Genomic DNA, 115343 nt, shown 5'->3' on the forward strand with positions numbered 1-115343 from the left:
GGTAGCTTGTAGTAAGTTTCTGCCGCTGCGTCAGTAAGGGCACCGCCAATGCCCACCATAGACTGGAAGGTTTTTCCCGGGTCTATAAATACCGAGATATCAGTTTCCAATGGTTGCGGCTTGTCTACAAACGTAAGCGTTCCGGTTGGGCTGAGCTTGTAATCGGTGCTTTTGGCGGTGGTGTATACCTCGGCGATTTTTGGCGCGGTGGTTTGTGCCTGGACCAGTTGAGTAAACGCTAAAATGCCGGTCGCAACGGCATAACAGCTAAATTTTTTGATCATACAAATTGGTTTATAAATACGGTTTGATGGTTTTAAAAGTATAGACGTATCAGCCGGCAGCATCCCTTACTCGCCATCAAAAAATTCAGTTTAATTGGTGAAAAGCTGCGCCCGATATTCCAAAACTATTGAAAATTGCCTTGAATTACGAAATAAAAATAACATAAAATATTGATTATTAAATACTTATATATTTGTTTGATACGCTTTACGCACAGGTAATTAGCCCGTGCAAAAGCTTGAAAATGTTGCACCTGATTGCAAATTCAGTATTATTGTACCTGTAAGCCAATACGCATCAATCTCAAGATTAAAACTTTGTACTTATTTTAAAGCAAATACAGGTTTTAACGCTGTTTTGAAGCGATTTGCCAAGACCAATTACCCGGATCCCTAACCAGGACCAACCACATAAACTAATTTTTATTGATTAAACTTTTATGCTGAGCGCTGCTTGTAAGAAATGGCTGGTATTGATAATGCTGATGATAGCGTTTGGACTGAACCTGCGTGCGCAACAGATTGTCACTGCAGATAATACCACTAACGAACATGTTTTTACCCACCAGGAACTGCGATGGTTGGAAGATAAAGACGGTAAGCTAACGTTGGACCAGGTCCGGTCGGCAGTGTTTGACAGGCAGTTTAAAGAGAACAGTGGCGTTTATCCTAAAAACTTTAATAATCAATCCTATTACTGGTATCGCATCAGGGTGCGGCTTAATAATGTTACCGCTAACAAAGAGAGCCTGATTGAGTTTTTTGACCAGACTACGGATGATATTACCTCTTACATTCCAGACAGTAACGGTGTCTACCACATGGAGCGGGCAGGCGCGTCGTTCAACTTTGATAGACGGCTTTATAAGCACAAGAATTTTGAATTCAGGATCTTAGATAGGCATAACGGTGTTTATACCTACTATTTCAGGGTGCGTTCTAAAGAGCAGGTGAATGTGATTATTGTTTACCGCACCATTGATTACTTTATTCATTACGCGCTCTCCGAGTATCTTACCTACGGGATCTTCTACGGCATGATCCTCATTTTTTGCCTGCACAACCTGCTGATGTTTATTGCAGTAAAACGCCTGCAATACATCTTCTATGTTGGGTACATTTTAAGTGTGGGCATTTACGAGATGAGTGTGGACGGCATTGCCTTTCAATACGTTTGGCCAAACTCGCCCAACTGGAACGAGTATGCTTACGGCACTGCATTGTTTTTGATGAGTGTTTTTGCGCTAGAGTTTACTAAGGAACTGTTGCAGGTAAAAACCAGGTCGCCGCTATTATATAAACTGATTAATATCACGCTGACGGCCCGGGGCATTTACTTTCTACTGTGCTTCTTTTTCTTTAGAAATCTGTTCATTCTCAAATATGTAGATGTAATACCGCTGCTGATTGCCTTTGGTACCGGTATATACATTTTGCGTTCTGGCTTCAAACCCGCACGTTTCTTTGTGTTGGGCTACGCATTTCTCTTCTTCGGATTCTTGCTGAAAGCTGCAACGGTTTTGGGTTTAAACTACCCGATAGTGGGCCGCATATTGGGCCATTATAGTTTAACCCTGGGCTTTATGATGGAGATGATGTTGCTCTCGTTCTCCATAGGCGATCAGGTGCGGCTGTTGCGAAAGGAGAAAGATGCCGCGCACGAAGAAACCCTGCGCCTTAAAGATTCCATTAACCGCGAGCTGGAAGAGCAGGTGCGTATCCGTACCTCGGAAGTAGTACGTCAGGCTAATGAGATTCTGGATCAGAATGCCACTATTGAAGCTCAGAATGAAGAATTGCTGGCGATAAACGAACAATTAGAGCTACAGGCCGAAGAAATATCGCGCATGAATTTGCTGCTGGAGAAAGACAATATTCAGCTTAAAACCAACATTGCCAAGGTAACGGACGATCGCGCCCAATCCAAAGAGCTGAGTTTTGAAGAATTCAGCGCGCAATACCCTGATCAGGAAACCTGCTACAAATTCCTGTCGGACCTGAAATGGGCCGTGGGTTACCAATGCTCGCGTTGTGCTAACACCAATTACTGCGCAGGCCGCATGCCTTACAGCAGGCGTTGTACTAAATGCACCTATGAGGAGTCTGTTCTGCAGCGCACCATTTTCCATAATAACCGCATACCTATTAATAAGGCTTTTTACCTGGTTTATTTGATGTATACCAGCAAGGGCACTATCTCATCGCATCAGCTATCTGAAAAGCTGGATATCAGGCAAAGTACCTGCTGGTCTTACTCTATCAAAGTAAAGAAAGCCATGCAGGAGCATAAAAAAGAAGCCAAAAAAGGCGGTCAGCAGGGCTGGAGCCGTTTGGTTATTGGGGCCTGATTGTAATCTTCAACCATTTGTCATTGCGAGGAACAGAAGGGGATGTGCGAGGCGTGACGAAGCAATCTCGTCGCGTGTTTATGCGTGCGACGAGATTGCTTCGCGCTCAATCCGACTCTACGGCCCTGCTCGCAATGACAGTGTTTTAAATCATACCATCACATTCTTAATTTCCTCCCTGACACGCTTTAATCACATTTACGCATTTTTACGTCCGTTTTTTTAAATGTCAATTGCACATAAAACCTCTTTTTTGTGCTCTAAATGCGCTTTTTTATTGCTTTTTTTAACTTTTTTTTATTGTGAGGGAAGCGTATCGGTATTTGCGCATGATAGACTTGGTTTTGCGCATTACTAAGTTAAAAACAGGCTTTTTGATGCTTTTACGGTTTGTGATTTAAGTGTATTAAAATAGTATATAACTTATTAATAATCAGTTATTTATGATATTTTTAACTTGTTTTTTAGCTTAAAACACCCGTAACTTTACCTCACCGATTATTAGAAAACCAATTATTAATCTTTAAATCAAGAATGAATAGCTGAGAGAAAGCAACGCTTCCGATTGCTTAAACGTGTTAGCAAGCCAGGTTTGCTGGCACGTATTAACCAGGTAACTCCCGTTGCCTGCCATAAACAAACCAATGTTGAAATAACTGATTATGAAAAAAAGAATTACTTTACTTATTTCCTTTTTACTCACCACTATCATGCTGTCGTACGCACAGGATCATCCAGTGAAGGGTGTAGTAAAAGATAGCAAGGGCCTCGGCATACCTGGGGCAACCGTTACTAACCAAAGAACACATAAAGCCGCAGCTACAGATCTTAACGGTGCCTTTACCATACCGGCTTCAAGTAATGATGCACTGCATATTAGCAGCGTAGGCTACAACAGCCAGGAGATAGCGATAAACGGTCGCACTAACATTAACATCACCCTGGCCGATGACAATAAGCAGCTGACAGAAGTGGTGGTAATAGGTTATGGTACCCGCGCGGTAAAAGATGTTACCGGCGCTATTACCAGTATCAAAGCCGAAAAGATGGAGAACGAAAACCCGGTGAGCGTTACCGACCTGATTAAAGGCAACGCACCCGGCATCAACGTAGGTATGAACACCTCTGCACGCGGCGGTGGCGCCGGCGACCTGCTGGTACGTGGTAAAGCCACGCTAACAGGCAACACTCAACCGCTCATTGTACTTGATGGTGTGATCTACAACGGTGTGATCTCTGATATCAACCCTAACGATATTGAGCGTATCGACATCTTGAAAGATGCCAGCGCGCTGGCCGTTTACGGTTCGGTATCTGCTGCGGGTGTGGTAGCTATTACTACCAAGAAGGGTAAAAATGGTGCGCCACAAATTTCTATCAACGCCAACTATGGTATCACTCAGCTGGAAAAGAAACAGCAGTACTATCAGGGTTATGATTTCCTGACCTGGCGTTCAGACGCGGCGCGTGCTACCAATGTTAATAACCCGTATTATTTCTATAGCGATCCTAATCACCTGCCTGATGGTGTTACCCTGGCGCAGTTCATGGGTTCATCAACCAGCGACCCTACCACTACCTGGCTTACCCGTATAGGTTTGCAGCCTGATGAAATTGCCAACTATAAATCTGGTAACGTAACTGATTGGAGTAAACTGGTTTTCCGTAATGGCAAGCGTCAGGATTATACCGCCAGCTTATCAGGCAAAAATGATAACATCAGCTACTACATGTCTGGCAACTTTACCCGTAACCAGAACGAGATTGTGGGCGACCAGTACACCAACTACCGTTTCCGTGTAAACCTGGAAGGTAAGGCTGGTAAATATGTTGCCCTGGGCGTAAACGCACAATACGCCCAGCGCGATGAAGGTGGCAACGCTGCCGATTGGAAGCAGATTATCAACTCATCGCCTTACGGTAATGTTTACAACCCTGACGGTACGCTTACCCGTATCTACACCACTTATGATAATGGTTTGAACCAGCGTAATCCGCTGCTTGCTTATACCTATGATGCTAAGGTGGCCGTGCAGAATACCTTGTTTGCAAACATGTTTGTGAAAGTATCGCTGCCGTTTGATATCAAATATCAGTTGACTTACAGCCCGGATATCGAGTCGTACAGAAACTTCACCTTTAAACCGCTGGCAGACCCTGATGAAAATGCAGCTGTTGGTGGCGAAGGTACCCGCAGTATGGAGAACAGGTACCGCTACAACCTGGATAACTTGCTGACCTGGAACAAAACTTTTGGTATCCATAACATTGATGTCACTTTCCTGCTTAACCGCGAGAAATATCAGTCGTGGTATACCAACACTTCTAATCAGGGCTTTAGCCCAAGCGACGCCTTAAGTTACCATAACATTGGCGCCGGCTCATTACCGGTAGAAAGCAGTGATGACCGCGTGGCCAATGGCAGCGCCATCTTAGGTCGTATTAACTACACCTTGCTGGGCCGTTATATCTTAACCGGTTCAATCCGTCGTGACGGTTATTCGCCGTTTGGTTTGAAAAATCCGTATGCCAACTATCCGTCAGGAGCGCTGGCCTGGGTGTTTAGCGACGAGAAATTTATGAAAAGGTTTACCTGGTTAAACTATGGTAAACTGCGTATCAGCTACGGCGTTAACGGTAATCGTCCGCCGCAGGGAACAATAGATCCGGCCATCCAGCTGGCATTGCTCAAGTTAATCAAATATCCAACCGTGGGCAGTGCCGTGGTTAACAATACCGCCATTTATACAAGTACATTGCAAAACCCTGATCTGACCTGGGAGCGTACTACCGGTACCAACATCGGTCTGGATTTTACGGTGCTGAATAACCGCCTGAGTGGTTCTATCGATGTGTATAACCGTAATACTACTGACCTGCTGGTTAATCGCTCTATCTCATCTATCCAGGGCTACAACGCTAACTACATTCTCGGTTTAGCTGGTACCGATTGGAACAAATCGTCTGTATTAACCAACGTTGGCCAGGTAAATAACAAAGGTTTGGAGATTGCGCTAAACAGTGTGAACATCAAAAGCAAAAACTTCAACTGGAGTTCGGCTGCTACCTTTACCATCAACCGTAATAAACTGATTCACTTGTATGGTCCGGTTACTACTACCGATGCCAACGGCAACAGCGTAACCACCGAGGCCGACGATAAAACCAACGGCTGGTTTATCGGTCATGATATTAATGCCGTTTGGGATTACAAAATTCTGGGAGTGTGGCAAAGCAACGAAACTGCTGATGCCGCCTTGTACACTGGCGCAGGTATCCGTCCCGGCGACTTTAAGCTGCAAGACGTAAACGGCGACCATAAATATGATGATAACGATAAACAGTTTTTGGGCAGCACATCGCCTAAGTTCCAATGGTCATTACGTAACGATATCAACTTCCTGCAACACTTTGATTTTTCATTCCTGCTGGTTTCAAGCATGGGCCAACTGTCACAGTTTAACGAGGCTAAAAACAGCCCGGGCAGTGTAGGCTTCCTGCGTCAAAGCTCATACAAATTGCCTTACTGGACGGCAGCCAACCCAATTGATGATTATGCCCGTCTGGCATCAGGCTCAAACGGTACCAGCTTTAACGTTTGGCGCAAATCGTCATTTGTAAGGGTGAACACGGTAGCCTTAGGTTACACTTTCAATCCACAGCTGCTGCAACGCTTTGGTATTAAGAGCGCCAAAATATTTGCCAGTGCCAACAACGCGTATGTGTTTACCTCGTACCCGTTCTGGGATCCGCAGAACACCGGCTCAAACGCTGGCCCGACGCCAAGAATCTTCCAGATTGGTTTGAACGCTACACTTTAATACAGATTTAGAACAGAGAGAAATGAGAACATTAAATAAAAATATTATAGCCGGTTTGGTAATGGCAGCGGTGGCCCTGGTAACCGATGGCTGTACCAAACGTAGCGAGCTTGACCCGCAAACGCTATCAAACTTTTCGCCAGACAATACGCTGAACTCGCCTGCAGCTTTTAAGGCTGCGTTAGAGGCGATGAACGCCAATGTGCGCATTGAGTTTTTTGGAGATTCTGCACCGATGCTGACCGAGTCGATCTTTACCGACTCGGGCGTTGAGGGTACAACCGATAAAACCACCCCCGCACAGGATTTGAACGTGCGTATTACCCCAACCGCCAACCTGGATAGTGATGACTATAACAAGATTGGCCGTTACTGGTATATCTGGTGGTCTGGCGTGCATTATGCCAACACGGTTATCAGCCGCATTGATAACGCCAAATGGCCAACTCAGGCGGCGCGTAACGCGGTGTTGGGTGCAGCTTACTTTCACCGTGCTTACTGCTACTATCGTTTAACGCATCAGTTTGGCGATGTGCCATTGATCCTGAAAGAAGAAACCGGTGTAGTAACCAACTATTTTTCAACTCAGCGTATCGTCATCCTGAAACAAATGAAAACCGATATGGAGCTGGCCGTTACCTATCTGACCGATGGTGTAGACAAAGGCGAAGTATCTAAAGGTGCTGCTTACCACCTGCTGGCTAAGATTGACCTGGCCCTGGGTTTGTTTGATGATGCTATTACCGCAACCACTGCCGTTATAAATGGCCCGTACCACCTGATGACCAGCCGTTTTGGTATTGTTGCCAGTGATGCTACCCGCAACGTAATCTGGGATTTGCATCGCCCTGATAACAAATCATTAGCCAATAACACCGAGGCCTTATACAACGTAATTGACCGCGAGTCGCTGGAAGGTGCCTATGACCACGGATCGCAGATTATGCGTAACATCGTGCCGATGTGGCATAACGGTAGTATCCTTACCCCAATTAACCACAAACCAGGTATTGTAGATGCGGTTACCGCGCAATATCCACTCACATTATGGTATGGTCGTGGTATCGGCAGGGCAAGAGCTACTTCTTACGCCACCCAGGCCATCTGGAAAAATGCAGGTGGCGACTTGCGCCACGCACCAGGCAACTGGATGAATATGACCGATCTGGTGTTTAATAATCCGGATCTGAACAATTCTGCAAAACCAGATTATGATCCGTCTGAATACGGTCAGCACTTAACTCAGTGGACTGATGCCGATGCTAAAGTTCCGGGTAAAGTATTTAAAAATGGTCCGGCAGATAGTATCCGTGCATGGTTTAGCTGGCCGCATTACAAAGTGTTTGTAAACCCGGGAGGCGGCAACACAGCGATTGACAAATGGTGGACCCCGCCACGCGGCACTAACACCGATTGGTACGTATTCCGCCTGGCCGAAACCTATTTGCTGCGTGCCGAGGCCTACGTTTGGAAAGGCCAGACTGCACAGGCTATGGCTGATCTTAATGTGGTACGCGCCCGTGCACAGGCTACCTTGTTAACCGATCCATCACAGGTGAACATCGGTACCATACTGGATGAGCGCCAGCGCGAACTGTATTGGGAAGAGCCGCGCAAAACCGAGCTGACCCGCATTGCCTTCATTTTTGCGCAAACCGGTATCCCAGCATATAATGGTAAAACTTACAACGTGGCCAGCTTCTCTACCAATAACTTCTTTTATGACAGGATTATGGAGAAGAACGATTTCTATCGTAACCCTAACGTTGTTACCAACTCGGGTAACCACTTTACCATATCGCCATACCACGTGCTGTGGCCAATACCTCAGGCAGATATCAACCTGAATGTAAACGGTCATATTAACCAGAACAAAGGCTACTCCGGTTCTGAATCAAACGTGGCGCCGCTGGACAAGGTGCAATAAAATATCAGCTTAAACTAAACAACCAAAGCCACAGGTATGCCGGTCTTGCGACGGCCGGCATACCTGTTATAATCAATAATAATCTACACTAATGCCTCTCTCATCAACAGAAATAAAAAAATATGCTATTGCGCTGGCGTTGCTGGCATCGGGCTACGGGGCTACGGCTCAAAGTAAGTACGATGCCCAGGTAGCCCAGTTGCTGAAACAAATGACGCTGGAGGAAAAGGTGGGCCAGATGGCGCAGATCACACTGGATGCGCTGGCCAAACCGGTTCCCAAAAATCAACCTAAAGCTTTTGAGCTGGACCCCGCCAAGGTAGAGGATGCCGTTGGTAAATATTACCTGGGCTCTATACTCAATGCTTCCAATAATCGCGCTAAAACCAAAGAAGAATGGTTTAGTGTGATTAGCACACTGCAAGATCGGGCGTTAAAAACACGCCTTAAAATCCCCATTATTTATGGGATTGATGCCATTCACGGTGCTACCTATACTGCCGGTGCAACTATGTTTCCGCAGCAAATCAATCAGGCTGCTTCATTTAACCGCTCACTGGTAAAACGTGCGGCACAAGTGACCGCTTATGAAGTTCGTGCCAGCAATACCCCATGGGTGTTCTCGCCGCTGCTGGATCTGGGCGCCGACCCACGCTCTCCCCGCCAATGGGAATCATTTGGTGAAGACCCTTATCTGGATGGTCAGTTGGGTTATCAAGCCGTAAAAGGTTTTGAGGGCGATAATAATGATGCCGATAATCCGGAGCATGTGGTGTCATCCATTAAACATTACCTGGGTTACCAGGTGCCGCTATCGGGTAAAGACCGCACGCCGGCGTTTATATCAGACCAGGCGCTGCGCGAGTATCACCTGCCGCCGTTTAAGCTGGGTGTTGAGGCCGGTTCGCACGCGGTGATGGTAAACTCATCTATCATCAACAACATTCCGGTGCACTCTAACAAGAAATTGCTGACTGACTTGCTTAAAACCGAGTTGGGTTTTAAGGGTCTGGTAGTAACCGATTGGGGAGATATAGATAATCTCTATAAGCGCGATCATATTGCATCGAGCGAGAAAGAGGCTATTATGATAGCCATTAACGCAGGTGTGGATATGTCTATGATTGCCTATGACTACAAAACCTTTTGTGATGATCTGATTGCCCTGGTAAAAGAAGGGAAAGTAAAGCAAGCCCGTATTGATAATGCTGTGGCCCGCATTCTGAAAGTGAAATATGCTGCAGGTCTGTTTACCCGCCCGAATACTGATTACCATGATTATCCAAAATTTGGCAGCAAAGAGTTTGAGCAGGCGGCCTATAATACTGCTGCAGAATCTATCACCCTGTTAAAGAATACTGATAATGTGCTTCCACTGAAGAAAGGCGTAAAAGTGCTGGTAACCGGTCCAAATGCTAACTCGATGCGTGCCTTGAACGGCGCCTGGACCTACTCATGGCAGGGTAACCTGACCGAAGAGTTTGCCGGTCAATACAACACCATACTGGAAGCGCTGCAAAACAAGGCTGGTAAAGAAAACATCAACTACGTACCGGGTGTGAGCTATAAGAACGACGGCAAATATTGGGAAGAATATCCCGACAAGATGGAAGATGCTGCGGATGCCGCCACCCGTGCCGATGTAGTGGTGCTTTGCCTGGGCGAGAACAGTTATACCGAAACACCGGGTAACCTGAATGATCTGCGTATTTCTGACCTACAGATCCAGCTGGCTAAAAAGGTAATGGCATCTGGTAAGCCGGTAATCCTGGTGCTGAATGAAGGCCGCCCGCGGGTGATCAGCGAGTTTGCCGAAGGGGCTAAAGCCATTGTGCAAACCTTTTTACCGGGCAACTTTGGTGGTGATGCATTGGTTGATATTCTGTATGGCGATGTAAACCCATCGGGTAAACTGCCTTATACCTATCCGCGCTACGCAAACGCAATTATTACTTACTATCACAAACCTGCTGAAGAGCGTGCCACCATGGAAGGGGCCTATAACTATGAGGCCGACTACAACCCGCAGTTTAAGTTTGGTGATGGCTTGAGCTATACCACTTTTAAATACAGCAACCTGAAATTGAGCAGCCCGACGTTGAGCGCCGGTCAGACGTTGACGGTAACTGTTGATGTAACCAACACCGGTCAGCGTGAGGGTAAAGAGGCGGTGTTATTGTTCAGCAGTGATTTGGTAGCCAGCATCACCCCGGATGTAAAACGCCTGCGTGGTTTTGATAAGATTGACCTGCAACCCGGTCAAACTAAAACCGTAACCTTTAAGCTAACACCAAATGACCTGGCCTTTGTAAACGCCGACCTGAAAACGGTAACAGAGCCAGGCGAATTCAAGATAATGGCGGGCGATCAAACCGCTCAACTGATTTTTAAATAAGCAATGGGGAAATCCTAAACCTTGAGCCTGGCATTTGCCGGGCTTTTTTGTTGGCGCGCGGTTATCTTTATTGTCATTGCGAGGAACGAAGCAATCTCGTCTGATGCATGACGGACATGCATTTATCCGACGATCTTGCGACGAGATTGCTTCGTTCCTCGCAATGACAAGTTGTATAAACAAAAGTGGCCCGGGTAATGCCCGGGCCACTTCTGTTTTAAGCTGATCAATTGTACTCAATTCTTCAGCTTCGCTTTAAACACTGCTTCCAGTTTCTGTACTTTAGGTAAAATAACCAGGCGGCAGTAAGGTTTGCTGCCATTCAGGTTAAAGTAGTTTTGATGATAGCCCTCGGCTTTGTAGAATGCTTTGAATGGGGTGATCTCCGTTACGATTGGGTCTGGATACACTTTGGCTTTGTTCAGCTCGGCCTTGGCTTTGGCAGCTAAGGCTTTCTGCTCTGCACCGTGATAGAAAATGGCAGAGCGGTATTGTGTGCCCTCGTCATCACCCTGACGGTTTAAGGTAGTTGGATCGTGCATTTTGAAGAAAATCTCCAGCAGATCATTATAACTCACCACTTTGGGGTTGTAAATAATATTCACCACCTCGGCATGGCCGGTGTTGCCGGTGCACACATCCTCATAACTTGGGTTACGTACGGTACCGCCTGAGAAACCCGATTCGGTTTTAACCACACCTTTAACACGTTGAAAAATAGCTTCAGAACACCAGAAGCAGCCCATGCCAAAAGTAGCGGTATCGGTAACAGGTTTGGCTTGAGCAAAAGCGCGGCCGCCAAAAGGCAGCATCAGGGCCAGCAACAGCAGGCCGGTTATTTTTTTCATATTGATGATCATTTTATCTAACAAACGAAATCGGCCTGCAAATAATTTCCGGGTTTTGCCATCGGCCGGTCAAAAATAGGTAATTATGAGTTGGCGACATTGCAACAAGTTTGAGGGAGATGATAATCTTGAGCGCTTGTGGCGAAAGCGTGACATCAAATGCCCCCGCGCGTGTTTCGACAAAGCTCAACATGACATCCCCCTACTTTTAAAAGTATAAAAGATAAAGGGCGTCGGGTGTCATCCTGAGCATCGTCGAAGGGCGCGGGAAGGCCTAGTTGCAATGTAATTACCGCACACTAACCGTAACTTTCCCCTCCAAATCTCTTGATGACGTTCCCGCCATCAGCACATATTTGCCCGGCTCTACCGTCCACTTCTTATCTTTCTCGTTGTAATAAGCCAGATCAGATGCTTTTAATTTTAGCGACACTTTAATTGATTTACCCGCAGGCACCAATACCTTTTGGAAAGCTTTTAGCTCTTGTTCCGGCCGCTCTACAGCCGATCCATCTTTATGCACATACAGTTGTACCACCTCTTTACCAGAACTCTTGCCAGTGTTGTTAAGGGTTACACTGGCGGTAATAACATCGTTTGAAGTATAGCTGACTTTATCAGTAGTGAAGTTTGAAAGCGAGAATGTGGTGTACGATAACCCATAACCAAAGCAATACAGTGGATCAATCTTTTTGGTATCAAACCAGCGATAGCCTACCAGAATGCCTTCTTTATACTCGGCTATATCATTGTTGCCGGGATAGGTGTGCAGGGCATGGGCCGGTGAATCATCCAGTGATGCGGGGAACGTAAACGGCAGTTTGCCTGATGGATTAACGCGCCCCAGCAGCACATCGGCCAGGGCGTTGCCGTGCTCAGAACCGTTGTACCAATCCCATAACAGGGCAGGGGCTTGCTGTTTCAGTTTGCCCAGATCATAAGGTGCGCCGCCGGTAAACACTACGATGGTGTTGGGGTTGGCTGCCAGCACAGCGTCGGCCAGTTCCTGCCCGCCGAACGGGATGCTCAAATCTTTGCGATCCGTGTTTTCGGTTTCGTAACTACGATTGCCGCCAATGCACAAAATCACCAGGTTGGCTTTGCTGGCCATAGCAACGGCCTCGGCAATTAGTTTGGCATTGGGCCTGTTACTGGCTGCTTTTACAGAATCGGGTGCGTTGGCTTTGTAGTTGCCGTTGTAGCCACGGGCAAAGGTAATGTTAACGCTAGGCAGGCGGTTTTTTAGTCCCTGCAAAACATCAACTTCGTATTTGGCTTTTACTCCGGCTCCGTAACCTTCCAATGCAAAATGATGGACCGCATTGTCGCCAATAACAGCAATGTTTTTTACACTTGATAGGTTGAGCGGTAACAAACGGGCATCTTTTTTCAGGAGTACAACAGACTCTGATGCAATGTCATACGCTGTTTTGTAATGCGCAGGCGAGTTAAGTTGCGGTTTCTTTGTATCAGCAGCCAAAGCTGTATGATAAAGCAGGTTAAGAATGCGATAGATCTTATCATCAATCACCTTCACTGGTACAATGCCTTCCTGAACCGCGGTTTTGAGTGGCGCAGCAAAAAAGTATTTATCATAACTACCGGGAGAGCCCATCTCTATGTCCAGTCCGTTAAGTGCCGAGTTGACCGTGCTGTGCACTCCGCCCCAGTCGGAGATCACCACGCCTTTAAAACCCCATTCTTTTTTCAGGATATCGTTGAGTAGGTAGCTGTTCTCGGCACAATAACTGCCGCGTACTTTGTTGTACGCACTCATGAGCGACCATGCGTCGGCCTGCTCCACCGCGGCTTTAAAAGCAGGCAGGTAAATTTCGCGCAGCGCACGTTCGCTGAGTTCAGCACTTACCTTGTAGCGGTCGGTCTCCTGGTTGTTAACGGCGTAGTGTTTAATACAGGCGGCCACATGCCATTGTTGAATCCCTTTGACGGTTTGCACAGCTAATGTCGAATTAAGTACAGGGTCTTCTGACAGATATTCATAAGTACGTCCGTTAAGTGGTGTGCGGGCAATATTGAAAGCCGGCGCCAGTATCACATCCTTTTTGCGGGCGCGTGATTCTTCGCCCAGATCCTGCCCGTAGCGCAGGGCCAGCGCTGGGTTCCACGTAGCCGCAATGGCCGATCCGTTAGGGAAGAACGTGGCCGAGTCTGTAGTTAACTTGCGCGGTGCCCAATGGTCATCAACTTCCTCGCGCACCCCCAACGGGCCGTCATCTGTCAGTAAGGCCGGGATATGCAAGCGCGGTACAGCACCCGTGCCAAACTTGCTGTCGGCATGCAGCATGGTGATTTTTTCGTCGAGGGTTAGCTGTTTAAGCAGCCGTTTTATTTTGGCATCAGTTTGTTTGTCGGTTTGCTGAGCCTGTGCAACGGGTAACCCAAGCAGCAAGGCAAAGCCCAGCGCGCTAAGGTTTAGGAGCTTTATTTTCATGTAGAAAGGTTGAACTATAGATAAATAATTGTGTTTGTGCTATTTTAATACTTTTATTGCTAACCTTAAAATTGCCGGTCTAAAAAATGGAAAAAGATCTCGCCTTGCTCAAAATTTCCCAACCGGCCCATCGGGCTTTGGCCAATGCCGGTATTTTGTCGTTGCAGCAACTCTCCGGTTGGACCGAAAAGCAATTGTTGCAACTGCACGGATTAGGTCCGTCGGCTATCCCCATTATTAAAGCTGCGCTTGCCGAAACGGGCTTGCAACTGGCAGAGAAGTAAATGGTCCAAAGCCCAAATTGTTGTGGTGCTGAAAGGAATAATTAACAGAATGATTTACGCACTTGTTTTAGTGTTTTTTACGGTCGTTTTGAGTATTATTGTGGTTCAAACCAAATCAACTAACCTGAGAAAATGACTGTCAGAATCAAGCTATTAGCTCCTCTGGCTATGGTGTGTGCTTTATACACCAGCAGCTTGCAGGCGCAAACCTTTAAAACAGACCCCGCGCTGTTAAAAACCATCAATAAAAATTTTACTGATGCCGATGCCCAATACAAAGTTTTAGCCGGCCGGTTAAAGCCAGATCGTTTCCCCAAAACTTACTATGCCGATAAAGACAGCCTGGAAACCAGCGCGTCCGGTTGGTGGTGCAGCGGCTTTTATTCGGGCACTGCGTTATATCTGTATCAGCAAACCAAAGACATGGCTTTACTGGCCGATGCCAATAAATCGTTAGGTTATTTAGCCAAAGAGCAATACAACAAAGGCACGCACGACTTGGGTTTTATGATGTATTGCAGCTTTGGCAATGCCATGAAAGTAGAGCCGAAAGATGAGTATAAGCAAATTCTTATTAACAGCGCCAAATCACTCTCTACCCGCTTTAACCCCAAAATGGGCGTCATCAAATCATGGAACTCCAATAAACCCGAGTACCTGGTGATTATTGATAACATGATGAACCTTGAACTGCTGTTCTGGGCCACCCATGCCACCGGCGATTCCAGCTATTATAAGATTGCCGTTGCGCACGCCAACACTACCATGAAAAACCACTTCCGCCCGGATTATAGCTCTTACCACGTGGTGGTTTATGATCCTGAAACTGGTGCTGTGAAGGAAAGACGTACCGCACAAGGCTACGCCAACGAGTCGGCTTGGGCTAGGGGACAAGCATGGGGACTGTATGGTTACACCACCCTGTATCGCGAAACCAAAGACAAAAAGTACCTGCAGCAGGCTAACCATATTGCCAAATTCATTTTGAACAACCCAAATCTGCCGGCAGATAAGATACCTTACTGGGATTTCAATGCGCCCAATATTCCAAACGCCCTGCGCGATGCTTCGGCCGCAGCAGTGATGAGCTCGGCCCTGTTGGAGTTGTGTAAATATACCGATGCAGCCGACGCAAAAACATATTTCAAGGTAGCCGAGACGATTCTGAGAAACCTTTCGGCTCCAAAATATAAAGCGGCGGCCGGCACCAACGGTGGTTTTATATTGAAGCATAGCGTTGGCCACTTCCCTAATCAAACAGAGATTGATGTGCCATTAACTTATGCCGATTATTATTTTGTTGAAGCGATGCTTCGTTATAAAAACTTTGCCAAATAAATGAAGAAACTCACCAGCCTTTTGGCCCTGCTGGCAAGCTGCACGTTAAGCGGCTTTGCCCAAACCGATACCACCAAAGCACCGGCCCCGGTATTGCCCGGTGTTTATGCTGATCCGAATATTGCAGTTTTTGGCAACAGGTTTTATATCTATCCAACTACGGATGGTACCGAAGGCTGGCAATCAACTTATTTTACCTGCTGGTCTTCTGCAGATTTGGTACAATGGAAAGATGAGGGCAAGATCCTCGATCTGCCGCGCGATCTTACCTGGGCCGCCGCGCGCGCCTGGGCACCCACCATCGGCACAAAAAATGGCAAATATTATTACTACTACGCTGCCGATACCAACATTGGCGTAGCGGTAGCCGATAAACCGACCGGTCCGTTCAAAGATCCGCTGGGCAAGCCGCTGATAAAAAGAGGGATGTTTAAGGGCCAGATGATTGATCCTGCGGTGTTTACCGACGATGACGGCTCAAGCTACCTGTACTGGGGTAACGGCAGCTGCCATGTGGTAAAACTGAATGAGGATATGATTAGCTATGATAGCACCAAAATAGTATCCTTTAAGCCGCAGGATTATAACGAGGGTCCGTTTGTTATTAAGCGCAAAGGTATTTACTATTTAATGTGGTCTGAGTTTGATACCCGCGATCCGCGGTATTCGGTTTGGTACGCTACCTCCACGTCTCCGCTGGGGCCGTTTGTTAAAGCTCCGGGCGGCCCAATATTGAAAGGTCGCGGTGTGGTAAAAGGCGCCGGCCACCACTCGGTGGTGCAGGTGCCTGGTAAAGATGAGTGGTACATTGCTTATCATCGTTTTAAAATCCCGGACGGCAATGGCTATAACCGCGAAACCTGTATCTCATCGCTACATTTTGATGATAAAGGAAATATCTTGCCGGTGGATGTATTTGAAGAGATTAAACCTGTAGAAATAAAGGAATGAGAAAGCTAATGTGTTTACTACTGCTGATCCCGGTGCTGTCGGTATCGGCACAAAATAGAAATAAGGCGGTGGCTTTATCAGGCAGAAAGCTTTGGCTGAATTATATGGACAAAGTGGCTCGCCCGGTACTGTCCAACCTGGCTGCCGACGAGCTGAAAGCCAATATGCCGGTTATGCTTTCTGAGCGGATTGATAATAAGGAAAGCCGCAGCAAAGTGGCCTATCTGGAAGCTTTCGGTAGGACCATGAGCGGCATTGCGCCCTGGCTGCAACTGGAAGGCGGCGATGCTGATGAGGTAAAGCTGCGGAACCAATACCGCGCCTGGGCTTTAAAAGCTATAGCCAATTCAGTAAATCCCAAAGCTAAGGATTACCTGCAATGGACAGGCGGGCAGCCTTTGGTTGACGCCTCTTTTTTGGCGTTGGCCCTGGTGCGTGCGCCATGGTTATGGGAGCATCTGGATGCAACCGCACGAGAGCAATTAGTAGCCGCTTTTAAAACCACTCGTGCTACGGTGCCCGGCTATAGCAATTGGGTACTGTTCACGGGTATGATTGAAACCTTCTTTTGCAAATACGGACTGGATTATGACCCCGTGCGCATTGAATATGGCGTGCGCGAGTTTAACAAACACTGGTACGTGGGTGATGGCATGTATGCCGATGGGATGAACTTTCATTTCGATTATTACAACAGCATTGTCATCCACCCATACCTCAGCACCATACTTGAGGAGGTAAATGCGAAAAAGAAAACTTACGTCGCAGAACAAACCGCAGAGGATATGGCCGGCAGGCGTTATGCCGAAATTTTGGAGCGATTGATCAGCACAGATGGTACTTATCCTATCACCGGCAGGTCAATCACGTATCGTTGCGGTAGTTTCCATCACCTGGCTAATCTGGCATTGAAAAAGCAACTGCCGGCCAGCTTAAACCCGGCTCAGGTGCGCTGCGCGCTGGAAGCCATGCTGAAGAAAACCGTTGGCGCTCCCGGTACCATCAATGAGAAAGGTTGGCTGAGTCTGGGTGTTTATGGCGCTCAACCCGGCCTAGCCGATGCTTATATTACTACCGGCAGCGAGTATCTGTGCGCCGAAATTTTCCTGCCGCTGGGACTGCCCGCAACTGATGATTTCTGGAGCAAACCAGATGCGCCGTGGACTGCAGTAAAAGTTTGGAGCGGCCAGGACATGCATTTGGACCATGCCATGGATATGAGGAAGTAGTTTTAAAGCATGCTCGTTCAGGCGTCAACGCTTGAACTAAGAAAACAGCCCTTGCTGTAAAGCAAGGGCTGTTTTCTTAATAACATGTCATTTCGACCAACGGGGGAACTACTCTCTTGAACGGAGTGAAAAATCTTATACGATTGCAACCCGAACGATAAGCCTGTCGCGCGTATAAGATTTCTCTTCCGCGCTTACGCTTATTCCCCGCTCGTGCTCATCGAAATGACAACCTTGTTAGGCTTTTTACGATGATATTACTTCACGGCATCACCTTCTTTTACCTCATCGCTCGGTTTGGTCATGATCTGCTCACCGGGTTTCAACGCCCCAAAAACTTCGGTAGAATCACGGCCCGCCAAGCCTTCTTTAATATCGGTCAGGTGCGCGCGGCCCTGGTCAACAGTTACCACGTACTCGCGCTCGGTAGAGCGTACGATGGCGCTGTTAGGTACGGCGAGGGTTTTTACACCGCTTTGCATCGGTACGGTAACCTCGGCATACATGCCTGGCTTCATGGTATCGTCATTGTTTTCAACGTCAATCTCAACCGCTTCAGAACGCAGACCACTCAATGCGTTGGCTGCGCGACTAATTTTGGCCTTATGTGTTGTACCCGGCATGGCGTTCAGCACAAAGCTTACCTGCTGCTTGCGGTCAATCTTATCGGCAAAATCTTCGGGTATGTAAACCTCCAGGCGCAGTTTACGGGTGTCTTGCAGTATTAACATTGGTTGATCAGCGCCTTTGCCTGGTGATACCAGTGCCCCCGGCGATACATTACGCTGGGTAATGGTGCCGTCAAACGGCGCGCGTATGTTCAGGTAATCCTGCACGGCTTTTACCGAGGTAACGTTTGATTGTTCTGATCTGGCAATAGCATCGTCGGCTTTCATCCGCGCCAGCGCATTGTCTAACTCCAATGGCGATACCGATCCCGGTTCTTTGGCTGCATCCTTTAGTCGGTTGTATTTCTCTTTGCTGGCGGCGGCATTTTCCTGTGCCTGGGTATAGCGCGAGGTAGCCGCCTGCAGTTGGCCCTCCATTTCAGGGGCCTCCAGCGTCATTAGCAGTTGACCTTTATGCACAACGCTGCCGCGGTCAACATAAATATTTTTTACAAAGCCGTTCACTTTGGGAAAGATGAACACCTGGTTAAATGATTTAAGTTGGCCGGGTACGCGCAACGTATTGGTAAGCGCGCGTTCAGCTACAACGCCCACCGGATTTTCGGGTGCGCTGTTTTTAGTGCCGGTGGTAGTTTTGGTCATATCAACCGGGTGGTTGTTGGAGCATGCTGCCAGCAACGCCGCGGTAGATAATATAATGATGGGTTTTATTTTCATGATTTGTGGTGGATAATTAATTGATAATAGTTTCTGCCTGATGTTGATGAACGCCGTTTAACTCGGGGTGATGCTGACCTGTTTCGGCACTTTTATCGCCATTGAGTTTAACGCCTTCCAATAATGACGGCGATTTGTAGCCGGTTTTTTCCTGCATCCAGGCAAATACCAGCGGCAGGATAAACAGGGCGGCCAGGGTAGAGAAAAATAAGCCCCCGATAACCGCACGACCCAGCGGCGCGGTCTGTTCGCCCGCTTCGCCAAGGCCCGATGCCATAGGGATCATACCGGCCATCATAGCCAAACTGGTCATCAAAATAGGGCGGAGCCTGATAGATGCTGCCGTTATTGATGAGCGTGTAGCGTCTTTATACTCATTGCGCAACAACTCGGCATTGGTTACAATCAGAATTGCGTTGGCAACAGATACACCGGTAGACATGATCATACCCATGTACGATTGCAGGTTGAGGGTAGACCCCGCGGCCAGCAAGGCCAGCAATGACCCCAGAATTACCGCCGGAACGGTAGATAATACCGTCGCAGCCAGCTTAAAGCTCTGGTAGTTGGCCGTTAACAACAGCAAGATTACTAAAATGGCTATAGCCAGGCCGTTTTGTAAGCTGCTTAATGTTTCAATCAGCAGGCCAGACATGCCTTCTACGGTTGCCAGTAAGCCCTTGGGTGGTTTACCAACAGCGGCAAGTGCTTTGTTAACATCAGACGTAGCAGTGCCCAAATCTTTTTTGTAGATGTTGGCGCTCACCGTTAAGTAACGGCGCGGACCGCTTCTGTCGTACTCGCCGGGTACGTAAGTAGTTTTAAAATCGGCCACATCGCCAAGCACCGGTGTGCTTTGCCCTTTTACCAGCGGAATTTCGCGCAACTCTTCCATGGTGTTCATCACGTACTCTGGTACCTGCACCTGCACCTGGTAGGTGTAGGAGTTGTTAGCATCCAGCCAAAGGTTTTTATTGGTAAAGCGGCTGGATGAAGTGCTGGCCGTAACAGAGGCCGCAATGCTTTTGGTATCCAGGCCCAGTTGCGATGCCTTTAACCGATCAAGCGTGATGGTAATTACCGGGAACCTAAGCGGCTGGGTTATCTGCACATCGCGCAGGTAGGTAATATGCTTTAGCTTGTTTACCACCTTGTTGGCATAATCTTCAATCTGAGCCATGTCTTTTCCGGCCACCTGCACCTCTATTGGTGTTGATGCGCCCTGACTCATAATTTTCTCGGTCATGTCTATCGGCTCAAAGCTTACCTGCATTTCGGGCATTTTATAAGCGATGTTTTTGCGGAGCGCATCTTTCAGCTCATCCATGTTCATTTTATAACCTTCGTCAAGGTTTACCTGAACCACGGCTTCATGTGTGCCTGTATTAAATACATACAAGTTACTGCTGCCAAAACTGCTGGGCACCAGGCCCACGTAACCAGAGGTAATAGCCACATGATGATCTACCGTTTGGTCAATAATTTTCAGCACATCCTTAAATTTCTCTTCGGTGCGCTCTAAACGGGTACCCTCCGGCTCTTTAATGCGTAGCTGAAACTGGCCGTTATTTAGTTTCGGCATCATGTCTTTGCCAATCACCACAAAACAAACACCGGCCAGCACCAATACCCCCACGAGGTATAAAGGCACAATGATTTTTTTCTTAGGCATCCAGCGTGAAATAATGCGCATGTAACGCAGCTTAACGCGTTCAAACAGATCATTTTTTTCAGGATGCTCGCGCTCATTTTGCAGGTGGCGTTCTATCTGTTTCCCTTCCTCCGCATCCATAGATTCGCCGGCGTGCGCATGTACTTTGCCGTGCTCGTAGTGCTGGTATCTTTCGGCTTTGATAATCCAGTTAGAAAGAATAGGCACCAGCGTTTGCGCCAGCACGTAAGACACGATCATGGTTAAACCGATGGATAGCGACAGCGGCAGGAACATGGCTTTAGGTACGCCATTCATCATAAATGACGGGGCAAATACGGCCAGAATACACAGCAGGATGAGTAACAGCGGGAAGGATATTTCCTCGCAGGCATCATAAATAGCCTGGGCTTTATCTTTGCCCATCTCCAGGTGCTGGTGGATATTCTCTATCGTCACCGTGGCCTGATCGACGAGGATACCGATGGCCAGTGCCAAGCCGCTCAACGTCATAATGTTGATGGTTTGCCCAAACATGCCCATCAACAGCACCCCAATCAGGATGGATACCGGAATGGTGATAACCACAATGAGGCTGGAACGCCAGTCGCGCAAAAAGAGCAGTACCATTAAACCGGTAAGCAGCGCGCCAAGGCCGCCCTCGGTCATCAAACTTTTTACCGCATTGATTACAAATACCGATTGGTCAAACTCGTAAGAAATTTTTACGTCATCGGGCAGCAGGTTCTGCATTTCGGGCAGTTTGGCTTTAAGCGCACTTACTACAGACCAGGTAGAAGCATCGGCCGTTTTTACCACCGGCATATAAACCGAGCGTTTGCCGTTAATGAGGGCATAGTCAACCGTTACGTCGGTAGCGTCGGCTACGCGGGCAACGTCTTTAATCAGTATAGGAACACCGTTTTGGGTCTTGATCGGGATATCCCCAAAGTTGTTAGACTTGCCAATAAGGGTATTCATTGATGTGAGGAACATGGTGTTGTTTAAGCGCAGGTTACCAGACGGCGACATGACGTTAAACTTGGCCAGCGCTTCTACCACCTCATCTGGCGTCAGGTTATAACTGCGCAGTTTATTGGGGTTAACACTCACGGTAATAGAACGGGCGTTTGAGCCAAATGGCGGCGGCGCAGAAAGGCCCGGAATAGTAGCAAAAGTTGGACGAATACGGGTAGACGCCAAATCGTATATATCCTTCAAACTACGTGTAGGGCTGGAGAAAACCAGCTGACCAACCGGCAGCGACGAGGCATCAAACCTGATTACCTGCGGCGGCAGTGCACCCGGCGGGAAGAAACTCATTACACGGTTTACCTGTAAGGCCACCTGTGCAGATGCTTCGGCCATATTGGTAGACTCGTAGAAGGTGAGTTTTAAGAGCGTTAAGCCCTGGATGTTTTTACTGGTAATACTTTTTACACCGTTAATGTACAGAAACTGATCCTGCATACGGGTAGAAAAGAAACCCTCCATTTGCTGGGGCGACATACCCCCGTATGATTCAATGACATAAATGGTGGGCAGGTTAAGCTGCGGGAAGATATCAATGGGTATTTTGATGGCGCTCAGCACGGCGAAGATCAGCAAGCTGATGGTGATAACCACCGTTGTAACCGGCCGTTTTAGCGCTGATGTTACTATAGACATAATTGTTTACTTTATTAGGGTTAAAACAGAGCCAACCTGGTTATCGGTCACCGCTTTTTGGAACAGTGCCGCGGCATACGCATAGCGGGCCTGCACGGCATCGGTCTCGGCGCGGTAAAGAATATTCAGGGCAGCGTTCAGCTCAATAATATCAGTCAAGCCATTGCGATAGAGCGATAGCTTCTGGCGATAGCCTGCATTGGCGGCCCTCAGCTGGCGTGGAATTTCGTCCAAACGCAGCACGGCCGTATTCAACTGGGCATCGGCCAGGCTTGCGTTGGCGGCCAGTAGTTGCTTTTGCTCTTGTAGTTTTTTGAGGCTGTAATCGGTCTCCACCTTCTGGCTGTGCAGCTTGAGGTGGCGGCGGCGTAAATCAAATAAATTATAGCTGATACCCACGCCCACCAGGTAGTTGTCTCGATCAAAACCCCAGCCTGATGATAGCGGGTTGAAATGATCGTTCGCATCTACGCTTGAGCCACGACCCCAGGCCGCGGCCTCCAGCGAGATTTTGGGGTTATAGCTTTTCTTCACCATATCCTCGCGCTGCAAACTGCCGTTATAAAGCGATTGATAGTAATTGATGAGCGGGTGCCCGGCCGTATCGGTATTCATCATGGGCAGGCTGTTTGACTGGGCAATCAGACGGTGTTCTATCAAAGTATCGGCAACGATAGATTGATAGGGCAGACCGCTGATGGTGGCCAGCTGTAACTGCACCTGTTTTAGCTGGTCGGCCAGTTCGAGGTAGTTTAAGCGCGATTTGGAGAGTTCGGCTTCGGCAATGCTGGTATCAACCCCGGCACGTACGCCACTTTTGGCAAGTGAATACACCGAACGCTCAATCTCCTGGTTGCGCTTAATATTGGCCGACTGGATCTCCATCAGCTGTTGCAGGCGCAGCAGGGCCAGATAGTTGTTAATGGCATAAGCCTGCAACGCAAATTTAGAGCGGGCAAACTGCTTTTGCTCGGTACTTACATCGGCTTCGGCTACGCGGTTTTGGGCGCCATATGAGCCAAAGTTGTATACTTCCCAGTCAAGCGCAGCCACACCTACGTTGGCAGATACGGTGGTAGTATTGTTATCTACCCGTACACCACGCGAGTTAGAAGGGATGATGCCGAAACCAAAATATGGACCGGCAACATTGTTGTTGGTACCAATATCGGCCTGGTAATTCAGTTTTAAATTAGGTAGCCAGTTGTTGCGCACTTCTGCGGCCTGGCTTTGCCGCACCAGTATGGCGGCAGAGTCTGTTATCAGGGTAGGGGCGTTGGTGTTTACCCGGTCCAGCAGTTGGCCCAGGGTAACCGGCGTTTGCGCATAAGCGGGTGTGCCGGCAATTAGTATCAAAACCCCGTATAAGAATTTCTTTAAACCTGTCATAAAATTGATGAGTAATCAATCAGAAAAATCGGCTCAAATCAGACTGCGCAGCAAAACAAGGCTACGCAACAGGTAAGTGCCGGTAAATAAATGTTTAAATGGAGAGTGCAGGCAGGTATGTGCCTGCGCGACAGGTCATCAGATCCGTAGTGAGCGGATGGTGAGGTAAACAGGTTGCGGTGAATCATCGCGATGATCCAATAGCGTAATCCACAGTGATTTGCGCAGTTTCCAAACCGGCAGCACGCAAAACAGCAAAATAACGCAGGCGCTGAATCCTTTCAGAAAGTCAGTTACCGAACGTTTATCATTTGTTACCGATTTATAGGTGCGCTGCAGCAGGCCCACACAGTCTGTGGTATTATTAAGGTTTTCGGTCTTTCTTTTAAATAAAGAGTTATGACTGATAACCGTTTTTACGGGCTGCGTTGTGGTTAAGCAGGGTAAATGAAAGATATGACATACCGCTATGGTAAAGTACAAACAGGCCATCAGTAATGACAGCATGGCCTTGTGTTCCTTCTTTTTTAAACGGTAGTTCATTTCAACACACAAAGTAAAAGCTATTTGTGGGAATTTTTCATGAAGTTTTGCAACAATTGTTTTGCAATGCCACCAGATTAGGGTATCGTTCTAGGAAATAATTTATAAATGTGTGATAATATTCTACAATTACTGGGTTATATCATATAAAAATAAAATTATCAATTACGTATTATTGTCCCACCAATTATCTAATGCCCGCTTACTCCCATTATAGCGACAACGTGCTGATGCTCCTTTTAAAAGAAGGGGACGCAATTGCCTTTAATGAGATTTATAGTCGTAACTGGCAGCAACTTTACCAAACCGCTTACCGTCGTTTAAAAGATCGCGAGCTTTGCAAAGACGTGATACATGACGTGTTTGCCGACTTGTGGAACAAATGCGCCGAGAAGGATATTGCCGATTTGCAGCCTTACCTGCACACCGCCGTTCGGTATAAAATTTATACGTTATTAGCAAAGGGCAACGCGGCACCACATTTTGTAGAACCGTTTGAAGATATGGCCGTATCGCCGGTAATGGCAGACAGTTGGCTGGAAGCAGACGAACTGGAACGCCTGATTGGCCTTTGGCTGGATACCCTGCCCAAAAAGCGCCAGCAGATCTTTAAAATGCGTTACGAGGAAAATCTTTCTACCAAAGCCATTAGCGAGCAACTCAATATTTCGCAAAAAACCGTGCAGAACCAGCTGCTCAACAGCATAAGCGGTTTGCGTGGCTACCTGAGTCATTACCTCACCATCCTTATTATTCTGGGTTTCTTCAATAAATAACAGCGTTTTCTATCCGCAGAAAAAAAAGTTAAAATTTTTTTGGGAGATTTTAATTTCTGCAAGACAATGTTAATGAAGGCCCGAAGATCGCACCGGTCTGTTGCCTTTTATAAACCGTACAATAAATAAAACTTAATAGTGAATTGCTAGTGCTTTGGGCATAGCTGCACCCTGTATTTATTATTGAAAACATTAGCTATAAAGCTGTCATGAAATCAAAGAAACCCGGCGTTAAACAATTGCAGCAATTAGCCGCAAAGGTACTGAGCGGAAAAGCTACGCCTGCCGAGAAAGCTTTTCTTGACAGCTATTATGATGTTTTTGATAGTCCGCAAAATAAAGCAGATGATTTGCCTGCCGGCGATGCACAACAACTGGCCGAAGAAATTAAAGCACGGCTTGACCACACTACCGGCAAACGCTATGGCATGCTAAGGCAAATGAAGTTTTACCCAATTGCTGCCAGCTTAGCATTGGTATTTGCATTTGGTTTCTGGGCGGCTTATAAGCATTTTATCATTGCAAACTCAAAACAAAACCTGTCCGCCAGCGCACGCCCCATTGTGCCTGGCGGCAATAAAGCAACTTTAACCCTGGCCGATGGTCGCAAAATATCACTGGGCGATCATTCTATCGCTGCGCTGAGCAAATTGCCGGGGGTAAAGATCTCAACTACCAAAGATGGCCAGCTTATTTACCGGGTAATTAGTGTGGCCGGCGAGCCTGCCAACGGCAAGCAGCTGAACACGATGGAAACGCCGCGCGGCGGCATCTACCAGATCTATTTGCCTGATGGTACGCACGTTTGGTTAAACTCGGCCACCAAGCTTACTTATCCGGTGGCTTTTACCGGTCATGAGCGCAGGGTGGAGCTAAGTGGTGAGGCCTATTTTGAAGTAGCACACAACCCGGCAAAGCCGTTTAAGGTAATTAGTAAAGACCAGGAAATTGAAGTATTGGGTACGCATTTTAACGTAAATGCCTATGCTGATGAGCCCAATTTCAGGACCACGCTGCTAAAGGGTAGTATTAAGATTACGGCCACCACATCTGGCGCAGCCAAAATCATTAAGCCCGGTCAGCAAGCGGTGTTGAGGCAAACCGGCATACAGGTGCATAAAGCCGATACCGGCAACGCCATTGCCTGGGAAACCGGTACTTTCTCTTTTGATAATGAGCCAATAACGAGTATAATGAAAAAGATATCAAGGTGGTATGACGTAGACATTGTTTATAATGACGATGTGAGCGACATACGCTTTGGTGGAACTGTTTCGCGTTTTGCTGATATAACCAAAGTACTCAGTAAATTACAACTAACCAATACTGTACACTTTAAGATTGACGGAAGGAGAATCCTGGTTATGAAATAATTTTTACGCTCCACAACATTTTATTGAAAAAAAGAAAGGGAGTGCTGCAACACCCCCAATCCTATGCCCGAAGTGGGCAACGTCAAGAAAAAGTTCGTTACACAATTTACTTAACACCCAAATGTACACAGATAACCTTGTATTTCCATGCAGGCGCCCCGGCTTGCGTGTGTTGTTAAAACCCCTGATAATTATGAAATTGATCATAGCCTTCCTTATAGTGACTGTGGTTCAGGCATCGGCTATTTCAAAAGCACAAAACGTAACCATTAAAGCAGCACCCGGCTCGCTGGAAGAAGTTTTCAATGCTATACACCAGCAAACCGGCTATAATTTTATTTACAACTCGGCTATGATCAAAAAATCTGCGCCGGTAAATATTGATGTAAATGCTAAGCCACTTAAAGAAACGCTCGATCAGGTATTTGCAGATCAGCCGTTAGGGTATGTTATTGAAGATCAAACCATCGTTGTAACCAAAAGAGCGGCCACGGCCGGACCGGTTACAGGTACCGTTACAGATGCTACCGGCGCAACACTGCCTGGCGTTACGGTAAAGGTAAAAGGCACTAACATTGTTACCAGTACAGATGTTAGCGGCAAGTTTCACGTTAACCTGCCTGTTGGTAATGAAGTGCTGGTTTTTAGCTTCATAGGCTATAAAACACAGGAAATTCCGGCTAGCGGTCAGAAAAACTTCAGTATTAAATTGGAAGAAGGTACCTCAAGCCTTGACGAGGTAGTAGTAATTGGTTACGGCGTAATGAAAAAGCGCGATTTAACCGGTGCTATTGGTACCGTAAAAGGTGCAGATATTGCACAGAACCCGGTAAGTAACCCTATTGAGGCATTACAAGGCCGTGTGTCTGGTGTTGACGTTGAACGCTCAAGCGGTCAGGCTGGGGCATCTCCAAACATCACCATTCGTGGTACCCGTACCCTTAACGGCGGTGCAGATCCACTATACATTGTTGACGGCATACAGGGTGCAAGCGCTGCCAACATCAACCCAAATGATATTGAGAATATAGAGGTGCTGAAAGATGCATCGTCTACGGCTATCTATGGTTCGCAGGCGGCCAATGGTGTAATTATTATTACTACCAAAAAGGCAAAAGCAGGCAGTACGCAGATAGATGTTAACTCTTATTATGGTATCAACGGCTTTGCCTCTTACCCTAAACCTTTAATGGGTGATGCATGGTTGCAATACCAGCAAGATAAATATTATGCAGCCCATGGCTCATACGCTACAGATATTGTTGCGCAGCTGGGCCTTACACCTGCCGCTGTTGACGCTATAAACAACAAGCAGTATGTAGATTGGGTTGGCGAAACGTTGAAACAAGGCAGCCAGCAAAATCATCACATTGCTATTAGGGGCGGTAGCGAGAAAGTGCGCGGCGATTTTGCTTTGGGTTTGATTGATGAGAAAGGCGTTTACAAAGGCGATGAAGTAAAAACCTACAACTCACGCTCTGGCGCCGAGGTTCAGTTCAATAAATTTATCCTGGGTGGTATCCGTAACTCCGTTACCTGGAAAGACGGTAACACAACCAATAGCCGTATTAATAAGGCTTATGGTATATTACCATTGGGTACCCCTTATGATGCCGATGGCAACGTAAACCTGACACCACTGCCTGGCGACCCGAATACCATCAGCCCGATTGCCAACTATCAGCCTGGTGTTTACGTAAGCAACAGCAAGAATTTAAACCTGTCGGTAAATCCTTACCTGATTATTACGCCAATAAAAAACCTTTCTATCCGCTCCAATCTGAGTGTTAATTACACATGGAACCGCAATGGCTTGTTTGAGAACGAGCGCTCTTATAACGTTGCCTCATTAGGTTCTGGCGGTCAGAAAGATGCATCTTACGCAACCAAGATGGATTACAGTTACCTGTGGGAGAACATCATCAACTATAATTTCACCATTAATAAAGACCATAACTTTGGTTTAACCGGCATCACCTCTTACGGCGATAACAGATCAGAAACAGAATCTATTGCAGGCCAGGGCCTGGATTACGACGGCTTTTTGTTTTATGATATGGGGGCGGTTAATTTGGTTACCAGCAAGTCAACCGGTTATGTGCAATCAAACCTGGCGTCGGTAGCCGGTAGGTTCAACTACAACTATAAAGGTAAATACCTGTTAGAAGCCAGCTGGCGTATAGACGGCGCTTCTCAGTTAGTGCATAAATGGTCGCAATTCCCATCGGTATCAGCCGGCTGGAACATCACTGAAGAGAAGTTTATGGACCAAACTAAAACCTGGTTAAGCAACTTAAAACTGCGTGCAGGTTGGGGTAGCGTGGGTAACTCTGGCGGTATTTCACCATACTCAAGCCAAACCCAAGTTACCGACAGCAGAAACACCACGCCGTTAACTTTGGGCGGCGCCTCTCAGTTACCAATTTATATTTTGACCAAAGCGGTATCTAACCCTAATTTGAAATGGGAACGTTCTGATAATACCAACATCGGTTTTGATGCATCGTTCTTAAGAGACCGTATTCAGTTCTCGGCAGAGGCTTATTATACAAATACTACCGGTTTGTTATACAACCGTAACCTGCCGTCAACATCTGGTGGTTTTGATGCCAAAACACCTTACGTAATTACGCAGAACATTGGTACATCAGTTAACCGCGGTATTGAGTTAACCGCCAGTGGTCTGGTATTGCAGAAAAAAGGTTTTACCTGGAACACCAGCTTGACCTATACCCGTGCAGACGAAAAATTAACAAGTCTTGACTTGGGTAACTCTGTAAACGCAGCCGGTTACATTGCGCTTAACCTGTTTGTGGGCAGTCCAATCAAAACCGTTTACGGTTACAAAAAAGTAGGCATCTGGCAAACATCAGAAGCTACGGAAGCAGCTTTGTATGGTGCAAAACCGGGTGATATTAAACTGGCTACGGTGCCACAGGTTGTAAACGGCGTGTCTGACAATGGCGTGCACACTTACAGCGCAAACGACAGACAAATTATTGGTCACCAAAACCCTAACTGGATGGGCGGCTGGCAAAACACCTTTACCTATAAAGGCATTGACCTGACTGTTTACCTGACAGCCCGTTTCGGTCAAACATTGGCTAATGCTTCTGTACTGGGTTATTACAACGCCGTAGCGCAGCCGGTAACTTATGATTACTGGACGCCTAACAACCCAACAAACGCATTCCCGCAGCCAACTTCGGGTTCGACCAATAACGATTACAAAACATACGGTACTTCTTTAACCACGGTAGACGGCTCATACTGGAAAATCAAAAACCTGACATTGGGTTATACCCTGCCAGTTAAATGGAGCCAGAAGGTAAGCATCAAAAACCTGCGTATATATGGAACCGCTTACAACCCATTCATCTACACCCGTAACAAAATGCTTAAAGGTGTGGATCCAGAAAACGGTGGAGCAGACTCGTTCCCGCTGTACAAACAGATAGTATTTGGTATTAACGTTAGTTTTTAACAAAAAAGAAATTAAAGAAAATGAAACAGCAATATAAAAATATAGCCATTGCGCTTATTGCAGCTGCTGGTATTTGCACCTCGTCTTGCCGTAAACAACTTGAAGAATATAACCCAACCACAGTAACCGTTAATTTGGCTTATGGCAATAAAACCGGTTATGAAGGTCTGATCAACTCTTGCTATACCGATATGTACTTCTTTTACGGTAAGGTAGACTGGATCGGTCCGTCTGAAATGGGTACCGATCTTTGGACCACCTATAGCGGTCAGGATTCTGGTATGACCAATTACGATGCTACCTTAATTCCAACCTATGGTACCGTAAAAACTTGTTGGGGTGGCTGGTACTCATGTATTAACCTGTGTAACACCGCTATTTACTTCTCTAAAACGGTACAGGGCTATGCCAGCCAGGCTGATGTAAACGCTAAAGTAGCCGAGGCTTATTTTATGCGTGCCTGGGCTAATTTTAACCTGGTTGAGCAATTTGGCGATGTGGTTTTAAACACTAACTCATCAGCAGTAAGTGATGCTGACCTTAACCCGGTGCGTACCCCTGAAACCGCTTTTTATGATCAGATCATCTCTGATTTGCAGTTTGCCTGCGCTAACCTGCCTGTTAGCCAAACTTTGCGTGGCCGCGTAGCTAAAAAAGCTGCTTACGGTCTGTTAGCTAAGGTTTGCTTACAGCGCACCCGCTTAGGCGATAAAGAGAAATATGCTAAAATGGCGCTTGATGCCTCTCAAGAGCTGATCAACAATCCGGGCAAATACAACTGCGCGCTGTACCTGAGCGATGCCACCACATCGGGCTTCTCTAAAGTATTTAGCGCTGCCAACAACAAAACTAACACCGAGTTTTTGTGGACCCAGGCGATAGATCTTACCGGTCTGAACCCTGATGGTTTTAACCGTGGCCGTACCCGCCAGTATTATGAGGCCGATCTTGCCGGTAAAGGTGTTGATTTTGGTACCAGTGCAACCAGTATCTTGTACGGCCGTGCCAATACCAAACAATACAAACCATCAGCCTATCTGCTGACAACCTTGTTTGACCCGCGTGAGACTACGCCTGACACTCGTTTTGCCAACACGTTCACTTATAAATATTATGCTTACAGCGATAAGACCATAACACAGGCCATTGCCACAGCATATCATAAAGATGCGTCTGTTGTAGGTAAAACTATTTTGGGTACTGCAGCAGCATATTCTGGCCCTAACGCCATTATCTCTGCCACCTTTGAGGAAGAGAAGAATATGACAAATGATGCCGGCCTGGCCATCTTTACGCCAAACTGGACCATTGATCCGGTAACCAAATCGAAAATGACCGCCATGGTGGTTGATCCGAGCGATTTGTTTGACCCTGCAACCGGTACTTATAAAGATTATACCAAGTTTCCGAATGATGTAAACTACAGCGGTATCTTCCCCTCATTCAAAAAGTACTCAAACAAAATGTACTCTTATAACAACCAGTATTGGTTGGGCGATATAGGCATCCTGCGCCTTGGCGAAGTTTACCTGATTGCTGCCGAAGCTGCCCTGTTATACAACAATGACCAGGCCACGGCTGCTAATTATGTAAACGTTATCCGCAAACGAGCTGCCGTAACTACCCGCGAAACAGAGATGGTGGTTACACCGGCACAGATGACCGTTAAATTTATCCTTGATGAGCGAGGTCGCGAACTGGCCGGCGAGCACACCCGCTGGATTGACCTGAAACGTACCGGTTATCTGACTAAAGATTACCTGACGTTAACCAACCCTCAGGCTGCAGTTAATTTTAACCCTGCCAAGCACCTGAGAAGACCAATCCCGCAATCATTCCTGGATGCTATTCTTAACTATAAAGAATTCGGTAACAACGGTTACTAAAAAATATATCAGAAATAATTACAGGTGATTGGTTAGCCTGTAATAGTTTCATACTCGTACCGCCCTGTTTTGGTTAGCAGGGCGGTTTTTTTGTGCCCGAAATTTAAAGCCCGGCACAGCCTTAACTGCAAACAGTATTATCGTGCTGTACTTTCTGATTTTAAAGCGTTGATTTTCTTGACGATAATACTTGTCAGTGCTTTGCAAGTTGGATCTATTTTGCTATTATAGCACTAAATCCTTATTGCAATATGAAAAGAACTATTTGGTTACTCCTTTTTATAGCTTGTTCCGTAGCTGCTCAAGCTCAAATCATTATAAACAACACTAAGCTTGCCGGATTTAGATTTTTATCGCTTCCTCGGCGTGAATTACCAGTGGGGGCTGTTTGGAACGATGTAACTGGTCCTAATGGCGCCGGAGCCAGCCCGCAGCAGCTGATTACAGTGGGTTCGTTTAGTAATTTGAGTTCTTTTATTACAGATACAAGTAAAGCAACCCTGGAGTTAGGCGTGTTGAGTTTTTTAAAAAGCGGAGGGTATTTTAAATCTCTTACAACCCAATCTATAGAACTGGCAAATCTTAGCATTGTTGGATTTAATGACCTTAGTCTGTTAAAAAACAATATTGGTAACGATGTTATTTACGAAGCTTTGAAAGTGGATAACATTAAACTAATCATAAAAAAAGCCAACTTAGTAAATGCTAAAACTGAGCTTTCAAAGTTGTTCAACACTGTTAATTTTACTGGTGAATATGATAAAGGCGCCGATAAAGAGATTGTGGTGAGCGGACTTAATCTGTTTATCGGTTATCGGATAATTAAGATTCAAAAAGCTAATCAGCGTGTAGATAAGCTTGAATTTCATTTCCAAAGCAGACCCCGGCTTGATAAAGTTGTAGAGCTAACCAGTAATGTAGAAGCTAGTACCAAAGATTTTTTGGTTGCTCTATGTCCTTGTGATATACTCCACTGTGTACAAGATAATGACGTTGATCGCTCGAAGGACGTCGATCCTATATTTGAGCGCTGTGCTTATGAACATGGTTGGAATTTTACAATTACACTTAAAAATCAACTGACAGAATCGGGGGCACCTAAGCAGTATAGTTTTGTTTGCAAAACCGGGCTGCTTATAAAGAATCAATTTTTTCCGTTATACTACAAACCCACCTCTGATGGCCTGGAAACAGCTTGCCTTAACCTTGAACAACTGTCTTTTACACCTTCCAGAACGATGGGGTATTCTGCTATTTTAAGTCGAAGTAAAAGTGATGCAAAGGCAAATATTACTACAACCATATTTGCTTTTAAACCGCATAAATATACAGATACGGAAGGCTGGTAAAATAAGGGATTTAAACAAAAAAACGGCCTGAAAAGCCGTTTAAATATGGTTAGAAGTGCCCAGAACGAGATTCGAACTCGTACATCCATACAGATGCCACCCCCTCAAGATGGTGCGTCTACCAATTTCGCCACCTGGGCCTATTTTAAAAAGATTTGAGATTTTAGATATGAAGAATAATGCTTGTCTGCATTATCTCATATTGATTTGTGGATTTGTAAGACTTTGAAACGTGAGATTCTCCTATCTCAAATCTCACATCTCATATCTTTTAAGTGGTGTGCCCAGGGAGAGACTCGAACTCTCAAGAGACAATTCTCAACGGCTTCTGAGACCGCAACGTTTACCAATTTCGCCACCTGGGCTCGTTTAGCTATCAGCTCCTTAAGAAAGCTTTCCTGCTGAAAGAGGGTGCAAATATAGCTTTTACTTTTTATTTGTCAACCCCTAAAATTAAAAAATACAAATTTGTTAAAAACGGCTATAAAAGTAAATTAGCAAACATTTTAATAATCAACCTCATGCCCCACATTGCCCCTCTTATTTTTGCTGCTTTTTTATTTTTTATTGGTCCGGCAAGGGCTCAGAAAGTTGAAATTCTGGACCAGGGCAAGCCCACCAGCTTGCGCGGCCTTTCTGTGGTGGACGATAAAACAGCATGGGTAAGCGGTAGCAAAGGTTATATAGCCCATACTACAGATGGTGGCCATACCTGGCAATGGCAGCAGGTGCCAGGTTATGAGCAGGCCGATTTTAGGGACATTGAGGCTTTTAGTGATAAAGACGCCATTGTCATGAGTTCGGGCACGCCTGCGCTTATCCTCAAAACAACCGATGGAGGTGTTACCTGGAAATTGAAATATAGGAATGATGACAAAGCCTGCTTTTTGGACGCTATTGATTTTGATGGCCCCAAACACGGCTTTGCACTGGGCGACCCGATCAATAAAAAATTCCTGCTGTTAGAAACTACCGACGCGGGAGAGAGCTGGCACCCCTTTACCAACATGCCTGCGGCGATGGATGGCGAGGCAGCATTTGCCGCCAGCGGCACCTGTTTGCGCGTAAATAAAAATGATATAGGCATTGTAACCGGCGGCAGTGTGGCTCGTTACCTGTCGGCCACTGCGCCATATAAGAAGTGGAACGCTGCGGTGCTGCCCATTAAACAGGGTAAAGAGAGCCAGGGTGCCTTTTCTGTTAACCTGCCGGGCTTTGTATTTGTAGGCGGCGACTATGCCAACAGCAAGGATACTGTAAAGAATGCCGGTCATCTGCAGATACCTTTAAACCCATCTGCGCCTTATGGGGCAGCAAGCATTCCGTCCGGCTTTCAATCGTGCGTGGAGTACATTGGCGATGGCGCAAACCTTTCAACCGGCACCTCTGGGAGCAATATCAGTACCGATAGTGGCCAAACATGGCGACAAATAGATGGCGAAAGTTTTAACGTTTGTCGTAAATCTAAACAGGGAAAACTGGTGTTATTGGCCGGAGATAAGGGAAAAATTGGCTTGCTGAAAAATTAGTTTCCTGTATATTAGTGGCTTAAATGGGGCCTTAGAATTATTTGAAAAAATAATTTGCAGTAATAGATATTCGCCCTATATTTGCACCACTTTAAAGGAAACGGTTAAACGTTCCGAACGAAAGTAAAAGTGATGATTCCGTAGCTCAGCCGGTAGAGCATAACACTTTTAATGTTGGGGTCCTGGGTTCGAGTCCCAGCGGGATCACAAAGGGAAGCAGAGATGCTTCCCTTCTTTCGTTTAAGTAGAGGGGTAACAATTACGATTCCGTAGCTCAGCTGGTAGAGCATTACACTTTTAATGTAGTGGTCCTGGGTTCGAATCCCAGCGGGATCACAAAGGGAAGCAGAAATGCTTCCCTTTTTTTGCATTTAGGCTTTTTCTGTTGAGTGCCTTTTAACTTTTTTACGGAAATTGGGTTTTAGAAATATGGATGGAAAGGTTATCTATTTTAATGAAAGTAAAATTTCTGGTATCTCCTTACCCGGCCGTTTTACCTTTCCTTTTTTCTACGAGCCCCATCCTTTGGCTAAAATTGCCGCAGATGATCTAAAGCATTACCTGGAAAATCAAGCCAGGCTTGACCATAATTTTGGGCTTGATAGCGATGCACAAGGTATGGCTATTGGCAAAATGTTTGGCGTTTTGATTATACAAGATGGTGATGGCCGCCAGGGGTATCTATCTGCCTTTTCCGGAAAGCTGGCCAATTCTAATGATCACCCGCGTTTTGTTCCGCCTGTTTTTGATATGTTGGCCGAGGACAGTTTCTTCCTCAAAGAGCAATATGTGCTTAATGATATCAATGGTCAGGTTAAAGACATTGAAACCAACCAGGATTATCTAACCCTGCAACATGAGCTTAAAGGCCTGACTGCGCAAACAGAAAAACAAATAGGTGATTTTAAGAAGCTGCTGAAAGCTAATAAGGCAGATAGAAAGAAGCAGCGTGACGAGCAAAAAGCCACGCTGACACCTGAGGCGTATATGGAATTTGAGGCTTATATGGTCAAGCACAGTCTGCATGATAAGCACCAATTAAACGTTTTAGTTGGCGACTGCGAAGCCCGGTTAAACAAACTGCGCCAACAACTAGCGCCGTTTGAGGATCGCCTGGAAGCGCTGAAAAAGGAGCGCAAAGAGAAATCGGCAGCATTGCAACAGCAGCTTTTTGAGCAGTACGCTTTCCTTAACCAGTATGGGCATACCAGGAGCCTGTATGATATTTTCAGCGAAACTGTTTTTGGTACGCCTCCCTCGGCTGCCGGCGAGTGTGCTACGCCTAAACTGCTGCAATACGCTTTTCTGAATGGCTACAAGCCGTTGGCCATGGCCGAGTTTTGGTGGGGTGCATCACCAAAATCAGAGATCAGAGCGCACGGGCAGTTTTATCCGGCCTGTACGGGAAAATGCAAGCCTATTCTAAAGCACATGCTGGAAGGGATTGAGCTGGATGAAGACCCGCTGCTCGTTAATCCTGGAGAAAACAAGCCGCTGGATATTATTTTTGAGGATGATTACTTTGTAATAGTCAATAAGCCCTCTGGCCTCCTCTCTGTACCTGGCATTAATATCAGCGATTCTGTTTACAGTAGGCTAAAGCAAACTTTTAAAACAATCGAACCGCTTATCATTCACCGGTTGGATATGGCAACCTCAGGCTTATTGGTTGTTGCCAAAACGCGTGAGGCACATAAGTTGATACAACAACAGTTTCTAAAGCGAACCGTAACCAAACGTTACACCGCATTGCTAAGTAAAATAATAGAAGGGCAGGAGGGTGAGATAAACCTGCCGTTGCGCGGCGATCTGGATGACCGCCCCCGGCAATTAGTATGCTTTGAACACGGAAAAAAAGCCATTACCCGTTGGAAGGTGATTGAATATAAAGACGGCAAAACCAAAATTCATTTTTGGCCTCTAACAGGCCGCACACACCAATTACGTGTCCACTCAGCCCATGAGCAGGGCCTCAACGCTGCTATTGTAGGAGATGACCTGTATGGTACCGCTGCCGAAAGATTATACCTGCATGCAGCCTATCTGGAGTTTGTGCATCCGGCATCTGGAGAGAAAATGAGTTTTGAGGTTAAGGAAGATTTTTAAAGTACTAAGATAGATTTGACATAAAAGCAAAAGGCGCAAGAAATTGCGCCTTTTGCTTTTATAAGTTGATATCGTTTATAGCAAACAAAGATTGCTTGGTGCTGCCAGCTTTGCCTCCTGCGTATCTGCAAGTACATTCAAGTTTTCAGCGCTTTTTACAGCTACTGTTTTAGACTTAGCGGCTGGTCTAACGGGGCTGCCTTCCCATTGGGTGCCTGGGGCCAGCTGTTCGCCTTTCATTACCAGCGAGAGCGGTTTCAGAGTCACATCATCGCCAATAACGCTATCGTATAATATAATGGTGCGTGTGCCAATGCTGGTGCGTGCGCCAATATGTACGGAGCCAATCTTCATCACCCTGTCCTCAAACAAGTGAGTTTGCGGACCGCAGTCTTCGTTCAGGGCAGCGTCATCGCCAATGGTTACCATGTCATACTCGGTAATATCGGTAGTGTCCAGCCAAACGCGTTTACCAATTCTTACACCGAACAAGCGCAGGGCGATGGGTAAGAACGGGGTGCCTTTCAAAAAGTCGAGCATAAAGGGAACGGCCAGCGCTTCATAAGTGGTGGTAATGGCCTCGCTGCGCCAAACGTGGTGTGTCCACATCGGTTTCTGGCTGGCTTTGTAAACGCCCACGGTAGCCCATTTAATAATAGCGGTAATAAGTAATGCCGGCATACCCATATAAAACAGGTAGTAGAACGGCAGCTTAGGCATTTGCATTAACACTTGCAGCGCGGTGCGGTCTTTCACCAAATCGTGACAATAAGCGATGAACAATACGCTACAACAGATCACCACCGTTTCTGGCAATATAATACGGATGGTTTCTACCAGTCCGCGCGCCAGTTTGCGCTGCCAGCTGGGTTTGGTGGTTAATGATGCCGGATAGTTGCCACTGCTTTGACGCTTAGGCAACGCAATGGCTGGCGAGCCAAACCAATCGCCGGCAGGCTGAGCCGCCAGTTGTGCCGCAGTAGGAGGTACAGACAACACACCGATGAGCATGTTATCGCCTAACTGATACCCTTGCGGGATGAGCGCACTGTTGCCCACAAAGCTGCTGTTGCCAATTCTGGTACGGTTGAGGATAAGGCGCTGTCCGCGGATATCCTCTTCGCCCAGGGTTACGGCGTCGGCAATAAAGCTTTCGTCGCCAATCTCCAACATGGTATGGGTTACGTTGCTGGCGGTAGAGATTTCTGTATTCTTACCAATTTTGGCGCCCAGTAAACGGAAGAAGAACGAAATAAACACAGTAGCATAAATGGGGTGCAGCACAATAAGCGCCACGGCAATTAACTGGTCTGACAGCCATTTGCGTACATAAGTTTTGCTGTAGATAGGATAAACGCCCGGTTTAATACCCCAGACCAACAAGCGCGATAGCGCCACGGTTTCCAGTGCGTACAGTACAATGTACAGCAAGGTAAGCAGCGGTACATGGATAAAATAGTTAAAGTTATAGTCGGGCGCCTGTAAATCCAGGTAGTTCAATATCTCAATAACAGGGAGCAATGGTAATAGTACCACTACTGGGAAGATAACCAGCAGCAATGTATAGAGCGCGCCATATTTGCCGGTCCTGATCTGTGATGCTGCCAGTGGTTGCGGTAACTCGTGCTCGGCAGCAACGTGGATTTTTTCCGCCGGGCTACCTTTCCAAACCTCACGCTCGGCAATTACCTGTCCGGCTGATAGGTGACTCAGATCTTGCAGCTCGCCCCAGGCTTTTACGTGGCTACCGCCAGAGATCACCGCGTTACTGCCGATGTAAGCATGATCGCCAACAGTGATCTTGCTAAAACGGATCAGGCCCCGCTCTACCGTAACATTGTCCAGCACCACGCCAGAGCTCAGGCTGGCATCGGAGCCAATCTCGGCCAAATCATGCGCGCCAATGGTAATGGCGCTCAGTTGTGCATCTTTAGCCACTTTTGTACCCAATAGGCGCAGGTAAATAGGATAAATGGGCGTACCGTTCATAAACTGGGCAGGTGCCAGGTCTAACACGCGTTTTACGAGCCAGTAGCGGAAGTAATACCAGCCCCACAACGGATGATCGCCCTCTTTTACTTTGCCCAGCAGCAACCATTTAAGGCCGATGCCCAGGAACGAAATAAACGGAGGCACCACACAATACAGCAGCAGGGCTACAACAACGGCTATGCCACGATCTGTACGTCCTGATTCTGTACGGGCAACCACGTAGTAGTAGCCCAGGTAAGGCACAAATATCTGGATGGCAAACAAGCTGTAGATAAACAGTAAAGATACGCCCTGCGCCAGCCCGCAAAGAAAATAACGCAACGGCGGGATCTTGTTAAAGATTGGTTGTTCTTGTTCGGTCGCCTCTTTCTGTCCGGCAGCTTGCTCCCAGGTATCTATGAGTTTAGCCAGCGGGCGTTGGGTATAAACATCTTTAAGCGATGCATGTTCAACAGCGGCTTGCTGACGCAACATCGATGTAAAAGATGCCGCCAGCAGTGAGTGCCCGCCAAGGTCATTAAAGAAATCCATCTCCGGCGAAATCTTCCTGCCGGGGAAAACATTAGATAATGCCGCCATCACCCGTTCGGCCAATGGCGCATTAGGGTCTATTGCCAAGGGCTCACGAGCTTCCATTTGCAGGAAGAGCTCGGGCACAGGTAATGATTTACGGTCAATCTTCCCGCTGGATAAACGAGGCATGGCATCCAGCACCACAATAGCCAGCGGCACCATGTAAGCAGGTAGAACGGCAGACAGTGCGGTGCGTGCATCGTGCTCGGTAAAAGTAGCACCGGGCTTCAGGGTAACAAAACCGGCCATTTGGTCTTGTCCGGCGGCGTCTTTCTTTAAAGCTACGGCAGCTGCCGATACGCCCGGTAGCTCGCTCAGTTTTACTTCTATCTCGCCCAGTTCAATACGGTAGCCGCGCAGTTTCACCTGGTCATCCAGGCGGCCGTGGAAATCAATGCGGCCATCGGCTTGCATTACCACGGCATCACCGCTCAGGTAAATGGTATCGCCATTCATGGCGTTCAGCGTGGCGGGTTTGTGCAGAAATTTTTCATGGGTAAGCTCAGGACGATTTACATAGCCCTCGCACACGCCGGGACCAGAAATTACCAATTGACCCTGTTGGCCGTAATCGAGCAAATTAAAATCGTCATCAACCACCGCCAGATCATAGTTAGGCAGTGGCCCGCCAATGCTAATGGCATCGCCAGGATGAAGGGGGGCCATGGTGCTGGTTACCGTGGTTTCGGTAGGGCCATAGCTGTTGTAAAATGTGTTTTTCCCGGGCTTACTCCAGCGGTTCAATACAGCAGGTGTGCAGGCCTCGCCACCGGCGTTTACCATACGCAGGGTGGGGATGTTGTCGTCCATCACGGCCAGCAGGCTGGGTACAGCATGTAATATGGTGATCTGATTGCTGCGCAGTATATCGCTCAGTTCATCTACAGATTTGGCAGTAGTGGCATCGGCCACCCAAATGGTGGCTCCGGCCAGCAGGCTAATCCAGGTTTCTTCGCACCACATATCAAAAGAAACTGAGAAGCCCTGGTATACTTTGTCTTCAGGCTGTATGTTGATTACACTTTGCTCTGACCTGATGAGGTGACAAATATTGCGGTGCAGGATAGGAATGCCTTTGGGTTTACCTGTACTGCCCGATGTATAAAGTACGTAAGCACGATCATCAGGTTGTGGGCCGGAAGGGACTTCAAACTCATCATCAGCCTTAGGGAAACGGGGTACTTTAAAAACAAGGCAGTTGAGTGTTGGGCTGCCATCACTAAAACAGGCCGACGCACCAACCTCCTGCATCACGGTTTGCAAGCGCTCTTCGGGCATCTCCCTGTCCAGCGGAACGTAGGCCGCGCCAGATTTAGCAATGCCCAATATAACGGCATGTAGTTCAAGTCCGCGAGTATGCCAAACACCAATAGCCTGGCCGTTGCCAATGTCCTGTTGGGCAATAAATGCAGCGATGCGATCGCTCCAGCGGTCAAGCTCGGCGTAAGTAAGGTGGGCGTCCCCAAAAATGAGGGCGGTTTTGTTTTTATAATGGTCTGCCGATTGACGGATCAGACTGGCTAAGGTTTCAGGTTTGATCAGATCCGGACGAGCGGCTCCTCTCAGTAGGCTTTGGGTATTCATTTGATCGGTTTTGTGAACATTAAGACAATTACAGCCGTGCTTGGTTTAACTACAATCAGGGCATGTTCATCTTTTCTTCATCAAACTAAAAAAGGGGGGTATTGTACCCGGCAACTGATGCGGTCGCCAGGTTATAAAGTTCGAATTTTATTAGTTTACTTTTGGTCTGATATGGCCATCTTTATCAAACTCAACCGGTACTAATCCGGCATGTTTCTGGATTGGCGCATCGGCATCATTGCCAAACAACGTGCTGATCCATTGACCCTTATCATCCTGGAAAAAAGTATTGTGGCCGGCATAAGGCACAGAAACATAACGGGCGGAGTATGGGCCCATAATGTTGGTAGCTTCGGCAGTCATACAATGGTAGCGCTCAAAATAGCGTTCGGCGCACGATAGATAGTAGCGGCCGTTGCGTTTAAACATAAACACGCCCTCAAATCCCACATGGTTCAATTGTGTGCAGGGACGCGACGGATGGTGATGATCAATATCAGAATCGGGCACACAGGTAAGTTGCACGGGTTTGGTTACCAGGGCCGTCATATCACTGTTCATTTTAGAGATCATACCGCTGCCACTCAGGAAATAAACGGTGCCGTCATCATCCTGAAACAACGAGGCATCTATGCCTTTGGTAAGTGGTGCATCAGGTTTGTTAACACTAGTGTACGGGCCCTCGGGCTTACCACTGGTGCTGCGTAGTAAGCCGGTGCCCAGTCCGGTAATGCAATAGGCAATGTAATAGTTGCCTTTCAAGTAGTGGATTTCGGGCGCCCACAGTGCGCGGCGTTTCTGACCGTTTTTTTCGGTCCACTGTTTTTGCCAGGTGCCATCGCGGTCAATGCCCCATACCAGGCCCAGCGGTTGCCAGTTTTTCAGGTCTTTTGATCGCCATAGTTTAATGCCCTCATTATCCGTCATAAACTGCGGACCGAGGGTGCCGGTTAAATAATAGGCTCCATCGCCACCTTTGCAAATGCTTACATCGCGCAGCGGTTCATCTAATATGGCGTGCACCTCGGGCATGGGCGGCTCGCCGGTATGCGGGTAATCTTTTACGGTTTTATTAGACGGATATTTTGCCGGCGCAACCTGTGCTTTGCCAGTTGCTGCTATCAATACAAAGCAGGCGGTAACAAGAGCCGCGGCGCCTACAAAATTTTTCTTCATATTATGGTGTCAATTGGTACCCAAATCTAAAGCTTGCAACGGAACTATTGAAATGTATTACGGATGTTACAATCGATTGTTCGGATACTGTAAGCAATCCACAGAGATTCCTTGTTGCCTATAATCAAGCGGTCGAACAGTCCAATTTAATCAAAAACCTTTCGCTTTTATCCTTTTACCTTTCACCTTCCTTTGCCCTTTTAACATTTTTTAACATTTTAGGGCCCCAATTAAGTGGCAAAAAAATTACAGGCTGATTAAGTTTGCCTACCCAAATCAAATATTGAATGGAAGAGTCAAATACCACCGCAACGCCCGTATCGTATTCAACCGATATCAGGGCCTTGAACGAAATGATACAACGCGAGAGCGAGTTCATCGATCTGCTGAAGATGGAGATGGACAAAGTGATTGTAGGGCAGAAAAACATGGTAGACCGCCTGCTGATAGGCCTGCTGGCCGATGGCCACATTCTGTTGGAAGGTGTACCCGGCCTGGCAAAAACGCTGGCTATTAACACCCTGAGCAAGGCCATCCAGGCAGATTTTAGTCGCGTGCAGTTTACGCCAGACCTGTTACCGGCGGATTTGCTGGGTACCATGATCTACAACCAGAAGAAAGAAGAATTTGTGGTGCGTAAAGGTCCGTTGTTTGCCAACTTTGTTTTGGCCGATGAGATTAACCGTGCCCCGGCCAAGGTACAGGCCGCCTTGCTGGAAGCCATGCAGGAGCGCCAGATCACTATTGGCGATAATACTTTCCCGCTGCCAAAGCCATTCCTGGTACTGGCAACTCAAAATCCGCTGGAGCAGGAGGGTACTTACCCGCTGCCAGAGGCGCAGTTGGACCGCTTTATGCTGAAGGTGGTGATTGGTTATCCTAATAAGGAGGAAGAGAAGAAGATTATCCGCAGCAATGTATCGTCACAAGGCATGGCGAAGCCAAATGCTATCATCAAACCAGAAGATATTGTTCGTGCCCGCCAGGTAGCCCGCGAGGTTTATATGGATGAGAAGATTGAGCAATACATCATTGATATTGTTTTTGCTACCCGCTACCCTGATCAGTATAAACTGGGGCAATACAAAAACCTCATTACCTACGGTGGCTCACCTCGTGCCAGTATCAACCTGGCCTTGGCTTCAAAAGCCTATGCGTTTATCAAACGCCGTGGTTATGTTATTCCGGAGGATGTGCGCGCCGTGGCGCATGACGTAATGCGTCATCGTATTGGCCTTAGCTATGAAGCCGAGGCTGAGAACATTACTACCGAGGATATTATTACCGGGATTTTGAATACGGTTGATGTACCGTAACACCCCTCCCGGCCGCCCTCTCAAGGAGTCCTTCGGACCGAAGGGGAGGAGTTGAAGGCGTGATGGTTTGTAATATAATAGACAAATAAGCAAAGAAAGTCTCCCCTTTGGGGAGATCTAGAGGGGTTCTATGGCTAAAGACACCAAAGACCTGCTGAGCAAGGTTAGAAAGATTGAGATAAAAACGCGGGGACTAAGCAGTCACCTGTTCCAGGGCGAGTACCACTCGGCCTTTAAGGGCAGGGGTATGGCCTTTAGCGAGGTGCGCGAGTACCAGGTAGGCGATGAGATTCGTACCATTGACTGGAACGTGACCGCGCGCTTTAATCACCCATACGTTAAAGTGTTTGATGAAGAGCGCGAACTGACCTTTATGCTGTTGATGGATGTGAGTGGGTCTGAACTTTTTGGTACCCAGCATCAACTGAAACAGGAATTGGCAACGGAACTGTGTGCCGTGCTGGCCTTTTCGGCTATTCAGAATAACGATAAAGTAGGGGTGATCTTTTTTAGCGATAAGATTGAAAAATTCATCCCGCCAAAAAAAGGCAGGAGTCATATTCTGATGATTATCCGTGAGCTGATTGATTTTAAACCAGAGAGTAAAGGGACCGATATTGCGGGAGCCATCAAATACTTTTCGGGCGTGATTAAGAAGCGCTGTACGGCTTTTGTGATCTCGGATTTTATTAGTCCGGCGTTTGAGGATGAGCTGAAGATTGCCAACAAGAAGCACGATATCATTGCTCTGAAACTGTTTGACAAGCATGAGGAGGAATTTCCGGATCTGGGATTGATCCCGATGAAGGATGAGGAGAGTGGCGAAGTGATGTGGGTAAACACCGGCGATAAAGAGGTGAGAAAAGCTTTCAGTGCACAAGCCATCAAGCGGAACAGAATGTTGCAGGATACTTTTAAACGCACGGGTGTAGATTATGCCACCATCGGCACGCATGAATCATACGTAAAGCCATTAATGACATTGTTTAAAAAACGTGGGAGCAAGCGATAGCGCATGAAGAGTTTTTTGAAATACCCCCTTTTAATTTTACTGTCGCTGACTTTCGGGCTGAAGGTATTTGCCCAGGCGCCGCTGGTAACAGCCAAGATTGACAGCCCGGTTATAAAAATTGGTCAGCAAACGCTGCTGCACTTTTTTATCCACGGACCAAGAAATGCCCCCATCGGTTACCCTGCGCTGAAAGACAGTCTGACATCTAAAGTACTGATCGTTCGTCCTGATAAAACAGATACCGTAACAGACAGTAATGAGCCTGGTCAGCAGATTATCCGCAGAAATTATGTCATCACTTCTTTTGATGAGGGTTCATATACCATTCCGCCGGTCAAGTTTAAGATAGGAAACGATACCGTAGCTACCGAGCCTATTACGCTGGAGGTTAAAACCGTCAAGGTTGATACCACCAAAGCTATTTATGATATCAAGCAGCCCCTGGCTGTGCCTTACACGCTATGGGACTGGCTGCGTGATAATTGGCCATTTGTGGTTATTCCGCTGTTGATTATAGCACTTATTGCCGGTATCGTCCTCTATCTTAAAAATCGCAAAAAGAAAGAGCCAATTGTAGTTGCGCCGCCAAAACCGGCCGTGCCACCGCATATTGCTACCATCAACCGCCTAAATGAGCTGCGCGATAAAAAGTTATGGCAGATGGATTTTATTAAAGAATACCACGTTGAGCTCACCGATATTATCCGCGATTACTTAACCATCCGCTATGGTATAGCCGCGCAAGAGAAAACTACCGACGAGATATTAACTGCCCTGCGCCATAACCTCGATCAGGCAGACTATACCCGCCTGCAACAAATGTTTGTACTGGCCGATCTTGTAAAATTTGCCAAAGCCAAGCCTGTAGCTGCAGAAAACGAGCAGAGCATGGATAACGCCATTGCATTTGTAAAATCGGTACAGCCAAAAGTAGAACCACCTAAGCAACAAGAAGGAGGCGCCGCAGATGGAGTGGTTTAAGAGTTTGGAGTTTGCGCATAAAGGCTTTTTCTGGGCCTTGCTGCTCATCCCTGCCATGGTGGGCTGGTACATCTGGAAACAGCAGCGGCTGTACGGTACGCTGAGCGTGCCGGTGATAAAAGGATTTGACCTGCCCAAGAAAAAACTGTTCACTAAAATGCGCCACAGCGGTATTGTGCTGCGTTGTTTAGGAATGATCATGCTGATTGTGGCCATGGCCCGCCCGCAATCATCATTAAGCTGGCAAGATAGCACTACTGAGGGGATTGATATCATCATCGCATCAGATATCTCGGCCAGTATGTTGGCAGAAGATTTTAAGCCTAACCGATTAGAGGCCGGCAAAAACATCGCTATCGATTTTATCAAAAATAGACCTAACGATCGTATCGGTCTGGTCATCTTCAGTGGTGAGGCGTTTACGCAGTGCCCATTAACCATTGATCATGATGTATTGGTGAACCTGTATAACGATATCCACAACGGCATGATCCAGGATGGTACCGCCATTGGTATGGGTTTAGCTACAGCTGTTAATCGTATTAAAGACAGCAAGGCCAAAAGTAAAGTGATCATCTTGCTGACTGATGGCTCTAACAACGCCGGTTCTATACCACCGTTAACGGCTGCAGAGATTGCCCATCAGTTTGGTATCCGTGTTTATGCCGTTGGTATTGGTACAACTGGTTTTGCACCTTACCCCGTGCCCACGCCAATGGGAGTGCAGTATCAGCGCATCCCGGTTGATATTGACGAGGGTACGCTGAGTAAAATTGCTAATGCTACTGGCGGCAAGTATTTCCGAGCTACCAACAATCAGGCATTGCAAAGCATTTACAGTCAGATTGATAAGTTGGAGAAAGCCAAGATTGACGTTACCCAGTATCACAAGAAAACGGAATGTTTCTTTCCGTTTGCACTGCTGGGTTTGGTGTTCTTGTTGGCCGAGTTTATTTCACGCAACACATTATTTAAAGGAGCTTTAACCTGATGCTACGTTTTGCACATATAGAATTTTTGTGGGGATTGGCAGGCGTACCTTTGTTGCTGCTGCTCTTTATCTGGGTTACCCGCTGGAAACAGAAAGCCCTTACCCGTCTGGGCGATAAACAGGTGGTGCATAAAATGATGCCCGAGGTATCGTTTTCGCGCCCCTGGTTAAAAGTCATTCTGTGGTTATCGGCATTTACCTTTTTGATCATTGGCTTAGCCGATCCGCAGCTGGGTTCGCATACCGAAGATGTAAAACGCAAAGGTGCAGATCTGATGGTACTGCTGGATGTATCTAACAGCATGTTGGCCGAAGACATAGCCCCAAGCCGACTGGAAAACGCCAAACGCGCCTTAACTCAGCTGGTTGATAATCTGCACGATAATGATCGTATCGGTTTGATTGTATTTGCCGGTCAGGCCTATGTGCAGATGCCGGTAACCACTGATTACTCTGCTGCCAAACTGTTTCTAGGTACTATCAACACTAATATGGTGCCTACACAGGGTACAGCCATTGGCGATGCTATCAATCTGGGCATGAAATCGTTTGATTTTAAGAATGGCACCGGTAAAGCGATGATCATTATTACTGACGGTGAGAACCATGAGGATGATGCCGTTGCCGCTGCCAAAGCCGCGCACGATAGCAATGTGATGATTAATGTGGTAGGCATTGGTTCGCAGGAAGGTGCGCCAATTCCGGTTGTATTGCCAAATGGCCAGCGTCAGGGGTATCACCTGGACGAGAACGGTAAACAGGTTATCACCAAAATGAACGAGGAGGCCTGTAAGGAGATTGCAGCTGCGGGCGGCGGTGTGTACACTCGAGCTACTAATGCGAACAGTGGTTTAGGGGTAGTGATGACGCAGATAGGAAAAGTGCAGCGCAAAATGTACGGCAGCAAATCATTCAAAGATTTTGAAGACCGTTTTCAGTATTTCATTGGCCTGGCCCTGGTGCTGCTGGCGGTGGAGTTCTTTATATCGGCACGCAGAAATATGCGCTTGAGCAGGATTAAATTATTTGAGGTAGAAAACAAATGAAGCAGCTAATTATCACCCTGATATTTTTATTACAGGTATCGCTGCTTTTTGCACAGCAGGAGAAAAAAGATATCCGTAAAGGTAACGAGCTTTATAATCAGAAGAAGTATAAAGAGGCTCAGGCCAGTTACCAGCAAGCCGTTAAAAAGAAACAAACAAGTGCCGAGGCTAATTTTAACCTGGCAGATGCGATGTATAAGCAGAAACAGTATGACGCAGCCGATAAGTTGTTTAATAAAATAGGCTCGAAAGTAAAGAATACCGGTGTGGCGGCATCAGCTTGGCATAACCAGGGTAACTCATTGATGGAGCAGAAAAAGTATGAGGATGCCATTACATCGTACAAAAAATCGTTACTGAACAATCCGAATGATGAGCAGACTCGTTACAACCTAGCCTATGCACAGGAGAAACTGAAGAACCAGAACAAAAACGACAAGAACAAAAACAAGAACGATAAGAATAAGGACAAGAATAAAGATAAGAACAAGGATAAAGACAAAAATAAAAACGATAAGAATAAGGATAACAAGAACGATAAGGACAAGGATAAGAAGGACCAGGACAAGAACAACCAGAATAAAAATAATCAGGACAAACAGAATCAAAACCAGCAGCAGCAACAACAACAGCAACCTCAGTTATCTAAGCAAGATGCACAACGCATGCTGGATGCCCTGAACAATAACGAACAGCAAACACAGGATAAACTGAAGAACGAGAAACTGAAGGGACAAAAAGTACGTGTTGCAAAAGATTGGTAATTATATAAAAATGCGCGCCCGCTATTACATATTGTTTTTTTTAACGTGGATAACCAGCGTTGCCCTGGCGCAAGATGTGCATTTCAGTGCGTCGGCCAGTAAAAATCAGGTAGCGACTGGGGAGATCTTCGAGGTAACATTCTCTGTTAACGGCAATGCCGAGAACTTTACGCCACCATCATTCAGCGGTTTCCAGGTAGCAGGTGGACCGAACGTATCGCAAAGCATGACCTCAATCAATGGTAACACCACCATGAGCATGGGGTACAGTTATGATTTGATGCCGGTTAAGGTTGGCGATTATAACATCGGCGCCGCCAGTATCACTATCAACGGAAAAAAATATACCACACAGCCAATCCATATTAAGGTTGTAAAAGGCGCGCCGGTAAGGCAGCAAAGGCAAAGCCAGGGGCAAGGAGGCGCCAATCCTAATGGCGGTAGTTCAATTGGCGATTTGGATGAGGCTTCTTCTGATATCAGTAAGTCGGTATTTATACGTGCCGTGGTGAGTCGCCCATCGGTTTACCAGGGCGATCAGCTAATGCTGACCTACAAACTGTATACCCGTTTGAACCTGGAGGGTAGTCAGCTGGATAAGATGCCGGATTTTAATGGTTTCTGGAACGAAGAGATTAAACAGCCAAGCCAGAATGTACAGTGGCGCACCGAAGTTTATAATGGCAAAGAATATAACGTAGGTGATCTGAAACAGGTGATCTTATTTCCTGACCACGCCGGCGATATCACCATTGAACCGATGGCCATGACGCTGGTGGTAGATCAACCAATGCCCGCACGCGATATTATGGAGCAGTTCTTTGGCCATAACATCAAACCGGTAAAATATCCCGCAAAAAGCAATAAGGTGGTAGTGCATGTAAAACCCTTGCCAGATGCTGGTAAACCTGAAGGGTTTAATGGTGCAGTTGGAAAGTTTACCGTGTCAACATCGGTGGATAAAAATGAACTGCGTGCCAACGAGACTTTAAATTATAAAGTAACTATTAGAGGTTCTGGTAATATTAAATTGCTCACCGCGCCGACACTTGTTTTTCCTGCCGATTTTGAGAAGTACGATCCAAAAGTTACTGATAGTACTATTACAACCGAGAAAGGAGTGACGGGCTATCGGACGTTTACTTATCTGATTATTCCGCGGCATGAAGGCGATTTTACTATCGACCCTATAAAGTTTTCTTATTATAACCCATCAACGGGCAGCTATGTAAGCTTGCCCGGTCAAAGCTTTAAGATTAAAGTAAAGAAGGGTTTGCATGAAAACAGTGTGACTGCCTATTCGGATCAGCAAGACGTCAAACAGTTAGGTAAGGATATTCGCTACATCAAGACTGGCAGTGGCGATTTGCAAAAAGGGAATGAGCCGTTCTTTGGTTCCATTTCTTATTATATACTGTTATTACTTGGGCCGCTGGCCTTTGGTGGTGCCTGGTGGTACCGTAAATGGCATGCCCAGTACAATGCCGATGTGGTGAAAGTAAAAGGCCGCAGGGCAAGTAAGGTTGCGGCTAAGCACTTGGCTAACGCCAAAAAGCAGTTGGCTGCTGGTAACTCCAAACTGTACTATGAGGCCGTATTCCGCGGATTGTATGGCTATCTGAGCGACAAGCTGAACATCCCCGTAGCCGAATTGACTAAAGAAAACATCGCTGCAGGCTTGCGTAAACGCGGCGTTGATGAGCCGCTGATCAGTCAGTTGACGGATACATTAGATTTATGCGAGATGGCCCGCTATGCGCCGGTATCAGGCATATCAGAACAAGAAGTTTTTGAAAAAGCAAAAGTTACAATAGATGGCATTGAAGATAAGATATAACCGCATGGCTTGCCTGCTGGTGGTACTGTTGCTGCCGGTACTGGCTTTTGCTGCAGATTCTGCTAAGTTTGAGCAGGGAAATGGTCTATACGCTAAGGGCAATTATAAGGGTGCCATTGGGGCATACAATAGTTTACTGAAAGACGGATATACATCAGAAGCTTTATACTATAACTTAGGCAATGCCCATTATAAAAATGGTGATAATACTGAAGCCGTTTATTACTTTGAGAAAGCGCACAAACTCTCACCTGGTGATGAGGATGTAAACATTAACCTACAGTTTGCCCGTCTTAAAACTGCCGATAAACTTGATCAGCCCACACAGTTTTTCCTTACCCGCTGGTGGCAAGGGTTGATGCTTGGCTTCTCGTTAAAAGGGCTGGCCATTTTCAGCATAGTTTGTTTCTTGCTGGCTTCGGGCGCATTGATCAGCTATTTATATGCTGTTTCGGTTGGCGTTAAAAAAGGCTCTTTTTACGGAGCAATAGTGTTGTTTGCCATCGGTGTATTTTCTATTGTTTTAGCCAGCAGCCAATCTGATTATTTTAATAATAACCGCGAGGCGGTGATCTTTACGGCATCAGTAACCGTAAAAAGTGCGCCATCAAACGCAGCAAAAAATCTGTTTGTATTGCACGATGGAACCAAGGTTTCTATCACCGGACGCAATGCCGGATGGACCAAAATTAAACTTCCCAACGGTACCGAAGGCTGGATTATCAGTACAGATGCCCGCGAGATATAAATCGATGATTCTATAGAAAGCAAAGCGGTAGGTGATTAACTCATCTGCCGCTTTGCTGTTTAAGCAGAAAGAGGGCTAGTGACGATTATTCGGCAGGCTCAAACTTGTTTTTATAATACCATTCGAGTAAGTAAACGCCATCGCTCCACGTTAATTTACCATCGGCTGCAATTTGCGCGACAAGGATGGCAATGTTGTGCAGAAATGCACTCTTAATATCACCTTCAAGTTGCTGCAAGGTTTGTATAGCGCAATTGGCAATGGCTTCCGGTTCCGTTAGTTCGCCACAATTATCGGCCAGTTTAAGCTCGGCGAGTAATTGCGGTAATTGCTGTCTTAAAACGGTTTTAATTTTATCATCAACATCGCCGGGGATAATTGCGGTAAGTATATCAGCGGTAGGAGAATCAACAGCTTTTTTGATGTTTTCCGCAACGATCACACCAAGGTGGATAGCCGATTGATATTCGGTTGGCAGGCTGTCAAAAAGGCTTTTGACGCTGGCCCATAATTTTTTCAGGAAAGAGATCAGACTCATTATCATTTAATTTTAAAAGTGGCTTTCTTCAATAGTTCCACCTCGGTTTGCAATACGGCCACCTGGCCCTCAAGAACTTTTAAACGGATTTCGCTGACACGAGCTTGTGCTTCCTGCGCTGCCGTTTCTAAACTCAAACACACGATCTGTCCGGTTAAAGTTTTTGATCATTTGCTGCAATGGTTGAGAACGTTCGCAGATATTGTGGGCATCGCGCAGCACACCGGCCTTAAGGTTGGGAATATCCTGACCCACCACGGTAATCACCACTTTTTCTGTACAGGCCAGGCAAAACAATACTTGTTGTATAGCATAGGTTTTGCCAGAGCTGGTGCCGCCCTGATTAATTACCACGGGGGCAGTGGCGTTGTAATTATATTTAAATAAGATGCCGGTTTCCATTTGTTGGTCATTGGTCAATAGTTATTGGTTTAGAGCGGCACATCTTTCTCGCTGCCAACAGGTTGCGGACCGCTTTCAATCAGCTTAATCTCTAAATGGGACTGGGCTGATGTGGTGTTGCTATCGCCCTTATCTGTCCACCCCAATTTTTTCAGTGCGAAGATGATACCGGCAGATTGTGCGTGCAGTTTCTTTTCATATTCAGCTTCCACCTGCAGGCGCCCGCGTTTTAAAAAATTGGCATATTCTCCTTCGCGTTCGTAGGTCTCAAAATCATCGAGACTTTCAAAGCCCAGGAATAGCGCCAGACCGCTAAGGGTAGGAGGTTCAGGCTCGCGGTCCCATATTTTTTGGAGCGATGTATCATCAGCGGCCTTACCTTTTAACGGCACGCTTGCCATGTGCCACTCGCCGGCGGCGTGCGCAAAGTAATTGCCTATCAACTTTTGCAGTTGCCTGGCAGAGCTAAATATCATGAAATAAAGTGTTTATGTTTAAAATGCCGAATGGCATAAATATGATATAAAGATAGCGAAAATAATTAGCAATTGCAAGTGTTTTTAGCATAGATTACTGTGTTAAATTATTGTTGACTTTTTTGCAGTTTACGCGCTTTTTTAACCCGAAATTGGTGTGTTATACACTTTACAATTTTTATTTACAATTAATTTGCGAATGCGCTTGCCGATGGCTACTTTCGGTCAAAATCCTCATTTTCAGTATAAATTATTAACAGTCCTTGTTAATATGCTGTTAAAAATCTTCTCTTTTCGGTTAATAACCTGTTGGTAAAAAGTCCCTTATCTTATTCAACAAGAAAATTAACTACATGTTATTTATTTTAAATTGGTGTTACGAAAAGATTTGGACTGTTAAGTGCTATTGATTATGAATGCGTTTTATAGAAAGTTAACAAAGTTCGGCTCGCTGGTTATGTCCTGCAGCCGCGAGCGTCAACTGGATATGGCCGACTATTTCACCGTACTGTTGCCTGCTCACCCGGTAGTGAAACATCCCGAGAGGTTTCGCCCCGAGCTTACGTTTAATGATGGTTGCCCTGGCGCCGTAAGGAATGAAGTGGCAATTCTGTTTAACAAAGCCTTTGGCGAAGAGTGATGTGTTAACGCATCCTTGTCGGTTAATTATCGTATCCGGTATTCGTCCCGGAGGGAGGAGATGTGTGCGCGATCAATACTCGCGCTCGGCATAGATCTCTGTCTCTACCAACTGCGTAAGCAACTTCTTTAGCATTGCTTCGCGTGCCCATTGCTGCTCTGCCGGGCTTGCGTCGTCTTTGTACCATTGAAGGGGCTCGTTAATGGTGATGCGCGATTGGTAAACAAACTTCTTTTTAGGGTGAATTTTTGTACCCTCATAGCTATTCAAATTTTCTGCCTTAATAAGGCGTGCAAACTGCTTTGCATGAATGGTTAACTGCAGGCATTCGTCAAGGCTGTTTTTGTAATCCTGCTTGTCTTCCAGCCAAAGGGTAAGCGTATCGCTACTCAGCTCATGATCTGCAATGGCAATGCGGCTATAATCAAAATCAACAGAGATAATGAGCCACCAAAGCTCATTTTTTAGTTTGTGTGAGATATTTATCATCGGTCTAGAATTTATCGGGTGATTGGTTTATCGGTTGCTGCAAGCTTTCAGTGATGTATGATTTGCAGGCTGATGCAATGGTGGCATCCATCCAGGTATGTATTGCTGGATAGCCGCAATGGTATCGCGATGTTTAAGGCAAGCAACGGTGTAGCCATCAAGTCGTTCGGTTTGGGGCGATGATTGGGTTTGGCTAAGTGCAGAGTAGGCGATATACATGGTGTTTTCAGGTTTAGGAAAGTAATCTTTAATTGCTTCTGTAAATTCTGTGTTAATTCTTTATTGTTAAATTTTGTCAGTTCAGGTATAAGTATTAACTTCGTTTATTGACAATACAAATATAAAGAATAATCTTTATTTAAATCAAGAAATTTTAAAATAATTTTCTGGATATGGATGCACCCGAAAAATCATCGAAGATTAAAAAGATCAGGCCCGAAACGCTGGAGTTTATCATTCTATATAATCAATTAAAGGGAAAAGCCTTTAGTGGTAATATTGAATTGGCTGAGGTGCTGGGGTTTAACTCGGCTAGCAGTATTACAGAAATTACCAAAAGCAGGCAAAATATAGATCCAGAAAAATTACAGATATTTAAAGATAAATACAGAGAATTTTTATATCCTGTAAAAAATACGGAAAGTGTAGTAGTCGCTCCTGCAAAAAATGTTTTTGTGGGCATACCTATGTACGAGGTTACAGCAACAGCCAGCGGCGTTGAGGTTTATAATGATATTAATGACACCAGTCCGGTAGGGCACATGAATTTTCCGGGGATTGAAGATTGCGATTTTGCTCTGCCGGTTTGGGGACACTCTATGTATCCGTACCTGGAAAACGGTTGTTGGGTAGCGCTAAAAATAATTCATGATATGAAGATTTTGCCCGGCGAGGTGTATTATATAGAGTGGGGCGATTATCGTATGTATAAACGCCTGCTGGCCGGCGATAACGTTGACGAGGTGATTGCGCACTCAGACAACACGACTGAGATGATTGGCAACCGCCTAAAATATGCGCCATTTGTTATAAAACTGGCCGATATTAAGAAACTCTGCCTGGTAAAAGACATCCATAAAAAGCATAATCATTAAATACACTAAGGGAGGTGCATGGGTTGACGCAAGATGCTGTGAATGAAAGTTTAGCGCAAAAAGAAGTAGATAATATTTTTTCTTTGTAACAGAAAATTTATACTTTCGGCATACCGATTAATTTAAACATTTGCATTAAACCCCTCATGAATGTAGATACTCTTCTTGGTGCCGCTGCTGTAGTGCTGGCAACAACACTTGTTTATACACTATTGCGCCGAAAAAAGGTAAATAAGGTATTGCAGCAAAACAATACCGTACCACCTTTGATGCTGCAAAGATCAACCCAGCTAAAATTAACACGCTTACAGGAGGCCACTCAATACAATGAGGCAGGCCAAAGACAACTTCAACGCCTGGTAAATGATTATCAGAACAAAAAAATTAGCATTAAAGAGTACAACGATAAGCTGGACGCGTTAATCAATAAGCTAAATATTGAAGTTTAACCGTGCAGATAACCAACAAAGCTATAACTTTAGGGTTACCAATATAAACGTAACCCATGGATATTATAGTGTTGCTGGCATTCGGCTTTTTGCTGCTGGGCGCGATTCTGATTTTCAGAAAATCGCATAGCCGGGAAGTGGATCACTTTATGCAGAGTCGCCATGGCGTACAACCGCTGTTCAAAGAGCGATCCACCCAGATTAAATATCATACCCTGCACGATTTACTGCAAGTTCATGCTGATGCCCTGGCGCAACTGGAGCAACTGAAACATGATTATGACGAGCATGTAATTAATGTAGATGAGTATGAAGCCAGTCTGGATATTATGATGAAAGACCACCACGCTCAATAATTTATTTTATTTGCCATTTGCAGCTGTTATTTTATATCATTGCAGCTCAAACAGCTTATATGGCATCAGCAGCAGACGACGGCGTTGTAAAAAGGCTTAAAGTGATTGTAAAAGATCACGGCGGACAGCTGGCCCTGGCCAACCTGATTGGCGTAGATCAAGGTTTCATCAGCAAGGTGATCAACAAAAAGCAGGATGTAAGCTACTATCTCATCAAAAAGCTCTGCTTTCAACTCAAATATTCGCCAGAGTGGCTCATTCTGGGGACGGGCAACAAACAGATCCTCAAGCAAGAATCAGCCAAACTGATTACCGAAATACAAATGCTGCGTACCGAAGTAGACATTTTACAGGCCCGTATGAAAGCCTACGAGATGGAGCTGAGCGAGGTGCGTAATGCACTGCCTGATCGAAAGCAGGCGTAGTGTATTTCGAATTTCGAATGTTCAATTTCGAATTTATCTATTTTAAAATCTAGATTTACGATAATTTGAAATTCAAAATCCGAAATCGACCATCCCAGATCCGAAATTATTTCTCCGCCTCCTCTTCTCCTTTATCGCCCGCATGATGATGAAAGCAAGACTGATGAGGCAACAACTCAAACTCGCCATTCGCAACTCACTGATTAGGCTGCTTTTGAAACTTTAATAGTTTCAATTAGGTAATGAGTCATCAGTTCTTTTTCGGCCATAATCATGGCAAAATCGGTATAGGCCATGCCGTTCTCAAAGGGGTAAACGGTATAGCCGCGTTTGTTGGCATCATAGGCGCCTAGTTCAAAAATCTCTTCGTGTTTTTTGCCTTTAATTTTAGCGCCTTGCACTAACTGATAGGCATCTTGTATGGCATTAAATGTCATGTCTTTCATAGTGCTTTGGCTAGTGCAATTTCTTTGCCAAAGCACCAGATGCCTCAGCTAAACCAGCTAAACAGCTCGTTTTGGGTGAGGGCTGTCTTTTTTTCTGAACTCAGATCGTGCAGTATTTTACCTTCGGCCATCTGGATGATGCGGTTACCGTAGGTAAAGGCGTCTTTCAGATTATGGGTGATGAGGATGCCAGTGAGGCTATAATCTTTAACCAACTGATCGGCCGTTTGCATCACCAGATCGGCAGAGCGGGGGTCGAGTGCGGCTGAGGGCTCATCCAGCAGCAAGATTTTGCAATCATCCATCACACTCATCAGTAGGGTAAGCGCCTGGCGTTGTCCACCGGAAAGCGTACCCATTAGCTGACCGGTTTTATTTTCCAGTCCCATGCCCAGGCGGGCTATCTGTTCTTTTACTTTGCTTTTAAAGCCATCGTTGATGCCGATGCTGAATCCCTTGCGTTTGGTGCGCAAAGCAGCCAGGCGAAAGTTGTCAAGGATGCTCAGATCAGGCGCTGTACCGCTCAATGGGTTTTGAAATACCCTGGCCACCCACCGGCTGCGTTGATAATCATGCAATCGGCTCACATCGTTCCTATCAATACTTACTGAACCGGATGATGGCAATATGCTGCCCGCAATCAGATTAAGCAAGGTTGACTTGCCCGAGCCGTTAGAGCCCACAATTACCAAATAATCGCCATTGGCAATATTCAGGTTGATGCCATTGATGGCTTGCACCTCATTAGGCAAGCCTTTATTGAAAGTTTTGTAAAGGGATTGGATATCAATCATGCTGCCCTCCCTCTTAAGGTGATGCGCGGCAAGCTTACAATCAGTAATACAAAGGCTGCAGTAACCATTTTTAGATAATTGGCATCAATGCCGATGCTGAGGGTAAAGGCCAGCACAAACTGAAAGATGATAGCGCCAGCCAATACCAGCGCCAAACTAGCCCAAACCGAGGTAATGCGCAGCCAGTTGATCACCGTCTCTGCTATAATTACCGATCCTAGTCCCACAATTACCACACCTATGCCCATGCTGATATCAGCAAATAACTGAAACTGCGTAACCAGGAACCCGCTCAATGCGGTAAGTGCATTGGCCAGTGCCAGCCCAATTATTTTCATCCTATCGGTGTTTACGCCCAGCGCGCGTACCATGCTTTCGCTGTTACCGGTGGCACGCATGGCCACGCCAAAATCGGTTTTCAATAAATAACCTATGATGAGCGTGGCGGCCACTACAAACAGTAAGACAATGAGCAAAGTATTCTGATCATCAACCTTACTGATATGGATCAGGCCGAATAACAATTTAGAAGCGTCAGTGAGCGGGATGTTTGAGCGCTGCATGATGATGAGGTTGACGGAATACAATGCCGTCATAACCAGTATTCCTGCCAATAGCGCGTTGATTTTGAGTTTGGTATGGATCAACCCGGTTAATGCCCCGGCAATAGCGCCGGACGCCGCTACGGCCAGCAATACCAGCCAGATGTTCTGCTGATGCATAAACATCACGGCAGTCACCGCCCCGCCAAGTGTATAACTGCCATCGGTAGTAATATCCGGGATATTAAAAATCTTCATAGAAATGAAGATGCCCAGCGCCAGCATACTGAGGCAAAGACCCATAATTAACGCACTGAGGTAGAAACCCATTTTTAGATAGCCTGGTAGTTTGCAGGTACAGTAATGTGATATTTAGCTGCCGCGGCTTTATTGTAAACACGCTTGCGAATTTTTACCATTTCTGGTTTCAATCCATCCATTTTGCGGGTTTTGAGGTATTGCGCGGCTTGCAAGCCCGCCTGGTAACCCCATTGATAAATATCGGCACCGAAAGCCGCTACTGCGCCACGTTTTACTAAACCGGCTTCGCTGGTAAAGATGGGTACAAACTTGGCATCACAGCTTTGCTTGATGGTCTCGAACGCCGAGAATACCACGTTATCCGGATTGGCAAAAAATGCGTCGATATTTTTATCCAGTAATGATTGGGTAACCAATTTGGCATCGGCCGAACTATTGAGCGGCATGGCAATCAGGGTAATGCCTAATTTGTCAGATTGCTCTTTGATGCGTTGCATGGCGTCTACCGATTGCGGCTCGGCCTGGTTATAGATCATACCAACCTTTAATTTACCCATTCCCGGTTTTAATAGTTTTGGGATGAGCGCGAAAGAGGTATCAATATAAGGCAGATCTTCAATTACGCCGAACAGATTGGCCGGGGCTTTGCCGTTGGCATCTAAAACCTTCATACGCGCAGGCGTAGGCGATACCATCTCACAGATAGGAATGGTTTTGGTGCGTTGCACCGCTGCCAGTGACGATACCGTGGTGCTGGTAGCCAGCAGATCAACCGGTTTGCTAATGTAGTTGTTGATGATCTGGGTGAGCGTTACCTCGCTGCCCTGTGCGTTGCCATATTCAATTTTAACCGTATGCTGCTCCTCACTGTAGCCTTTGTCCTTCAATGCGTCGGTAAAACCAATGCGGGCCTGTGCAATAGTTTCATCTGGAAAAGCTTCCACAAAACCAACTACCGGTACAGACGATGATGATTTCTGTTGCTGCCCGCAAGAGGCCAGCGCGGCAACCAGCGCCACGTATAAAAAAGTTTTCAAAGGCTTCATAGAACGAAAATAACCTTTTTGTTGCTAAGGTTGATGCAGTGATGGTAAAACCTGGGAATTTTACTTGGGTATTGCGGTTGGGGCCAGATGCAAGGCATTGTTTGCAGTCGCTCGCGTCTTCGCGAGTGACGACTATCACGCGGCCTCTGGCCGCCGTACGTTAAACCATATGTTTGCGGCTGCCAGAGGCCGCGAGATAATGGTCACTCGGCTGGAGCCGAGCGACTGCAAGTATAAGTTTACTAAACCGCCGTGCTCAGTAGCTTAATATTCTCAAACATATCTTTAGCGGCTTGTGCAGCTTTGGGATGTTCTGCCTGGGGGATGCGGGTGTTGAGTATTTGTACAAACTGTTTCCAGCGGTCAACCAGTTTATCGCCATAAACCTGGTAGTAATGGTAGCCCAGTTGCAGGGGTTCCAGTTGCGGGTTCACTTTCAGGCGCTTTACAATAACGTTGCCGCCCAAGGTGGCACCTTCTAATACGTACATGGCTCCCAGTATAGAGGCGTCATCGGTTGGGATAGCTTTTAGATCGGGATTGTTTTTGGGGACTGAGACCTGCATCTCTTCCAGATCTTTTTCCAGTGCCTGAAACTTGGCGCGTTCATCGGCCTGTAATTCATGGCGCAGGGCGGGAGAGAGGTTGTTCAGCAGGTCGTCCTCAAAAATAGCATGACTGAGGTAGTTGGTGAGTAACAGTTTTTTATACTGATCGGCAGTTAAGGTGCCGTGCATAATATCGTTCACAAACATCAGTTGCTCCAGGTCATTATGTTGGGTTGATGTGGCTTGTTTTAGTAGTTCTTGCAGCATTTTAGAAAGTAGGAAGACCGCCGATTAATTCAGCAGATTATTTACGCAATTATATAAATCTTTTAGTACAAAAGGTTTGGGCAACCAGGCATCTGCATGTAGGCTGGCTGCTAAAACAGACACCTGTGGATGTCCTGAAAATAGCACGATGGGGGTATTGTTGAAGGCCGCATGTAAACGCAACTCGGCCAAAATACCGGCGGCATCCTGCTGGCCTATCCAGTTGTCCAGGATAATCAGATCTGGCATTACCTCTCCGCAGCGGTTAACAATATTGGCGTTATCCGTTTCAATAGAAACATCATATAAGCCAGAAAGCACCGTTTCTACGGTTTCAGCCAAATCTCTGTCATCATCTATTACCAATATCTTTTTCATCGTTTTAATTAACGTTAAGGTGCTTGGTGAACCAGAAATCATGCAACGACCGCAGGCAAGATATGAGGTTTAAATACCCCGATGGCTTGGTTAAATAGGCATTTGCGCCAAACTCCATCGACGCCTTAATATCTTTGGGGTTTTCTGATGTGGTGAAAAATATCACTGGCACATACTTGAGGTAAGGTATCTCGCGGATGCGACGAACCAGATCAAGGCCAGAAAGACCAGGCAAATTCAGGTCTAACAAAATTAGTTTTGGTTTAACACTATTGGTGGTTAGCTGGTGCAGCATTTCAAGTGCATCAATGCCATTTTCAATAATGCTGATAGATACCCTATCGTCAACCTCTTTAACGGCCTGTTGCATTATAAAAGCAAAGTCAGTATCGTCTTCAACATAAAAAATATCGGGCGCGCTCATCTCTATAAATTTCTAAAAGCTACGTAAAAAACTGTGCCAACTTTTAGCTTGCTATCAAACCAAATGCGTGCCTGGTGTTTTTCAACTATGCGTTTAACAATGGCAAGACCTACGCCGGTGCCATCAAAATCCTTCACATTATCCATGCGTTTAAAGAGTTCAAACACCCTGCTGAAGTAGTTGACGTCAATCCCCACGCCGTTGTCTGATACACTGTAGATGGTTTCATTATGCTCTACCACTCCTTTTACCTCTACTAAACCCGGGTTAGCACGCGATGAGTATTTAACCGCATTATTAATCAGGTTGGTAAACACCTGGGTAATCATTATCTGGTCGCCATAGATGTTGGGGGTATCGCCAATAACCAGTTTGAGGTTTGGCGGATTAAGGGCGTTCATCACCTCGCCGGTTATCTCTTTGAGCAGGGCTGCCATATCAATCTTATTGTATTTTACGTCAGCACGCCCCACGCGGGTATAGTTCAGTATTTCCTGGATCAGCAGGTTCATTTTGTCGGCCCCGTTAACTACACGGCCCAGAATGCGGCGGGCATTATCATCTAAACTTGTATTAGATTGCAGCAAAAATTCTGAATAACTTTTGATAGACGACAGCGGTGTACGCAGATCGTGCGAGATGGTGTAGCTAAAAGTATCCAGTTCTTCATAAGCCAGTTGCAAGCGCTCATTGAGCAGCCTGATCTCATTAGCCTTTCTGTTGATGGCGTAGATAATCTCCTCGCGTATTTTTACCACTGCCGATACTTCCTCATTACTCCACCGGTCTGAGGTGTGTTTGACAATCTCGGTCCACGCCTCAAATGATTGCCGCGGATTGAGGTACAATAGTCCGTCCTCGCCTTTTTCAACAGGTTTATCAGGTTTGCCCGCCCAGCTAATGGAGGTGAGTTGCTCGGGTTTGAACCATATAACCAGTTCGCTCAGGTCTTTAGAAAGACTGCAGGCCATAATGCCGCTGGCCGTGTTGCTATAGGCGCGGGCAGCGGTATGTATCTCCGGGAAACGGTTGGTATAGTAAATGGCATCGCTCATGTTGGCCTGCAGCCAGGTGGCAATGTCGGCAATCTGTTCATCGGTTGGGGTGTTGCCAATGGTGGTAATGGTGTTGTTAAAGATAACGGCGGCGCCGGCGGCCTCGGTAATATCTTTAATGGTGGTTTTGCCGGCAACTAAAGCCTCCTGCAGGTTGCCATAGTTTTTGAGGTTGCCAGATACGGTATTGGCCGCGGCAATGAGTTGTTGCAGCTTCTCGGTATCCTCTTCATCCTGGCGATACTCTAAGGCCGATGATAGCAGCTGACCGATCAGTTTGGCGGCATCGCGCGCCTTATAGTTAATAAAACGGGGCGAGTAGTTATGGCAGGCAATCAGTCCCCAAAGCTCGCCGTGGGCGATGAGCGAGATACTGAAGCTGGACGCCACGCCCATGTTTTTTAAATATTGAATGTGGATGGGCGATACGGCCCGCAGGCCCGAATGCGTCAGATCAAGCGGGGCGGCATCTTTCTGATAGGTAATGATGGGGGCGTCCTCGGCATAAACATCGGCAATGATGCGGGTAAGATTGATCTTGTATAGCTCACGAGCCTGTCGCGGTATATCGCTTGCCGGATAATGCAGGCCGAAGAATGGTTCCAGATCATCATTCTTTACCTCGGCAACCACCTCGCCGTGGCCATCGTCATTAAAGCGGTAGATCATCACGCGGTCATAAGCTATCACTTTCTTCACTTCGGCAGCGGCATTGGTAAGCAGCGTTTCCAGGTTACGGCCAGACAGAATTTCTGTTACCGACCGACCGATCACTTTCTGCACATCCAGCGCCAGGTTTGATTCGGCGGGTTCAAACTCCATTACCAGTTGATTGCCGGATGGATTGATGATGATATACCAGGCCTGGCCATTAATATCAATGCCGAAGGGGTTGATATTCTCAAAGCTCTTGTTGTGTTTGCCAACACTCAGCAATTGAGAGAGTTGCTCGGCAGGGGCGGTGGGGTTAAGGGCTATGCTCAGCTCATTAATGTGTTTACCCAGCAAGTCCTGGGCGTTCATGCCGGCAAAATGCCCGGTATTTTGGCTAATGTAGGTAATCAATAGATCGGCCGATGATACCGATACCAGGAAGCCGTGGGGCTGCACCTTACCGGGGATATGTATAGGCTCTTTATCACAGTTGGTCAGATCAACCTGGAATTGCTGCATAGAAATGATTTAAGTAGATATAAGGCAAATTACTAAAGTACACCAATGTTTTTATGTATGGCAAGTTTATAGCCTGCGTGTTTGTTTTCTTAGCCTGAAAGTTTCGGTTGACGGCGTGAGCCGTTTTGCATAAACAGCAAAAGCAGATTTATGTTTAGGATTGATGGCCTTTATGTTGTGCTGAGCGATAGAATCCCGGCGGTGGGACTGTGAATGTGCAATGACAAACGAGAGGGCTGTCAGTCTGAGCTTGTCGAAGACTCGCGCGGAGAGGCCCACCCACTTTTGTTGGTAAGGTTAGTGCAGATGTTGAACGTCAGTCCGGCTCAGTCGCCGCCGGAAGGCTGTTACTTTGAGGCGGCAAAGTAACCAAAGCGCTTAACAGCGTAATGGCTTCTTTGCCGCACAAAGCCTTACCCTGCAAATCAGTCAGCACCACAGGGCCGCAATTGCCGCCCCCGCTGTCGCAGCACACAAATCCTGCGCTTCAGGCGGCAATTGAATGCCCTCTTCCACCACACAGACCCTTCCTGTGCTGCCCGCTTTCGCCCGAAGCCCGACGCTGTTGGTTAACGGCTAATCATGTCATTTCACCTTCATAGTCCCGCAGACGGGATTCTATTACTTAGCATGACATCCTTTTTTAACATGTCATGCTGAGCGATAGCGAAGCATCTCTGATGCAAATCTTTTAGACGGTCCTCAGAGATGCTTCGTTCCTCAGCATGACATAATTTAGTAAAGCCACTCTCTACAGAAGAGGAGTTGGGAGGGTTTTTTAACATATAATAACACCCGCCAACGCTTATTTTGCCTACTTTGCAAGCGCATGATACCTGTAACATCTAAATTGCCCCATACGGGCACCACCATTTTTACTGTAATGAGCGCCCTCGCGCAAGAGGTTGGCGCCATCAACCTGTCGCAGGGTTTTCCTGATTATGATTGCCCGCCCGAGCTGGTTGCCCAGGTGTGCGAAGCCATGCAGCGCGGGCAAAATCAATACGCCCCCATGGCCGGACTGATTGAACTGCGCGAGCAGATTGCCCAAAAAGTTGAGCGCCTGTATGGTGCCACCTATAACCCCGATACCGAAGTAACGGTTACTGCCGGCGGCACACAAGCCATTTTTACAGCCATTAGTGCCGTAATTCACCCTAATGATGAGGTGATTATTTTTGAGCCGGCTTATGATAGCTATGCCCCCACCATCCGTTTGATGGGCGGCGTGGTAAAATCGCTGGAGTTGGAGCCACCCAATTACCGCATCCCCTGGGATATGGTGAGGCGGCTGATTACCAACCGCACGCGCATGATCATCCTCAACACACCGCAAAACCCTACGGCTACTATTTTGCATCAGGAGGATATTGATCAGCTGGTGGCCCTGGTAAAAAATCAGGATATTATGATTTTGAGCGATGAGGTTTATGAGCACCTGGTGTATGATGGTAACCGCCACCAAAGCATGGCCCTGCATCCAGAACTGCGCGATCGTAGTTTTATCACCGTATCATTCGGTAAGCTGTTCCATAACACGGGCTGGAAACTGGGCTACTGCCTGGCGCCTGCCAAGCTGATGCAGGAGTTTAGAAAAATACATCAGTACCTGGTGTTTAGCGTTAACACGCCCATGCAGGCAGGCATTGCGGCTTATCTGAAGGATGAAAATACGTATCTGGGGCTGGCCAGCTTCTTCCAGCAAAAGCGCGATCACTTCAGGGCCGGGTTGGAGCAAACGCGTTTTAAGCTGCTGCCCTGCGAGGGATCATACTTCCAGTGCGTAAGCTATGGGCACATGAGCAGTGAAAAAGATACCGACCTGGCTATCAGGCTTACAAAAGAGTTTAAAGTAGCTTCAATCCCGGTTTCGGTGTTCTATAACCGGGGTACAGATCATCATATTTTACGTTTTTGTTTTGCCAAAAGACAAGAAACGTTGGATAATGCCGTTGAAAGATTAATTAAAGTTTAAATTTAGTAATTAGATTGCTGGTTAATTAGAGATAAGTTAATCAGCCGGACTGGCAGAGTTGTTTTGCAATACAGCTATCCCGGGCGAATGTGAGTAACCTTATACAATATCTATTTATCAGTTAATATCGTATAAGATGGTTAGATGTGGTAAATAGTTGATCATTCCACATCTAATTACCAATTATTACCTAATCAACCAACCAGCTTATGGAGAACTTAAAGATCACTGTTTTTCAGGGATATTTATTTTGGGAGAATATTGATAAGAACCTGCAAAACATTGCGCTGCGCCTGCAAGGCGGCCTGCGGGAAAAGACCGATCTGATCATCCTGCCCGAAATGTTTAATACCGGTTTTAGTATGGATGCCGCTCGCCTGGCCGAGCCTATGGGCGGTAAAACCATGCAATGGATGACCGATATAGCCGCCAAATACGCCTGCGTTATTACCGGCAGCTTTATTGTTGCCGAGGGTGGCAAATACTATAACCGCCTGATATGGATGCGGCCCGATGGCACTTATGAGCATTATGATAAGCGCCACCTGTTTGCCATGGGCAAAGAGCACCTTACCTACACGGCCGGCAGCAAAAAGCTGATTACCGAGCTAAAAGGCTGGAAAGTTTGCCCCATGATTTGCTATGATCTGCGTTTCCCGGTATGGATGCGCAATGTAGACGCCGCTTATGATCTGCTGCTGATAGTAGCCAACTGGCCAGAGAAACGCGCCCTGCACTGGCGCACCCTGCTGCCTGCCCGTGCGGTAGAAAATCAGGCCTACGTAATAGGCGTAAACCGCGTTGGGCACGATGGTAACGAAGTTTACCACAGCGGCGACAGCACCTGCGTAAGCCCCAATGGCGATGTTGTTTACTACCGCCGAGACGAGGAAGACCTCTACACCTTCAGCATCAGTGCCGATGAACTGAAACGCGTACGCCGCGCCATGCCTTTCTTAAAAGATGCCGACCGGTTTGAAATTGATGAGGCCGTGTTGAGGGTAGAGTAAAAAATGTTAAGAAACACCCAACATAGCGACATGCCCCTGTGAGTTAGCATAAATAAAGCAGGGGTGTGTCTTTTTATTTGTAACCTGATTAATAATTCAGCGGCGATCTACTGGTATGTCTGCAACGCACAATACGGATCTGATCTTTCAGGATACGGTACGAAATACGGTAATGATATTTCTCAAAAGCTCTCCAACTACCGTCGTTCTCTTTCTTGAAATGGTCTAATGGATGTTTTCAGGATCTTTGGTTAGATCGATGGTCATATCGATTAAAGTATCTCTAACCATCTCGGCATTTTTTAATGAATCGAGCGCGATGTAATTGAATGCCTTTCTTAGTTCAGCTATGGCGCTCTTGCTCCAAACAACTACCATTTACTGGCTTCTGCTTTCAGGTCTGTAGCAGTCGTATATTCGCCTTTTTCAATTTCGGCGTCTCCCTTTTCAAGATCCTTGTTGTACTGAGCAACAGTTTGTGGTTTTTCAATGGTTTGAAAGCTGATCTGCATCAATTTCAAAGAATTAATTAACCACTCCCGTTTAGAAGGGTCTTTAATCTTATCAAAATCAATTATCAGATCCATAACCGTTATTTTATTAATACGAATTTAAGCAAAAATACTAAGCAATTAAATAAGCCTCGTGTTACTATTATGCAATAACTGTGCCCCCAAACAAAAAAGGCGCCCTAAAGCGCCTTTCCTATTTTCTACTCACAATTCACAACTCACTACTCCACGGAGAACTCTTTCTTCAACTTAATATCCTCGCAGCTGGCGCCAATGCGTACCTCGAAAGCGCCGGGTTCTACGGTCCAGTTCATGTTTTTGTCCAGCAGGGCTAAATCGTCTGGGGTAAGGGTAAAAGTTACGGTTTTCTTTTCGCCGGGGGCCAGGGTAATGCGCTCGAAACCGCGCAGGTCGCTATCGTAGGTGGTTACGCTGCTTACCTTGTCTTTGAGGTATAGCTGCACCACGTTGTCGCCTGCGCGTTTGCCGGTGTTGGTTACATCAACGGTTACTTTAACCTGCTGCTGGTTCTGGGCTTTCTCTGGCGATACGGTAAGGTTGCTGTATGCAAAAGTGGTATAGCTTAGGCCGTAACCAAAGGGATACAGGGCATCGTTCACGCTGGTTTTGCCGTAGCCGTTATCGCCACTGGTAGGCTGACTGGCCTGCGAGCCCGGTTTGTACGGAAAGTTAAACTCAATTTGCCCCGTAGTTTTGGGGAAGGTGATAGACAGCTTGCCGCCGGGGTTGTTATCGCCAAACAAAGTTTCGGCAATTACACGGCCGCTCTCCGGTCCCGGGAACCAGGCTTCCAGAATAGCGGGCACGTAGCGGTTCTCCCAGTTAATGGTAAGCGGCTGACCGTTAATCATCACCATTACTACCGGTTTGCCGGTTGCCTGCAAAGCCTGTATCAACTTGAGCTGACGGCCCGGCAGGTTAAGCCCGGTGCGCGACAGGCTTTCGCCCACACGTTTCTCGTCTTCGCCAACGGCGGCAATAATAACATCGGCGTTGCGGGCAGCGGCCACGGCATCGTCAATATCTTTTTGCTCTTGCGCGGTAAGCGGTGTTTCAATAATCTCGCTTTCGGGCCAGGTGGCATCCACCACATCGCAGCCTTTGGCGTAGGTAACGTTTACGCCGCTGCCCACATGGTTTTTAATGCCATTAAGGATGGTGGTTACGGGGTTGTTAGATGGTCCGTAACGACTGATGGCATAGTTTTCTGCAGTAGCCAGCGGACCGGTTACCAGTATGTTTTTCAGCTTGCTTTTATCCAGCGGCAGCAGGTTATCCTGATTTTTCAGCAACACCATGCTCTCGCGATTCATTTGCAGGGCCATCTCGGCATCGGCAGCGGTGTGTACCAGTTTATCGGCAGCTTTAGGGTCGGCCACATACGGCTGATCAAACAGGCCCAGCTTAAACTTCACCCTAAGCACATCACCCACACGGCTGTCCAGCGTTTTCATCGATATCTTGCCCTCGTTCACCAGTTCACGCAGTGGGGTAACATAGGTTTGCGGCATGGTAAAGTTGGTGCGCACATTCAGGCCGGCCTCAACCACCTGGCGCACGGCTTCTTTATAAGTATCGGCCACATGGTGTTTGCTATACAGGTATTCAACCGCCTCGCTATCGCTCACCACGTATCCGGTGAAGCCAAATTTCTGACGCAGCAGTTCGGTCAGAAAGAAATAGCTGCCGGTAATGGGCTCGCCGTTCCAATCGTTATAACTGCTCATCACACCCATTGGCTGGGCCTCCTGAATTACCCGGCGGAACGGATACAAATACAACTGATACATCTCGCGCGGAGCCACATGCGGGTCTGTACGGGCATTGCCATCGCGGGCGCCTTTGGGCATACTGTAAACCGCAAAGTGTTTAAGGGTAGCAGCCACGCCTTGCTCCTGAATGCCCAATACCATTTGCTTGCCTAGTTCGGCAATGTGGTAAGGGTCTTCGCCATAGCATTCTACAACGCGTCCCCAGCGCTGGTCGCGGGCGGGGTCAAGTATCGGTGCGTAGATGTTGGTGTAGCCCAGGGCTTTAGCCTCGCGGCCTTCAGTTTGTCCGGCACGACGCACCAGGGCTTTATCCCAGGTACTACCAATGCCAATAGGGGCAGGCAGCGATGTGGCACGATCATGCGTCAGCCCGTGCACACCCTCGTTGGTAAAATCAACAGGGATGCCCAGTCGGGTTTCCTCTACAAACCAACGCTGTACATTATTAATGGCCGTGGCATGTTTGCTAAAAGGATAAGAGTATTGCGACTCGGGTTTATGAAAGGCCACAGAGTTCATATCCTCATCAATGTTGGCAATGCCATCTTTCCAAAGTTCGTTTTTCCACTCGGGTACAGGTTGTTCTTGTTTTAGTACCCGGCTGTAGCCGTAGAGGGTTACCATTTGGCAGGTTTTCTCGTTCACGGTCATCTGGCTTAGCAGATCGTTCACCCTTGCATCAATGGGCTGTGCAGGGTCTTCAAATACATCTTTCTTTCCGTTCTTGTTAAAATCGATCCACCCCTTGTGGTAAATGTTTTGTTGCTGGGCCGATGCTGTCAAGGCAGAAAATGACAGCAAAGCAGTTGCCAGACAAACGCTGGTTTTAAACCGTTTGTTCATAAAGTAATACTGGTTGGTTATATAAATGCGGGGAAATCCAAGCCAAAGATAATTAACCAGATTTATAAAAATTCAGCAATATATGCAGGATGTTCAGTTGGATTGGGGGAGGCGGCGAGGCGGTAGGACTGAGGCTGTTTTTTGTCATCCCGACCAAAGGGAGGGATCTTTTTGATTGTGCATCCCAACGTATCGCTCCGAAAAGATCCCTCGCTTCGTTCGGGATGACAGGTGAGGTGAGCGAAACCAACCCTTACCCTTTTTGTTAACCCAAGGTTCATCTGGCGTGCTTATCTTAGCACGTACATCTACGTAAATTATGGAGCAATCTGTTCTGATTATTGGTGCCGGTGCTGCCGGTTTAATGGCGGCGCGCACGTTGGCAAAAGCCGGAGTTAAGGTAACCGTTTTAGAAGCGCGCGACCGCACCGGCGGGCGCATCCACACGCTGAGCGATGCGTCGTTTTTTCATCAGGCAGAGGCAGGCGCTGAGTTTATTCATGGTGATTTGCCGGTGACGCTGGGCTTATTAAATGAGGCCGGTATTGCTTACCAGAAGGCTTACTTTGAAATGTGGCGGTATGAAAACGGTGGTTTTAAGTTTGAGGAAGAGCAAACCGAGGGCTGGGATTTACTCCTGGAACGATTGGCGGAACTGAAGGATGATATTGATATCGATTCGTTCCTCAATCATCATTTTACCGAGGCCAAATACAATCAGCTTCAGAAAACCGTGCGCCAGTTTGTAGCCGGGTATGATAGTGCCGATCCGGCCCGTGCCAGTGCGCTGGCCCTGCGCCGCGAGTGGGAGGCTGATGACAATGATGCCCAGTATCGTATCCCTGAAGGCTATTGCGCCATGATCAGTTACCTGGCCGAGGAGTGTAAAGCAAACGGTGGAGAGATCATCCTAAATGCTGCTGTAAAAAGTGTTAATTCTGGTGCCGATGGGGTAACGGTAACTACTGCTGATGGTGCGGTCTATCGTGCACAGCAAGTCATCATTGCCTTGCCATTGGGCGTTTTGCAAACCGGTTATGGAGAGCCCGGCGCCATCAAGTTTGAGCCTGAATTGCCTGAGCACCAACTGGCCTTTAAAGAGATTGGTTTCGGGGCGATCATCAAAGTGCTGGTGCAGTTTAATGAACCATTTTGGGAGCAACTGCAAGGCGGCGAAATGCAAACCGCCTCGTTCTTCTTCTCAGACGAAGCCATCCCCACCTGGTGGACGCAAGCACCAGCACATACACCACTATTAACCGGCTGGCTGGGCGGCCTCAAAGCCTGGGATCTGCAACATGCCACGGATGAGGAGATTTGGCAAAAGGCGCTGCAATCACTCGCTAATCTGTTTAATACCGATGATTTAAAAGATAAAATAGTGGCCTGGCACGTCAGCAACTGGACTAATGAGCCTTACACCCGCGGTTCTTATGCTTATGATACCATTGCATCGGCGCAGGCGCGCAGCATACTGGCACAGCCGTTTAATAAGCAGATTCATTTTGCGGGTGAATACTTGTATGATGGTCCGGCCATGGGCACGGTAGAAGCGGCGCTCAGCAGTGGCTTGAAGGCCGCGGAGGCGGCGATAGCATTGATGAGGAAAGGGTAGGGGATAAATAAAAAAGCTTGTCATTTCGACCAAAGGGAGAACTACTCTCTTGAACGAAGTGAAAAAATCTTAGACGTATACTGTCCCACCCGATTGGCTTTGCAATCATCTAAGATTCCTCCTCACGCCACCGCTCAAACCTCTGCAGGTTCGTTCGGAATGACAAGTTGGTTATATCGGTTGATCAAACTACGCTGCCTCATATTCCACCTTTACCTGTACGCACAGGTTGTCGGTTACTTTGGCAAATTGTTTGGGGTTGCGTGTAAAATCAGGATCGGTGTCCAGGTATATCTCGGTTACGTCTATGTCTTCGTTGCCGTTATGGTAGGTGTAACTCTCGTGATCTTTTAAATAGTCTTTAATGTGCTGGTACTCTTTGCCAGTCACCATAATGGTTTTCTCTGCTTTCATAATCCTTTGTTTAGAAGTGGTTTGTCCGCGGGGGAGCGAACATAATTGGTTTTATAACTAAGCAAAGGTAAGCGATTTTTGTTTGAAAAATCAAACTAGTCGGGAAAGTCCGAAAGTCCGAAAGTCCGGAAGTCCGAAAGTCCGAAAGACAGAAGTTGGGGAGGTAGTAAGTTGAAATTGATTGTCCGGAAGTCCGAAAGTCGGGAAGTCCGGAAGACAGAAATTAGGAGGTAGTAAGTTGAAATTGAGAATTGATAAATCCCAGTTTGCAAAAAATCTTACGGACTTACGGACTTTCCGTCTTTCGGACTTCCCGTTTTCCCGTCTTCCGGACTAGCTCAAAATCTCCGCAATCTCATTAAACCCTTTCTCGCGGGCCAGATCGGCAGGTAGCTTGCCGCCTTCCATGCGGGTGCTTACTTCGGCGCCATGTTCCAGCAGGGCAATCAGCAGGTCGATATTGCCATTTTGTGCTGCCGAGTGCATGGGGGTAACGCCAGCTTGTTGCTGCACGTTTACCAGCGCGCCTTCATTAATGAGCATGCGGGCAATATCTGTATAATTATTAGCCGTAGCCGAGTGCAGCGGAAAAACCCGGTAACCATTGTTTGATGGCAGGTTTACATCGGCACCTTTCAGTACCAGGTATCGGGCTACCTCTGCCTGTCCGAAGTAGCAGGCCAGTCCCAGTGGGGTAAATCCATCGGGTGCAAAATCATCTATAGATTCTGGGTGATTGGAGATTACATAGGCCACCACGTCCAGCTTACCTGCTGCGGCTGCTTCAAAGAAATTGATCTCATCCACATACCTCATCAACAGGGTAGTCACCTCCGGCTTTTTATAGTAGCACGATAACATCAATGGCGACACGCCATGACTGGTTGATTCCTTAACCAATTGCGGTTGTTGATTGAGGAGTTGAGTAATGGCAGCCAGGTTGGCCGTAGCAATGTAATCTTCCAGTTGATCGATGTTCATTAACTCAATGTTACGAAAAGTTTTAGTTAGAAGGAAGGGGGAGAGGGGGCAAAGATAAAAAGGCTGTCACCCTGAGCTTGTCGAAGGGCGTGCGGTGGACTGTCGCCATCAAGCCCAACGCACGTGTTTCGACAGGCTCAACATGACATCCCACGCTCTTTCTTTGCCCAAGCCAGACACAAAAAAAAGCGATGAGCATTACGCTCACCGCTTCGCATTATAGTTGTTTAAATTTGAGTGGCTGGGTTATTCTTTGGCTTTGCCGGCTGGTTTTTCTGCTACCGTTTGGCCATCTCTAATTTCATCGCTGGCGTTCTGAATTAGTTGGTCGCCGGGTTTCAGGTCGCCATAAACTTCAACCAGGCTATCGGTTTGCATGCCTTTTTGTACATCAACCCAAACGGCTTTGTGGTTGTCTACCTTAATCACAAATACTTTCTCTGTAGATATTACAAGCGCTTTTCTCGGGATCACAAAGGTGCTGTCGCGGTTAGGTACCGGTACGTCAACCTCGGCATACATGCCCGGTAATAGTTTTTTATTGGTGTTCAGCACATCCATCTCCAGGCGCTCGCTGCGCAGTTTTTGGTCAAGTGCACCGGCCATGCGGGCTACTTTAGCAGTGAATTTCTGGTTAGGTAATGCGCGCACGTTAAAGCTAACTTCGTCTTTATTGCCCAGCCCGCCGGTTGAAGCTTCGGGGATAGAAATCACCAAACGGAGTTTGCTTTGTTGTTGCAATACCAGCAGGGGGAGATCACTGCCTTTGCCAGACGGACCTACATAGGCACCTGCATTTACGTTACGTGCGGTAATAATGCCGCTGAACGGTGCGCGGATTTCCAGATAATTGCGATTGGCCGTTACCTCCTGTGCAGCAGATTTTGCGGCTTCCCAATTAGCCAGGTCGGCATTTTGACGGGCCTCTGCCTGGTCCAGATCATTTTGAGAGATGGTACCCGGGGTTTTGCTGGTGTTCAGCAGGCGGTCGTAATTGGCTTTGCTGGCCAGGTATAATGCCTGCATTTGCTTAATGCGCGATTGTGCGCCCGCCAGTTGCGAGTTAATCTCGGGTGCTTCCAACGTTACCAGTAGCTGGCCTTCGTGCACTTCAGAGCCAACGTCAACCAGCAGTTTTTTTACAAAGCTGTTTACTTTGGCATAAAGGTCTACCTGTTGGTAGGGCTGCAGTTCGCCAGGTACTTGCAGGCTGGTGCTCAGCTTGCCTTTGGTTACGCTCACAACCTCTACCGGCGCGGCAGTTTGGGTTGAGTCGGCATCGCCTTCTTTTTCTTTCTGCCCCGAACCGCAAGCCGACAGGAGGCTCATGGCAGAAGCCATTATAAATAGGTTGATGATGTTTTTATTCATGGTGTGCATGGTGCAGGGGTATATAAAATTTACTGTCTTTATCTTCAGGATCTAATGATACAGAGTCGGTGGTGGTTTTGCCTTGTACCCAGGCAAATACCATAGGTAAAATTAGTAAAGCTGCAAAGGTTGAGGCCAACAGACCACCAATAACCGCACGGCCTAGTGGTGAGGTTTGATCGCCGCCCTCACCCAGGCCAGATGCCATCGGGATCATACCTACAATCATGGCCACGCTGGTCATCAAAATAGGACGTAGGCGCAGGGCCGCAGCTTCGCGGGCAGATTTCAGGGCATCGCCATTGTGCTTGCGCAACTCCTCGGCATTGGTAATCAACAGTACCGAGTTGGCAATGGATACACCCACGCTCATGATCATACCCATGTATGATTGCAGGTTGAGTGTAGAGCCCGTTAACTTAACCAACAGCAGCGAACCCAGCAATACGGCAGGCACCGTAGATAGCACCACGGCCGAAACCTTGAAGCTTTGGAAGTTGGCCGCCAGCATCAGGAAAATCACTATTACCGCTACTAATAAGCCGTTCTGTAAGCTGTCAAGTGTATCTGTAAGGGTTTGCGTTAAACCGCGTGGGGCTATGGTTAAGCCACGTGGCGGCTTGCCTATGGAGGCAATAGCTTTGTCTACATCTTTTGCCGCGGTACCCAGGTCCATATTGCTAATGTTAGCTGTAACGCTGAGGATAGGCATCGAACCAATATCGTCATCCTCACCAAAAGTAACCCCTTCCTTAATATCAGCCACATCACCTAAAACCGGGCGCGGGTTGTTACTCATCAATGGAATTTCTTTGATGGTGTTGGCATTATTCATCTGGTACTCAGGTACCTCTACCTGAACGTTATAGCTTAGTCCTATTTTAGGGTCAATCCAAACGTTCTTCTCGGTAAAGCGAGATGATGAGGTAGAAGCCGTTAGCGAGCGCGATACGTCGGTAACGCTCAGTCCCAATTGCGCTGTACGCTCCCGGTCTATATTAATGTTGATGGCCGGGTAATGGATAGATTGCCCAATCTGCACATCGCGCAGGTAAGGGATCTTTTTCAGTTGCTCCATCACCTTGTAGGCGTAGGCAATGTTATTCTTTTTGTTTTTAGACTGAATAACCACCTCTACCGGCGTAGGCGATCCCTGGCTCAGAATTTTGTCAGTCAGCTCAATCGGCTCAAAAGAAAGCTGGATGCCCGGCATCTTTTTATGCATCGCATCGCGAAACTTGTCTTTCAGATCGTCAAGGTTTTTTACCTTGTAATCTTCTTTCAGGTTCACCTGTAATACGGCCTCCTGAGGGCCAGCCATAAACAGGTAAATAGGCGCGGTAGAAAACTGACCGGGGTGCTGGCCAACCATAGCCGATGTTACCTCGATATTCTTTTTACCCACTATATCTTCAAGTACCTTAATAGCGTTCAGGGTAATGATCTCCGTACGCTCCAAACGCGTGCCATCCTGTGCACGCAAGCGTACCTGGAAAGTGCCCGAGTTTACCTTCGGCAATACATCACGGCCAATGGTGGTTAGTAATAATACCACAATAGCCAATGCACCAATAATGTAGGCCGATACAATGAACTTGCGGCGTGGCAGGTTACGATCCATAAAGGCCATGTAACGCTGGCGGAAACGGTCGAACCCTTTTAGCTTACCATCGGCACCAACCTCAGGGTGTTCTACCAGAATTTTCTTCTGGTCCCAGGTGTCTTCTTCGTCTTCTACGGTTACTTCCTCGGCATAGTTTTTATGCTCGTGCTTGTTGATCATGATCCAGTTAGCCATGATTGGTACGAAGGTTTGTGCCAACAGGTAAGAGATGATCATGCTGAAGCCGATAGCCAGCGAAAGCGGCAGGAACAGCGCGCCCGGAATACCCTTCATAGTGAAGGCCGGCGCAAATACCGCCAGGATACAGAACAGAATAAGCAATTTAGGGAAGGCAATCTCCTTACAGGCATCCCAAATGGCCAGTGCCTTGGGTTTGCCCATATCAAAGTGCTGGTGTATGTTCTCAATCGTCACCGTCGATTCATCTACCAGAATACCTACCGCCAGCGACAAGCCGCTCAGCGTCATGATATTTATAGTTTGATGGAACAGGTTGAGGAACAGGATACCCGAGATGATAGATGTAGGGATGGTAAGAATTACAATCAACGCGCCACGTTTATCACCCAGGAAGAGTAATACCATCAATCCGGTTAATATTGCACCGATGGCACCCTCGCTGATAAGCGATTTTACGGCATTGATTACGTAAACCGATTGGTCAAATACGTAGTTCAGCTTTACATCGTCGGGCAGGTTGGCCTGGAAACTTGGGAGCGCCTTTTTCAGGTTCTGCACCACCTCCCAGGTAGAGGCATCTGCCGATTTGGTGATGGGCAGGTAAACCGAACGTTTGCCGTTTACCAGTGCGTAACCGGCGGTTACGTCGGCACCATCTTCAATGGTGGCCACATCTTTCATAAACAGCGTTTGTACACCGTTTTTGTAAAGTGGGATGTTGCCAAAATCGGCAATCGGGCCAACGCTGGTATTACTTGGGGTAAGGTAGTTATAGTCGCCAATGCGCACGTTACCCGCAGGCGATGTTTGGTTGTTATCGCGCAGGGCCGCCACCAGCTGATCTGGCGTAAGGTTGTGCGAGCGTAGCAGCTCCGGATCTGCTTTAATTACAATGGTGCGCACGTTACCACCAAACGGAGCTGGTGCCACCAGGCCGGGGATTGAGGTAAACTGCGAGCGCACGTAAACGTTGGCCAGATCGAGCAGTTCGTTATTACTGCGCTTCGGACTGGTTAATACCAACTGGCCGACCGGCAGGGTTGAGGCATCAAACCTGATAATGAACGGTGGCTGCGACCCATTGGGGAAGATAGCCTGGGCCCTGTTACTAAAGGCCGACACCTCCGCTGCCGCCTGGGCCATATTGGTGCCCTCATAAAATGTCAGTTTCAGGAGCGTTAAGCCCTGTATGTTTTTAGTCTCGATACTTTTTACACCCGATACGTAGAGCAGTAAGTTTACATACTGCCTGCCGAAGTAAGATTCCATCTGATCTGGGGTGAAACCGCCGTAAGGGTGTGATATGTAGATCACCGGCAAGTTAAGATCAGGGAAAATATCTATTTTGATGCTGCGGATGGCGCCGATGCCAAAGAAGAAGAGACCGGCCACCAACACCAGTACGGTGATGGGTTTCCGCAAAGCGCCTTTAATCATTCCCATTTTTTATTGCTTAAAAATTATTGATAAAGATTCCGAAATCGCCGCTTGAGGCTGCCTTGTACAGCAGCGCCTGCCACACATTGTTGTAGGCAATGTCGCGGTCGGTTTCGGCACGGTTCAGGGTAAACAAGGCGGTGGTGAGGTCAACAATGTTGCTCAGGCCGTTCTTGTAAAGCGCATTTTTCTGGACGTAAGCATCATTAGCGGCTTTAACCTGTATGGGCGCTTCGTTGTAATTCTTCAACGCGTTGCCAATACGGGTTTCGGCCAGTACCTGCTGATCGCGCAGGCGCTGGCTCACTACGTCATACTCGTCATGCAGCTGCATCGAGGTATATTTTTGCGATTTTACCTGGTAATGGATGCGGAACGGATTGGTGATGTTCCATACCATGCCCACGCCAAACAAATAGTTATAGCGGGTTGGGTCTGCACCTGCACCATAAGAACTTGAGTAGCTGCTCAGGTTTGAAGCATAATCGGCATTAAAGCCCGAGCCTCTGCCCTGAAACACACCAAACAAGCTGAAGGTAGGGTAGGCAAAAGTTTTATAATACTTGGCCTGCTCATCGCTGATAGCTATACGGTTCTGATAATATTGCAGCAAGGGATGGTTCTCTGGCTTAACACCCGGCTGCTGCTCAATAGATTTTGGCTGACTGCTTACAAACACACTGTCCAACGTAAACTGCTGCGGCTCTACACCCAGGTATTGGGCCAGTATGTTGGCTTGCTCCTGCTCCACATCCTGTGCGCGGGTGAGGGCAATTTTGGCGCTTGAAACCTCGGCGTTAGCCAAAGATGAATCTACGCCTGCGTTCAGTCCGTTTTTTACACGGGTAACCACCACGCGGCGCAGTTCGCTGGCACGATCCAGGTTTTGCTGTTGCGATTTGCTGAGGCGCTGTGCAGCCAGCAGATTGAGGTAAGCAGTTGCCACACGTACTTCGTGCTGAAATTGCTCCTGCACCAGATCTGTCTGGTTAAGGTTGACAACAGATTGCTGCACCTTGATCTTCTCTTTGCTTTTGCCAAAGCTGAAAAAATCCCAGTTTACGTTGGCAAGGTACAATGAGCCAAAGGCAGCGTTCCAGTTCTGATTGGCGAGTGATGGGCCGGATGAGGCTACACTAAGGCCGTGGTAGCCGAACAATGGTCCGTTTGTTCCGTTAATGGTACCGTAATCCTGCTGCGCCGAAAGGCTCACATCAGGCAGATACTCAGATTTTGTTTCTTTTAAGAATGCTTTTGAAGCATTTAGCTGGTTGGTTCTTGCCTTAATAGTTCCATAGTTGTCCAGCGCTGTCTGGATGGCCTGTTTCATGGTTAAAACCTGCTGGCCGCTTGCGCTTAAGTATGAACAACAAACCGCTAAACCTAAAAAAACACTTCGCGTATTTTTTCTTAACATGTAGGGGTATGTGTAGATGGTACGCACAAAAGTAAAATGTTATAACTTATGAAAAAAATGAATTAATTTTGTAAACTTCATTAATAAAAGTAATAGATGAATATTGCACTGCATCACTTCCGTCTGGTTGATACCATATACAAAGAAGGCACTTTAACCAAAGCTGCCGAAAGTTTGCACCTCACACAATCTGCCCTGAGTCATCAGTTAAAAGAATTGGAGAGCGAGTTAGGGGTGGAGGTGTTTCATCGCCAGGGCCGCCGCCTGCACCTGAGCGAGCAGGGCGACCGCTTTTTGCAGAGCGCCAAGAAGATACTGGCCGAGATCAAATCGATGGAGGAAGATATCAATAACTTTAAAAACGGGCAGACCGGCAAGCTTAACATCAGCATGCAGTGTTACACCGCTTATCACTGGCTGCCGGGTATTATAAAAGAATATAAAAGTCGCTGGCCCGATATTAACATCCATATTGTATCAGACGCTACGCGCAGGCCACTGGAGTATCTGCTACGCGGCGAACTGGATATGGGTATTGTGCGTACCCAGATGGTCAACACCCGTATACAGTATGAAAAGATATTTGAAGACCAGCTGCAGGTAATTATGCATGCAGATCATCCTCTGGCAGCTAAACGTGTAATTGAAATTGCCGATTTTCAGGATCAGGAACTCATCCTCGCTTCTTATGATCCATCGTATCAGGATACGCCAGTGGTGGAGGCGCTGATACAGGCGCAGCAGGTAAAACCACGTAACCTGCACCGTGTGCATTATACCGATGCCACCATTGAGATGGTGAACGCAGGCCTGGGCATTACCGTAATGGCCGATTGGATTGTAAAGCCTTACCTGCAGGGCCGCAATCTGGTTACCCGTGCGTTGCCTGCCATAATAGCCAAACGCGCCTGGTATGCCGCCACCATGCAGCAAACCCCGGCCATTGTTAATTTTCTGGCCTGCCTGAAACATTACTTTGCCGAGAATGAAATGTTGCAGGAGGAAGAATTAAAAGCGGTATTAGGATAAGAATAGTTTTTAAAAAGTATGTCATTGCGCCCTTTTTCCGCCCACGCTCCTCGCAATGACAAATTGGAGAGCATCGTTAAGTATCTTGCTTTCATTCTGTCTGTATTGGTCTTGTCTCCGCATATTTCATTTGCGCAGCACTACCCCTTTCCGCAGCATGTGCAATATGCCAAAGGCAGCATCAGGCCCAGTCATCTAACACAAAAGCAATTAGACGGGCAGGTTACCTCTTTCTACAACCAATGGAAAGCGCGTTACGTGCGTAAAGCCTGCAATGCAAATGATCAGTGTTTTATCTGGTTTGAAAAGCCAGGCAATAAACAATGCGTATCTGAAGGGCAGGGTTATGGCATGATGATCACCGCGTTGATGGCGGGTTATGATCATCAGGCTAAAACCACTTTTGATGGTTTGTATCGGTACTATGCTGCCCACCCCGCCAAAAAAGGGGAGTTGTTGATGAGTTGGGCGCAGAATTATCAGTGTAAAAATACCGACAATTCATCGGCCACCGATGGCGATATGGATATTACCTATGCGCTGCTGCTGGCCGATAAACAATGGGGCAGTAACGGTGCCATCAATTATCTGCAAGCCGCTAAAGCTTTATTGGGCGATATCATGAAGTACGAGATCAATCCCAAAACTTACACCATTTTGCTAAGCAACGGTGCCGAGTATGACAGTGAGGATTATTACGATACCCGTACATCTGACTTTATGCCCTCACACTTCAAGGCTTTTGCCAAAGCAACCGGCGATATCCGTTGGCAAAAGGTGACGGATAATACTTACCGGTTGTTTGCTGAGATGGTGAGGCACTACAGTCCTGAAGCTGGCCTGGTTCCCGATTTTATCCAGAATGTAAGGCATCCACGCCCGGCTAAACCCAATTACCTGGAAGCTAAATATGACGGTGCCTACAACTATAACGCCTGCCGTGTGCCCTGGCGATTGGCCATGGATTACCTGCTTTACGGTGATTCTCGTGCCAAAACCATGTGCGACAGGATTAACAAGTGGCTACGCGCTACGACGAACAATAATCCCGATAATATTTCTGCCGGATACTCTTTAGAAGGAAACGATCTGCCCAAACGGTATTTTGAAGCCCTGAGTTTTATTGGTCCGTTTGCTACGTCGGCCTCGGTTGATGCGAGGAACCAGCAATGGCTAAACCACGTTTGGGATTACCTGGTGGCTTTTAAAATGAAGGATTATGATTATTACGATAACAGCATTAAGCTGTTGGATATGATGGTGATTAGCGGGAATTGTTGGAAGAGATGATTTCGGACTTCGGATGTTCAATTTGGAATTTAAAGATTTGAACTAATAAATCCGAACTCGAAAATTCGAAATCCAAAATAAAAATTACTCCGTTTGCCCAGCCAGTAAAAACAACACCGCCATGCGGACAGCCACGCCGTTTTCTACCTGATCAAGGATGATAGATTGCTTGCTGTCGGCTACGTCGCTGGTAATCTCTACGCCGCGGTTGATAGGGCCTGGGTGCATCACGGTAATCTCTTTATCGAGTGAGTCGAGAATCTCTTTATTCAGGCCGTAAAGCATGGTGTACTCTCGCAGGGTAGGGAAGTACTTGATATCCTGACGCTCCAGTTGGATGCGCAGCATGTTGGCCACATCACACCAGTTGAGGGCCTTGATGAGGTTGTGCTCAACCTTAACACCCAGCGAGGTGATATATTTAGGGATCAGCGTAGTCGGGCCGCAAACCATTACCTCAGCGCCCAGCATTTTAAGGCACAGGATGTTTGACAGCGCTACACGCGAGTGCAGGATATCGCCCACAATCACTACTTTTTTGCCGGCCACATCGCCATATTTTTCGCGGATAGAGAAAGCATCCAGCAGGGCCTGAGTTGGGTGCTCATGCGCGCCGTCGCCGGCGTTTACTATCTGGGCTTTTACGTGTTTAGACAGAAACACACCGGCGCCTGCATAAGGGTGGCGCATGACCACCATATCCACCTTCATAGCCAGAATGTTGTTTACGGTATCAATCAGCGTTTCGCCTTTGCTTACCGATGATGATGAGGCCGCAAAGTTTACCACATCTGCCGAGAGGCGTTTCTCTGCCAGCTCGAACGATAAACGTGTACGCGTAGAGTTTTCAAAAAAGATATTAGCAATAGTTACATCGCGCAGCGACGGCACTTTCTTTATCGGTCGGTTCAATACCGTTTTAAAGTTGTCGGCTGTTTCAAAAATAAGGTGCAGATCAGATTCTTTTAAATCTTTGATACCTAATAAATGTCGCGTGCTTAATCCTGCCATGATTTTTGATGTCGAAATTCGGATGTTCGATTTCGGATTTATTTACTATTACCTGATTTTATATTTCTTTGATTTTGCTTCGCAGTTTTACCTATAGCGGTAAAAATTGCAGTAAGCTCATTCGCTTCTTTCTTAAGCGTGTTTATCAAATCGAGCTTTACTAGCCCCGATTCATCCATCAACTCAAGCCAATAGGCGCACTCGTCAGCTTCTTCTTCTACAATTACAATTTTATTGATAAAATCTGCTGTTGATTTGCCTCTGCAGGCAGATCTGTAATTAGCTCCTATGGATGATGAACTTCTTAATATCTGATTTACCAAAACGTTTAAAGAGCGATTTGACGGCAAGCCTTCTGTAAACCTTATAACGTCTACAGCGAACTGTTTAGTCCTTCGTTTTAGTTCAGTTGAATCCATAACTTAATTCTCAAATTCGAAATTGAACATTCGAAATCCGAAATTATTTTACTTCTGATATTAACAAAATCTTGTCCTCTCCATCCGTCTCTTTCCAACTTACCACCACTTTTTGCGAGGCGATTGAGTCTACTTCGATACCGGTATAATCTGCCGATATCGGGATGTGGCGCGAGTAACGGCGGTCTACCAGCGTCAGGTATTCCATCTTCTCCGGTCTGCCGAAGGCGAGCATGGCATCCATGGCGGCGCGCACGGTGCGGCCGGTCCACAGTACGTCATCCATCAGGATTACGTTTTTGCCTTCCACAATAAAATCAATACGGGTTTGATTGGGCACCAGCTGATCACGGCGACGGAAATCATCGCGATAGAAGGTGATATCCAGGTCGCCCTGCAAAATGGTTTTATCGGGTAAAATGGCGCGCAGTTCTTCAGCAATGCGTTTGGCCAGATAAATGCCACGCGGTTGAATGCCTATGAGTACGGTGTTAGAAAAGTCGTTATGGTTTTCAATTAACTGACGACACAGGCGCTGTATGGTGATCTGAAATTTCGGTCCGTCGAGCAATATGGAGTTCAGCATCGTAGGGTTGATTTGGGCAAAGGTAGTGATTTTGGTGATTAGTTAATGACAGATTAGCGATTAGTTGATTGTTCGGTGCATGGCTTTTACTCTTAATTGTACTTAATATTTTAATATAAGCTTTAAAATGAATTTGTTAGCTAAGCAGACTTGGCTTATTTTTACGTACCCCTAATTAGTAAAATTGAACAAGATTACCTTAACCCTTATCACCGCCGTGGGCGTGCTGGCTGCTGCTTGCAAAGGCATGGATGCGGTTGACTTTGCCCACCTGGCAGATGAGCAGCCGATAAAAACTATTGTCCCCGTAAATCCCAATAACGGCTTCATTACCTTCAAGGCTGGCAACGCTACTGTTAATATTGATCTGGCCCAGGGCCTGCGCAGTGCCGATGTGCGGCCACGTACGCTTGATATCGCTGGGACGGCAAAAAATGGCGGCAACCCTAAATTTACCTTTCATGCCGAAGAAAGCATAATTGGCTTTGTGCAGGGCGTTAACATTGGCAACAATAACGCTACTTATCCCGCTGATTATATTGAATATACAGATGCCTCGGGAGTGGTCTATTCCTCACGGTATGTGAATGATGATCCGTTTTATGTTTATTTCTCCAGCATAGCCTACATACAAGGCGGTACCCTAAACGGCAGTTTTAGCGGCAAGTTACAGAGCGCGACGGGCGCGCAGCTAAATGTTAAAGAGGGCGTGTTTTCTGTAGTGTTTAGTAATTGAATAAAATACGTAGAGCCACATATTTGTGGCTCTTATCGTTAGGTTATACTGAAACTCTCAGATTACTTATCATAATTCAACATCCAGTTGATGCCGAATTTGTCTTGCACTGATCCAAACAGGGCATTCCAGAAAGTGTCTGCTACAGGGGCAAGCACCTGACCGCCTTCTGCCAATTGATTTGCCAGGCGATGAATTTCATCCTCACTGCTACAGCCGATGGCCAGTTGGATGTTGTTGCCAACAGTTTGGCCTGCAGGGCCGGTCATGTCTGTAGCCATGATCAGCGGCTTGCCGTTAAGGGTAAGCGCCGAATGAAATATTTGACCTTTTCCATCTGGCCAGTATTGCTCCATAGGCGAGCCTTCCACTTCATTCAATTCCAGTTCTCCGCCAAAGATGGATTGGTAAAAATTCATGGCTTCGCGGCATTTGCCAGTAAAACTTACATAAGGACTAAGACTTTCCATATCTTTTTATTTTTTGTTTATAAGTGATAAACAAACATAGCAATGTAGTGGCGGTTGGCAAAGGGGTATTTGCGGCAATTGTGGGGTAGATGGCGACAGGGGTTTTTATATATTGCCCGATTAAGCGTCTCCGCTTGATCCGTAATGTATTAATTCTTACATCTACAATGCTTGCCGCCAAGCAGGTTTTCGGGACGGTTAGTAGAAGGGGAACCTTTTAAATAGATAACGCAAATGCTGTCGCCTATTTGGTTGTTATCGGTTATTAATGAATTGCCCTCATAATATGTTCCATTTATCATAAAGCGATATTTAAACTCAGCTTTATGATAGCGAACTCTTATAGAGTTATTTATTATTATTGCATTAACACATGTACCATAGTAGCGCAATAACAAATTCTCGATAAATGGTTTTATGAGATAGATGACTATGCCGACAATTAAAATAAAGGGAAGAAATTTCTTCATTAACTCAATATTAAATTGGTCTTAATTACAACATGTATTTTGCAATTCTTATTATTAGTGAAAGTGCACCAACTAAGAGCAATAGAGTAGAGTACTTTTTAGCTGACTGCCAGCCCGGGCTATTTGAAAACCTAGTCATCAAGCCGAGAAAAATAACCGCCATGGGGGCAAGAAAGGAAAATATTGTATCAAGGTTCATGGTGTAAAAATAGGAAAAGGGGCCATTCTTTACTCAGCAAGATTAGCGCGTTTGGTTTTTTGTCAAGTGGACGGCGGCCAGGTCAATTTTACCGGCAAAAGTTCATATCGCTGACTGATAGGCCTTGTGGTTCCAGGTCAATTACATCCGTTGTTGTATTGCCATTTTTATAATGGTATGTCGATACATTTTTCTGCACGTTCACCATTATATAATCGATCACAAAGTTTGGATCATCCCCGCCAGCTGAAAATGTGGCAATACTGTCTTTGATTTTGATGGCGCAGCGATCGTTAAATATATAGAGATCTTTGCGATTGCCGCTGTCTAATTTAAGACAAACCAATCTGTAATTACGTCCGCCATAGTCATAGATCTTTGAATTTATTACCCGGCCTTTAAAAAACAGATCGCCAAGAATGATTCGTCTTTTCTGTAGCCGTTCTTGTTGTATTTGCCTGGTGATAACTTGAACTGCCAGACCAAATAGTAAGAAGCAGACCAGTACCAGAGGGATATATTTAGGTTTCACTTATCTTATTGAAAAAGTTGCCCAAAGGTATTAACAAAAGTAATTGGTTCCACAAAAAAAGCCCCAACCTTGCGGCCGGGGCTTTTAAAAAGGATTTATCTATTTAATGACTTATTTAGTCTCTTTAGATTTTTTCTCAGCGCCTTCCATCTGCTCTTTCAGTTGGGCCAGTACGCTCAGGTCGCCTAAAGTTGATTTCTCAACAGAATCCTTCACTTTTTTCACCGCGCTAGTAGTAGCTTTTGCTTCTTTTTTGCGGTTTTCAAAGTCCTGGATACGGGCTTCGTTGCGCAGGTCTTCCCAGATACGTGAGTGAGAGATAACGATGCGTTTTGAATCTTTGTTGAACTCGATGATTTTGAATTCAGCAGTTTCGTCAGCTTTCAAAGCTTTACCGTCTTCTTTCACGAGGTGTTTGGTTGGCGCAAAGCCTTCAACACCGTATGGCAGGGCAACGATAGCACCTTTGTCGGTCACTTTCAGCACGGTACCTTCATGAACTGAATCTACGTTGAAGATGGTTTCGAAAGTATCCCAAGGGTTTTCTTCCAGCTGTTTGTGGCCTAAGCTCAGTTTGCGGTTTTCAATATCAAGTTCCAGAACAACAACATCCAGTTTCTCGCCTACTTTCGTAAACTCGTTAGGGTGGTTGATCTTTTTGCTCCAAGACAGGTCGCTAATGTGAACTAAGCCGTCAATGCCGTCTTCCAGTTCAACAAACACGCCAAAGTTGGTCATGTTTTTAACAGTAGCAACGTGCTGAGTGCCGATGGCGTATTTGTCGCCAGCGTTCTGCCATGGATCAGGAGTAAGTTGTTTAATACCTAATGACATTTTGCGCTCTTCGCGGTCCAGGGTCAATACCTGAGCTTCGATCTCGTCGCTAACTTTCAGGAATTCCTGAGGGTTACGCAGGTTTTGAGACCATGACATTTCTGATACGTGGATCAGACCTTCAACGCCAGGGATGATTTCAAGGAATGCACCGTAATCAGCAACGGTAACAATTTTACCTTTAACGATTGATCCAACCTGGATAGCTTCGTCAAGCGACTGCCAAGGGTGTGGAGTTAATTGTTTTAAGCCCAGAGCGATACGTTTTTTCTCGTCGTCGAAATCCAGAACAACAACGTTGATCTTTTGATCCAGCGCCAATACTTCACGTGGGTGCTCAATACGGCCCCAAGAGATATCAGTAATGTGCAGTAAGCCGTCAACACCACCAAGGTCAATGAATACACCAAAGTCAGTAATGTTTTTAACGGTACCTTCCAATACCTGGCCTTTTTCAAGTTTGGCCACAATCTCAGTTTTTTGGTTTTCCAAATCGTCTTCGATCAGCACTTTGTGCGATACCACTACGTTTTTAAACTCGTGGTTGATCTTAACAACTTTGAATTCCATTGTTTTACCAACGTACACATCGTAATCACGGATTGGTTTGATATCGATTTGTGAACCTGGTAAGAAGGCTTCAACGCCCATAATATCAACGATCAAACCACCTTTGGTTCTGCTCTTCACAAAGCCGGTGATGATCTCGTCATTTTCAAGAGCCTGGTTAATGCGCTCCCATGATTTTTGCGTTTTAGCACGTTTGCGAGAAAGTACTAACTGACCGTTAGCATCTTCCTGCGATTCAACGAACACGTCAACCTGATCGCCGATTTTCAGCTCAGGCATGTCGCGGAACTCAGACAATGATACCATACCATCAGATTTGAAACCGATGTTCAATACCACGTCTTTGTTGTTGATGTTTACTACTGTACCAACGATGATTTCTCCCTGGTTAATAGAGCTGAAAGTAACATCATACATCTGCTCCATTTTCTCGCGCTCTGCAGCGCTGTAGTTGCCAAACTTTTTATCGTCGGCATCCCAGTCAAAATCCTGGTTGTTTTGTGCGATCTGTGATTTGATCTCTTCGATAGATAATGAATCTGCTTCAGACTCAATTCTGTCCTCAGTAGCAACATCTGCCGAACCCAGTTCAGCCTCTTTTGCTTTTAATTCGTTTTCTGCTTCTTGTTTTTTTGACATTAAAAATTTGTTCTCCTTTTCCCAATTCAATTGGGACTGCAAAGGTACAGATAAATATTTGACTAATAAAAGTTATTTTAATGTTAAATGCTGATCTTTAGTGATTTCGGATTTCGAATGTTCGATTTCGGATTTTGAGGGAGGAAATACACTGTTAGCAAGGCTCGGTTTAGGGTCTTTGCTTTATGTTGTTATTTTGGTCAGCAGAAGGAATTTTATGCAACTGTAAGGTATTCAGGGTGGTGCATTACATCGGTAAGATTTCTAATCACCAAAGAAATCAGTTCCGCAAGTTTGTTCGATGGCAAAGTGTATGAAATTGTGAGTAAATCCGAAATCGAACATCCGAAATTTGAAATCGGACCTATAGCTTCTCCTCAATCTGCTCAAATATCCCCATAAAATTATCCAACAGCTCCAGGCGATATTGGGCAATCACCTCGTTCATGCTGGCTTCCTGTTCTGCAGTAAAAGGATGGTGCCAGATGCGCATGCAGATGCGTTTCAAGGCGTAGGCCACCTGGGCAGTTTCGGTATAGGTTTCTAAATAACGGTGTTTCTTAAAGCCTTCAAAAAAGGTGAGAAAAACATCGGTATTGTGCAATCCGCTAAATTCAAGGAACTCGCGGATCACTTCTTCATCGCAATTGTTCAGGTGTTTATAAAACTCGTCGACGCTTATTTTGCCGGTAGTTAGCAACAGGTTATCCAGTATGAGCTCAATGGCCACGTGCCCCAGAAAGAATGGTTTAACCGGCGAGCCTTCAATAGCCGGCAGTAACTGCAGTTTAATAGCGCGCGAGTGATGTTCAAAAAACTCAGAACAGTGATAATGGCGGTCAACCTCCAGGTGTCTGCTCCAGCCGGCAATCAGGCTGTTAATGCGGCTATCGGTATGGACGAGTTTTTCAGGATGCAGGATGATAGATTTATCGGCATTCTTGAGCAGGTCGGGCAATGCCGTTCCCAGTATATGGTAACAGTCTGTGCTGGTACGGTCAAAATAATAATGCGATAAAAAATTCATATTCTAGATAGCCCGAGTGCCAATATACTATGAAAATATTAAATAATATGCAATATGGCTGATAGATTTACAACCGGACGACTAAAAGCCCTTTGTTTGTCATACTTAGCTAACAATTCCATTTTTAATGGTGTATTAATATACATTCCGTTAAAATTTGCGTTCCTTTATACATATAGAAAGGGCTACCCATGCGTGGTTTCGGATTTTCAAAATTTGTACCCCGCCAGATAAAACGTGGCGGGTTTGATGAACTACTAAAATTATTTCTTGAATTGCTGAACTATACCGCTGGCGATGCCGGCGAAGCTTTAGCGTGGATGAATGAGCTTGACAAGCAATACAATCTCACTGATGATGAGTATGGCATGGGCGATTTTATTGACGAGCTGAAGCAAAAAGGCTATCTGAGCGAAGATAATCAGAACGGCCAGTTCAGTATCACCGCAAAAACAGAGCAGAGTATAAGGCAGAGTGCGCTGGAAGAGATTTTTGGCAAGCTCAAAAAGTCGGGCAAGGGCAATCACCGTTCGCCGCAATCTGGGCAGGGCGATGAAAAAAATGCCGAGCGCCGCGAGTTTGAGTTTGGCGACAGTCTGGATCAGATAGATATGACGCAGTCTATCCACAACGCCCAGGTTAATCACGGCATCGGTGATTTTATGATGACCGAGCGCGATCTGGAGGTAGAGGAGATGGACTACAAAACGCTTACCAGCACGGTGCTGATGATCGATATCTCGCACTCTATGATTCTTTACGGCGAAGATCGCATCACCCCGGCCAAAAAAGTGGCCATGGCGCTGGCGGAACTGATTCGCACCAAATATCCTAAGGATACGCTGGATATTGTGGTGTTTGGTAACGATGCCTGGCCCATCACGTTGCAAGACTTGCCTTATTTGCAGGTTGGTCCGTACCATACCAATACCTATGCAGGGCTTGAGCTGGCTACAGATCTGTTGCGCCGCCGCAAAACCCACAACAAGCAAATTTTTATGATAACCGATGGCAAGCCTACTTGCTTAAAAGAGGGCACACGTTATTATAAGAACAGCATCGGGCTGGACCGCAAGGTGGTCAATAAAACCCTGAATATGGCTGCGCAATGCAAGCGCCTCAAAATACCCATTACCACATTTATGATTGCTAAAGACCCATATCTGCAGCAGTTTGTACGCAAGTTTACCGAAACCAACGGCGGCAAAGCGTTCTACAGTTCGCTAAACGGTTTGGGTGAATATATTTTTGAGGATTATATAAAGAACAGACGCAGGACGGTACGTTGATACAATTATGTCATGCTGAGGAACGAAGCATCTCTGAGAACAGGTCTTTAGATATGCAACAGAGATTCCTCGCTATCGCTCAGAATGACATTGTTGGAGAACCAATGACTAATGACAATTGACTAATGACTAACAACATAAAAACTCTGGGCGAGCTGAAGCAAACAGGCTATCGCAGTCGCTCGGTAAAAGAAGAATTACGTGAAAATTTAATAGCCCAGTTGCAAAAAAAGCACGAGGGTGGTTTTGAAGGCATTATCGGTTATGAAGATACCGTGATTCCTGATCTGCAAACGGCTATCCTGTCGCGCCACAACATTTTGTTGCTGGGTTTGCGCGGTCAGGCCAAAACCCGTATTGCCCGTTTGCTGGTCAATCTGCTGGATGAGTATGTGCCTTATATAGAAGGATCTGAATTATTTGATGATCCGCTGAATCCTATTTCGTGGTTCGCCCGCAACCAGATTGAGATTCATGGCGATAACACGCCCATCGGCTGGATCCATCGCTCAGAACGTTATACCGAAAAACTGGCCACGCCGGATGTTACCGTAGCCGATTTGATTGGCGATGTTGACCCAATCAAGGCGGCCACCATGAAGTTGACTTATTCGGACGAGCGCGTAATCCACTTCGGGCTCATTCCACGCGCGCACCGCGGCATTTTTGTAATTAACGAGTTGCCCGATCTGCAGGCCCGTATCCAGGTTTCACTGTTCAATATCCTGCAAGAGAAAGATATCCAGATCCGTGGCTTTAAATTGCGTCTGCCGTTGGATATCCAGTTTGTGTTTACTGCCAACCCAGAAGACTATACAAATCGCGGCTCTATCGTTACGCCGTTGAAAGACCGTATAGAGAGCCAGATATTAACTCACTACCCACGTTCGGTAGAGATTTCGCGCAAGATCACCCAGCAGGAGGCTTTGTTGACAGACGAGCAGCGCGAAGCGGTCGAGGCTGATGGTTTGGTAAAAGACCTGGTAGAGCAAATTGCTTTTGAGGCCCGTAACTCAGAATATATCGATAAAAAGTCGGGGGTGTCGGCCCGCTTAACTATCTCGGCTTACGAGAACCTGATCAGCAACGCCGAGCGCCGCATGATCATCAATGGCGAGAAAAGAACCTTTGTACGCATCTCTGATTTTCTGGGTGTTATCCCGGCCATTACCGGTAAAATAGAGCTGGTTTATGAGGGCGAGCTGGAAGGGCCGGCTAAGGTGGCCAACATTTTGGTTGGTAAAGCCATCAAATCACTGATGCAGCAATTTTTCCCTGACCCAGAGAAAGCCAAGAAATCAAAGAAAGCCAATCCGTACGCTCATGTTATCAACTGGTTTAGTGAGGGCAATAACCTGGCACTGATTGATGACTTGCCTGCCGATGAGTACAAAAAAGAACTTAACGGCGTTACCGGCTTGAAAGATTTGGTAAAACAGTTTCATCCAAACCTGAGCGAGCATCAGCAACTATTGTTGATGGAGTTTGTGCTACACGGTTTGGCTGAGTTTTCTCAACTCAACAAGGGCTTCCTGGATAATGGCTTCGCTTTTTCAGACATGTTTGATAGCTTGTTTAATCTGGCCCCGGATGAGGATGATGATTTGAACGAAGATGACCGACTGTATTAAGAATTTTTCTAAATTTATAGCGACTTAAACGCACGATTTAAACACACACGATGCCTCATCGGTTATTGTATCGCATATTTATCGTCTGCATTCTTTTCATCGCCGACTGGTATGTGATGGGAGGGCTGCGTGACGCATTCAAGAAAAAAAACTTCGTCCATAAAAAGTGGTTTGGCTTTAGCTATGGTGTTTTCTCGTTCGCGTTAACGGTAGGGCTGTTTGCCAGCATATATACCGGATTAGGTGTAGGCTTTAAAGCTGCGCTGATGATGGTGTTCTTTTTGTTGCAGATGGCTAAATTCTGCTTCATCCCGTTTATTCTTGCTAATGATCTTCAGCGCATCAGTGATTGGTTTAAAAAGCGCAAGGCTGCAGCTGGAATACCGCAGGAAGAACAACCCGAGGAGGAACATGTACTGATGGGCCGGTCGGCTTTTTTAATGAAGGCCGGTGTAATGGCATCAACCGTGCCGCTTATTGCTGTTGCAGCCGGGTTGCGTAGTTGGGCTTATGATTACCAGATAAAAAGGGTAAACCTTTATTTACCCAATCTGCCAAAAGCTTTTGATGGTTTGAAATTAGGGCAGTTGTCAGATATCCATAGCGGTAGCTTCTATAATAAAACGGCCGTACAGGGTGGTGTTGATATGCTGCTGAAAGAAAGATGCGATATGGTTTTCTTCACCGGCGATCTGGTTAATTCTATTGCCAGCGAGATGCGCCATTATCAGGATATCTTTGGCAAAGTTAAAGCCCCGCTGGGTGTGTACTCGGTGTTTGGTAATCATGATTATGGCGATTATTACGAGTGGTGGAATAACTGGCCGGCTAAAGCCCGAAACCTGCAAAATATGGTGGACATACACCGGCACATGGGATGGGAATTATTACGTAATGAGAACCGCAGATTGAAAATTGATAACGAGGAAATAGGTATTCTGGGGATGCAAAACTGGGGCGTATTGGGCGGAAATCCTAAATATGGCGACATGGAATTGACCACCAGAAATACCGATGATTTGCCGGTAAAACTACTCCTCTCGCATGATCCTTCTCATTGGCGTGCCGAGGTATTGCCAGATTATCCGCAGATAGATATGGTGTTTGCCGGGCATACCCATGGCATGCAATTTGGCGTGCGTACAGACAATTATCAATGGAGCCCCATTCAGTATGTTTACCGCGAATGGGCCGGTTTGTACCGCGAAGGGCACCAGCAAATTTATGTAAACGTAGGTTATGGTTTTTTAGGAATGCCTGGAAGGGTTGGAATATTGCCGGAGATTACGATATTTACATTAAAAGCCGGTACAGACCCGAAGCGTGGTTTAATTTCTTAACCATCTGAGCTTCCCGTTTGCGGCAGTGCATTTATCTTAATTCATGAAGAAACTGCTGCATTCTATACTAGACTTTTTTTTGTTTAGCAACGTGTTTATGGCGCTTTGTGCCGTAGCTCAGGCACTTATAACGTTTCATTTAGTAGGTTCAAAACCCGTTTACAGTGTGTTGGGCATATTGTTTGCCGGTACATTGGCCGAGTATAATTTTTCTATACTTATTTCAAAGCCAGATAAGCCACAACAATCGCCGTTTGCAAGGGTGCGCTGGTTTTTTAATCATCACAGGTTAATGGTGTCATTTACCATTGTGTCAGTTTTAATGCTGATTCCCCTGTTTCTTATTATTTCATTCGAGTCGCGCATTTTGCTGATCTTTTTGGGGTTATTATCTGTAGGGTATAGCCTGCCGCTGTTCAGTATAGGCGATCATAAGTTTGGCTTACGTCATATCCCCGGCCTTAAGCCATTTCTGATTACGCTGGTATGGACCTTGAGCATTGTATTATTACCCATACTTGAAGCTCAGGACATGCATCTGGCCTCCATCTCTATGCGCGATACTACTATTTTGATTGCCAAACGCTTCCTGTTTATTGGTGCACTTACCATTCCATTTGATATTCGCGATCTTTATCATGATAAGCAAACCGGTCTTAAAACCATCCCGGTAGCCTGGGGCGAGAAAAATGCGTATCTGTTTTGCCAGCTATTGCTGGCGGGTTACGTGTTTTTGCTGTTTATTTTCAGAAATAGCGGCTTCAGTATCGATTTTTTTGCGCTCACCCTAACTGTAATTCTTACCGGGCGGCTCATCTTTAAATCTAAGCACAAGAAGGACGAATACTACTATTTTTTCTATATGGATGGTGTGCTTATACTGCAATATGTGGTGCTGGTGGCTTTTAACTTGATATTTAAATATAGTGGCCTCTGATTACAGTAACGCGGCCTGGTTTTATGACAACCTTTCGCGCGTTGTGTTCGGTCAGGCGCTGGTGCGGGCGCAAACCCGGTTTTTATCTGCTATACCGGCTGGCGCAAATGTGCTCATAGCCGGCGGAGGCACAGGTAAACTGCTTGAAAGTATTGCCGCCGTTCATCCACAGAGATTGAAGATTACTTATGCCGAGATCTCCTCTAAAATGATAGCTCGCGCCCGTCAAAGAAATGCCGGCCAGAATGAGGTGACGTTTGTAAATGATGCCGTAGAACATGTGGCAGGGCAGGAGGTATTTGATGTGGTGATAACGCCTTTTCTGCTTGATAGCCTGAATCCCGTGATTTTCCCGCAAGTGTTTAATCACATGCATCAGTTGCTTAAGCCAGGTGGTATCTGGCTCAATACAGATTTTCAACTTACCGGCAAATGGTGGCAAAAGCCGCTGCTAAAATCTATGTATTTCTTTTTCAGGTTGATGGGATGTACCGATACGATATCGTTGCCACAAATTGCCAATCAGTTTCGTCAACTGGACTACGATGTGGTGAAGGAAAAAGGTTTTTATGGCGATTTTATCCTGGCTTCGGTTTATGAGAAGCAAAAGATTGTTATTTAATTAAAACCTGACGTAATCTCCACCAACGGGAGAGATCTTTTCAGATCGATATGATGGGATGCATAATCGAAAAGATTTTTTGTGGCGCCCTCGCTCATTTCCTGCCCTTCGCTTGCTGACAGATCCTTTTATTTCAGATCAATAACTTGCTTAATAAGGCTTTCCCGCTACCAGTGCCTTATTAGCCCGTTTAACCGCCACCTTTTCCCTATACCCGGCATAGCGGCCTTTGAGCGCCATCTTTAGCATGCTGTCTAAACCGCCCTTTACGGCTAAGTTATACACGCTGGCGGCCTTGCGGCTAAATGAAGCATCCCAGGCACGCAGACTGAGTGAGAACGAGCCGTCCAGGTATTTCATCCAGTGCCAGTAGCCGGTAGGCATAAACAGGGTGTCGCCATGTTCCAGTATCACTTCCTGTCCTTCAATGCCGTCAAGTGCGGGGAAGCGTTCAATGTCTGGGTTGAGCACGTCATAATCTTCCAGCGCGTAGGTAGCGTTGGGTAGGCAGTAGAGGCGTTGTTTCCACTTGTTCTCAAACAAAATAACGTGCTTGCGCCCGCCAAAATGGGTATGAAAAATGTGTGGCAGATCAATATCGTAATGCAGAAAAGTAACTGAGTTTGAGCCGCCAAAGAACATGGCCGGCATGCTTTCAATAAAGCCACCCATCAAATCTTTGGGGATCACAATATCATCAAGCAATTGCGGCGCCTGTTTGAAAACGTTGAAGAAAAAGATGCGTAGCTCTGTAGGCTGCGATGAAATCAGGTCAATGTAATCGCAAAAAGGCATCTCGGCCGCGCGGGTGTTAATGGGTTTTGATGGATCGGCCTTAGAATTATCATACAGCGGCACCACTTTGTCGCCAATAGTTTGTTTTAGGTAGTCTGTGGTCCACTTTTCGCGTGCGGCCCAGTTTTCTGTCAGTCCGCGAATCACCAGCGGGCGACGGGGCTTTAAGTATTTTTCGTTGAAATCTTCAGCGTTGATATAATCAACCTGGTCTACCGGGGTTAGCTTAAAGCCCATTACAATATCAAGGGGTAAATAGAATAAAATTCAAATAAACCCAAATTTATTGTCAATCAGGAATTAATTTTTTGTTAAGAGCCGGGCCTGCGATTGCCACGCGGCTCGCCGGCAGCTAAAGCCTCGTTGGCGCGTTTAACAGCCAGCCCTTCCTTCCAGCTCATGTAGCGTCCGTTGTAGCGTTTTTTCATCAAATCATCAAACTTACGCTGCACGGTGAGGTTAAAAAGGCTCTGCGCTTTAATGGCCCATGATTTATCCCAGGCACGCAGCGAGATGGAGAACGAGCCATCCAGATACTTCATCCAATGCCAGAAACCGGTAGGCATAAACAGGGTATCACCGTGCTCTAGAATAGCTTCCTGGCCCTCTACGCCATCCAGCGCAGGGAACTTATCAAAGTCAGGGCTCTCAATGTTGTAATCCTCTAAAGCGTAAGTAGCAAAAGGGATGCAGTACAAACGCTCGCGCCACTTGTAATCAAACAAGATAACATGTTTACGGCCATTAAAATGGGTATGGAAAATGTGCGCCAGGTCAATATCGTAATGCAGGAAGGTTACCGAACCCGCACCGCCGAAAAACATATTAGGGTATTTATCCAAAAAGCCACCCATCAGGTCTGTAGGGGAGCGGTAATCATTCAACAACCCAGGCGCCTGTTTAATCGGGTCAAACAGAAAAATGCGCAGGTCTGTAGGTTCTTTTTGAATGAGATCAATGTAGTCGGCAAACTTCATTTCAGCTGCCGATGCATTGATGGGTTTAGAAGGGTCGGCCTTTGAACTATCGTACAGCGGCACCGTTCGGTCACCTACTACTTCTTTCAAATATTCAAAGGTCCATTTCTGTAAAGCCGGCCAAGTTTCGCTTGCTTTACGGATCACCAGCGGTTTACGTGGGATGAGGTAGTTGTTAACGAAGTCTTCTTTAGTAATATGATCGACGCGATCTATGGCCGACAAAATTAAACCCATGTTCACAAAAAATTAACGTGCAAATTTAATTAAACTACGTTTTTTTTAAACAAACATTGTGTTTTTTAAATCAAAATGACAATAGATTGCCCCAGTTGTTACAAATGCACAAAGCACCGGCCAATTGCTGCCCGGTGCTCTAACTAAACTAATTTATAACAACAGTGCTGGGGTATTTCAGGTGATATTTTCCAGGTACTTATAGCCGCTGCCCGTGTTTAACAGCAGCACTTTTTGTCCGCTGCGCAGCCATCCCGTTGCCTTTAATTGCTTAAAGGCGTGCCATAGTGCTGCGCCTTCGGGGGCAATCAGCATACCTTCATGGCGTGCAATTTCTTTTAATGCGTCGGCCATATCGGTATCACTTACGCTGAGGGCGGTGCCGCGGCTTTGGTAAAGCACCCGTAGTATCAATCTATCTGCATAAGGTTTGGGTACACGCAGGCCGTTGGCAATAGTAAAGCCACCATCCATAAATGCAGATACCACTTTCTTGTCCTGAAAAGCCTCCACAATACCTGCGCAGCTTTGCGATTGCACGGCCACCATCTGTGGCCGTTTCGGACCGATCCAGCCCAGGCGCTCCAGCTCATCAAACGCTTTCCAGATGCCTATCAGGCCGGTGCCACCGCCGGTGGGGTACAGAATTACGTCTGGCAGTTGCCAGTCAAATTGCTCGGCAATTTCATAGCCCATGGTTTTTTTGCCTTCCAGTCGGTAAGGTTCTTTCAGGGTCGATACCTGAAACCAGCCGTTCTTCAGCGCCTCTTCATTAGCCAGCCTGCCGCAATCGCTGATTGATCCATCAACCTCAATTACTTCAGCACCATAAAGGCGGCATTCATCTTTAAAAAGCTGTGGTGTTTGTACCGGCAGGTAAACGATGGCCCGTATACCTGCCCGCGCGGCGTAGGCGGCTAAAGCGCCGCCGGCGTTGCCTGCAGTTGGGGTCACAATGGTATTAATACCCAGTTCTTTAGCTTTAGATACCGCCATGCCAATACCCCGGGCCTTGAACGAGCCCGTTGGATTGCCGGCTTCGTCTTTCCACATCACTTCTATATCGCCGGTTTGGCTGCGCAGGTTTTGCAGTGGCAGGATAGGCGTAAAGCCCTCGCCCAGCGTAACAATATTTGCCGGATCAATTACCGGCAAAAACTCGCGGTAGCGCCACATGTTGGTGGGACGGTTTAGCAGATCATCTTTGGTAAGTGTGTTTTCTGCAAACCGGTATTCGGCAAAAAGTGATGAGTTGCAAATGGGTTAAAAGCGAGCCCGTGCCAATGTGCGTCAATGGCATGTGTATCATAAAAGCAGGGTGTTACTTTGTTAATGTTTAGTTAATCCAACAACAATTTAAGTATTAAAACAGCAAATAGTATTGGTTTGACGGCACTTTCATTCACGAAAAATTTTGATAATCTATAACCCGCGGTTATACCGCATTGTTAACAGGTAATTGGCCCGGGACGTATGAAATGTTGTATCTTTGTTAAGTAAATGTTAGAGCTTATGAAAAACCTGATTTTCATTGTCTTACTTGCTTTAACATCGGCCTTGGCCAGTTGTAGCCATACCGAAAAAAAGCAGTCGGCCCCGGCCGAGGCTGTGGTGGTTAATAAGGCCACAGCCAGTAAAGATACGCTAACCGTGCAGGGGAAGTGGATCATTTTCTTTCAACCATCCCAGGCTGACTATGCCGAAATGCAACGCAATGGTGTGGACAGTAACTTCTTTACCATTGCCTCCCAGTTTAGTACTTACCGTGATACGATGGTCGACTCATTAAAAAAGACCAAATGGGCCGATATGATCCAGCTGAATGAGCGACGCTACTTGGTCATTAAACTAAACAATGGCAAAAAGGTGGTGTTTGACCGCACTAAGTCTAACGATATGGTTGGCATGATCTTAACCGATGGTAAACAGAGCCCGGATATAGAGTCGGGCGTGTCTAATAATAGGGTTTGGTGGGCCGCTATTAACTGGTTTTTTGGGGAGAAGTAAGCCCGGTTTACCTTGTTGTCATTCCGAACGAACTTGCCCGGGGATGTGTGATGGAGTGAGGAGGAATCTTGTAAGAGCGATAGCAGAAGATCTTAGACGTTTGATGTATTGCAGTGCCAAGGTTGCAACTGTATAAGATTTCTCGTCGCTCTCACGCTCATTGCCCGCCCTAGGCTCACTCGAAATGCCATGACGGGATGGGTTAAAAAAACAATTCTGCCGCTATATGATCTGCATAAAGCTTGCCTGTTTGGGTGAGGTAGAGTTTGCCATCTTTCCCGGTCAGCCATTCTTTTTCTAAAAACTCGGTTGCTCCTTTTTGCACAACAGCGGCAGTGCCTGCGGCGATGCCTTCCAGATGTTGCAGATCCAGCCCCCACATGGTGCGCAACGAGGTCATGATGTACTCGTTAAGTCGGTTTTCTTCGGTTAAAAACTCGGTTTCAGAGGGGATGGACCCTTTCTCCAATTCGCGCAGGTAAAGGGCATTATTAGCGGCATTCCATTGGCGGGTTTCACCGTTGAAGCTATGTGCCGATGGTCCGATACCCAGGTATTTTACGCCCTTCCAATAGTTGGAGTTATGGCGAGAGTAGTGGCCTGGCATGCAATAGTTAGAGATCTCATAGTGCTCAAAACGCTGTTGTTGCATGGCGTTCATCAGTAGCAAAAATTGCTCGGCGCTTTGCTGGTCGTTCACCGGGGGCTGTTGTTTCTTTTTGATAAAACTGGCCAGGGCGGTGCGGGGCTCAACGGTTAAGGCATAGGCCGAGATATGCGGAATTTCCAGCGCAAACATGCGTTCAATATTCTGCTTCCATTTGGCGTCGGTTAGCAGGGGATAGCCATAGATCAAATCGGCAGTGATGTTTTCAAACCCGGCATCCTGCGCACGTTTTACGGAGGTTTCTGCCTCGTTAGCTTTATGTGCGCGGTTCATCCACAGCAGATCTTCGTCAAAAAAAGACTGTATGCCGATACTAAACCGGTTGACGGACGTTTGGCGCAACGCAGTAATCTGTGCTGCACCCAGATCGTCAGGGTTAGCTTCTAACGTGATCTCGGCGCCATCAGCAATAAAATGATGTTTGCCAACTGTGTCTATCAGCATATTTACCTCGCCTGCGGTGAGCAGGGAAGGGGTGCCGCCGCCAAAGTAGATGGTCTCAATAGTCTCACCATTCAGGTAGTTTTTTTGCAGGGCGATCTCTTTGGCCAGCGACTGTACCATTTCATCCCGATACTTGAGCGAGGTGCTGAAATGGAAATCGCAGTAATGACATGCTTGTTTGCAGAAAGGAATATGTAGATAAATGCCAGCCATCAGAAATAGAGAAAGCTGTAGAATTACGGGAGCTTTCGCACCGCAAATCTACAGCTTTCTGCCGGATTGTTCTTAGAGTGAAAAGGCTAAGGGAAGTATTATATAGTTTGCGGCTGTTGCATCAGCGCTAATTTTTTATGCCAGAAGATGTACGAGCCAAACACCAGCACAAAACCCAGCAGGATAGGTGCCCAGTTGCTCGCCGGATCGCCGACCATAATAAAAGAGTAAATCGCGCCTAACAGATCGAACGTAAAACCGGCGTAAGCCCATTCTTTTAATAGCGGGAAGCGTTGAATCAATAGAGCAATTACACCCAGTACTTTTAAAAAGCTGAGCAGTGGTAAAACATGCGGTCCAAAACCGATGTGCTGCATCATGGCAATACTTTTTGGGTTAGGTACAAAGCCGCTAACTGCCGAAAGTAGCATGCCCAGGCTTAGCAAGCCGGTAAAGATCCAGTAAAAGGTGTTAACTTTTTTCATGATGATTGGTAATGGTTAATTGGTTTATATACTTAAAGTTAATGTTTTTAATACTAATTGTTTCATCGATTCAAAATTAGCATCAGGGCCGGGGCTGCGTGAGTGCCAAAGCAGTCAATTTACGGGTGCTTTTGCGACAGGCAGATTATATCTCTACCTTTGTTGAATGACCAAAACAAACCAACCCACCATACTTGTTATAAATGATGATGGCATCACCGCGCCTGGTATAAAGGCGCTGATGGAAACAATGAAGGAGATAGGCCGCGTTGTGGTAGTAGCGCCAGACAGCCCTCAATCGGGTATGGGGCATGCTATCACTATTGGTAAGCCGCTCCGTTTGGATAAGGTTGATCTGTATGAAGGTATGGAGATGTACCGCTGCTCTGGCACCCCGGTAGATTGCGTGAAGCTGGCCGTTAATGTGGTGCTGAAAGGCCAGAAGCCCGATCTGTGCGTATCGGGCATTAACCACGGACTGAATAACTCTATCAACGTGCTGTACTCAGGCACCATGTCGGCTGCGGTTGAGGGGGCTATTGAGGGCATTCCGTCTATCGGCTTCTCACTGGATGATTATACCCTGCAGGCCGATTTTAGTCACTGCCTCAAATTTGTAAAATCAATAGCGTTGGAGGTGCTGGCTAACAATTTGCCTCCGGCTACGCTGCTTAACGTTAACTTTCCTAATATTAAACATATCAAAGGCATTAAAGTATGCCGGCAGGCGGCTGCCAAGTGGGCCGAAGAGTTTGACGAGCGTATGGACCCGCACAAGCGTCCGTACTACTGGCTCACCGGTGTTTTCCAGATGAATGACCAGGGCGAGGACACCGATGTGCATGCGCTGGAGCATGGCTATGCGTCAGTGGTCCCAGTTCAGTTTGATATGACGGCCCACCACGCTATTCCGTTGTTGAATGGATGGAAATGGTCTGAACCAGGATTTTAAAGATTAACACGATTTAGTATCCATTACGTCATTACGAGGAACGAAGCAATCTCTGTACTTAGCATATTGATTTGCATTTGCAGAGATTGTTTTGTTCCTTACAGCAACGAAGTACTACTCGCCCCTCACTTTACTTCACTCACTGCAAAATCAACCCCGTTAGGGTTTCCTTTTATTTTTAGCAACACCGGGAAGGTTGGGTTGTTAAGTATCCACATTTCGGTTTTGCCATCGGCAGATGTTACGTAGAAATCATCGGCAGTACTATCTTTAAACTTATAAGTGCCGGTTTCTTTAACGGTATAGGTAACACCGCCGTAGTTGAATGATTTGGTATCGGTTAAGCTTTTAAAGGCCGATTGAGAGATTACGCAGAAGGTTTCATCATCTGTTAGCTTGGCTATGCCTCCTTGTACGGGTTGGGCGTTGAAAGATGAGCCGCTGGCAAAACCTTTTTTGGTCATCTCGTAGCTGCCGCCGGTGCCTTGCACATCCCAATCCATTTTGATTGGGTCGCCCAGGCTTTTAATGGTGAGGGCAAACACTATTGATTGTCCGCCGTAGTTTACATCATAATTCAGTGTAGAGCCTTCTTTAAAGGTTAGTTTATCTTGAGCAAAGGCTGTTGCTGATACCAACAAGGCTATTATAAGTATGCAAATGTTTTTCATACTTAAAATAAGCAGCCTTAGATGAAATGTATGTTAAGTGGAGGTGAATAAACAGGCGTGTCTGTTGGTCTGTCAAAACCTGATCTTAAAATCCTCCTTCGCCTGGCCTTTGCGAAAGTATACCAGGCCGGTCCAGAACAAATCTACCGTGGCGGTAACCTGTGGGTGGGCCTTAATTTCGGTCCAGGCCTGTTTCATGCCTTCACTCCAGTAAATATCATCAAAAACCAGTACGGTGTTTTCATGAACTTTGGGCAGGCAACAGTTAAAATAGCGCATGGTAGCTTCATAAAAATGATTGCCATCTACATACACAAAGTCAACTTTTGGCAGGCTGTTAATGAGTGGTTGCAACGTATCGTCAAAATTGCCGGGTACTTGTTTAATGCTATCAGCCTTTTGATGGTTAAAGAGCTCACTGGCTAACACCGCAACTTCCGTACATCCTTCTAAGGTATAAACATTTGCCCTGGGGGCTGCAGCCTGCAAATACAACGTGGTAACGCCCAGACTGGTACCCAGTTCAATTATGTTTTCAGGTTGATGATAGGCAGCCAGGCGAAAAAGCAGTTGAGCCTGCCGGGGTGATTTTACTGCATTTTTAGCAATGTCTGCAACAGATCGCACACTTTTATTATCAATATGAGAGCCTGCGCCCAGGTCTGTTACAGTGATGCGATGCTTGTCATGCAGCAGTCTTTTTCTGGCTTCTTCTATGGAATTGTATACGTTTTTGGACGAAAAATCGTAAATTACCTCATCTACTAATTTGTAAACAAAGGGAGAGTGCGTACCGTGGCGTGTTTTTGCTGTTAGGCGATGCAGCAGGTAGTCTATACCAAACCTGATGTTGAACATGCGGTAAAATTAGATAAACATTTGATATAGCTGAGAGGTTGAAATGATAAACGTTGCAGAAATAGCATCTCTCATCCGCCTACTAGACGATCAGGACGCGGAAGTGTTTGCACATGTGCATGATAAGTTAAAATCGTACGGCAGCGAGGTAATTGAATATCTGGAGAGCGCCTGGGAGCAGGCTTTTGACCCGGTATTGCAAGACAGGCTGGCAAATCTGGTACACGAAATACAGTTTGATCAGGTAAAAATAGAGTTGCAGCTGTGGTATCAGGGCGGAGCGTTTGATCTGTTACAGGGCGTGCTTACCATCAATAAATACCAATACCCTGACCTGGACGAGCAGAAAGTAATTAACCAGATAGAAGCTATTAAACGCGATATCTGGATGCAGATGATCTATGAAGCCAGTCCGGCTGAGCAGGTGAAACTCATCAATCACATTTTTTATAATATCTACGGTTTTAGCGGCAATACCACTCATCATCAAGATCCGCAGAATAGTTACCTGAGCCAGGTGTTGGAGAGCAAGAAGGGGAACCAGATCTCGCTGGCCATTATCTATTCCATCATTGCACAAAAGCTGGATATTCCTATCTATGGCGTAAACCTGCCGCAGCACTTTATCCTGGCCTATATGGATCAGAATGGTGAGAGCGAATTTGAAGGCGGCGTGATGTTCTACATCAATGCGTTTAACCGCGGTTTTATCTTTGGCAGGAGGGATGTAGATATGTTTCTGAAGCAACTGGGCGTAAAGGCCGACAAACAGTTTTATGAGCCCTGCAGCAACGTAGATATTGTTCGGCGTGTGCTGCGCAATTTGATTAGTGCATATGAGCAATTAGGCTCTACAGAGAAAGCACGGGAGTTGAATGAGTTGCTGTCGATAGTGAGTGAGTAGGGTAGTGAGTTGTGAGTAGTCAATAGTGAGTGGAAGAGGTGGCTTCACGGCTTTTGCGGGCCCCTTGAATATGCTGGACGACATCCGCCGCGCAGCTTTTAATTAACTTTCGGCCGCAAATTTTCAATTAACCGTACTTAGTGCAACCCTTTTCTTTTCAATAGTCCGCCTGTTGTATCATCAATACTTTGCTGAACAATGAAAGCTTTTGGGTCAATAGCCAATACTTCTTTTTTGATGGATGGGATTTCCAACCGGGTGGCAACCGTGAAGATGATATCGCGCGGGTCATTAATTGCACCGTCTTTGCCATAGCCGTTTTTGCCTTCGTAGATCGTAACACCGCGTCCCAGTGTTTCGGTAATGGTTTGACGGATCACTTCGCTATGGATAGAAACAATAGTGAGGCCGGTGTATTGCTCAATACCATTCAGAATGTAATCAATCATTTTTGAGGCCGAAAGGTAGGTGAGGATGGAGTATAAGGCCTGTTCAATCCCCAACACAAAAGCTGCTACACCAAAAATGACCACATTGAGCGACAAGATCACGTCGCTTACTTTTAGTAACTGCGAGCGTTTGCTAACCAGCAGAGCGGCAATCTCGGTACCATCCAGCACAGCACCACCACGAATAGCCAGACCTATACCTGTCCCCAGAAAAATACCGCCGAACACGGCTGTTAACAGCTTGTCATGCGTTACATCGGGGAAGTGTACCAGCGCCAGGCAGAGCGATAAGCCGCCAATAGCCAGCGTACTTTTAATGGCAAAAGTTTTGCCCAGTTTGCGATAACCTAACCATAAAAAAGGCAGGTTGATAGCGAAGATGAAGATAGAGATGGGTACCGGCGTAATATCTGCCAGTAGCATGGAAATACCTGTTACGCCGCCATCAATAAAATGGCTGGATAACAAAAATCCTTTCAAACCCATCCCGGCAGAGAAAATGCCAATGATGATAAATATAATTTCCTGGGTAGTTTCTTTAGACTTCATTGGGCAGATGTGCAGATCAATTTATGTGCAAATAAATGCTTTATTCCGTATTGTCAGTAAAAGCGATACGTCATTGCGAGGAACGAAGCAATCTCTGCGAAGGACACTCGGAAATGTTAAGCGGACATGCATGTACAGAGATTGCTTCGTGCCTCGCAATGACGCTATGGAAAAATGGCTGGGTTATTCACATCTAACTTAAAACCCGTTCTGTGCTAAAAAGTTCGCGCAACGTTCAAACCAATCGTCTTTAGTGGTTTTGTTGTTCAATCCAAAACCATGGCCGCCAGCCTGATAAATATGCATCTCGGCTTTTACGTGATTTTTCAATAGCGCATCATAAAACATCAGGCTGTTTTGTACGGGTACCGTGTGGTCGTCCTCCGCCTGTACCAAAAAGCATGGAGGCGTGTTGGCGGTCACTTGTTTCTCGTTGCTGTACAGGTTAATCAATTCCGGACTAGCGTCTTTACCGGTCAGCGCTACTTGCGAGCCGCGGTGAGCCAAATCGCCAAAGGTAATTACAGGATAGATAAGCAGCGCAAAATCTGGACGTACGCTGGTGTTGTTTTTATTGTCAATTACCACTTTATCAAAGTGAGTAGCTGCGGTAGAAGCCAGGTGACCACCGGCCGAGAAGCCAATAATACCCACTTTTGCCGGGTCAATGCCCCATTGTGCTGCGCGCTCGCGTACCATCTGGATGGCGCGTTGGGCATCCTGCAGCGGACCGATGGTTTTATCTTTCATGATAGAATCACTCGGCAGGCGGTATTTCAATACGAAAGCAGTAACACCAATAGAGTTAAAGCGCTTGGCAATATCGGCGCCTTCTTTAACCATAGACAGGTGCACGTAGCCACCACCCGGACAAACAATTACGGCCGTACCGTTGGCTTTGCCTTTCTCGGGCAGGTAAGGTGTCAGTTCCGGATCGGTCACCTTGCTGGCGCCGCCGTTAACAATGCTTTCTTTATAAGTAGCAGGTGCAGGTTTTGAGTTTGGGATACCGTTGGGATAAAGCGGTATGGGTTTTTCCTGGCCAAAGGCCACAGTAGCTGCCAGCATGGCTAATAGCAGTAATGATTTTTTCATAATTTTTTGGTAAACAATGGTCTATGTAGCTAAGGTAAAAAAACAGACCGTTGTTGCCCAGAAACAGTGTAAAATTAATGTGCGGCTTTATTGACGTGACACACCCCTACAGCCGCACAGTCCAACACGCCCCCTCTCAAGGGGAGATTTCAGCGCTTCCCAACACTTGTGGTGTAGACTCGAATGATTACAAACAAAAAGCCACCCGTTATTAGCGGATGGCTTTGATTTATAAAGATAGGCAAAGCCCAATCTTTAAACTCTAATCTTCAATAACTATCTCCAGGCTTTATACTGGTTGATCAGGCCATTGGTAGATGAATCATGTGATGACACATCTTCATTGCCTTTCAGCTCCGGCAGGATTTTGCCAGCCAGTTGTTTGCCCAGCTCTACGCCCCATTGGTCAAAGCTGTAGATGTTCCAGATAATGCCTTGTACAAATATTTTGTGCTCATACATAGCAATTAATGAACCCAGACTACGCGGCGTGATCATTTTTACCAGGATAGAGTTGGTAGGGCGGTTACCTTCAAATACTTTGAATGGCGCCAGTTTCTCAATCTCGGCCTCGCTTTTACCGGCTGCTTTCAGTTCGGCTACCACTTCATCGTAGTTTTTGCCGTTCATCAACGCTTCGGTTTGGGCAAAGAAGTTTGATAACAACATCTGGTGATGCTCGCCCAGCGGGTTGTGGCTTTGTGCCGGTGCGATGAAATCGCAAGGAATCAGTTTGGTACCCTGGTGAATCAGTTGATAGAATGCGTGCTGACCGTTGGTGCCTGGCTCGCCCCAAATAATCGGGCCGGTTGAGTACTCAATGATGTTACCGTTACGGTCGGTAGATTTACCATTGCTTTCCATATCGCCCTGCTGGAAATAAGCGGCAAAGCGGTGCAGGTACTGATCGTATGGCAGGATGGCTTCGGTTTCAGCATCAAAGAAGTTATTGTACCAGATGCCGATCAGCGCCAGTATAGCCGGGATATTCTCTTCAAACTCGGTATTGCGGAAGTGATTGTCCATCGCATGTGCGCCGTCAAGTAACTCAATAAAGTTATCAAAACCGATGCTCAGGGCGATAGACAGACCGATTGCGCTCCACAGCGAGTAACGGCCACCTACCCAATCCCAAAACTCAAACATGTTTTTGGTATCGATACCAAATTTCGCAACCGCGGCAGAGTTAGTAGATAAGGCAGCAAAATGCTTGGCAATATCTGCTTCCTGTGCGCCGCCGGCCAGGAACCACTCGCGTGCAGAATGCGCGTTGGCCATGGTTTCTTGCGTAGTAAACGTTTTGCTGGCAACCAGAAACAGGGTAGTTTCAGGGTTTAAACCTTTCAACGTTTCGGCAATATGTGTACCGTCAACGTTTGATACAAAGTGCAGGTTCAGTCGGGTTTTGTATGACTTTAATGCCTCGGTAACCATTACCGGGCCCAGGTCAGAACCTCCAATGCCTATATTAACAACATCAGTTATCTCTTTGCCGCTGAAACCTTTCCACGCGCCACTTATCACTGCGTCGCTAAACTCTTTCATGTGTTGCAGCACGGCATTTACCTCCGGCATCACATCTTTTCCATCAACAATAACAGGAGTGTTACTGCGGTTACGCAGGGCGGTATGCAGCACCTGGCGACCTTCGGTAGCGTTAATTTTTTCACCGTTAAACATCGCTTCAATTGCACTGTTTAGTGAACACTCACGCGCCAACTGTATTAAAAGCGCTAAAGTTTCATCGGTGATGCGGTTTTTAGAAAAGTCTACCAGAATGTCTTCAAACTGGAAGGAAAATTTGTTAAAACGCTCATTGTCAGATGAAAAAAGCGATTTAAGGTCTGTTTTGGCAATGTCTATAAAGTGATCTGTAAGATATTTATAGGCTGCGGTGCTGGTAAAATCAGTATTTGGCAACATAGTTGAGGTAATTGTATCTCGTCAAATTTAAAAAGTTAATGGTTAAGCTCGCATTATTGTTTGTTAAAATCTGCAATTATGCAAATGCTACCTGAAAGACCGTTTTGCGTGTTTCGGCTATGCCATTAGCTAAGTGTTTGATTAACACGGTCTCTGTGTGTAAAAAGCACACATGAGGTTAGTGTTTTGAATACACATTCTATTTTGACAATATTTTAACAATTTTTAAATATTATTTTGAAAATCAAAATAAACAATTGCTATCTTTGTCTTATTGATAATTAATAAAACAATACTTCATCAATTTGTTAATTAATCAGGAAAGGAAAAATTAACCATGTTTGAAAAACTTTTTTTGCTTGTTAAAAATAACGCCAAAGAGGCAGTTATTGACAATCCGGTGATTGCGGCAAAAGACCGTGACGCAGTAATTATCGAGGCTTCCAGCTCGATCATCGAGGTGTTAAAAAACCAGATGGAGAGCGGTAAGTTAAACGATCTGATTAAGTTTTTCCGATATTCGGGCATCTATGGTGCTGCCCTTACTACTAGTATGGTTAATCGTTTTGCTAATAAACTGAATAAGTTTTATGGCCTTAACCCCGAGGACGCGCAGGCTACCTCGCTGCAATTGATTCCAGGCATAATGGATCAGCTGGTAACGCAAACCCGTAGCGGTAAAGAAGATTTTGCCCTTGGCACCATGCTGTCAAACCTCAACGGTAATCGTGCAGACCTGAGTCTGCTGGTTAACCAACTGATGGTTGCTTAAATTTGAGATTACTTTAAAATTTATACTTTGAAAGCCCGTCTGTTTTGCAGGCGGGCTTTTTTGTTGGGTTATGATTCATCGTTCAGAATCACTTTTGTAGAGACGCATAATTGCGTCTCCAGGAAGATAAGCCAAACTTGCAGGTGTATAATTTATCAGAAACATCAAGTGGGAGACGCAATTATGCGCCTCTACATTTAGTTCGCCTCATAACAAATCCGAAATCAAAATTTCCAAATCCGAAATGTTACTATCTTTGCCAGTATGACTAAAGAACAAGTACAAGACTTGAGGGATAGAACTGCTTCCCTGAGGAGGCATCTTTGACATCGACAATAAGCTCGATTTACTAGCCAAAGAACAGGAAATTACCATTGGTCCCAATTTCTGGGATCATCCTAAAGAGGCCGAAAAGGTATTGGCCTCCATCAAAACAAAAAAAGTTTGGACAGACCAGTTTCAGAAACTATCGGCCATTATTGACGATACGGGCGTGCTTTTTGAATTTTACCAGGGCGGCGATGCCACCGAGGCCGAAATGCAAGAGCAATACAATGCCGCGCTAAAAGCAGTGGAGGAACTGGAGTTTAAAAATATGCTCTCGAGCGAAGAGGATCAGCTGAATGCCGTATTGCAGATCACTGCCGGTGCCGGTGGTACCGAAAGCTGCGATTGGGCCAGCATGCTGATGCGTATGTACATTATGTGGGGTGAAAAAAACGGCTACAAAGTTACCGAGCAAGATTACCAGGAAGGTGATGTGGCCGGTATAAAAACCGTAACCCTGCAGTTTGAGGGCGAGTTTGCTTACGGTTACCTGAAAGGGGAGAACGGGGTGCACCGCCTGGTGCGCGTATCGCCGTTTGATGCCAATGCCAAGCGCCATACCTCGTTTGCCTCGGTTTACGTGTATCCACTTGTAGATGATACCATTGAAATTGAGATTAACCCTGCCGATGTGGAGTTTGAAACCTTCCGCTCAGGTGGTGCCGGTGGGCAGAACGTAAATAAGGTAGAAACTGCCGTGCGTTTGTATCACAAACCATCGGGTATCATTATCAAGAACCAGGAGTCGCGCTCGCAGCTGCAGAATAAAGATAATGCCATGCGCTTACTGAAATCGCAGTTGTATGAAATTGAGATGCGCAAACGCCAGGAAACCACCAATGCCATTGAGGGCAACAAAAAGAAAATTGAATGGGGTAGCCAGATCCGTAACTATGTACTGCACCCATACAAACTGGTGAAAGATTTGCGCACAGATCATGAAACCTCAAACGCCCAGGCGGTACTTGACGGCGAGCTGGATGATTTCCTGAAAGCTTACCTGATGGAGTTTGGCGGAGCGAAGTAGGGAGGAATAAAAAGCAGCGTTTAATTAGCGCTGCTTTTTTGTTTTGGCTAAAGCCGATTGTTGGCTCCTTAATTTGCCGTTGACTTTAGTCAACGGCAATGAATGATGATTTTTAAGACAATTGTTATATCAGTTTCTGAATTTATTCATTGCCGTCCCATTTATGGGACGGGGTGCTAATGCAACAAAATGGCTTTAGCCAAAATTAAATAGTTAAGTTATATCTTTAGGTTTTGTTAAACCTAAATTATGTCGTTTGTAAAGATCTGGGTACACCTTGTATTTTCCACCAAAAATCGCGAACCGTTATTGAGCAAACAGATCAGATATGATGTCTATAAGCATATTGCTCAAAATTGCAGCGAGAAAAATATCTTTTTGCAAGCGATAAATGGCTATGCCGATCATTTGCATTGCCTGATATCATTGGGAAAGGATCAAAACATAGCCAAAATTAGCCAGTTAATAAAAGGGGAATCATCTTACTGGATCAATCAAAATAATCTAACTTCAGAGAAATTCAGCTGGCAAGACGATTATTTTGCTGTTTCTGTGAGCGAATCACAAGTTCCTGCAGTTATAACCTATATTAGCAATCAGGAACAGCATCATGCCAAAAAAACATTCGACCAGGAAGTCAACGAGTTTATGGTTAGATACGGATGGAATCTTATTAAAGATAATTAATCACAGTCTTGTTTGGAAAGAAACGAAGTAATTGCAAAATAGTTGTAATTCTAACAACGCAAACTATTTAATCACCACCGTATCAATAATAGCCGACTTATCGGTATTCTCTACCTTATAAAATTTAAGGTAATAAGTACCGGCCGTTGGTGCCTTGAAGGTGTAGCTGATAGGGCGGGGCACAGAATCTGTAGGGATGCTATCTGTGCGGATAACGCTGTATAGTTTAACAATACGGGTGTCATCATCTGCAGTGCTATCGCTTACGTGGTCAAACCACAACCCCTGTTGTGTATTATGCCAAAGCAAGTTAAAAGTGAGCGTTTCGCCGGGTTTGCCGCTGGTTGGCCCGTTAACGCCAGAGATGTTGGCCTGCATTACCTCGCCGTTAATTTGCGACAGACCTGTTTGCACATCCTCTTTCTTACAGGCTGCAAAGGCAGCTGCAACAGCAAGAACGACAAATAGATAGCGCAGACGTTGGTTCATCGAAAAAGGCAAGGCTTGTACCTAATACGAATAAAGGTAGTGAATTATTATTACCGGCAAAAAAATAATGAGCGAATGATTTTCTGAATGAGCGAATGAGTGAATTTTGGATGAGTGAATGAACGAACAAGCACGTCTGGCATATTCCATGCTCACTCATTCACTCCTTCAAAAATCACTCACTTAATCTTAGAACGCTTCTCCCAAACTTAGATAAAGGCCGCTTTGACGGCCTTCGCCCGGCACTTTCTGGCCCACGCCGTAGTCCATACGCATAGAAAGCCCTTTTTCAACGTCGAAGAAATAACGCAGACCGCCGCCATAATTGGGTTTCAATTGAGCGAATGAGAGTGATTTGTTAAACACGGTGCCCGTACCTGCAAAGCCTACCACGCCAATCCGGTCGCTCAGACGGTAGCGCAGTTCAGTTTGAGCTGCAACCATGTTACGGTCGCGGTAGCGGCCGTTATAGTAACCGCGCATCATCTCGTCGCTACCCAGGGCGGGCAGGAGGTAGAAGGGCGACTGGCCGCCGGTCAGGCTTTGTTCCTGCATGTCAAAACCCAATACAAAGCGTTTACTTAACTTATTGTATTGGGTAATTTCTATATTAAGAAGGCCTCCCCGGTAGTTATTGTTACTGGGCGGGTTTTGTCCGGGCAGAGTGTAAAGGTAATTATCGCGGTTAACGCCCCCCATTAAGTAATAATAGGTGTTAATGAATATTCCTTTGGTGGTATAAGTATTGTTGTTGCGCGTGTCAAACTGCAGGGCTACGCCAGCCAGCATCCCGCCGCCACCATTGCGGTTTTGCACCAGCGGGTTAGTATCGAAGCTGCCGCCGGGATTTTTATTTTCAAAATGATAATCATATGCACCTAGCAGGGCGCCTATATATAAATTTTGCGTAATGCGCTTATCGGCCTCAAAGTTTAACTTAAAACGGTGTTGGCCCAGGCGGTCTTTATCGGCCTTATAAGTATCTGGGCCTATGCCATAAAAATCGAACGGGAAGTTAATATAACTAATCGAGCCGGTATAGTGCCACTGGTTTTGCGATGTCCAGTAGCTGGTGCTCAAACTAAGCCGGTTCTGGCCCTTGGTAGTAAGGGTTGCGTAGCCAAACACGTTTGATACCCGGGTGTCGGTATGCACGGTATCGGTATAAAAAGAATAAAGACCTGAGCCGCCCACCTCAACGCCGGTTTCTGGTGCCGAGCTGAATACCGGCAACAGGAAGAAGCTGCTGTGCTTGCTGCTATCCTTCTCAAACAACATTTTGCGCACAAATTTAGGGAGCAGGTTTTTTTGGGCCGATGCCGTGTTGCCGATAGCAAGCGACAGTATAATAATAGGTAGAAGTTTTTTCATGGTAAGATTGCGCGGCTAAGATAACGCCATTTTGTTTGATTTGTCGGGGATGATGGTGAATTAAACAATGAAGACACTGTGGCTAGCACAGAGGGCGTGAGGGGGAACTGTTTTCGTAGAGCCACATATTTGTGGCTCATTTGTCAGATGTCATTACACGCGGGAGCCACAAATATGTGGCTCTACAAAATTTTAAGGCCCTCCGTTATTTTCCGTTCAGAACTAATGTCTGATTAACCAATCAACTATTTAACTAAAAGCCTACCTTTGCGCCGAAAATAGAAATCAACAAAATCATGAGCAATACAAGAGGACCTATTTCTCAGTTTATCGAGAAAAACTACCTTCACTTTAATGCTGCCGCGCTGGTTGATGCGGCCAAAGGTTATGAAACACACCTGCTGGAAGGCGGCAAAATGATGGTGACCCTTGCCGGCGCCATGAGTACGGCAGAGCTGGGTATCTCGCTGGCCGAGATGATCCGTCAGGGTAAAATTGATATCATTTCTTGTACCGGCGCTAACCTGGAAGAAGATATCATGAACCTGGTTGCGCACTCGCACTACAAACGTGTACCTAACTATCGCGATCTGTCACCGCAGGATGAGTGGGATCTGTTAGAGAACCACTACAACCGTGTTACCGATACCTGCATTCCTGAAGAAGAAGCCTTCCGCCGTTTGCAGAAACATATTCATAAAATTTGGAAAGATGCCGACGATGCCGGCGAGCGTTATTTTCCGCACGAGTTCATGTACAAAATATTGCTGAGCGGCGAGCTGGAGCAGTATTACGAGATCGACCCGAAAAACTCATGGATGCTGGCCGCCGCAGAGCGTAACCTGCCAATTGTGGTACCAGGATGGGAAGACTCTACCATGGGCAACATCTTCGCCTCATACGTAATTAAAAACGAGATCAAAGCCACTACCATGAAAAGCGGTATCGAGTATATGGCTTGGTTGGCCGACTGGTACGTGCAAAACTCAGAAGGCAAGGGCATCGGTTTCTTCCAGATTGGTGGCGGTATTGCCGGCGATTTCCCAATTTGTGTAGTGCCAATGTTGTACCAGGATATGGAGATGGAAAACATTCCGTTCTGGAGCTACTTCTGCCAAATTTCAGATTCAACCACTTCTTACGGTTCATACTCTGGCGCTGTGCCAAACGAAAAGATTACCTGGGGTAAGCTGGATATTGATACGCCTAAGTTTATTGTGGAGAGTGATGCTACCATCGTGGCTCCGCTGATCTTTGCCTGGATATTGAATCAGTAATTACTTTTATAAAGAATTATCAAAGGGATAAACTATCAGTTTATCCCTTTTTTGCTTTATGATGTTTGGCTTTATGGAATTAGTTATATTTAAACATCTATAACCTATAAAACCTTAAAATCATGAAAGTAAAACCTCTGTTAACAATTTTATCGCTGTCGCTGCTCTCTGCCTGCGCTGTTAAAAAGCCTACCCAATCTGCCTATGGTTCTTTTACCGATGCGCGGGACGGCCAGATTTACAAAACCATAAAAATTGGCGGACATACCTGGATGGCTCAGAATCTGAATTACAAGGTAGATGGCGCCACGGGTTATGCCAGTGATCAGGCCGACGTCAAGATTTATGGTCAGTTATATAGTTTTTATGCCGCACAGGCTGCGGTGCCCAAAGGCTGGCACCTGCCAACCGCTGCCGAGTGGGACCAGTTAAAAGCCGATTGCCCTGATCTGGTGAATAAGCTTAACATTCGTTTTGGTGGTGAATATAGTGCAGGTGAACATATGTATCTGGGCAGCAAGGCCACGTTTTATACCTCTACGCATGATGGGATGCCCGTAATAACGGTCTATATAAATAAAGGCGACCCTGCTTTGTATAACAACCGGCAGGGAATTGGCTGGCAACTAAGTGTGAGGTGCGTTAAAGATGAAATAGGTAGTACTGTTACCAAGAATTATAATGCTGGCGCCGATAAAATTGTAAAGGAGAAGCGGAAGCCGGCAAACCAGAACTATGGCACTTTTACTGATGAGCGCGATGGTCAGGTTTATCAAACCGTAAAAGTTGGTAACCAAATTTGGATGGCCCAAAACCTTAACTACAAAACAGACGGCGCCCAATATTACGGTGGCGACGAGGCTAATGCCAAAATTTATGGCAGGCTATATGGCTTTTACGCTGCACAGGCGGCTGTGCCCAAAGGGTGGCACTTGCCAACTGCAGCAGAGTGGGAGCAGTTAGGACAAGCGTGTCCTGATCTGGTAAATACACTGAAAATTTCTTTCGGGGGCGAATATGGTGCAGGCAAATTCAGATACCTGGAGGGTATGGCTACATTTTATACCAGCACGCATGATGGCACACCCCTCATCACCATGCATATAGATAAAGGCGACAATACTTTGCGTACCAACCGGCAGGGGATAGCCTGGCAACTCAGCGTGCGTTGTGTAAAAGATCAACCAGCAGAATAACACCCTTATAACGTACAGAGATAGGCTAATCTTATGAAGCGCATCAAAATTGCCCGCAGTTTTGATGCGCTTTTTTTATGAATGCCCCCAAATTGCCCCATGATGATAAAAAATGCGAGTGGCAACTTCAATTGACGACGGTTTTTAACAATATTTTTGGCTTCTAAGTTTTTGTTGATAAAAAAAACGCCAGGGTGCTTTAGGGTAAAAACGCGGTTTTTGATATCATTTAGGCGGTTTTTGTGTTTTATTTAGAAAGATTATAAATTATAGTTTAGTGTCACTAATTTGTCAGCTATACTGTAATAAATTTTACTTTTGTGCACTGAAAATAAGCGGGTGTATTAGATATCTATCAGCATTTTCAACCAAATAATTAAAAATTATTAAGCACAAATACACTTTATGAGAAGTATCTCATTGATTCTTAAACAACTTTCAAGGTCGATTTTACTGGTTGCCGGTTTAACGGCGATGAGCCTTGCGGCCCGTGCACAGGGAGACGCAGCAAAAGGTGAGGCGCTGTTTAAAAGCAAATGTACCGCTTGTCATAAGCTCGATCAGCGTATGACCGGTCCGGCCCTTGGTCCAATCATTACAGCAGAAACTGATGACAAATGGTTAACCAAGTGGATTCAAAACAACCAGGCTGTAATCGCCGCTAAAGATCCTAAAGCATTAAAGATCTACAACGAGTTTAACCAGGCCAGTATGACCGTGTTTGCCGATCTGAGTGACGGCGATGCGGCCAACATTATTGCTTATGTACGCACCGAGTACAAAAAAATGCAGGAAACCCCTAAGGGTGGTGATCCTACCAAAGGTGCTGCAGCAGAAGACAAAGGCCCAAGCAGCATGATGATCTACGGCCTGCTGGGCGTAATCGTTATTGCTTTCATCGTTATCCTGGTACTGAATAAAGTTATCGGTACACTGGAGCGCTTACTGTTAAAGAAAAAAGGCTTACTTACCGACGAGGAAGAAGCTGAACAGGCAGAGAAAGGCAGCGCTTTAGCAACTGTTGTTAAGCTGAGCAAAAACAAGAAACTGGTATTCTTCTTTGTGTTCTGTGGTACACTTGCTTTAGGTAGCTACGCTTGGGTAACCATGTGGAACACCAACGTTCACCAGGGTTATCAGCCGGTGCAGCCAATCAAATTCCCGCATGATCTGCATGCTGGTGTAATGAAGATACAGTGTCAATACTGTCACTCTGGTGCATACAAGTCAAAAAATGCAACCATTCCTTCACTTAATATTTGTATGAACTGCCACAAAACGGTTAAAACTGAGTCGCCAGAGATTCACAAGATCTATGACGCACTAGGTTACGATCCGTCGACAGCTAAATATGACAGCACCAAAGCT

General features: G+C 46.3%; 96 protein-coding genes and 4 tRNA genes (2 of these 100 cut by a window edge). 50 read left to right on the forward strand and 50 right to left on the reverse strand.

What is annotated here, in order from left to right; all coding sequences use genetic code 11:
* A protein-coding gene (locus ABZR88_RS03130; protein ID WP_107830175.1) for a glycoside hydrolase family 30 beta sandwich domain-containing protein crosses the window boundary here: on the reverse strand, positions 1 to 284 show its 5' portion. It extends 1159 nt beyond the left edge of the window; the window shows 284 of its 1443 coding nt (coding positions 1-284); it begins with the start codon at positions 282 to 284; the stop codon falls past the left edge of the window.
* A gap of 440 nt (positions 285 to 724) precedes the next feature.
* Between ABZR88_RS03130 and ABZR88_RS03135 the strand changes: the two genes are divergently transcribed.
* From ABZR88_RS03135 to ABZR88_RS03150, 4 genes are all read left to right on the forward strand, one after another.
* Positions 725 to 2632: a 7TM diverse intracellular signaling domain-containing protein gene (locus ABZR88_RS03135; RefSeq protein ID WP_170113638.1), complete on the forward strand. Its 1908-nt coding sequence runs from the start codon at positions 725 to 727 to the stop codon at positions 2630 to 2632.
* Between the two features lie 662 nt (positions 2633 to 3294).
* Positions 3295 to 6453, forward strand: a complete 3159-nt coding sequence (locus ABZR88_RS03140; RefSeq protein ID WP_107829596.1) for a SusC/RagA family TonB-linked outer membrane protein — start codon at positions 3295 to 3297, stop codon at positions 6451 to 6453.
* A gap of 22 nt (positions 6454 to 6475) precedes the next feature.
* Positions 6476 to 8380 carry a RagB/SusD family nutrient uptake outer membrane protein gene (locus ABZR88_RS03145; protein WP_107829598.1) on the forward strand — a complete coding sequence of 635 codons (1905 nt, stop codon included), beginning with the start codon at positions 6476 to 6478 and terminating at the stop codon, positions 8378 to 8380.
* 91 nt (positions 8381 to 8471) lie between these two features.
* On the forward strand, positions 8472 to 10775 hold the full coding sequence (locus ABZR88_RS03150; RefSeq protein ID WP_211309840.1) for a glycoside hydrolase family 3 N-terminal domain-containing protein: 2304 nt from the start codon (positions 8472 to 8474) through the stop codon (positions 10773 to 10775).
* A gap of 236 nt (positions 10776 to 11011) precedes the next feature.
* Here ABZR88_RS03150 and msrA read toward each other — a convergent pair whose 3' ends face one another.
* Together msrA and ABZR88_RS03160 are read right to left on the reverse strand one after the other, a co-directional pair.
* Entirely contained in the window at positions 11012 to 11623 is a 612-nt protein-coding gene (msrA, locus tag ABZR88_RS03155; RefSeq protein ID WP_107830181.1) for a peptide-methionine (S)-S-oxide reductase MsrA, read from the reverse strand.
* Between the two features lie 289 nt (positions 11624 to 11912).
* A complete protein-coding gene (locus ABZR88_RS03160) occupies positions 11913 to 14075 on the reverse strand; it encodes a glycoside hydrolase family 3 C-terminal domain-containing protein (RefSeq protein WP_107829600.1) in 2163 nt (720 codons plus the stop codon).
* Positions 14076 to 14161: 86 nt separating this feature from the next.
* Between ABZR88_RS03160 and ABZR88_RS03165 the strand changes: the two genes are divergently transcribed.
* The 4 genes from ABZR88_RS03165 to ABZR88_RS03180 all read left to right on the forward strand — a co-directional run bounded on the left by ABZR88_RS03165 (position 14162) and on the right by ABZR88_RS03180 (position 17877).
* Entirely contained in the window at positions 14162 to 14359 is a 198-nt protein-coding gene (locus ABZR88_RS03165) for a hypothetical protein (protein ID WP_107829601.1), read from the forward strand.
* A gap of 132 nt (positions 14360 to 14491) precedes the next feature.
* Positions 14492 to 15697 carry a glycoside hydrolase family 88 protein gene (locus ABZR88_RS03170; protein ID WP_107829603.1) on the forward strand — a complete coding sequence of 402 codons (1206 nt, stop codon included), beginning with the start codon at positions 14492 to 14494 and terminating at the stop codon, positions 15695 to 15697.
* The gene (locus ABZR88_RS03175; RefSeq protein ID WP_107829605.1) at positions 15698 to 16648 is read left to right on the forward strand and encodes a family 43 glycosylhydrolase; all 951 of its coding nucleotides are present in this window, start codon (positions 15698 to 15700) and stop codon (positions 16646 to 16648) included. It begins immediately after the preceding gene.
* Positions 16645 to 17877 carry a DUF2264 domain-containing protein gene (locus ABZR88_RS03180; RefSeq protein WP_107829607.1) on the forward strand — a complete coding sequence of 411 codons (1233 nt, stop codon included), beginning with the start codon at positions 16645 to 16647 and terminating at the stop codon, positions 17875 to 17877. The genes ABZR88_RS03175 and ABZR88_RS03180 overlap by 4 nt, the downstream gene beginning before the upstream one ends.
* Before the next feature lie 257 nt (positions 17878 to 18134).
* Here the strand turns inward: ABZR88_RS03180 and ABZR88_RS03185 are convergent, their stop codons facing one another.
* The 4 genes from ABZR88_RS03185 to ABZR88_RS03200 form a co-directional block, all read right to left on the reverse strand.
* Positions 18135 to 19223 carry an efflux RND transporter periplasmic adaptor subunit gene (locus tag ABZR88_RS03185; protein ID WP_107829609.1) on the reverse strand — a complete coding sequence of 363 codons (1089 nt, stop codon included), beginning with the start codon at positions 19221 to 19223 and terminating at the stop codon, positions 18135 to 18137.
* Between the two features lie 16 nt (positions 19224 to 19239).
* Positions 19240 to 22542 carry an efflux RND transporter permease subunit gene (locus ABZR88_RS03190; protein WP_107829611.1) on the reverse strand — a complete coding sequence of 1101 codons (3303 nt, stop codon included), beginning with the start codon at positions 22540 to 22542 and terminating at the stop codon, positions 19240 to 19242.
* Positions 22543 to 22548: 6 nt separating this feature from the next.
* Entirely contained in the window at positions 22549 to 23931 is a 1383-nt protein-coding gene (locus tag ABZR88_RS03195; RefSeq protein WP_107829613.1) for a TolC family protein, read from the reverse strand.
* A gap of 138 nt (positions 23932 to 24069) precedes the next feature.
* Positions 24070 to 24474: a hypothetical protein gene (locus tag ABZR88_RS03200; protein WP_107829615.1), complete on the reverse strand. Its 405-nt coding sequence runs from the start codon at positions 24472 to 24474 to the stop codon at positions 24070 to 24072.
* A gap of 194 nt (positions 24475 to 24668) precedes the next feature.
* On the opposite strand from ABZR88_RS03200, the gene ABZR88_RS03205 reads away from it, so the two are divergent.
* From ABZR88_RS03205 to ABZR88_RS03225, 5 genes are all read left to right on the forward strand, one after another.
* Positions 24669 to 25250: an RNA polymerase sigma factor gene (locus tag ABZR88_RS03205; RefSeq protein ID WP_107829617.1), complete on the forward strand. Its 582-nt coding sequence runs from the start codon at positions 24669 to 24671 to the stop codon at positions 25248 to 25250.
* Between the two features lie 209 nt (positions 25251 to 25459).
* On the forward strand, positions 25460 to 26623 hold the full coding sequence (locus ABZR88_RS03210) for a FecR family protein (RefSeq protein WP_107829619.1): 1164 nt from the start codon (positions 25460 to 25462) through the stop codon (positions 26621 to 26623).
* 193 nt (positions 26624 to 26816) lie between these two features.
* Positions 26817 to 30107, forward strand: a complete 3291-nt coding sequence (locus tag ABZR88_RS03215; RefSeq protein ID WP_170113639.1) for a TonB-dependent receptor — start codon at positions 26817 to 26819, stop codon at positions 30105 to 30107.
* A gap of 20 nt (positions 30108 to 30127) precedes the next feature.
* Positions 30128 to 31993: a RagB/SusD family nutrient uptake outer membrane protein gene (locus tag ABZR88_RS03220; RefSeq protein WP_107829623.1), complete on the forward strand. Its 1866-nt coding sequence runs from the start codon at positions 30128 to 30130 to the stop codon at positions 31991 to 31993.
* Between the two features lie 251 nt (positions 31994 to 32244).
* Positions 32245 to 33342 carry a hypothetical protein gene (locus ABZR88_RS03225; protein ID WP_146166566.1) on the forward strand — a complete coding sequence of 366 codons (1098 nt, stop codon included), beginning with the start codon at positions 32245 to 32247 and terminating at the stop codon, positions 33340 to 33342.
* 56 nt (positions 33343 to 33398) lie between these two features.
* Here ABZR88_RS03225 and ABZR88_RS03230 read toward each other — a convergent pair.
* Positions 33399 to 33482: transfer RNA gene (locus ABZR88_RS03230), tRNA-Leu, on the reverse strand.
* A 141-nt stretch (positions 33483 to 33623) separates the two neighbouring features.
* A tRNA-Leu gene (locus tag ABZR88_RS03235) sits at positions 33624 to 33707 on the reverse strand.
* 156 nt (positions 33708 to 33863) lie between these two features.
* Between ABZR88_RS03235 and ABZR88_RS03240 the strand changes: the two genes are divergently transcribed.
* The 4 genes from ABZR88_RS03240 to ABZR88_RS03255 all read left to right on the forward strand — a co-directional run bounded on the left by ABZR88_RS03240 (position 33864) and on the right by ABZR88_RS03255 (position 36977).
* Positions 33864 to 34871, forward strand: coding sequence for a YCF48-related protein (locus ABZR88_RS03240; protein ID WP_146166567.1), 1008 nt, complete (start codon positions 33864 to 33866; stop codon positions 34869 to 34871).
* Between the two features lie 134 nt (positions 34872 to 35005).
* Positions 35006 to 35078, forward strand: a tRNA-Lys gene (locus ABZR88_RS03245).
* Positions 35079 to 35134: 56 nt separating this feature from the next.
* Positions 35135 to 35207 (forward strand) — tRNA-Lys (locus tag ABZR88_RS03250).
* A gap of 93 nt (positions 35208 to 35300) precedes the next feature.
* The gene (locus tag ABZR88_RS03255; RefSeq protein ID WP_107829629.1) at positions 35301 to 36977 is read left to right on the forward strand and encodes a pseudouridine synthase; all 1677 of its coding nucleotides are present in this window, start codon (positions 35301 to 35303) and stop codon (positions 36975 to 36977) included.
* 75 nt (positions 36978 to 37052) lie between these two features.
* Here ABZR88_RS03255 and ABZR88_RS03260 read toward each other — a convergent pair whose 3' ends face one another.
* Both ABZR88_RS03260 and ABZR88_RS03265 read right to left on the reverse strand, forming a co-directional pair.
* Positions 37053 to 41126: a Pls/PosA family non-ribosomal peptide synthetase gene (locus ABZR88_RS03260; RefSeq protein WP_107829631.1), complete on the reverse strand. Its 4074-nt coding sequence runs from the start codon at positions 41124 to 41126 to the stop codon at positions 37053 to 37055.
* 150 nt (positions 41127 to 41276) lie between these two features.
* Positions 41277 to 42302: a family 43 glycosylhydrolase gene (locus ABZR88_RS03265; protein WP_107829633.1), complete on the reverse strand. Its 1026-nt coding sequence runs from the start codon at positions 42300 to 42302 to the stop codon at positions 41277 to 41279.
* 353 nt (positions 42303 to 42655) lie between these two features.
* On the opposite strand from ABZR88_RS03265, the gene ABZR88_RS03270 reads away from it, so the two are divergent.
* The 8 genes from ABZR88_RS03270 (at position 42656) to ABZR88_RS03305 (ending at position 50997) form a co-directional block, all read left to right on the forward strand.
* Positions 42656 to 43618 (forward strand): MoxR family ATPase, encoded by a 963-nt coding sequence (locus ABZR88_RS03270; protein WP_342748750.1) that lies wholly within the window; start codon positions 42656 to 42658, stop codon positions 43616 to 43618.
* A 130-nt stretch (positions 43619 to 43748) separates the two neighbouring features.
* Positions 43749 to 44630 carry a DUF58 domain-containing protein gene (locus ABZR88_RS03275; protein ID WP_107829637.1) on the forward strand — a complete coding sequence of 294 codons (882 nt, stop codon included), beginning with the start codon at positions 43749 to 43751 and terminating at the stop codon, positions 44628 to 44630.
* Positions 44631 to 44633: 3 nt separating this feature from the next.
* Positions 44634 to 45611: a BatD family protein gene (locus ABZR88_RS03280; protein ID WP_107829639.1), complete on the forward strand. Its 978-nt coding sequence runs from the start codon at positions 44634 to 44636 to the stop codon at positions 45609 to 45611.
* Positions 45598 to 46602, forward strand: coding sequence for a VWA domain-containing protein (locus ABZR88_RS03285; RefSeq protein WP_211309842.1), 1005 nt, complete (start codon positions 45598 to 45600; stop codon positions 46600 to 46602). The genes ABZR88_RS03280 and ABZR88_RS03285 overlap by 14 nt, the downstream gene beginning before the upstream one ends.
* Entirely contained in the window at positions 46602 to 47648 is a 1047-nt protein-coding gene (locus tag ABZR88_RS03290; RefSeq protein ID WP_107829641.1) for a VWA domain-containing protein, read from the forward strand. The genes ABZR88_RS03285 and ABZR88_RS03290 overlap by 1 nt, the downstream gene beginning before the upstream one ends.
* Positions 47645 to 48412, forward strand: a complete 768-nt coding sequence (locus tag ABZR88_RS03295) for a tetratricopeptide repeat protein (RefSeq protein ID WP_107829643.1) — start codon at positions 47645 to 47647, stop codon at positions 48410 to 48412. The genes ABZR88_RS03290 and ABZR88_RS03295 overlap by 4 nt, the downstream gene beginning before the upstream one ends.
* A 10-nt stretch (positions 48413 to 48422) precedes the next feature.
* A complete protein-coding gene (locus ABZR88_RS03300; protein ID WP_107829645.1) occupies positions 48423 to 50249 on the forward strand; it encodes a BatD family protein in 1827 nt (608 codons plus the stop codon).
* Positions 50227 to 50997: a tetratricopeptide repeat protein gene (locus ABZR88_RS03305; RefSeq protein ID WP_107829647.1), complete on the forward strand. Its 771-nt coding sequence runs from the start codon at positions 50227 to 50229 to the stop codon at positions 50995 to 50997. The genes ABZR88_RS03300 and ABZR88_RS03305 overlap by 23 nt, the downstream gene beginning before the upstream one ends.
* 85 nt (positions 50998 to 51082) lie before the next feature.
* Here ABZR88_RS03305 and ABZR88_RS03310 read toward each other — a convergent pair whose 3' ends face one another.
* From ABZR88_RS03310 to ABZR88_RS03320, 3 genes are all read right to left on the reverse strand, one after another.
* Complete coding sequence (locus ABZR88_RS03310) at positions 51083 to 51535, reverse strand: hypothetical protein (RefSeq protein WP_107829649.1); 453 nt, start codon at positions 51533 to 51535, stop codon at positions 51083 to 51085.
* 69 nt (positions 51536 to 51604) lie between these two features.
* Complete coding sequence (locus tag ABZR88_RS03315) at positions 51605 to 51955, reverse strand: hypothetical protein (protein WP_146166568.1); 351 nt, start codon at positions 51953 to 51955, stop codon at positions 51605 to 51607.
* A gap of 11 nt (positions 51956 to 51966) precedes the next feature.
* A complete protein-coding gene (locus ABZR88_RS03320) occupies positions 51967 to 52413 on the reverse strand; it encodes a terminase small subunit (RefSeq protein WP_107829653.1) in 447 nt (148 codons plus the stop codon).
* 457 nt (positions 52414 to 52870) lie between these two features.
* Between ABZR88_RS03320 and ABZR88_RS03325 the strand changes: the two genes are divergently transcribed.
* Positions 52871 to 53053, forward strand: coding sequence for a hypothetical protein (locus ABZR88_RS03325; protein WP_146166569.1), 183 nt, complete (start codon positions 52871 to 52873; stop codon positions 53051 to 53053).
* Positions 53054 to 53125: 72 nt separating this feature from the next.
* Here ABZR88_RS03325 and ABZR88_RS03330 read toward each other — a convergent pair whose 3' ends face one another.
* The gene (locus ABZR88_RS03330; RefSeq protein WP_107829657.1) at positions 53126 to 53542 is read right to left on the reverse strand and encodes a hypothetical protein; all 417 of its coding nucleotides are present in this window, start codon (positions 53540 to 53542) and stop codon (positions 53126 to 53128) included.
* Positions 53543 to 53569: 27 nt separating this feature from the next.
* A complete protein-coding gene (locus ABZR88_RS03335; protein WP_146166570.1) occupies positions 53570 to 53761 on the reverse strand; it encodes a hypothetical protein in 192 nt (63 codons plus the stop codon).
* A gap of 173 nt (positions 53762 to 53934) precedes the next feature.
* Here ABZR88_RS03335 and ABZR88_RS03340 point away from each other — a divergent pair, with 173 nt between their 5' ends.
* The 4 genes from ABZR88_RS03340 (at position 53935) to ABZR88_RS03355 (ending at position 55866) form a co-directional block, all read left to right on the forward strand.
* Positions 53935 to 54636 carry a S24 family peptidase gene (locus ABZR88_RS03340; RefSeq protein WP_107829659.1) on the forward strand — a complete coding sequence of 234 codons (702 nt, stop codon included), beginning with the start codon at positions 53935 to 53937 and terminating at the stop codon, positions 54634 to 54636.
* A gap of 146 nt (positions 54637 to 54782) precedes the next feature.
* Positions 54783 to 55085 carry a hypothetical protein gene (locus ABZR88_RS03345; RefSeq protein WP_107829661.1) on the forward strand — a complete coding sequence of 101 codons (303 nt, stop codon included), beginning with the start codon at positions 54783 to 54785 and terminating at the stop codon, positions 55083 to 55085.
* A gap of 56 nt (positions 55086 to 55141) precedes the next feature.
* Positions 55142 to 55441, forward strand: coding sequence for a hypothetical protein (locus ABZR88_RS03350; protein WP_107829663.1), 300 nt, complete (start codon positions 55142 to 55144; stop codon positions 55439 to 55441).
* 59 nt (positions 55442 to 55500) lie between these two features.
* Positions 55501 to 55866, forward strand: a complete 366-nt coding sequence (locus ABZR88_RS03355; RefSeq protein ID WP_146166571.1) for a helix-turn-helix transcriptional regulator — start codon at positions 55501 to 55503, stop codon at positions 55864 to 55866.
* A 203-nt stretch (positions 55867 to 56069) separates the two neighbouring features.
* On the opposite strand, the gene ABZR88_RS03360 is transcribed toward ABZR88_RS03355, so the two are convergent.
* The 8 genes from ABZR88_RS03360 to ABZR88_RS03395 form a co-directional block, all read right to left on the reverse strand.
* Complete coding sequence (locus ABZR88_RS03360) at positions 56070 to 56312, reverse strand: hypothetical protein (protein WP_107829666.1); 243 nt, start codon at positions 56310 to 56312, stop codon at positions 56070 to 56072.
* A gap of 44 nt (positions 56313 to 56356) precedes the next feature.
* The gene (locus ABZR88_RS03365) at positions 56357 to 57106 is read right to left on the reverse strand and encodes an ABC transporter ATP-binding protein (RefSeq protein WP_107829668.1); all 750 of its coding nucleotides are present in this window, start codon (positions 57104 to 57106) and stop codon (positions 56357 to 56359) included.
* On the reverse strand, positions 57103 to 57978 hold the full coding sequence (locus tag ABZR88_RS03370; protein ID WP_107829670.1) for an ABC transporter permease: 876 nt from the start codon (positions 57976 to 57978) through the stop codon (positions 57103 to 57105). The genes ABZR88_RS03365 and ABZR88_RS03370 overlap by 4 nt, the downstream gene beginning before the upstream one ends.
* A gap of 2 nt (positions 57979 to 57980) precedes the next feature.
* Entirely contained in the window at positions 57981 to 58955 is a 975-nt protein-coding gene (locus ABZR88_RS03375; RefSeq protein WP_107829672.1) for an ABC transporter substrate-binding protein, read from the reverse strand.
* A gap of 242 nt (positions 58956 to 59197) precedes the next feature.
* Complete coding sequence (locus tag ABZR88_RS03380; protein WP_107829674.1) at positions 59198 to 59770, reverse strand: biliverdin-producing heme oxygenase; 573 nt, start codon at positions 59768 to 59770, stop codon at positions 59198 to 59200.
* Between the two features lie 24 nt (positions 59771 to 59794).
* Positions 59795 to 60148, reverse strand: a complete 354-nt coding sequence (locus tag ABZR88_RS03385) for a response regulator (protein ID WP_170113640.1) — start codon at positions 60146 to 60148, stop codon at positions 59795 to 59797.
* A gap of 4 nt (positions 60149 to 60152) precedes the next feature.
* On the reverse strand, positions 60153 to 60572 hold the full coding sequence (locus ABZR88_RS03390) for a response regulator (protein WP_107829678.1): 420 nt from the start codon (positions 60570 to 60572) through the stop codon (positions 60153 to 60155).
* A gap of 2 nt (positions 60573 to 60574) precedes the next feature.
* Positions 60575 to 62800 (reverse strand): ATP-binding protein, encoded by a 2226-nt coding sequence (locus ABZR88_RS03395; RefSeq protein ID WP_107829680.1) that lies wholly within the window; start codon positions 62798 to 62800, stop codon positions 60575 to 60577.
* Between the two features lie 829 nt (positions 62801 to 63629).
* Here ABZR88_RS03395 and ABZR88_RS03400 point away from each other — a divergent pair.
* A complete protein-coding gene (locus tag ABZR88_RS03400) occupies positions 63630 to 64775 on the forward strand; it encodes a methionine aminotransferase (RefSeq protein ID WP_107829683.1) in 1146 nt (381 codons plus the stop codon).
* A 209-nt stretch (positions 64776 to 64984) separates the two neighbouring features.
* On the forward strand, positions 64985 to 65785 hold the full coding sequence (locus ABZR88_RS03405; RefSeq protein ID WP_107829685.1) for an amidohydrolase: 801 nt from the start codon (positions 64985 to 64987) through the stop codon (positions 65783 to 65785).
* A 371-nt stretch (positions 65786 to 66156) separates the two neighbouring features.
* Here ABZR88_RS03405 and ABZR88_RS03410 read toward each other — a convergent pair whose 3' ends face one another.
* Both ABZR88_RS03410 and ABZR88_RS03415 read right to left on the reverse strand, forming a co-directional pair.
* A complete protein-coding gene (locus tag ABZR88_RS03410; protein ID WP_107829687.1) occupies positions 66157 to 66372 on the reverse strand; it encodes a hypothetical protein in 216 nt (71 codons plus the stop codon).
* A 146-nt stretch (positions 66373 to 66518) separates the two neighbouring features.
* The gene (locus ABZR88_RS03415) at positions 66519 to 68933 is read right to left on the reverse strand and encodes a glycoside hydrolase family 3 N-terminal domain-containing protein (RefSeq protein WP_107829689.1); all 2415 of its coding nucleotides are present in this window, start codon (positions 68931 to 68933) and stop codon (positions 66519 to 66521) included.
* A gap of 319 nt (positions 68934 to 69252) precedes the next feature.
* Between ABZR88_RS03415 and ABZR88_RS03420 the strand changes: the two genes are divergently transcribed.
* Positions 69253 to 70548: an NAD(P)/FAD-dependent oxidoreductase gene (locus tag ABZR88_RS03420; protein ID WP_107829693.1), complete on the forward strand. Its 1296-nt coding sequence runs from the start codon at positions 69253 to 69255 to the stop codon at positions 70546 to 70548.
* A gap of 189 nt (positions 70549 to 70737) precedes the next feature.
* Here ABZR88_RS03420 and ABZR88_RS03425 read toward each other — a convergent pair whose 3' ends face one another.
* The 5 genes from ABZR88_RS03425 to ABZR88_RS03445 all read right to left on the reverse strand — a co-directional run bounded on the left by ABZR88_RS03425 (position 70738) and on the right by ABZR88_RS03445 (position 77885).
* Positions 70738 to 70962: a hypothetical protein gene (locus tag ABZR88_RS03425; protein WP_107829694.1), complete on the reverse strand. Its 225-nt coding sequence runs from the start codon at positions 70960 to 70962 to the stop codon at positions 70738 to 70740.
* Positions 70963 to 71295: 333 nt separating this feature from the next.
* Positions 71296 to 71943, reverse strand: a complete 648-nt coding sequence (locus tag ABZR88_RS03430) for an ankyrin repeat domain-containing protein (protein ID WP_107829696.1) — start codon at positions 71941 to 71943, stop codon at positions 71296 to 71298.
* 246 nt (positions 71944 to 72189) lie between these two features.
* The gene (locus ABZR88_RS03435; protein ID WP_107829698.1) at positions 72190 to 73314 is read right to left on the reverse strand and encodes an efflux RND transporter periplasmic adaptor subunit; all 1125 of its coding nucleotides are present in this window, start codon (positions 73312 to 73314) and stop codon (positions 72190 to 72192) included.
* Positions 73307 to 76561: an efflux RND transporter permease subunit gene (locus tag ABZR88_RS03440; RefSeq protein WP_107829700.1), complete on the reverse strand. Its 3255-nt coding sequence runs from the start codon at positions 76559 to 76561 to the stop codon at positions 73307 to 73309. The genes ABZR88_RS03435 and ABZR88_RS03440 overlap by 8 nt, the downstream gene beginning before the upstream one ends.
* A gap of 10 nt (positions 76562 to 76571) precedes the next feature.
* The gene (locus ABZR88_RS03445; RefSeq protein WP_245917079.1) at positions 76572 to 77885 is read right to left on the reverse strand and encodes a TolC family protein; all 1314 of its coding nucleotides are present in this window, start codon (positions 77883 to 77885) and stop codon (positions 76572 to 76574) included.
* Between the two features lie 183 nt (positions 77886 to 78068).
* Here ABZR88_RS03445 and ABZR88_RS03450 point away from each other — a divergent pair, with 183 nt between their 5' ends.
* Both ABZR88_RS03450 and ABZR88_RS03455 read left to right on the forward strand, forming a co-directional pair.
* Positions 78069 to 79001, forward strand: coding sequence for a LysR family transcriptional regulator (locus ABZR88_RS03450; protein WP_107829705.1), 933 nt, complete (start codon positions 78069 to 78071; stop codon positions 78999 to 79001).
* Between the two features lie 111 nt (positions 79002 to 79112).
* A complete protein-coding gene (locus ABZR88_RS03455; protein WP_170113641.1) occupies positions 79113 to 80291 on the forward strand; it encodes a glycosyl hydrolase family 8 in 1179 nt (392 codons plus the stop codon).
* A gap of 84 nt (positions 80292 to 80375) precedes the next feature.
* Here ABZR88_RS03455 and ABZR88_RS03460 read toward each other — a convergent pair whose 3' ends face one another.
* The 3 genes from ABZR88_RS03460 to pyrR are packed head-to-tail and all read right to left on the reverse strand — an operon-like array spanning position 80376 to position 82307.
* Positions 80376 to 81302 carry an aspartate carbamoyltransferase catalytic subunit gene (locus ABZR88_RS03460; RefSeq protein WP_107829709.1) on the reverse strand — a complete coding sequence of 309 codons (927 nt, stop codon included), beginning with the start codon at positions 81300 to 81302 and terminating at the stop codon, positions 80376 to 80378.
* 38 nt (positions 81303 to 81340) lie between these two features.
* Positions 81341 to 81721, reverse strand: a complete 381-nt coding sequence (locus tag ABZR88_RS03465; RefSeq protein WP_107829711.1) for a four helix bundle protein — start codon at positions 81719 to 81721, stop codon at positions 81341 to 81343.
* Positions 81722 to 81764: 43 nt separating this feature from the next.
* Positions 81765 to 82307, reverse strand: a complete 543-nt coding sequence (gene pyrR / locus ABZR88_RS03470) for a bifunctional pyr operon transcriptional regulator/uracil phosphoribosyltransferase PyrR (RefSeq protein WP_107829713.1) — start codon at positions 82305 to 82307, stop codon at positions 81765 to 81767.
* Between the two features lie 184 nt (positions 82308 to 82491).
* On the opposite strand from pyrR, the gene ABZR88_RS03475 reads away from it, so the two are divergent.
* Entirely contained in the window at positions 82492 to 83043 is a 552-nt protein-coding gene (locus tag ABZR88_RS03475) for a hypothetical protein (RefSeq protein WP_107829715.1), read from the forward strand.
* A 62-nt stretch (positions 83044 to 83105) separates the two neighbouring features.
* On the opposite strand, the gene ABZR88_RS03480 is transcribed toward ABZR88_RS03475, so the two are convergent.
* The 4 genes from ABZR88_RS03480 to ABZR88_RS03495 form a co-directional block, all read right to left on the reverse strand.
* Positions 83106 to 83513 (reverse strand): VOC family protein, encoded by a 408-nt coding sequence (locus ABZR88_RS03480; RefSeq protein WP_107829717.1) that lies wholly within the window; start codon positions 83511 to 83513, stop codon positions 83106 to 83108.
* A gap of 757 nt (positions 83514 to 84270) precedes the next feature.
* Positions 84271 to 84714, reverse strand: a complete 444-nt coding sequence (locus ABZR88_RS03485; protein ID WP_107829721.1) for a hypothetical protein — start codon at positions 84712 to 84714, stop codon at positions 84271 to 84273.
* 111 nt (positions 84715 to 84825) lie between these two features.
* Entirely contained in the window at positions 84826 to 86757 is a 1932-nt protein-coding gene (gene rpsA, locus ABZR88_RS03490; protein WP_107830185.1) for a 30S ribosomal protein S1, read from the reverse strand.
* 364 nt (positions 86758 to 87121) lie between these two features.
* Positions 87122 to 87784 (reverse strand): hypothetical protein, encoded by a 663-nt coding sequence (locus tag ABZR88_RS03495; protein WP_107829723.1) that lies wholly within the window; start codon positions 87782 to 87784, stop codon positions 87122 to 87124.
* A 191-nt stretch (positions 87785 to 87975) separates the two neighbouring features.
* Between ABZR88_RS03495 and ABZR88_RS03500 the strand changes: the two genes are divergently transcribed.
* The 5 genes from ABZR88_RS03500 (at position 87976) to ABZR88_RS03520 (ending at position 93603) form a co-directional block, all read left to right on the forward strand.
* Entirely contained in the window at positions 87976 to 89073 is a 1098-nt protein-coding gene (locus ABZR88_RS03500; protein ID WP_107829725.1) for a VWA domain-containing protein, read from the forward strand.
* Between the two features lie 125 nt (positions 89074 to 89198).
* Complete coding sequence (locus tag ABZR88_RS03505) at positions 89199 to 90704, forward strand: sigma 54-interacting transcriptional regulator (RefSeq protein WP_107829727.1); 1506 nt, start codon at positions 89199 to 89201, stop codon at positions 90702 to 90704.
* A gap of 50 nt (positions 90705 to 90754) precedes the next feature.
* The gene (locus ABZR88_RS03510) at positions 90755 to 92044 is read left to right on the forward strand and encodes a metallophosphoesterase (RefSeq protein WP_107829729.1); all 1290 of its coding nucleotides are present in this window, start codon (positions 90755 to 90757) and stop codon (positions 92042 to 92044) included.
* 43 nt (positions 92045 to 92087) lie between these two features.
* Positions 92088 to 92981, forward strand: a complete 894-nt coding sequence (locus tag ABZR88_RS03515; protein ID WP_245917080.1) for a hypothetical protein — start codon at positions 92088 to 92090, stop codon at positions 92979 to 92981.
* Positions 92971 to 93603 carry a class I SAM-dependent methyltransferase gene (locus ABZR88_RS03520; RefSeq protein WP_170113642.1) on the forward strand — a complete coding sequence of 211 codons (633 nt, stop codon included), beginning with the start codon at positions 92971 to 92973 and terminating at the stop codon, positions 93601 to 93603. The genes ABZR88_RS03515 and ABZR88_RS03520 overlap by 11 nt, the downstream gene beginning before the upstream one ends.
* A 150-nt stretch (positions 93604 to 93753) precedes the next feature.
* Here the strand turns inward: ABZR88_RS03520 and ABZR88_RS03525 are convergent, their stop codons facing one another.
* From ABZR88_RS03525 to ABZR88_RS03535, 3 genes are all read right to left on the reverse strand, one after another.
* Positions 93754 to 94635: a cupin-like domain-containing protein gene (locus tag ABZR88_RS03525; protein ID WP_107829733.1), complete on the reverse strand. Its 882-nt coding sequence runs from the start codon at positions 94633 to 94635 to the stop codon at positions 93754 to 93756.
* Between the two features lie 74 nt (positions 94636 to 94709).
* The gene (locus ABZR88_RS03530) at positions 94710 to 95612 is read right to left on the reverse strand and encodes a cupin-like domain-containing protein (protein WP_107829735.1); all 903 of its coding nucleotides are present in this window, start codon (positions 95610 to 95612) and stop codon (positions 94710 to 94712) included.
* 177 nt (positions 95613 to 95789) lie between these two features.
* Positions 95790 to 96872, reverse strand: coding sequence for a threonine synthase (locus ABZR88_RS03535; protein WP_107829737.1), 1083 nt, complete (start codon positions 96870 to 96872; stop codon positions 95790 to 95792).
* A gap of 252 nt (positions 96873 to 97124) precedes the next feature.
* Between ABZR88_RS03535 and ABZR88_RS03540 the strand changes: the two genes are divergently transcribed.
* Positions 97125 to 97619, forward strand: coding sequence for a hypothetical protein (locus ABZR88_RS03540; protein ID WP_146166572.1), 495 nt, complete (start codon positions 97125 to 97127; stop codon positions 97617 to 97619).
* A 202-nt stretch (positions 97620 to 97821) separates the two neighbouring features.
* On the opposite strand, the gene hemW is transcribed toward ABZR88_RS03540, so the two are convergent.
* A complete protein-coding gene (hemW, locus tag ABZR88_RS03545; protein ID WP_107829741.1) occupies positions 97822 to 98943 on the reverse strand; it encodes a radical SAM family heme chaperone HemW in 1122 nt (373 codons plus the stop codon).
* Between the two features lie 98 nt (positions 98944 to 99041).
* On the reverse strand, positions 99042 to 99428 hold the full coding sequence (locus ABZR88_RS03550; protein ID WP_107829743.1) for a DoxX family protein: 387 nt from the start codon (positions 99426 to 99428) through the stop codon (positions 99042 to 99044).
* Positions 99429 to 99594: 166 nt separating this feature from the next.
* Between ABZR88_RS03550 and surE the strand changes: the two genes are divergently transcribed.
* Complete coding sequence (surE, locus tag ABZR88_RS03555; protein WP_107829745.1) at positions 99595 to 100380, forward strand: 5'/3'-nucleotidase SurE; 786 nt, start codon at positions 99595 to 99597, stop codon at positions 100378 to 100380.
* A gap of 125 nt (positions 100381 to 100505) precedes the next feature.
* Here surE and ABZR88_RS03560 read toward each other — a convergent pair whose 3' ends face one another.
* Together ABZR88_RS03560 and ABZR88_RS03565 are read right to left on the reverse strand one after the other, a co-directional pair.
* Entirely contained in the window at positions 100506 to 101051 is a 546-nt protein-coding gene (locus ABZR88_RS03560) for a hypothetical protein (RefSeq protein WP_107829747.1), read from the reverse strand.
* Between the two features lie 72 nt (positions 101052 to 101123).
* Positions 101124 to 101909 (reverse strand): O-methyltransferase, encoded by a 786-nt coding sequence (locus ABZR88_RS03565; protein WP_107829749.1) that lies wholly within the window; start codon positions 101907 to 101909, stop codon positions 101124 to 101126.
* Positions 101910 to 101952: 43 nt separating this feature from the next.
* Here ABZR88_RS03565 and ABZR88_RS03570 point away from each other — a divergent pair, with 43 nt between their 5' ends.
* Positions 101953 to 102813 carry a transglutaminase-like domain-containing protein gene (locus ABZR88_RS03570; RefSeq protein ID WP_107829751.1) on the forward strand — a complete coding sequence of 287 codons (861 nt, stop codon included), beginning with the start codon at positions 101953 to 101955 and terminating at the stop codon, positions 102811 to 102813.
* 137 nt (positions 102814 to 102950) lie between these two features.
* Here ABZR88_RS03570 and ABZR88_RS03575 read toward each other — a convergent pair whose 3' ends face one another.
* The 3 genes from ABZR88_RS03575 to pgi all read right to left on the reverse strand — a co-directional run bounded on the left by ABZR88_RS03575 (position 102951) and on the right by pgi (position 106829).
* Positions 102951 to 103811, reverse strand: a complete 861-nt coding sequence (locus tag ABZR88_RS03575; protein WP_107829753.1) for a YitT family protein — start codon at positions 103809 to 103811, stop codon at positions 102951 to 102953.
* 198 nt (positions 103812 to 104009) lie between these two features.
* Positions 104010 to 104906 (reverse strand): alpha/beta hydrolase, encoded by an 897-nt coding sequence (locus tag ABZR88_RS03580; RefSeq protein ID WP_107829755.1) that lies wholly within the window; start codon positions 104904 to 104906, stop codon positions 104010 to 104012.
* A 276-nt stretch (positions 104907 to 105182) separates the two neighbouring features.
* Positions 105183 to 106829, reverse strand: a complete 1647-nt coding sequence (gene pgi, locus ABZR88_RS03585; RefSeq protein ID WP_107829757.1) for a glucose-6-phosphate isomerase — start codon at positions 106827 to 106829, stop codon at positions 105183 to 105185.
* 337 nt (positions 106830 to 107166) lie between these two features.
* Here pgi and ABZR88_RS03590 point away from each other — a divergent pair, with 337 nt between their 5' ends.
* From ABZR88_RS03590 to tnpA, 3 genes are all read left to right on the forward strand, one after another.
* Positions 107167 to 107601 (forward strand): hypothetical protein, encoded by a 435-nt coding sequence (locus tag ABZR88_RS03590; protein ID WP_107829759.1) that lies wholly within the window; start codon positions 107167 to 107169, stop codon positions 107599 to 107601.
* Positions 107602 to 107865: 264 nt separating this feature from the next.
* Positions 107866 to 108955, forward strand: a protein-coding gene (prfB, locus tag ABZR88_RS03595) for a peptide chain release factor 2 (protein ID WP_146166573.1) whose coding sequence is annotated in 2 segments (ribosomal slippage) — positions 107866 to 107925 and positions 107927 to 108955 — 1089 coding nt in all. Because the reading frame shifts where the segments join, the coding sequence is not laid out codon by codon here.
* Between the two features lie 249 nt (positions 108956 to 109204).
* Positions 109205 to 109642: an IS200/IS605 family transposase gene (gene tnpA / locus ABZR88_RS03600; RefSeq protein ID WP_107829763.1), complete on the forward strand. Its 438-nt coding sequence runs from the start codon at positions 109205 to 109207 to the stop codon at positions 109640 to 109642.
* 63 nt (positions 109643 to 109705) lie between these two features.
* On the opposite strand, the gene ABZR88_RS03605 is transcribed toward tnpA, so the two are convergent.
* Both ABZR88_RS03605 and ABZR88_RS03610 read right to left on the reverse strand, forming a co-directional pair.
* Positions 109706 to 110131: a hypothetical protein gene (locus ABZR88_RS03605; RefSeq protein ID WP_107829765.1), complete on the reverse strand. Its 426-nt coding sequence runs from the start codon at positions 110129 to 110131 to the stop codon at positions 109706 to 109708.
* Between the two features lie 189 nt (positions 110132 to 110320).
* Positions 110321 to 111502, reverse strand: coding sequence for a polymerase (locus ABZR88_RS03610; RefSeq protein ID WP_107829767.1), 1182 nt, complete (start codon positions 111500 to 111502; stop codon positions 110321 to 110323).
* 296 nt (positions 111503 to 111798) lie between these two features.
* Between ABZR88_RS03610 and ABZR88_RS03615 the strand changes: the two genes are divergently transcribed.
* The 3 genes from ABZR88_RS03615 to ABZR88_RS03625 all read left to right on the forward strand — a co-directional run.
* Positions 111799 to 112779, forward strand: a complete 981-nt coding sequence (locus tag ABZR88_RS03615) for a deoxyhypusine synthase family protein (protein WP_107829769.1) — start codon at positions 111799 to 111801, stop codon at positions 112777 to 112779.
* Between the two features lie 122 nt (positions 112780 to 112901).
* Positions 112902 to 113975 (forward strand): FISUMP domain-containing protein, encoded by a 1074-nt coding sequence (locus ABZR88_RS03620; protein WP_107829771.1) that lies wholly within the window; start codon positions 112902 to 112904, stop codon positions 113973 to 113975.
* 405 nt (positions 113976 to 114380) lie between these two features.
* Positions 114381 to 115343, forward strand: the 5' portion of a protein-coding gene (locus tag ABZR88_RS03625; RefSeq protein ID WP_107829773.1) for a c-type cytochrome. 309 nt of this gene lie beyond the right edge of the window; only the first 963 of its 1272 coding nucleotides appear in the window; its start codon is at positions 114381 to 114383; its stop codon lies off the right edge, out of view.

This window comes from Mucilaginibacter yixingensis (genome assembly GCF_041080815.1).
Classification (GTDB): Bacteria; Bacteroidota; Bacteroidia; order Sphingobacteriales; family Sphingobacteriaceae; genus Mucilaginibacter; species Mucilaginibacter yixingensis.

What these genes read in the sequence shown, in the direction of transcription:
- ABZR88_RS03540 (WP_146166572.1), top strand. Translation starts at nt 97,125, where the DNA reads ATGAAAAACCTGATTTTCATTGTCTTACTTGCTTTAACATCGGCCTTG.
- ABZR88_RS03150 (WP_211309840.1), top strand. Translation starts at nt 8,472, where the DNA reads ATGCCTCTCTCATCAACAGAAATAAAAAAATATGCTATTGCGCTGGCG.
- ABZR88_RS03350 (WP_107829663.1), top strand. Translation starts at nt 55,142, where the DNA reads ATGGATATTATAGTGTTGCTGGCATTCGGCTTTTTGCTGCTGGGCGCG.
- ABZR88_RS03385 (WP_170113640.1), bottom strand. Translation starts at nt 60,148, where the DNA reads ATGAAAAAGATATTGGTAATAGATGATGACAGAGATTTGGCTGAAACC.
- ABZR88_RS03450 (WP_107829705.1), top strand. Translation starts at nt 78,069, where the DNA reads ATGAATATTGCACTGCATCACTTCCGTCTGGTTGATACCATATACAAA.
- ABZR88_RS03460 (WP_107829709.1), bottom strand. Translation starts at nt 81,302, where the DNA reads ATGGCAGGATTAAGCACGCGACATTTATTAGGTATCAAAGATTTAAAA.
- ABZR88_RS03190 (WP_107829611.1), bottom strand. Translation starts at nt 22,542, where the DNA reads ATGTCTATAGTAACATCAGCGCTAAAACGGCCGGTTACAACGGTGGTT.
- ABZR88_RS03445 (WP_245917079.1), bottom strand. Translation starts at nt 77,885, where the DNA reads ATGAAACAGGCCATCCAGACAGCGCTGGACAACTATGGAACTATTAAG.
- ABZR88_RS03400 (WP_107829683.1), top strand. Translation starts at nt 63,630, where the DNA reads ATGATACCTGTAACATCTAAATTGCCCCATACGGGCACCACCATTTTT.
- ABZR88_RS03310 (WP_107829649.1), bottom strand. Translation starts at nt 51,535, where the DNA reads ATGAGTCTGATCTCTTTCCTGAAAAAATTATGGGCCAGCGTCAAAAGC.
- ABZR88_RS03185 (WP_107829609.1), bottom strand. Translation starts at nt 19,223, where the DNA reads ATGAAAATAAAACCCATCATTATATTATCTACCGCGGCGTTGCTGGCA.
- ABZR88_RS03140 (WP_107829596.1), top strand. Translation starts at nt 3,295, where the DNA reads ATGAAAAAAAGAATTACTTTACTTATTTCCTTTTTACTCACCACTATC.
- ABZR88_RS03330 (WP_107829657.1), bottom strand. Translation starts at nt 53,542, where the DNA reads ATGATAAATATCTCACACAAACTAAAAAATGAGCTTTGGTGGCTCATT.
- ABZR88_RS03270 (WP_342748750.1), top strand. Translation starts at nt 42,656, where the DNA reads ATGATACAACGCGAGAGCGAGTTCATCGATCTGCTGAAGATGGAGATG.
- ABZR88_RS03560 (WP_107829747.1), bottom strand. Translation starts at nt 101,051, where the DNA reads ATGAAAAACATTTGCATACTTATAATAGCCTTGTTGGTATCAGCAACA.
- ABZR88_RS03395 (WP_107829680.1), bottom strand. Translation starts at nt 62,800, where the DNA reads ATGCAGCAATTCCAGGTTGATCTGACCAACTGTGATAAAGAGCCTATA.
- ABZR88_RS03430 (WP_107829696.1), bottom strand. Translation starts at nt 71,943, where the DNA reads ATGAACATCGATCAACTGGAAGATTACATTGCTACGGCCAACCTGGCT.
- ABZR88_RS03255 (WP_107829629.1), top strand. Translation starts at nt 35,301, where the DNA reads ATGGATGGAAAGGTTATCTATTTTAATGAAAGTAAAATTTCTGGTATC.
- ABZR88_RS03515 (WP_245917080.1), top strand. Translation starts at nt 92,088, where the DNA reads ATGAAGAAACTGCTGCATTCTATACTAGACTTTTTTTTGTTTAGCAAC.
- ABZR88_RS03145 (WP_107829598.1), top strand. Translation starts at nt 6,476, where the DNA reads ATGAGAACATTAAATAAAAATATTATAGCCGGTTTGGTAATGGCAGCG.
- ABZR88_RS03390 (WP_107829678.1), bottom strand. Translation starts at nt 60,572, where the DNA reads ATGAGCGCGCCCGATATTTTTTATGTTGAAGACGATACTGACTTTGCT.
- ABZR88_RS03210 (WP_107829619.1), top strand. Translation starts at nt 25,460, where the DNA reads ATGAAATCAAAGAAACCCGGCGTTAAACAATTGCAGCAATTAGCCGCA.
- ABZR88_RS03380 (WP_107829674.1), bottom strand. Translation starts at nt 59,770, where the DNA reads ATGCTGCAAGAACTACTAAAACAAGCCACATCAACCCAACATAATGAC.
- ABZR88_RS03175 (WP_107829605.1), top strand. Translation starts at nt 15,698, where the DNA reads ATGAAGAAACTCACCAGCCTTTTGGCCCTGCTGGCAAGCTGCACGTTA.
- ABZR88_RS03170 (WP_107829603.1), top strand. Translation starts at nt 14,492, where the DNA reads ATGACTGTCAGAATCAAGCTATTAGCTCCTCTGGCTATGGTGTGTGCT.
- ABZR88_RS03565 (WP_107829749.1), bottom strand. Translation starts at nt 101,909, where the DNA reads ATGTTCAACATCAGGTTTGGTATAGACTACCTGCTGCATCGCCTAACA.
- ABZR88_RS03295 (WP_107829643.1), top strand. Translation starts at nt 47,645, where the DNA reads ATGAAGCAGCTAATTATCACCCTGATATTTTTATTACAGGTATCGCTG.
- msrA (WP_107830181.1), bottom strand. Translation starts at nt 11,623, where the DNA reads ATGAAAAAAATAACCGGCCTGCTGTTGCTGGCCCTGATGCTGCCTTTT.
- ABZR88_RS03620 (WP_107829771.1), top strand. Translation starts at nt 112,902, where the DNA reads ATGAAAGTAAAACCTCTGTTAACAATTTTATCGCTGTCGCTGCTCTCT.
- ABZR88_RS03345 (WP_107829661.1), top strand. Translation starts at nt 54,783, where the DNA reads ATGAATGTAGATACTCTTCTTGGTGCCGCTGCTGTAGTGCTGGCAACA.
- ABZR88_RS03335 (WP_146166570.1), bottom strand. Translation starts at nt 53,761, where the DNA reads ATGTATATCGCCTACTCTGCACTTAGCCAAACCCAATCATCGCCCCAA.
- pyrR (WP_107829713.1), bottom strand. Translation starts at nt 82,307, where the DNA reads ATGCTGAACTCCATATTGCTCGACGGACCGAAATTTCAGATCACCATA.
- ABZR88_RS03265 (WP_107829633.1), bottom strand. Translation starts at nt 42,302, where the DNA reads ATGAAGAAAAATTTTGTAGGCGCCGCGGCTCTTGTTACCGCCTGCTTT.
- ABZR88_RS03240 (WP_146166567.1), top strand. Translation starts at nt 33,864, where the DNA reads ATGCCCCACATTGCCCCTCTTATTTTTGCTGCTTTTTTATTTTTTATT.
- ABZR88_RS03165 (WP_107829601.1), top strand. Translation starts at nt 14,162, where the DNA reads ATGGAAAAAGATCTCGCCTTGCTCAAAATTTCCCAACCGGCCCATCGG.
- hemW (WP_107829741.1), bottom strand. Translation starts at nt 98,943, where the DNA reads ATGGCTGGCATTTATCTACATATTCCTTTCTGCAAACAAGCATGTCAT.
- ABZR88_RS03355 (WP_146166571.1), top strand. Translation starts at nt 55,501, where the DNA reads ATGGCATCAGCAGCAGACGACGGCGTTGTAAAAAGGCTTAAAGTGATT.
- ABZR88_RS03570 (WP_107829751.1), top strand. Translation starts at nt 101,953, where the DNA reads ATGATAAACGTTGCAGAAATAGCATCTCTCATCCGCCTACTAGACGAT.
- ABZR88_RS03480 (WP_107829717.1), bottom strand. Translation starts at nt 83,513, where the DNA reads ATGGAAAGTCTTAGTCCTTATGTAAGTTTTACTGGCAAATGCCGCGAA.
- ABZR88_RS03290 (WP_107829641.1), top strand. Translation starts at nt 46,602, where the DNA reads ATGCTACGTTTTGCACATATAGAATTTTTGTGGGGATTGGCAGGCGTA.
- ABZR88_RS03435 (WP_107829698.1), bottom strand. Translation starts at nt 73,314, where the DNA reads ATGAATAAAAACATCATCAACCTATTTATAATGGCTTCTGCCATGAGC.
- ABZR88_RS03195 (WP_107829613.1), bottom strand. Translation starts at nt 23,931, where the DNA reads ATGACAGGTTTAAAGAAATTCTTATACGGGGTTTTGATACTAATTGCC.
- ABZR88_RS03415 (WP_107829689.1), bottom strand. Translation starts at nt 68,933, where the DNA reads ATGAACAAACGGTTTAAAACCAGCGTTTGTCTGGCAACTGCTTTGCTG.
- tnpA (WP_107829763.1), top strand. Translation starts at nt 109,205, where the DNA reads ATGTCGTTTGTAAAGATCTGGGTACACCTTGTATTTTCCACCAAAAAT.
- ABZR88_RS03320 (WP_107829653.1), bottom strand. Translation starts at nt 52,413, where the DNA reads ATGATATTTAGCTCTGCCAGGCAACTGCAAAAGTTGATAGGCAATTAC.
- ABZR88_RS03260 (WP_107829631.1), bottom strand. Translation starts at nt 41,126, where the DNA reads ATGAATACCCAAAGCCTACTGAGAGGAGCCGCTCGTCCGGATCTGATC.
- ABZR88_RS03495 (WP_107829723.1), bottom strand. Translation starts at nt 87,784, where the DNA reads ATGAATTTTTTATCGCATTATTATTTTGACCGTACCAGCACAGACTGT.
- ABZR88_RS03180 (WP_107829607.1), top strand. Translation starts at nt 16,645, where the DNA reads ATGAGAAAGCTAATGTGTTTACTACTGCTGATCCCGGTGCTGTCGGTA.
- rpsA (WP_107830185.1), bottom strand. Translation starts at nt 86,757, where the DNA reads ATGTCAAAAAAACAAGAAGCAGAAAACGAATTAAAAGCAAAAGAGGCT.
- ABZR88_RS03420 (WP_107829693.1), top strand. Translation starts at nt 69,253, where the DNA reads ATGGAGCAATCTGTTCTGATTATTGGTGCCGGTGCTGCCGGTTTAATG.
- ABZR88_RS03205 (WP_107829617.1), top strand. Translation starts at nt 24,669, where the DNA reads ATGCCCGCTTACTCCCATTATAGCGACAACGTGCTGATGCTCCTTTTA.
- ABZR88_RS03530 (WP_107829735.1), bottom strand. Translation starts at nt 95,612, where the DNA reads ATGGGTTTAATTTTGTCGGCCATAGATCGCGTCGATCATATTACTAAA.
- ABZR88_RS03340 (WP_107829659.1), top strand. Translation starts at nt 53,935, where the DNA reads ATGGATGCACCCGAAAAATCATCGAAGATTAAAAAGATCAGGCCCGAA.
- ABZR88_RS03275 (WP_107829637.1), top strand. Translation starts at nt 43,749, where the DNA reads ATGGCTAAAGACACCAAAGACCTGCTGAGCAAGGTTAGAAAGATTGAG.
- ABZR88_RS03365 (WP_107829668.1), bottom strand. Translation starts at nt 57,106, where the DNA reads ATGATTGATATCCAATCCCTTTACAAAACTTTCAATAAAGGCTTGCCT.
- ABZR88_RS03465 (WP_107829711.1), bottom strand. Translation starts at nt 81,721, where the DNA reads ATGGATTCAACTGAACTAAAACGAAGGACTAAACAGTTCGCTGTAGAC.
- pgi (WP_107829757.1), bottom strand. Translation starts at nt 106,829, where the DNA reads ATGTTGCCAAATACTGATTTTACCAGCACCGCAGCCTATAAATATCTT.
- ABZR88_RS03325 (WP_146166569.1), top strand. Translation starts at nt 52,871, where the DNA reads ATGTCCTGCAGCCGCGAGCGTCAACTGGATATGGCCGACTATTTCACC.
- ABZR88_RS03305 (WP_107829647.1), top strand. Translation starts at nt 50,227, where the DNA reads ATGGCATTGAAGATAAGATATAACCGCATGGCTTGCCTGCTGGTGGTA.
- ABZR88_RS03285 (WP_211309842.1), top strand. Translation starts at nt 45,598, where the DNA reads ATGGAGTGGTTTAAGAGTTTGGAGTTTGCGCATAAAGGCTTTTTCTGG.
- ABZR88_RS03360 (WP_107829666.1), bottom strand. Translation starts at nt 56,312, where the DNA reads ATGAAAGACATGACATTTAATGCCATACAAGATGCCTATCAGTTAGTG.
- ABZR88_RS03590 (WP_107829759.1), top strand. Translation starts at nt 107,167, where the DNA reads ATGTTTGAAAAACTTTTTTTGCTTGTTAAAAATAACGCCAAAGAGGCA.
- ABZR88_RS03370 (WP_107829670.1), bottom strand. Translation starts at nt 57,978, where the DNA reads ATGGGTTTCTACCTCAGTGCGTTAATTATGGGTCTTTGCCTCAGTATG.
- ABZR88_RS03505 (WP_107829727.1), top strand. Translation starts at nt 89,199, where the DNA reads ATGACTAACAACATAAAAACTCTGGGCGAGCTGAAGCAAACAGGCTAT.
- ABZR88_RS03525 (WP_107829733.1), bottom strand. Translation starts at nt 94,635, where the DNA reads ATGGGCTTTAAGCTAACCCCGGTAGACCAGGTTGATTATATCAACGCT.
- ABZR88_RS03500 (WP_107829725.1), top strand. Translation starts at nt 87,976, where the DNA reads ATGCGTGGTTTCGGATTTTCAAAATTTGTACCCCGCCAGATAAAACGT.
- surE (WP_107829745.1), top strand. Translation starts at nt 99,595, where the DNA reads ATGACCAAAACAAACCAACCCACCATACTTGTTATAAATGATGATGGC.
- ABZR88_RS03220 (WP_107829623.1), top strand. Translation starts at nt 30,128, where the DNA reads ATGAAACAGCAATATAAAAATATAGCCATTGCGCTTATTGCAGCTGCT.
- ABZR88_RS03615 (WP_107829769.1), top strand. Translation starts at nt 111,799, where the DNA reads ATGAGCAATACAAGAGGACCTATTTCTCAGTTTATCGAGAAAAACTAC.
- ABZR88_RS03510 (WP_107829729.1), top strand. Translation starts at nt 90,755, where the DNA reads ATGCCTCATCGGTTATTGTATCGCATATTTATCGTCTGCATTCTTTTC.
- ABZR88_RS03440 (WP_107829700.1), bottom strand. Translation starts at nt 76,561, where the DNA reads ATGGGAATGATTAAAGGCGCTTTGCGGAAACCCATCACCGTACTGGTG.
- ABZR88_RS03135 (WP_170113638.1), top strand. Translation starts at nt 725, where the DNA reads ATGCTGAGCGCTGCTTGTAAGAAATGGCTGGTATTGATAATGCTGATG.
- ABZR88_RS03215 (WP_170113639.1), top strand. Translation starts at nt 26,817, where the DNA reads ATGAAATTGATCATAGCCTTCCTTATAGTGACTGTGGTTCAGGCATCG.
- ABZR88_RS03410 (WP_107829687.1), bottom strand. Translation starts at nt 66,372, where the DNA reads ATGGATCTGATAATTGATTTTGATAAGATTAAAGACCCTTCTAAACGG.
- ABZR88_RS03300 (WP_107829645.1), top strand. Translation starts at nt 48,423, where the DNA reads ATGCGCGCCCGCTATTACATATTGTTTTTTTTAACGTGGATAACCAGC.
- ABZR88_RS03605 (WP_107829765.1), bottom strand. Translation starts at nt 110,131, where the DNA reads ATGAACCAACGTCTGCGCTATCTATTTGTCGTTCTTGCTGTTGCAGCT.
- ABZR88_RS03550 (WP_107829743.1), bottom strand. Translation starts at nt 99,428, where the DNA reads ATGAAAAAAGTTAACACCTTTTACTGGATCTTTACCGGCTTGCTAAGC.
- ABZR88_RS03580 (WP_107829755.1), bottom strand. Translation starts at nt 104,906, where the DNA reads ATGAAAAAATCATTACTGCTATTAGCCATGCTGGCAGCTACTGTGGCC.
- ABZR88_RS03575 (WP_107829753.1), bottom strand. Translation starts at nt 103,811, where the DNA reads ATGAAGTCTAAAGAAACTACCCAGGAAATTATATTTATCATCATTGGC.
- ABZR88_RS03375 (WP_107829672.1), bottom strand. Translation starts at nt 58,955, where the DNA reads ATGAAGCCTTTGAAAACTTTTTTATACGTGGCGCTGGTTGCCGCGCTG.
- ABZR88_RS03425 (WP_107829694.1), bottom strand. Translation starts at nt 70,962, where the DNA reads ATGAAAGCAGAGAAAACCATTATGGTGACTGGCAAAGAGTACCAGCAC.
- ABZR88_RS03405 (WP_107829685.1), top strand. Translation starts at nt 64,985, where the DNA reads ATGGAGAACTTAAAGATCACTGTTTTTCAGGGATATTTATTTTGGGAG.
- ABZR88_RS03610 (WP_107829767.1), bottom strand. Translation starts at nt 111,502, where the DNA reads ATGAAAAAACTTCTACCTATTATTATACTGTCGCTTGCTATCGGCAAC.
- ABZR88_RS03225 (WP_146166566.1), top strand. Translation starts at nt 32,245, where the DNA reads ATGAAAAGAACTATTTGGTTACTCCTTTTTATAGCTTGTTCCGTAGCT.
- ABZR88_RS03200 (WP_107829615.1), bottom strand. Translation starts at nt 24,474, where the DNA reads ATGAACTACCGTTTAAAAAAGAAGGAACACAAGGCCATGCTGTCATTA.
- ABZR88_RS03280 (WP_107829639.1), top strand. Translation starts at nt 44,634, where the DNA reads ATGAAGAGTTTTTTGAAATACCCCCTTTTAATTTTACTGTCGCTGACT.
- ABZR88_RS03160 (WP_107829600.1), bottom strand. Translation starts at nt 14,075, where the DNA reads ATGAAAATAAAGCTCCTAAACCTTAGCGCGCTGGGCTTTGCCTTGCTG.